Here is a 115,343-nt window from a genome sequence, read left to right as displayed (position 1 = left end):
ATATGACCCACGATCCGTTCTACCTGAGCCCCCAGGCCAGCGCTTTCGACGCAGCCATTGCCATGACCGAACGGCACATCGCCCACGTCTGCCTGGTCGAGGACAAGCGCCTGTGCGGCGTGGTCTCCGAGCGCGACCTGTTTTCCCTGCAACGCGTCGACCTGGTCCACCTGGCGCGGACCATTCGCCATGCCACCCGGATCGAAAATCTGGTGTCGCTGCGTGGCGAGATCAGCCAACTGGTCGAACGCATGCTGGCCCACGGCGCGTCTTCAACGCAGATTACGCAGATCATCACCCTGCTCAACGACCATACCGTCTGCCGGGTAATCGAACTGGCGATCGAGGACAAAGGCGATCCGGGCGTACCCTTCAGCTGGCTGTGCTTTGGCAGTGAAGGCCGGCGCGAACAGACCCTGCACACCGACCAGGACAACGGCATTCTGTTCGAGGCTCGCGATGCCGCCCACGCCGCCGAGATCCGTGGCCGCCTGTTGCCGCTGGCGCAACACATCAACCAGGGTCTGGCGCAATGCGGCTTTACCCTGTGCAAGGGCAACATCATGGCCGGTAACCCCGAGCTGTGCCTGTCCCGTGCCGAATGGGCGCGGCGCTTCGCCGCCTTTATTCGTGAAGCCACACCGGAAAACCTGCTGGCCTCAAGCATCTATTTCGACCTGCGGGTGGTCTGGGGCGACGACAATGCGTGCGAACAGCTGCGCCAAAGCATTCTTGAGCAAGTCGCCGATAACCGCCTGTTCCAACGCATGATGGCCGCCAATGCCTTGCGCCAGCGGCCACCGGTCGGGCGCTTGCGTGAATTCGTATTGACCCGTCAGGGCAATGACAAGGCCGCCACCCTGGACCTCAAGGTCCAGGGCCTGACACCATTCGTCGACGGCGCCCGTTTGCTGGCTCTGGCCAACGGCATCAGCGCCAACAACACCCTGGAACGCCTGCGCGAACTGGTGACCCGGGAAGTCATCGACCCGCTTGATGGCGCCGCCTATGAAGAGGCCTACCACTTCATCCAGCAAACCCGCATGCAGCAACACCAGTTACAAAGTCGGCAGCATCTGCCGTACTCCAACCGCGTCGATCCGGACAGCCTCAACCATCTCGACAGACGTATCCTGCGTGAATCCCTGCGCCAGGCCCAACGCCTGCAGAGCAGCCTGGCCCTGAGGTATCAGCTGTGAGCCTGTTCACCTGGCTACGGCCCCGACAGATCAACGAGCGCTTACGTCAGCGGGTAGCGCAGCTGGCACCTGCGGCCCCGCTCAGCGAAGACTCGCTGCGCAGTCAGCGCTGGGTGGTACTGGATCTGGAAACCAGTGGCCTGAATACCCAGCGCGACCAGGTCCTGTCGATTGGCGCGGTAGTCATCGAAGACGGCGCGATCGACTTCAGTCAGCAATTCGAGCGCACCTTGTACCAGCGCGATCACAAGCTGACCTCCAGCGTACTGATCCATGGCCTGGGGCCCAGCGCCATCGCCGCTGGCTGCGATCCGGCCGAGGCGCTGCTTGAGCTGATGAGTTTCATAGGTGACAGCCCGGTGTTGGCCTTCCACGCGCCTTTCGACCAGCGCATGCTCAGCCGCGCGCTGAAAGACAACCTGGGCTATCGCCTGCAGCACCCGTTCTTCGACGTGGCTGAACTGGCACCGCTGCTGAACCCGCAGATCACCCTGCGCGAGGCCGGGCTGGATGACTGGACCGCCTGTTTCGGCCTGGAAGCGATCGAGCGGCACAACGCCAGTGCCGATGCCATGGTCACCGCCGAACTGGCCCTGATCCTCTTCAGCCAGGCCCGGCGCCAGCACCTGGACAGCCCGGCGCAGCTGGACCAGCACCTGCAGCGGTGGCGGCGGCGAAAGCAACAAAGCCACGGCTTGTAGCGCCATCCGATAAGCGTCAATTGCGTTCCACAAGATGATTCTGTAACAATCGCGAATAATTCTCGTTAGTTAACAAATCTTTTTCGGGGAACGCCTTGTCGTCCGTACAAAGCCCACACAGTGAGCTGGTTGGTACGCTCTACCGCGACCATCGCAGCTGGCTACTCGGCTGGCTACGGCGTAATATCGCCTGCGCCGAGCGTGCCGAAGACCTCAGCCAGGACACTTTCGTGCGCCTGCTCGGTCGTGACCAGTTGCCGCCACCGCGTGAACCCCGAGCCTTTATCCTGGCCATCGCCAGGGGCTTATTGTTCGACCACTTTCGCCGCGCGGCACTGGAGCAGGCCTACCTGGCCGAGCTGATACTGATCCCCGAAGCCGAACAACCATCCCCGGAAGAACAACACCTGATTCTCGAAGACCTCAAGGCCATTGATCGCCTGCTGGGCAAGTTGTCGAGCAAAGCCCGCGCGGCGTTCCTCTACAACCGTCTGGACGGCCTCAACCATGCGCAGATTGCCGAACGCCTGGGGGTTTCCGTGTCACGCGTGCGCCAGTACCTGGCCCAAGGCATGCGCCAATGCTATATCGCCCTGTACGGCGAGCCGACATGAACAGCAAACCGGTCAGCACACGCGTTCTTGACGCTGCCATCGCCTGGCAACTGTGCCTGGATTCAGGCCGCGGCAGTGCCGACGAGCGCGCCGAATTCGCCCGCTGGCATGCCGCCAATGAAGAGCACGCCCGCGCCTGGATGCAACTGGGCATGCTCGACCAGCGTTTCAGCGCGGCAGCCGGGCCTGCGCGCCAGGCTTTGCTGCAGTCGCGCGCCAGCCTGCGTCAGCGTGTCCGCAAGATCGGCAGTGGCGTCGCCAGCCTGGCGCTGGTGGTCGGCTTGCTGAGCTGGGCCAGCGCCTATCAGTCAGTGGGCTACTGGCTGGCCGATCAACGCACGGCCACCGGCGAGCAACGCAGTCTGCGCCTGACCGACGGCACCCTGATCAGCCTCAATACCCATTCGGCGGTGGACATCCGTTTCGATGAGCAGGAACGCCTGATTGTCCTGCATGAGGGTGAAGTCTCCATCGAGACCGGACACAAGGATGATCGTCCCTTTATCGTCGCTACCGAAGACGGACGCATGCGTGCACTGGGCACACGCTTCCTGGTCAAAGTGGAAGAACAAGGTACCCGCCTGAGCGTGTTGCAGTCGGCCGTGGCGGCCAAACCGCAGGACAGTGGCGACGAACAGATTCTGCATGAAGGCCAGCAGGTGCTGATGAGTCATGATCGGCTCGGGCAGATTGCCGGCCTGAGCCTCGGGGCGGACGCCTGGACCCGCGGCATGCTGGTGGTCGACAACGTGCGCCTGAGCGAGCTGATCGACGAACTTGGCCGTTACCGCAGCGGCTACCTCGGGGTTGCACCTGAGGTGGCCAATTTGCGTATTACCGGCAGCTTCCCGCTGAACGACACCGACCTGGCCCTGACCTCATTGCTACCGACCTTGCCGGTGCAGATCGAGCAGCACACCCCGTGGTGGGTGACGGTGGTGGCACGACCTTAACAGCCCGATCGCGGGGCATGTGGGAGCAACTATCTTGACCTGATGCTTGGATAGCAGCCACGATACCCGTCGGGTACTTTATGGGGCTGTGGCGGCGGTTTTGTTTTTACGTTTGAACAGATCTTTAAACATCGTCAATGTAGCCCCGCCGCCTTGCAGGCCTCGACAAAGGTCGAGCCTTTCTTATCCATCGCCTCTTTGACGATCTGATTGGCTTTCACCAGGGCCGGGCTTGGCTTTGTCCACTGTTCCGGCGGCAACGGTTGTGACCATGCCTGTACGGATTCCGGCAACGTCGGGCGCCCCTTGCGGTGGCCCCATTCGGCAAGCAGGTAAGGCATTTTCCAGAACACCAGCACGCGACGGATGTACCAGAATCGCAAGGGCCATCGGGATAGTTTGGAATAGCCGTAGCGTTCTCGCTCCTCAGCCGTTAAATGCTCCCCGCCTTCATCCAGACCTCCCATGGCACGCGCGTCTTCGCGTTCGAGTTCAAAAGTGTGCAGCCCTTCGTAGGGCTTGAGCCGATCCCCGGTTGGAATCAACCCCAACACTGCCAGCATCGGGTTTGGCGTATCCACCAATTGACCGTCCTCCATGTAATTGCGGATTGCTGCCCACATCCCCAGCGAATGGGCGTCGCTGGGTTGTGGCAGCAGCAGAAACTGCACTCTGTCTTGTTCCTCATCCTCCAGCCCCATGCCCAAGGTGTATTGGCGGGTGGCGCCATAGCTGGTGACGCCCTGGGTATTGGCCACCCAGGCGACCACACTTTCCCATGGCACGATCAGGACGCGGTGGGTTTTGCCGTCGACGTAACAGACTTCGCGGCGTTGGCGGTTGAAGCGGACGGGGTAGGTTTTTGCCGCTTCGTAAACGCTGGAGATCATGCCGTAAACATAGGCACCAAATGGAAGAATAAACAGGACAGAAGTTTTGGTAGAGACCTTGAGACCGGTAAATAAATCATGGAGTGGGTTAGGGAAATTTTCTGGATAAAAGAGCACACCGAATAAAACGACAAGGCCTGGAAGGATAAAAGCCGTAAACAACACCATCCAAATTCCGGCAGCTAATATCTTCCCTTGCTCCACCATTCCCCGGTTACTGCCACCCAGCTCCAGATAGGTGTCGTTCATCTGCGAAAAGTTACGCCGCGACGATTGAACCTGTCCGGTGTATACAGGTAAGGGCGACAGGAACAGGGTTTCGTTCAATCCTTTGACCCGAACTTCACCGGCGCAGGGCCGCTGACTGCGAATGTCCGGGGCAGGCTCGGTAGCGGCGGCTGGGTCTTTGCGTTTGAATAGCTTGCTAAGCATTGGCAGTCGCCAGGTCATCTCTGATGAACAACTTGAAAGGTGCCTTGCCCGTTCCGGGGGGCATGTTCTCTACCGAGTCGAGTCGAAAGGTACCCTCGGTCTTGATGGTCGTACCATAAGCGCGGGTGATGTACAGGTTACGCAGCACAAAAGTGGTGTGATGGAGCACATCGCGTTCGGCTTCCAGTTGGTAGGCAATGCTAAAGGCCAGGGCGAAGTCCGAGGTTTGTTCGCTATTATTAATCGGTAAATGCAGTGTCAGTGCTTGTTGCTCTTCACTGACGACGATGAAACGCGTCGCCCAGATGGCGGTGCTTTCTTTCCAGCGCAATGGCGGCAGGGTGGGCCTGTAAGGTTGGTGTACGTAGTTATCACGGCCCTGTTGGTAGGCTTGTAACTGTAACTTGCGGTGGTCCATTTCCTGGGTGCTGATGCCGGGTAGCACCAGTTTCAGGTAAGTTTTTTTGTCATCGCGGATCAGATCGCAAGTCGGCTTTTGTACGACCTTGGCAAGCTCAGTCCATTCGTCTTGCAGGCTGCGATGCCTGGATTTATTACCCCAGGCACTGTTCTCCATCCATACTTGCAGGTCGTCCAGATTGAAATAGTTGTACAAGCCTTCCCCTGCCAGTTGCAGGGCGGTGGCGATCAGACCTATCAGGTTAGCACGTGCACCGATGGCCAACAGTCGTGGACTGGCCTCCGCCCAGGCTAAAGCGCGCAACTCGGTCGGTGCTAACAAGATGCTCTTGATAATCGAGCCCGTGTGCTTGGCTGCCCAGGTGTTGGTGCCCGCCAGTATCCCATCGCCGGTAATCTGCAACGTGCTAGCACCCAGCCCCTTGTAATTGCCATTAGCCAAGGCTCTACCCCATTGTGAAGAGTGCTTACCTAAATCGATTGCTGCCGCCAGAGCACCAAATGCAAACGCCCCAAATCCGGAAATGCCGGCCCAATGCCCCAAACGACTCATGGTGTTTAACTTACCGGCAGCACTTTCCATCTGCTCAATATGCGCTTGAAAAATCGTAACCAACAATCCTTGCACGGCTGCAAAGCCAGCTGCCGACATACCTATGAATGAATCAATGAAAATTCCCCAATCAGTTAAAGAGCGATTAGGTTTTACCAGAGCGCTCAGCGCCTCGATAAACTTCAACCCCTGAATCACAAACAACACCAACGCGATCCCATCGCCTTTCGACTTCACCGCCGCCAACAGCGGCTTGTTAAAGGTTCCGGTGGCCCGGAAGTCCCGTGCGGTCCGGGTCATCTCCGCACGCAACTGCGGATCCAGGCCATCGATCACCGTGCCGATTTGCGCCGGGCTATCGCCACCGACGGTCAAGGCGCCCGCAAGCCGATCCTCCAACGGTACTAGGGCGGCTTTCAGCAGGTTGATACGCTGGTTGTAGGCCGCTTCGCTGCCAGGCAATGCATAACCTGTGGATTGCTGCCTCAGCTCACTGTTACGCAGCCGGTAGACTTCCTTGAGCTGACTGCGCAGTTTCATCGACTGCTCGCGGGCATCATTGAATGCCCTTACTTCTGCTACCGAAGCTGTTCGTAATGTCAGGCCCTGGCGGGAAAACTCGCGCAGCAACTGCAGCCGTGCCGGTGCTCCGATGTGGCGAATGTAGCCATTGGGGTCGATGTTTTGCGCCTGTTTGAAGTTGTCGTAAGCCCTTTCCAGTTGATCAGCGCTTTTCAACTGATGCGCCGGGTTGTACGCCTCTTCCAGCATGCTCTGCAAACCCATGAACTGAGTATTCAGGTTGTTGTAGTTGGGCAGGCGCTCGGCCATCAGGAGATGGAACTGATTGGTCAGCACATTGAAGCCGGCCAGGCTGTCCGGGGCGGACAGAACGTTGATGGTGAACTTGCTCAACTCTGCCAGTTTCTTTGCCACATCGACTTGTTCGGCCAAGGTCAGGGTGTCGAGCCCGGGCACCACCGTCAACAGGTCGGACTCCAGGTAGGCGGCCAGTTTTTCCGTGGCTTTCTGATCTGCGCACATCGCCGCCACGCAAACGAATTCGGTTTCCAGGCGGTGCTTGATCTGTGCATCGAGGATGAAGTCGTAATACCAGGCCGCACGGTGGAACAGGCCCGCGGTGAACAGGTTGAGCCGATCGTCGCGGATGATTTGCAGGCGTGCATGCCAGTGACTCAGCAGGTTCTGCTCGGCCATGACGAAGGCTTCCATAGCTGCGCGATCAACCAGATCATCGATGCCCCTCTGGCCCAGCTCCTTGCCGTGCAGCGTTTGCCAGCTCTGCACGCTGAGCGTGTTGATGGTGCGCTGGTGCTTTTCATAAAGCGGCGTGCCCAGTGCATCCTTCATGTCGATGAAGGCCCGTGCATAGACATTGACTTCGGCCGCGCGGCGCCAGTGCTGATCGGGGCCGAAGATTCCCGGATCCTTGTGGTCGCGACGAACCTTGAGGAATTCGTAGATGCTCGCTTGTTGCGCCTCGCTGGTCTCGTCCCTCAGCGCCTGGATATCCGCATCCGTTGCGCTCAAGGCCTGCAGGCGCGAGTCGTTAACGTCGTACAAGGACTGGATGTAAGCGCCGCTCATGTACTGGGTCTGACGCCTGTCGTCAGCACTCCACTGCTCGATCCAGTCAGCCACTTTCAACTGGGCGGCGGCCAGATCGCGCATCACGCCAATGTCGTCGCGCAGCACCAGAAACAGGTAATCATCCTGGTAAGCACCGAGTACCTTGCTGGTCAGTGTTTCAATCGCCGTGTCCTGGAACAACGGCTGGTCTTCCCAGTGGTAGGGTCGTTTCTCCTCCGGATTGGCGCCGTCGGGAAAGGCCTTGGACGGCGGCAGTTGGGTGATGCCTGCGGCATCGGGCAGCTGGGCGTTTTCGGCGACCTCTGCCAGCCATTTATCCGCCTGTGGCTTGCTCAACAGGTTGGCACCGCCGCGCAGCGGGCAGGCACTCTGCAGTTCGACACGCTGCATAAAACGCTGGCGGTCGTCCTTGGACGTGAGCACTTGCGCGCATTTGAAGGCCGTCCACTGAATTTCCGAGTAGCAGGCGTACAAGGTGTGTTGACGAGGGAAAACCAGGTGCGGTTCACCCACCGACGTGGTGCGCTGGTCAGCGCTGACCTCGGTGCTATTCCAGAGCAGCTTGGTGATCTGACCGTTTTCGACGCTGTACTCGTGCAGGTAACCGCTGGTGCCATCGATGATGTACAGATAACCATCGCGCAGCAGGCGGATGCCCAGCGGCTGGCTCTTGATCTTGAGGGGCATGCTCAGCTCGGCTGCCGGATCGAGGTGTTCGACCAGCCCGTAACGTAGCGGCAGCAACTGCAGGTTCTTGTTCATCAACGGACACACCCCGAGCGGCGAGCGTACGTCCTTGACACTTTTGGCCATGGCGGCGGTATTGGCGCTGATTCTGGGTGGTTGTTGAGTGGTCACAGCAGGCTTCCTTTTCGGTCAATGGCCCGGCGTTCGGCCAGCTCGGCGGCACGCTTTACACGGCTCAAAGGGGCATCCGGTGTCGATTTCGCCAGCAACGCAGCGATGTCTGGGTGGTCAGTCAGCGGCTGTCTGGTCAGATAGCCGAAAACATTCGCGTAGAGGGCAAGTTCCTGATCTGAGCAGAAGCCTTGTTGATAGGCCTGCTCCGTCATTTCTTGCACATACTGACGCCGTGCAGACGGTGCAAACGTCGCCATGAAATCCGGGAAGTACCGGTGTAAGTGTTCGCATAAGCCGGAGACGGCATTGCGAAACTCGACGTCGCCCAATGCCGTGAGTTCCTGGTCGCTCAATCGATAGGTCTTGGGCTCAGCGCAGGCCTGAAGTGTTCGCGCGTGTTGCCGCCAGGAACCTTCCACGCCGTCCGGCAAGCAAACGTGCGTGACAGGCCCGAACCAGCGGGCGCTGCGGTCTTGCACCGCAACGCTGAACAGCTGATGCATGACCGCTGGATCGGCAATGCGCGGCATCACCTCCACGCCATCTGCCTGCTCCACACTGAGCAAGTGGCGCCAATGGCTCAGTAGCGCGTGAACATCGTCATCGCTAAACAGCAGATAGCCCCATTCGAGGGCGGCGTGTTCCTGAAAATACGCCAGAAGCGGATCATCGCGGCCGCTGAGTACGAGCAAACAAGGTGAAATGTCTGATAGCTCATGCCAGCGCGTATTCAGGTACAGGCAGTAGGTTGGATTGCCCCAGCAGTGCAGGCGCTGCACCAGATTCGGCACGCTGACACCGTCCAGTAGCAAGTAAGCAGGCGTCATCCAGGGCAAATCATCCGGCAGTGGCGGTAGCTCACGCATCGGCTTGCTCCCCTTGTTTTTTAGCTGCTTTGCAAACCACACAGATCGGCTTTTTGGCCAGCAAGGCCATGCGCTGCGTCTGGGGCAGCACAGGCGCGTGCAGCCCAGCCAGTTCCGTCGGCAGTGCTTGTTTGGACGCAGCGCCGGCCACCGGGGCCCCGCCGATTTGTATTTCGGTACTACTGAAAATGCCGCCGGGCCCTATAACGATGTGCTGGCCGCCACCTTTCAAGGTGATGCTGGCCCCGGCGTCGAGGATCACTTGCACCCCGGCCTTGAGGTGCACTTGCTGGCCGGCTTCAATCGCCAGCGTTTGTCCGACCCGGGTATGGCTGCTGCTGGCGACTTGCAGGTAGTCGTTGGCCTTGAGTTCGACCTTGCGATCCGCAGTCACCGTGCACTGGTCTTCAGCCTCCAGCACCGCGATGCTGTTGCCCTTGATGGTTTCCCGGCGTTCGTTACCGACTTCCAGGCGGCTGTCATTCTCGATCTTTTGTTCCAGGTCGCGTTGAGCGCGCAGGTAGATCAGCTCCTGACCTTTGCGGTCCTCAATCGACAGTTCGTTGTAGCCACTGCTGTCCGGCGAGCTGTGGCTGCGCAGTACCGTCTTGGTCTTGTTCGCTGGCAAGGGATAGGGCACCGGTGTGCGCGTGTTCGGCACGCAACCGGTAATCAACGGCTGATCGGGATCACCCTCCAGGAAGGTCACCACCACTTCCATGCCGACGCGCGGGATGGTCACCGCACCAAAGCCCTCTCCGGCCCAGCTGGACGACACCCGTAACCAGCAGCTGCTCTTGTCGCTGTTGAGCTCGGCGCGGTCCCAGTGGAACTCGACTTTGACCCGGCCATGCTCATCGCAGAAAATTTCTTCGCCCGCCGGCCCGGTGACACGGGCGGTCTGGCTGACCAGCACCGAATTGCGCGTGACCAGCGGTGGCCGGTAAAACACGTCCCAGGGGATGGCGCTGAAGGTATTGCGGTAGCCTTGGCTGAAACCGTCTTTGGGCTGGCTGTCGCTGCCGGCCGACTCCTCCAGCACCTGCGGCTGCTTGCCTTCGTGGCTCACACTGCGCAATAGCCACAGGTCGTTGCACGCTTTACGCGGGTGTTCGCTCAGGTCGAAGAAATGACCGCTGCGCAGGCCGGGCTGATCGCTCTTGCCTTCCGCCAACTGATAGTCGTAGCGGTGCCGTTCCAGGGCCTGGCGGGCCAACTGCTTGCCGCGCTCTTCGGTGTCGATCAGCGTCGGGTAGCGGTAATCCTCAAGCGCCGGCTTGAACTCGGCGGTGGAGCGGCTTTCCAGCAACCGGCTTGGCCGTTTCAGGTCATAGTCACGCCGGGTGACCGTGCTGGTACGGGTGCTGAAACGCTGGGAGAACTGGCTGACGACCGGGTGATCGGCCACCTGCCCAGCGCCTTGCTGATAAGGGGTTGCGCCCAGTTTGGGAAAAAAGGTTTGATGGTCGGTGAACACCAGGTGGTGGCCATCCGGGCTGTGCTGGTGGTGCCAGGCAATGCCCTCTTCACTGCACAGCCTCTGGATGAAAATGAGGGAATCTTCCCCGTATTGCGTGCAGTATTCGCGCGCGAGGCTGGGGCTGACATGGAAGGTGAAGGCATCGGCCTGAATGCCATGCTCGTGGAGTACCTGGGCGATGATCTGCGGCACCGTCAGTTGCTGGAAAATCCGCTGGTTGTGGCTGAACTGCAAGTAATACAGGGCCGGTACCAGGGTCAGGTGATAGCGGGTCAGGCGCTTGCCGGACTCCCCCACCCTAACGTCTTCGATACGGCCGTGCAGCCCTTCACCGTTCAGGCCAAAGCGCAAAAACGCCGGTTGGCCGAGCAGGCTTTGCAGGTCGAAGTCGGGGTACTCGCTGACCAGTTCAATGTGGATCGTGTACAGGGTGCTGATGGCTTCCGTGCCGTTAAACGCCAGGACCTTGAAATCATGGCGAACTGTGGGAATCAGCAAATCGAAATGCACGCTATTGGCTGGCGCGACCATGCGTTTGTCCTTAAACGGGGAAAGGAAACCACGCGTAGCCCAAGACGAAATGTGCGTGAGCTGGCGTAGACACCCGGAAAAGCTACCAAGTGCGGCAAAAAATTGATGTCAGACGCTTCCTAAAATGCATTTGTATTTCATGGTATTCAGTCGGCAGGGCACTCAAGACACAAGCGGGCTTGCCCCGCGATGGTTTGTGCCTGCAATCTCGGTCGCAATCAAAATCTAAATTATTTTCACTAAGCCCTATCACTTTTCCTCTCTCACTCGGCAAGGAAGCTAGTTAGCACTTATTCGTCGAGGAGTTGCTGCATGTCCCGCGCTGTTCAAACCTTCCTGCGCCCCAGCCTGCTGGCCATCGCCATTGCCCTGTCCGCCCCGCTGGTGAGCAGCCCGCTGGTTGCCGCCGAACAATCCAGCCTGCGCAGTTACAACCTGCCTGCCGCACCGCTGTCGAGCACCCTGAACCAGATCGCCAGCCAGGCCGGGATTGCCCTGACCCTGGACCCGAGCCTGGCCAGCGGTCGCACCTCGGCACCGGTCAGCGGCGAGTACAGCGGCGTGGGCGCCTTGCAGGCGGCATTGCGTGGCACCGGTCTGCAACTGCAGCAAAGCAGCGCCGGCACTTATAGCCTGATCGCGACGCCCGCAGGGGCCATGGCGCTGCCGGAAACCAGTATCAACGCCACCAGTGATTTTGAAAGCGCCTGGGGGCCGGCCACGGGCTTGACTGCTACCCGTACCGCTGCGGGTACCAAGACCGACACCCCGATCGTCGAAATCCCGCGCTCGATGACGGTCATCACCCGCGAGCAACTGGATGATCGTCAGGTTCTCAACCTCAACGACGCCCTGCGCTACACCGCTGGCGTACAGAGCAGCGGCTACGCCTCCGATCCCCGCTCCGACTGGCTGCGCGTCCGCGGCTTCGACCCGACCCAGTTCCTCGATGGCCTGCCGCTGCCAAAAGGCTCATTCGCCAACCCGAAAGTCGAGCCGTGGAACCTTGAGCGCATCGCCGTGCTGCGTGGCCCGGCCTCATCTGTCTACGGCCAGACTCCGCCAGGCGGCATGCTCGACATGGTCAGCCGTCGTCCACAGGCCGAAAGCGCACACCAGGTCGAAGCGCAGGTTGGCAGCAACAACCACCGTCAGATCAACTTCGACAGCACCGGCAAAATTGATGATCAGGGCCAGCTCCTCTACCGCGTCAGCGGTGTGGTACGCGACAGTGATTCACCGACCGACCATGTTCCGGACAAGCGCTACAACCTTGCGCCCAGCCTGACCTGGAACATGGATGAAGACACCAGCCTGACCTTCATCACCCAGTTCACCCGCGACGATACCGGGATCTCCGGGCAGTTCCTGCCGATACAAGGCACCAAACTCGACTCACCGGCCGGTGATATTTCCCACCACAAGAACCTCGGCGATCCCGACTGGGAATTCTACGACCGCACTTACTACGCGCTCGGTTACGCCTTCGAGCATCGCTTGAACGATGTCTGGCAGTTCCGCCAGAATCTGCGTTACACCAAGAGCGATCTGTCGTTCCAGGGCATCAATGTCGCGACCATGAACAACGGCTTCGTCGAAGCAGACGGCACGGTCCCGCGGGAAACCGGCATCGTCAACGAAGACATCAGCCAGTTCGCCGTGGATAACAACTTCCAGGCCGACTTCCAGACCGGCGTCCTGAACCACACCCTGCTGATCGGCCTCGACCACCAGCGCTCGAATACCAACTACAAGTGGGACTACGGCCTGAGCTACAGCGTGCCGCCAGGCAACGTGATCAAGCCTGCGTATGGCCAGGACTTCTCTAACGTCGACTACTTCACCATGTACGACTATGCGCAGAAGACCTACCAGACCGGCTTCTACGTCCAGGACCAGATCGCCCTGGACAACTGGCGCCTGACCCTCGGTGGTCGTGAAGACTGGGTGCACACCGGCACCACCTTCCACAACCAGAACGACGCTACCAGCACCGAGCGCGACAAGGCCTTCACCGGCAACGTCGGCCTGAGCTATGTGTTCGACAATGGCGTGACCCCGTACATCTCCTACACCGAGTCGTTCCAACCTACGACCGGTGCCGCTGTCGCGGCCACTCAGTCGTTCAAGCCGACCGAGGGACGTCAGTATGAAGTGGGCGTGAAATATCAGCCGGTGGGCAGCAAAAACCTGTACACCGCGGCGGTGTACGACCTGCGTCAGGACAATGTGAAGGTAGCCGAAGGCAGCCTGACCCGTCAGGTTGGTGAGCTTCAGGTCCGCGGCCTGGAACTGGAAGCGACTACCCAGGTGACTGACAACCTCAAACTGATCGGCTCCTACAGCTATACCGACACCGAAATCCTCAAGGGCGCGGCCAGCGAGCAAGGCAATCGCATGGCCCTGATCCCGCGTAACCAGGCGACCCTGTGGGCTGACTACACCTGGTACAACGGTGTGCTCGACGGCTTTGGCGTCGGCGGTGGCGTACGCTATGTCGGCGACAACTACGGCAACACCGCCAACACCGACCTGGCCCATGTCGGCTCCTACACCGTCTACGATGCTTCGGTCCATTACGACCTCGGCCGCAAGATCAGCACCCTCAAAGGCATGACCTTGGCGGTCGAAGCCAAGAACCTGTTCAACAAGGACTACTTGGCCAACTGCGACGGTTACTGGTGCTACTACGGTGACGAGCGCAACGTGGTTGCCAGCGTGAATTACAAGTTCTAAGGGCGTTCATGAAAAGCCAGACCATTCGCCGCTGGTCCTTTGTCCACACCTGGACCAGCCTGATCTGCACCCTGTTCCTGTTGATGCTGGCAGTGACCGGCATGCCGCTGATCTTTCATCATGAGATCGACCACTTGCTGGGCGATGCACCCGAGTTGAGAGAGATGCCGGCAGACACGCCGAAACTGGACTTGCAACAGCTGGTACTCAAAGCCCAGGCGCACCGCCCGGGCGAGGTCATGCAGTACTTCGGCTGGAATGAAGACGACAGTAATGGCGTAATAGCGATCATGGCTGCCACCGCCGGCACCGAACCGAACTCGTCGCATACCTTCATGCTCGATGCTCGCACCGGTGAGGCAGTGGAAATGCCATCGGCCAACGGCGGTTTCATGATGACCATGCTGCGCCTGCACGTGGACATGTTTGCCGGCCTGCCCGGCAAGCTGCTGCTGGCGTTCATGGGCTTGCTGTTCGTCGTCGCGATCATCTCCGGTACGGTGCTCTATGCACCGTTCATGCGCCGCCTGAAGTTCGCCACGGTACGCCATGAAAAATCGCCGCGCTTGCGCTGGCTCGATCTGCACAACCTGATCGGTATCGTCACTCTGACCTGGGCGTTGGTGGTTGGCGTGACCGGGGTGATCAGCGCCCTTTCGGACCTGGTTATCGCGGCGTGGCGCAACGACAGTTTGAGCGCGATGGTGGCGCCTTACCGCAACGCCCCGCCCTTGACACAACTGGCACCCGTCAGCCGGGTACTGGACATCGCAGCCGAAGCCGCGCCGGGCATGGTGCCGGACTTTATCGCGTTTCCGGGTACGCGCTTTTCCAGCGAACATCATTACGCGGTGTTCATGAAAGGCGGCACACACCTGACGGCGCACCTGCTGACGCCGGTATTGATCGATGCGACGACACTGGCAGTGACCGCTGTCGGTGATCGGCCCTGGTACATGGGCGCGATGGGACTGTCGCAGCCGCTGCACTTTGGTGACTACGGTGGCCGGCCGATGCAGATCCTCTGGGCCGTACTGGACGCTCTGACGATTATCGTCCTTGGCAGTGGCGTGTACCTGTGGGTTGTGCGCCGTCGGGCTACAGCCGTAGTGCCGGCCGCCCGGGCGCAGGTGACAGGATGAAGCGCAAGACATCGAGCCTATGGGCTGTGTTCGGCATGCCCGCATTGATCGCTCTGCTCGGAGCAGCGGGCCTGTTTGCCGCATTGCTGGGGGATGGCGGGTGGGATGCGCTGGCCTGGGCAGGGCTGGGCTTGCCAGCGTGGTACAGCCTGCGGGGCTTTTGCTCAGCCCCGCGATAGGCTCAGTCAGTCAATTTCGGCAAGCATTCATCCAGCCGCTTGTGCAACGCGCTGCCACTCGGCCAGTTACGTAGCAAGCGCGCCCGGTCACGGGCGAAGGCCGGGGTGAAGCTGAGTTGGGTGGCGTGCTGGCACATGGCGTCCAGATCGATCAGCGACCACTGACCGTGCTGCCAGAACAGGTTGTGGCCCTTCATGTCGCCATGGCTGATGCGCTCATGGATCAGCTGCTGCAACAGCGCCTGTAAAGCCTGAAGCTGCGCCTCGGGCACCTCGCCGCTATCGACGTAAGGCGCGAAGCATTCGATCAGGTCCGGCCCGTCGGCATACTCGGTCACCAGGTAGGCGCGACTGCGCAGGCCCATGACCCGCTGTTCCAGCACCGCCAGCGGCCGTGGCGTGGCGATGCCGAGAAACTCCAGGCGATGCCCTTCGATCCACGAGTGCCAGGCCCGGCTCGGGCGCCAGAAACGCTTGAACCAGTGCGCCGTGTTCTTGATGTTGTAACGCTTGAGGACCAATGGCCGGCCGTTCACTTCAATGCGCGCGACACTGGCGGCACCACCGGTCTTGTACAGGTGACCCTGGTCGATCAGCGCATCGGCCTGCTCCAGCACCGGCAGCATAGCCGTCAGTTCGTTGCGGCGGATCGAACGCAAGCCGGAAAGACCGCGCTCGACGCTGAACAACGTGCACTCGCGCCCGGCCTTCTCCAGGTAATCCTTCAGGCGCCAGTTGCGCACCTTGTCGATCTGTTTCTGCAAGGCTTCCAGTGGCAGGGCGTGTTCGGTGTTGGCCAGTAGGTAATGCACCAGCAGCTCTTCAAGGAACGGCTCCAGACGCTTGGGCAGTTGCGCAAAGAGAACGCCAAGATTCTGTAGCACTTGCGCACGAGACAGTGGCTTGCCCGGGGTTTCAGCCTTGATCCCGGCACCGTCGATCAGGTACAGCTGACCGCCATGGCGCAACAGGTTGTCCAGGTGCAGGTCTTCCTGCCACAGGCCCTTGGCGTGCATCTGTCCGACGGTCGCCAGCGCTTCACCGAGCACCATCTGCTGTTCATCGGCCAGCGGCGGCAAGGTTTCGACTTCTGCCCAGGCATCGGCCAGGCTCTGCGCGTCTTCGAGAAACTCGAACAGCAACCAGCCGCCCTCACCTTCGCGCAAGCCGTCGGCAAGCAACAGCGGCGTAGTCAGACCTTGCGCCGCCAGCAAGCGCGCACCTTCGAGTTCACGCTGGAAATGCCGGGAAGCACTGCCACCTACCAGCAACTTTGCCAGCACCGGCTTGCCACGCCAGATACCGGCGCCCACGTAGCGCCGCCCGGGCAATACTCGCAGCAGACTGAGCAGTTGCAACTCGGCATTGCCAGCGGCGTCAGCCAGGCTGATGTTCAGGGGCAGGTCCGGGTGTCGCCCGGCATCCTTGAGTTCGGACAAACGCATCAGCGAGCCTCTTTCTCACGGCGGCGGCGCGTCAGGCGCTGCAGCCAGGTATCGACCAGCATGCTGTCGGCAGGCTGTTCCAGATAGGATGACAGCATCACCCGCACTTCAGCTTCGCTCCAGACCGGTGCGCGGCGCAACAGGGGTTCAAGGTCTTTGAGCCGGTCACGCATGCCCAGCAGCAGCGGCCGGGTTTTCTCCAGGTCGATCAGTTGCGCCAGCCAGCTATCGCTGCGTTCACGCAGGAAAATGTGCTTGGGGTAGAAGCAGCCATGCACCTGGCCGGCGGCATGAAGGGTACGCGCCAACAGGCCACAGGCGCGCAGGATGCCCTGACGCTGGCCGATCTCCAGCGTCGGCCATTGCCCGAGCAGGCTGTCCAGATCGCTCCAGTCGTCGAGGGCACGGGTCAGTAGAATCGCCCGGCGCTCGCCGTCGACTTTGCGCTCTCCGTAATAGACCGCCTGCAGGGCGGGAATCCCCAGTTTCTGGTAGCGGCTGATATTGCGAAACTCACGGGCAAAGGTCGGCTCGCCGAAGGGCCGGTGCAAGCTGCGGGTCAGGTAATCGCTCTGGCGCTTGAGGTAGTACCCCTTACCTTCCAGCTCCAGACGATAGACGCTGCTCCAACCACCGCGGCCGGTATTGGGCTCATCCACCGCATCGAGTTGCAGCGCCCAGAGCTGGTCGAAACCGTTCAGGCCATGGCGCTCAAGCAGTGCCGTCTCGGCACTGGCGAGAAAATCAGTCATTCGCGTCCCTCGAAAAACGTCACGACATGCCGCAGCCGGCGCTTATCCGCCGCATTCAGGCGCTCACGCCCGCGATACTGCAGGTAAAAGCGCAAACGCTGGGTGGCCGACAGGTGATACTTGGCCACTTTGTCCAGGCATGCCAGGTCTTTGGTGATCCGGTAGCGCAGCATGAAGCCCCACCAGAAGTCGCCCGTCGGACAGTCGATGAAGAATAGCCGGGCCTGGTCATCGACCAGCAGGTTGCGCCACTTCAGGTCGTTATGGGTGAAGTGGTGGTCATGCATGACTCGGGTATGCCGGGCCAACTGACGGCTGATGTGATCGACCCAGCCACGATCGGCAAGACGTGCATCCTTGCGTTCGGCCAGCAGCGAAAGATCTTCGGTGCGAGGCAGCTCACGGGTGATCATCGCACCGCGGCCAAAGGCCAAGCCGTTGCGTTCCAGCCCCCAGGCCACGACTTTGGCGGTGGGGATGTCCCACTTGGCGAACCGCTTGAGGTTCTGCCACTCAGCCTTGATTCGTGGGCGCCCCAGGTAACGGCGTAGGCCTTTACCTGCGCCGGTGTATCGTTTGACGTAGTAGTTGACGCCGTCACGCTGAACGCGGATCACTTCACTCAACAGGTCGTACGTCAGGCGCTCGCCCTGCAAAGCGAAGACCGCCTCGATACTGCCAAAATCCGCCGCCAGCGCCTGATAATCAGACTCCAGTGTCCAACCTGCCATCAGAGCGCATCCCCGTATCGTTGTTTACGCTCGTAGAGCTTTTGGGCCTTACCTTCCAGCCAGCGCAGCAGCGCCGCTTCTTCAGCAAGGATCTGACGCAGTGGTTGCTGGAAGTAACCCCGCAGGAAGCGCAGCTTGTCGCGCGGTGTCAGGCCGATGTCCAGCGCCGAGAAATACAGCGCGGCCAGGTCCTTGTTACGCCAGCGGCGGGAGATAGCCGCCCGGGTCTGTGCACGGTGCAGGTCGATCACCGACAACCTGAAATCATCCGCCGTCACTTCGCGATCGGTGTGCAGCAGGAAATGGCAGATGTAGCAGTCACGGTGATTGACGCCGGCGCGGTGCATCATCCCGGTCATGCGCGCCACTTCGGCAATCAGCGCATGCTTCAGACGCGGTGCCGGCGGCTGCTTGACCCAGTCGATACTGAAGTCTTCCAGGCTGATGGTCGGCGCCAGCTCTTCGGTAACGATGAACGAATGCTGCTCGGCCGGATTGCTGCCACGCTCGCCGTAAGCAACGGCGGTCATGGTCGGCACCCCGACTTCATGCAGACGCTGAATCGCTCGCCACTCCTGGCCGGCGCCGAGCACCGGCAGTTTGGCAGTGAACAGATTCTTGAAGATCTCGCCCCAGCCAATGCCGCGGTGGATCTTGACGAAGTAGCCACGCCCTTCGACTTCGGTGCGCAGGGTGCGACGGCCTTCCAGCTCGCGGTACACCTGGCCCTGCAGGGCCTCCACGGCATTGAAGGCATCGCGCCCGGCCCACAGGCGCTGGAATGGCTCGGCCAGTATCAGTTTCATTTACGCTCCGGGGCCAGAATCACATCGGCGGCATGCTCGGGCATGCTGTAGAGGTCAGCGCTATCAGCGAAGGCCAGCCCGTTGCGCGCCCAGCTGGCGCGGGCCGCATCGTCTTCGAGCATACGTTGCAGGTACTGGTTGAGCTGTTGCTGTTCGAACGGCTCATCGAGCACCAGGCCACTGTCGGCCTCGGCAATGTAATGGGCATAACCACAAATCGCCGAAACCAGCACCGGCAAACCGGCAACCAGCGCTTCGAGCAACACCGTGCCGGTGTTTTCGTTGTAGGCCGGGTGAATCAACAGGTCGGCACCGAGCAGAAAACGCGGGATATCGCTGCGGCCCTTGAGGAACTGTACCTGATCGGTCAAACCGAGGGTCGCGCTTTGCAGCTGGAACACCTTGGGATCATCCTGGCCGATTACCATCAGCCGCGTGCGTTTGCGCAGCGCCGATGGCAAGGCCGCCAGGGCCTTGAGGCTGCGGTCGACGCCTTTGGTCTTGAACCCTGAGCCGATCTGCACCATCAGCAACTGGTCGTCCTTGAGGTCAAACTCGCGACGAAACTCGGCGCGGATCTCGGCGGCATTGGCCGGCGCCCGACGGTCCTGGGAAATGCCCGGTGGCAGCAGGTGGAAACGCTCCAGCGGTGTGTCGTAATGCTTGATGAACAGCGGCTGCTGGACTTGCGAGATCATCAGCACCTCGGTCTTGGCGTCCTTGGCAAACACCGCCCGCTCGTACTCGGCAAAGTGTCGGTAGCGGCCCCAGCGCCGGTACAGCGAGTTGCGCAGGTTCTGCGCCTTGTCTTCGAAACAGCCGTCGGCGGCGTAATAGACGTCGAGCCCCGGCATCTTGTTGAAGCCGATCAGACGGTCTACCGGACGCTTGGCCAGATCGGCTTCCATCCAGGCACTGAGTTTTTCATTGCGCCGATGGTTGAACAGCGCCTTGACCGGGGCCACCAGCACTTCGAAGCCTTCCGGCACATCGCCTTCCCAGATCAGCGTGTAGACGCGGATCTGATGGCCACGGCGCTGACATTCCAGGGCAATACGCATGAAGTCGCGCTGCAGGCCACCGAAGGGGAAATATTTGTACAGCACAAAAGCCAGTTGCATTAACGAACATCCTCAGCCAGCAGCAACGCGCGCAATTGGCTCGCCACACGCTCGGGATTCAGGCGAGTGAAGCACAGCGGCCACTCGCGTTTGAGATCGAACCGGCGCTGGTCTTCAGCGCTCGGTTTATAGGTACATTTCTTCTGCAGGCAGGGTGCGCAAGCAAAATCGCTGGCCAGGTGTACCTGAGACTTGCCGTAGGCACCGGTCAGCCCCGGATTGGTCGGGCCGAACAACGACAGGGTCGGCACATCCAGGGCCGCTGCCAAATGACCGAGACCGGTATCCACCGCCACACAGGCTTTGGCAGCCGCCAACACGCGAGCAACACCGGCCAGGTTCAATTTGGGCAGTACCTGGCAGTTATTCAAGCCCTTGGCGATGCGCTCGGCGCGCGCCTGCTCGGCCGGGTTGCCCCACGGCAAACGCACCTCAAGCCCTTGCTGGCCGAGGCGTTCGGCCAGTTGACGCCAGTAGGCCTCGGGCCAGTGCTTGGTCGCCCAGGTAGTGCCGTGCAGAAACACCACAAACGGCGCGGCCGGTGGCAACTGCAGGCGATTGAGGTCCAGGCCGTAATCACCCAGGCCGGCCGGCAGGTCGTAACCCAGGGCCAGGGCGAACAGCTGCCGCACCCGTTCCACTGCATGTTGCCCACGCTGCACCGAAAAACGCCGGTCATAGAAGCGGCTGGCCAAGCCTTCGCGTGCCGAATAGCGATCCAGCCCGGCCACCGGGGCCTTGACGTAGCGAGTCAACCACGCGGATTTGACCAGGCCCTGGGCGTCGATCACCAGGTCGTATCGGGTTTCCCGCAAGCGCTGCTTGAATTGGCGCCATTGGCCATTCTTGACGGTCTGCCAGAGGTTCTTGCGCCAGCGGCGGATCGCCACCGGGATCACCTTGTCCACTGCCGGGTGCCAGCTGGGGATCTCGGCAAAGCCTTCCTCGACCACCCAATCGAAACGAATACCGGGAATCGCCCGGGCCGCATCGGTCAGTGCTGGCAGTGCGTGAATCACGTCGCCCAGGGAAGAGGTCTTGATCAGCAATACCCGCACTTAGTCGACCTCGGCCAGAACATCGATCAGGCTCGGACCGTTGAGGCGCTGCAGCGCAGCCACCACCGCCTCGGGTTCAAGCTGACGCAAGCAATTGTAATGGCCGAAACGGCAGGTGCGGTCGAAGCAGGGACTGCATTCCAGGCCCAGGCGCACCACTTCGACCCGATCGGCCAGCGGCGGGGTGAAGCCTGGCGAGGTCGAGCCATAGACCGCCACCAGCGGCCGGTTGAGAGCAGCGGCAACATGCATCAGCCCGGAATCGTTGGACACCACGGCATCGCTGCACGACAGCAGGTCGATGGCTTCGGCCAGCGAGGTTTCGCCACTGAGGTTGCTGGCTTCTTCACGCAGGCCAGGAATCAGCCGCTCGCGAATCGACTCGCCCACCGCATGGTCGTTCTTCGAGCCGAACAGCCAGACCTGCCAGCCCTCACGGATCTTGGTCTCGGCCACCTTGGCGTAATGCTCCGACGGCCAGCGCTTGGCTTCGCCGAACTCAGCGCCCGGACACAAGGCCAGTACCGGGCGGTCCAGGCTCAGGCCGAACTTGGCCAGGGCGGCATCGCGGCTGGCGGCCTCGATCTGCAGGCTCGGCCGCGGGTACGGCTTGGGCAACTCGGTACCCGCCGGGTAGGCCAAGGCCATGAAGCGCTCGATCATCAGCGGATAACGCGCCTTGTCCAGCTTGCGCACATCGTTAAGCAGGCCGAAACGCAGCTCGCCGCGCCAGCCGGTACGCTTGGGGATACCGGCAAAGAACGGCACCAACGCCGACTTCAGCGAGTTGGGCAGCAAGATCGCCTGGTCATACTGACCGGCCAGGGACTTGCCGATGCGCCGCCGGGTCGCCAGTTCCAGTGCGCCGTGGCCGAGCGGAAAGCTCAAGGCCTGGCGAACTTCAGGCATGCGTTCGAGGATCGGCCGGCTCCACTCGGGGGCCAGCACGTCGATCACACACGCCGGATGTTGCTGCTTCAGGCAATGGAACAGGGTTTGCGCCATTACCATGTCGCCCACCCAGCTGGGGCCAATGATCAAAATTCTCATGCTTTATCCAGAAACGATCAGGGAGGCTGCAGCCTGTCCGCGAACAGCCTGGCCTCCCCTCTTTATATTCAGGCTATATATGGACCAGTGTACGCCACTCGGGCTGTAGTGTGGTCTTGGCAGGCTTCCTGCCGCCTGATTCGCCTGGTTCAAACGCTCATGCCAGTCCCAGCTCAGCCCAGATGCGCCGCACTTCCCGGCGCTCCTGAACAAACTGCGAGGCATCGATCACCCCGGCCTGTTTCTGCAGGGCCTGGCGGTGCGCTGCCGAGCGGAACGCCTTGTACACCTCGCGCAGCAGCACGGCGTCGCTGGCGGGCATCAGCCCGGCCTGCTCGAGCTCTTCGAGAATGCGGATGTTGTCGGTCCAGCGCAGCAGTTCCGGGTGGTCGTGAGACCAGGCCAAAGCGGCGTATTGCACCATAAATTCGATGTCGACGATACCACCGGCATCCTGCTTGATATCGAAGGGCACGCCGGCCTCGAAAGCGTTGGCACCGGTACCGGCGACGCTGACCTTGGTGCCCAGGTTGTCGCGCATCTTGGCGCGCATGTCGCTGACTTCGGCCTGCAGCTTGGGCAAGTCGCGGGCCTGACCAAGAATCCGCGCACGCACCGCCTCGAATGCCGTGCCCACCTGCGGGCAACCCACCAGCACCCGTGCCCGCACCAGCGCCTGGTGCTCCCAGGTCCAGGCCTCGTTCTGCTGATAACGCTCGAAGGCGCCCAGCGAGCTGACCAGCAGGCCGGAAGCGCCGGATGGACGCAGGCGCATATCCACGTCATAGAGCTGCCCGGAGTTGGTCTGAGTGGCCAGCAGGTGGATGATCCGCTGGCCCAGACGGGTAAAGAACTGGGCACTGTCGATAGGTTTGGCGCCATCGGTTTCAGCCTGGGGATCGCCATCATGGATGAACACCAAGTCAAGGTCCGAGCCATGACCAAGCTCGATACCACCGACCTTGCCATAACCAACAATGATGAAACCGGGGTCACACAGGCTGCCGTCGCTGCGCTTGGGCTGTCCATGGCGCACCACGGTCTGGCGCCAGGCCAGGGCCAGCACCTGATTGAGGATGGCTTCAGCCAGCCAGGTCAGGTAATCGCTGACCTTCATCAACGGCAAATTGCCGGCGATTTCCGAAGCCGCTACCCGCAGGCTGTGGGCCAGTTTGAAGTGACGCAGCGCCTCCATCTGCTGTTCAAGATCGTCCTCGGGAATCCGCGTCAGCCGCTCACGCAATTCTGCCGCCAGCTCCGGCGCCTTGGGTGGGCTGAACAAACGGCCTTCGTTAAGCAGCTCATCGAGCAACAGAGGAAAACGGGTGATCTGTTCGGCGATCCACGGGCTGGCGGCGCACAAGGTCAGCAAGCGCCGCAGCGCCCCCGGGTTCTCAGTCAGCAACACCAGATAGGCCGAGCGCCGGGCCACCGCCTCTACCAGCGGCAGCACACGCTCCAGCACCAGGTCCGGGTCGGCGTGCTCCACCGCCTGGGCCAGCAATCGCGGGATGAAGGCGTCCAGACGCTCGCGCCCCAAGCGTTGCATGGCGCGCAGCTGCGGACTGGAGCGCAGCCCGGCAAGCTGCTTGAGTGCCCTGGCCGGATCGGCAAAGCCGGCGTCTTGCAACTGACGGCAAGCGGCTTCTTCATTCTGGGCCTCTTCCCACAGCGGCAGCCATTCACCACCGACAACCACTTCGCCCTCTTCGCTTTCGTCCTCATCCGGATCGGCGATGACCTGACGGAAGTGCCAGTCGATCCGCCCGCGCCAGTGCATCAACTGCGCGTGGAAGCTGGCCCAATCCGCGAACCCGAGCATGAAGGCGATGCGCGCGCGGTCGAGCTCACCGTCCGGGAGCATCTGGGTCTGACGGTCGGCAATCGCCTGGATCGCGTGTTCGGTGTAACGCAGGAACTCGTAGCCCTCACGCAGCTCGGCAACCACCGCAGGCGGCAGGTAACCTTGGCCCTCAAGCGTCGCAAGAACTTTGAGCAAAGGCCGCTGTTGCAGGCTCAGGTCGCGGCCGCCATGGATCAGCTGGAACGCCTGGGCGATGAACTCGACCTCACGAATGCCGCCGGCACCCAGCTTGATGTTGTCGGCCATGCCCTTGCGCCGCACTTCCTGCTGGATCAGCTGCTTCATGGTGCGCAGCGCTTCGATGGCGGAAAAGTCCAGGTAACGCCGGTAGACGAAGGGCCGCAGCATCTCCAGCAACTGCGCCCCGGCCACCTGGTCACCGGCCACCACCCGCGCCTTGATCATCGCGTAACGTTCCCAGTCACGCCCCTGATCCTGGTAGTACTGCTCCAGGGCATTGAAGCTGAGCACCAGCGCGCCGGACGAGCCGTAAGGGCGCAGGCGCATGTCGACGCGGAACACGAAGCCATCGACGGTGATCGGGTCCAGAGCCTTGATCAGGCGTTGGCCCAGGCGGGTGAAGAACTCCTGATTGTCCAGCGAACGCTTGACCCCTTCGGTCTCGCCGCCTTCGGGGAAAGCGAAGATCAGGTCGATGTCCGATGACAGGTTCAGCTCCACCGCGCCAAGCTTGCCCATGCCCAGTATCACCATCTGCTGCGGCTGGCCGCTGCGATGGCCGATCGGCGTGCCGAATTGCTGGCAGTGGCGCGGGTACAGCCAGTTGTAAGCCTGGTCGATGCAGGCATCGGCAAGATCGGAAAGGTCACGGCAGGTCTGCACCAGGTCGGCTTGACGGGTCAGGTCGCGCCAGATGATCCGAACCTGCTGGCGGCTGCGCTGACGACGCAGGTTACGCGCCAGCTCGTCTTCGCTCCCGGCGGCCTGGGTGGCGTCAGCAATCTGCGCGCACAACTCTCCTGGCGCAAAGCTGCGATCAAGTTCGCCGCTGGCGACCAGATCGAGCAGCATCGCCGGGTCGCGCAGCACCTGTTCAAGGACAAACTCGCTGGCCGCCGTGACCCGGGCGAACTGCGCCCAACGCTCAGCGCTCCAGTCGTCCACAGATAAAGAAGGCGTCTGGCTCAACGCGACACGCAAGGATTGCTCGTGGCGACTGACCAACGGCGTAAGGGTGGCTGGCAGATCGGCCAGCAATGGCAGGCTCATGGTCTATCCTTGATCGGCGAGAAAAGATTGCGGCGAACTGTGGGAGCGGGCTTGCCCCGCGATTGAGATTTTCCTGACAAAACGCAATCGCGGGGCAAGCCCGCTCCCACAGACCACAGTTGGACTGTCATACAAAAGTTAGAAATAGCTGAAAAATATGATTCTCTGGCAGAAACCATCGCAGCAAACCTTTTCTTAACTTGTTTTTAACTACCGGTATCGATTTTTCTCACAACCCGAACAGCGGCCACGAGCCATTTTTCTGTAGTTTTACTACTGCTTCTTCACTTCAAAAGCATGAAATGGTGATTCATTTGTAGTAAAACTACACAACGCCGGTACACTCTCCGGTAATCCAAGAATTTCATGTCGTCTGCCCAAAAGGCCAGTCGCAAACTCAGGCAACCGATTCTGGAAGCCTTTCCGCCCTGGAGCAAGCCATGCAAGACCTCGATCCCGTCGAAACCCAGGAATGGCTGGACGCCCTGGAGTCGGTTCTCGACAAAGAAGGCGAAGACCGCGCTCACTATCTGATGACCCGTATGGGCGAGCTGGCCACCCGTAGTGGCTCCCAGCTGCCATATGCCATCACCACGCCATACCGCAACACCATCCCTGTCACCCACGAAGCACGCATGCCTGGCGACCTGTTCATGGAACGCCGCATTCGCTCGTTGGTCCGTTGGAACGCGCTGGCCATGGTGATGCGCACCAACCTGAAAGACTCGGACCTGGGCGGCCACATTTCGAGCTTCGCCTCCAGTGCAACCTTGTATGACATCGGCTTCAACTACTTCTTCCAGGCTCCGACCGACGAGCACGGCGGCGACCTGATCTTCTTCCAGGGCCACGCCTCGCCTGGCGTCTACGCCCGCGCCTTCATGGAAGGCCGGATCAGCGAAGACCAGATGAACAACTTCCGTCAGGAAGTCGATGGCAAGGGCCTGTCGTCCTACCCGCACCCATGGCTGATGCCTGACTTCTGGCAGTTCCCGACCGTATCCATGGGTCTGGGTCCGATCCAGGCAATCTACCAGGCACGCTTTATGAAGTACCTGGAAAGCCGCGGCTACATCCCTGCTGGCAAGCAGAAAGTCTGGTGCTTCATGGGTGACGGCGAGTGTGACGAGCCGGAATCCCTGGGCGCGATCTCGCTGGCTGGCCGCGAGAAGCTGGACAACCTGATCTTCGTCATCAACTGCAACCTGCAGCGCCTCGACGGCCCGGTACGTGGCAACGGCAAGATCATCCAGGAACTCGAAGGCGTGTTCCGTGGTGGTGGCTGGAACGTCAACAAAGTGGTCTGGGGCCGTTTCTGGGACCCACTGCTGGCCAAAGACGTCGACGGTATCCTGCAGCGTCGCATGGACGAAGTCATCGACGGCGAATACCAGAACTACAAGGCCAAGGACGGCGCGTTCGTCCGTGAGCACTTCTTCAACACCCCAGAACTCAAGTCCATGGTCGAAGACCTGTCCGACGACGAGATCTGGAAGCTCAACCGTGGTGGTCACGACCCGTACAAGGTCTATGCAGCCTACCACCAGGCGGTCAACCACAAAGACCAGCCGACCGTCATCCTGGCCAAAACCATCAAGGGTTACGGTACCGGTGCCGGCGAAGCCAAGAACACCGCGCACAACACCAAGAAGGTCGACGTCGACAGCCTGCGTCAGTTCCGCGACCGCTTCGACATCCCGGTCAAGGATGAAGAGCTGGAAACCCTGCCATTCTTCAGACCAGAAGAAGGCAGCGCCGAAGCCCGTTACCTGGCCGAACGCCGTACGGCTCTGGGCGGTTTCGTGCCTCAGCGTCGCGCCAAGAGCTTCAGCATCCCGACCCCGCCACTGGAAACCCTCAAGGCCATCCTCGACGGTTCGGGCGACCGCGAAATCTCCACCACCATGGCCTTCGTGCGGATCCTCGCGCAGCTGGTCAAGGACAAGGAAATCGGCCAGCGCATCGTGCCGATCATCCCGGACGAAGCCCGTACTTTCGGTATGGAAGGCATGTTCCGCCAACTGGGCATCTACTCGTCCGTCGGCCAGCTCTACGAGCCAGTCGATAAAGACCAGGTGATGTTCTACCGCGAAGACAAGAAAGGTCAGATCCTCGAAGAAGGCATCAACGAAGCAGGCGCCATGTCCTCCTTCATCGCTGCCGGTACTTCGTACTCGAACCACAACCAGCCGATGCTGCCGTTCTACATCTTCTACTCGATGTTCGGCTTCCAGCGCATCGGTGACCTGGCCTGGGCCGCTGGCGACAGCCGCACCCGTGGCTTCCTGATCGGCGGTACCGCCGGCCGTACCACCCTCAACGGTGAAGGTCTGCAGCACGAAGACGGTCATAGCCACATCCTGGCTGCGACCATCCCGAACTGCCGCACCTATGATCCGACCTACGGCTACGAGCTGGCGGTGATCATTCAGGACGGCATGAAGAAGATGACCGAAGAGCAACAGGACGTCTTCTACTACATCACCGTGATGAACGAAGCCTACACCCAGCCTGCAATCCCGGCCGGCGCCGAGGAAGGCATCATCAAAGGTATGTACCTGCTCGAGGAAGACACCCGCGAAGCGGCACACCACGTTCAGCTGATGGGCTCCGGCACCATCCTGCGTGAAGTGCGTGAAGCGGCGAAGATCCTGCGTGAAGAGTTCAACGTCGGTGCCGACGTGTGGAGCGTCACCAGCTTCAACGAACTGCGTCGCGACGGCCTGGCCGTAGAGCGCAGCAACCGTCTCAAGCCGGGGCAGAAGCCACAGATCACCTATGTCGAAGAGTGCCTGGCTGGCCGTAAGGGCCCGGTTATCGCCTCCACCGACTACATGAAGATGTTCGCTGAACAGATTCGCCAGTGGGTGCCGAGCAAAGAGTACAAAGTCCTGGGTACCGATGGTTTCGGTCGCAGCGACAGCCGTAAGAAGCTGCGTCACTTCTTCGAAGTCGACCGTCACTTCGTCGTGCTGGCTGCCCTGGAAGCCTTGGCTGACCGTGGCGATATCGAACCTAAGGTCGTGGCTGAAGCCATCACCAAGTTCGGTATCGACCCGGACAAACGCAACCCACTGGACTGCTGAGGAGTATTTTTAAGTGAGCGAACTCATTCGCGTACCTGACATCGGCAGCGGTGAAGGTGAAATCATTGAGCTGTTCGTCAAAGTCGGCGACCGCATCGAGGCTGACCAGAGCCTGCTGACCCTGGAGTCCGACAAGGCCTCCATGGAGATTCCGGCCCCCAAGGCCGGTGTGATCAAGTCGCTGAAGGTCAAGCTCGGCGACCGCCTGAAAGAAGGCGACGAGCTGATGGAACTGGAAGTCGAGGGCGCAGCTGCTGCGCCTGAGGCTCCGGCTGCTGCACCGGCAGCCGCGGCCCCTGCCGCCGCTCCGGTAGCCGAGGCGGCGCCTGCTCCAGCGGCGGCCCCGGCGGCTGCCGCTGTTCGGGACATCCACGTTCCGGACATCGGTTCCTCGGGCAAAGCCAAGATCATCGAAGTACTGGTCAAGGTCGGCGATACCGTCGAAGCCGACCAGTCGCTGATCACCCTGGAATCGGACAAAGCCTCGATGGAGATCCCGTCTCCAGCCGCTGGCGTGGTCGAAGCCGTAATTGCCAAGCTGGACGACGAAGTCGGCACCGGCGACCTGATCCTCAAGCTGAAAGTTGCCGGCGCTGCTCCGGCTGCCGCTCCAGCACCTGCCGCTGCCGCTGCCGTTCCGGCGCCAGCTGCTCCTGCTGCGGCTCCTGCACCTGCGCCGGCGGCCCCAGCCGCCGCAGCGGTTGCCGCCCCTGCTGCTGCCAACGGTGCCAAGGTTCACGCCGGCCCCGCTGTACGCCAGCTGGCCCGTGAGTTCGGCGTCGAGCTGAGCGCGGTAGCGGCCACCGGCCCGCACGGTCGCATCCTCAAGGAAGACGTGCAGGTTTACGTCAAGGCCATGATGCACAAGGCCAAGGAAGCCCCAGCCGCCGGTGCCACCGGTGGTGCAGGCATCCCGCCGATTCCGGAAGTCGACTTCAGCCGTTTCGGCGAAATCGAAGAAGTGCCGATGACCCGCCTGATGCAGATGGGGGCTACCAACCTGCATCGCAGCTGGCTGAACGTGCCTCACGTGACCCAGTTCGACTCGGCCGACATCACTGAGCTGGAAGCTTTCCGCGTTGCCCAGAAAGCCGTTGCCGAGAAGGCTGGCGTCAAGCTGACCGTCCTGCCGCTGCTGCTCAAGGCCTGCGCTCACCTGCTCAAGGAACTGCCGGACTTCAACAGCTCGCTGGCGCCTAGCGGCAAAGCGATCATCCGCAAGAAGTACGTCAACGTCGGTTTCGCCGTAGACACCCCGGATGGTCTGCTGGTCCCGGTGATCAAGAACGTCGACCAGAAGAGCCTGCTGCAACTGGCTGGCGAAGCGGCGGCCCTGGCGGAGAAAGCCCGGACCAAGAAGCTGTCGGCTGACGACATGCAAGGCGCCTGCTTCACCATCTCCAGCCTCGGCCACATTGGCGGCACCGGCTTCACGCCGATCGTCAACGCGCCGGAAGTGGCGATCCTCGGTGTTTCCAAGGCCACCATCCAACCGGTCTGGGACGGCAAAGCCTTCCAGCCGAAGCTGATGCTGCCGCTGTCGCTGTCCTACGATCACCGTGTGATCAACGGTGCAGCTGCCGCACGCTTCACCAAGCGCCTGGGCGACCTGCTGACCGACATCCGCACCATGCTGCTGTAATGCTGTTCCCTGTCTCCCTCTGCCGAGGGAGACAGGCTCCCTTTTCGAGCTGCCACGCTCGTACCTCAACCCCGTCACTTTGGCGGGGCTTTTTTTGCCCAGTGAAATGCTGTGGACAAGCCCGCTTGTGTGCTTAAGATTCCAACCGCGATGCCGACAAACTCTATACGGCTTGTCAGCCCCTGCCGCATGATGCAACCTTGCCCAAATACGTAGTAGCAGATTGCGCTACCTTCGCGATCAGCCTTCTTGAAGCGAGCTCTCAATGAAAAGCCAACCCGATGCCGCCAGCCGTATGGTGGCCGAGGTCGTGACGCAGTTACCCGTGCCTTCGCGGCTCGGCATGCTGCGTTTCGAACGGCTGAATGAAGCCAGCTGGGCCCTGCTGTACCTCGACCCCGCCTGCGAACGCCAGTTCGGCCTGGCCGCAGTCGAGCTCTGCGCCCTGGTCGGCTCGCCCTACGCCAGCCTGATGGAGCCCGAGGCTCGCTACAAACTGCACGACGCCATCCAGCTGCAGCTGGGCCAGCGCCCGCACTACCTGGTGCGCTACACCCTGCACACCGCTCAAGGGCCGCAGCACCTGCTAGAACTCGGCGAAGCCTACAAACAGCACAACCGTCAGTTATTGCGCGGTTACCTGATGGTGATCGATACCCAGCCCGGTGACGGCCCGGACCTCAGCGCCGCCGACCTGGAAACCCGCAACAACCGCCTGCAGATCGCCCTGCAGCTCAACCAGCAGGCGCAGCAGGAACAACTTGAACATCTGGAACGGGTGCGCGCCCAGCAGGAGCTGATCCTGCACCTGGCCCGTCATCGCTACAGCGCCAGCAACTCGCTGCTCGAAGCCGCCGAGCTGATCACCCGTAGCGCGTGTGAGATCTACAAGACCGCATGTGCGAGCATCTGGTACCTGGAAGGACAGCGCCTGGAGCCCATCTCCGCGTACTACCGCGAGAGCCAGGAATACCACCTGCCTGCCCCCATCGACGCCAGCCGCTTTCCCGATTACCTCGATGCCCTGCACACCAGCCGCGCCATCGACGCCCACAACGCCAGCCATGATCCGCGCACCCGTGGCATGGCTGAAAGCCTGCGCCCGCGCGACATCAATGCCATGCTCGATGCCAGCATCCGTATCGATGGCCAGGTGGTCGGCGTGCTCTGCCTGGAACACACCGGCTCGACACGGGCCTGGCAGTCGGATGAAATCGCCTTTGCCGGCGAGCTGGCCGATCAGTTCGCCCAGGTCATCAACAACCACAACCGGCGTACCGCCACCAGCGCCCTGCACCTGTTCCAGCGTGCAGTAGAACAGAGCGCCAACGCCTTTTTGCTGGTCAACCGCGATGGCGTGGTCGAGTACGTCAACCCCAGTTTCACCGCTATCACCCAGTACAGCACTGACGAGGTCCATGGCCATCGGCTCTCGGAGCTGCCAGCCCTGGAGAACCTCAACGAGCTGTTGTTCGACGCCCCTTCAAGCCTGGCCATGAGCAACAGCTGGCAGGGCGAATTCAAGAGCCGGCGCAAGAACCTCGAGCCCTACTGGGGGCAGCTGTCGATCTCCAAGGTCTACGGTGACAACCGCGAGCTGACCCACTACATCGGCATCTACGAAGACATTACCCAGAGCAAGCTGGCCCAGCAGCGCATCGAACGCCTGGCCTACACCGACAACCTGACGAGCCTCGGCAACCGGCCGGCGTTCATCCGCAACCTCGACGAACGTTTCGCCCGCGACAACGACAGCCCCATCTGCCTGCTGCTGGTGGACATCGACAACTTCAAGCGGATCAACGACAGCCTTGGCCACCAGACCGGCGACAAACTGCTGATCAGCCTGGCCCGGCGCCTGCGTAATAGCCTCAGCGCCGGCGGCAGCCTGGCGCGCTTTGCCAGTAACGAATTCGCCGTCCTGCTGGAAGACACCGACCTCAAAAGCGGCCAGCAGATTGCCCAGCAACTGCTCAGGACCCTCGACAAACCGCTGTTCGTCGACAACCAGCTGATCAACGTCACCGGCTCCGTGGGCCTGGCCTGTGCGCCGCTGCATGGCCGTGACCCGCAGACCCTGATGAAAAACGCAGGGCTGGCCCTGCACAAGGCCAAAGCCAACGGCAAGCACCAGGCCCAGGTGTTCACCGAGGCCCTGAATGCCGAAGCCAGCTACAAACTGTTCGTCGAAAACAACCTGCGCCGCGCCTTGACCCAGAACGAGCTGGACGTGTTCTACCAGCCCAAGCTGTGCTTGCGCAGCGGCCGCCTGCTGGGCCTGGAAGCGCTGCTGCGCTGGAACCATCCGGACAAAGGCATGATCCGCCCGGACCAGTTCATCAGCGTTGCCGAGGAAACCGGACTGATCATCCCGATCGGCAAGTGGATCGCCCGCCAGGCCTGCCGCATGAGCCAGCAGTTGCGCACTGAAGGGCTGGGTGATCTACAGGTGGCGATCAACCTGTCGCCCAAGCAGTTTTCCGACCCGGAGCTGGTCGCCTCGATTGCCAACATCCTCAAGGAAGAAGCCCTGCCGCCACACTTGCTGGAGCTGGAGCTGACCGAAGGCCTGTTGCTTGAAGCCACCGAGGACACCCACCGCCAGCTCGACCAGCTCAAGCAACTGGGCCTGACCCTGGCCATGGACGATTTCGGTACCGGTTATTCCTCGCTCAGCTACCTGAAAAAATTTCCGATCGACATCATCAAGATCGACCGCAGCTTCATTCATGAAATCCCCGACAACCAGGACGACATGGAGATCACTTCGGCGGTGATCGCCATGGCCCACAACCTCAAGCTCAAGGTCGTCGCCGAAGGCATCGAGACCGCTGAGCAACTGGCGTTCCTGCGCCGCCACCGTTGCGACGTAGGCCAGGGATACCTGTTCGACCGACCGATTCCGGGCACTGAGCTGGTCAACAAACTCAAGCGCTATCCGCGTGGTCCCGACGCCTGACAGCGGCGTAACACTCGGGCACACTACGACTCTATCCCTTATCGTCCTATCTTGAAGAGGAATGGGTTCATGGTCCTGCGCTCGGAAATCCTGGTGAACAAAAACGTCCTGCCTACCGCGGAACAGGCCTTGCCTGGTCGCGAAACCCCAATGGTCCTGCCCGAAAAGCATTTTGTTTTCAAAGACACACCGCTGCTGGGGCCGTTCTTCGAGAACGTCGACTTCGCTATCTTTGGCCTCGGTTGCTTCTGGGGTGCCGAACGGCGCTTCTGGCAGCGCGAAGGCGTGGTCAGCACCGTGGTCGGCTATGCCGGTGGCTTTACCCCCAACCCGACCTACGAAGAAGTCTGCTCGGGCCTGACCGGCCACACCGAGGTAGTGCTGGTGGTATTCGACAAGGACAAGGTCAGCTACCCAGAACTACTAGCGATGTTCTGGGAACTGCACAACCCGACCCAGGGTATGCGCCAGGGCAACGACATCGGCACCCAGTACCGCTCGGTAATCTACTGCACCAGCCCCGAGCAACTGGAACAGGCTCAGGCCAGCAAACAGGCCTACCAGGCTGAACTGAGCAAAGCAGGCTTCGGCGAGATCACCACCGAGATCGACCAGGCGCCGACCGTCTACTTCGCCGAGGCCTATCACCAGCAGTACCTGGCGAAAAACCCTGACGGCTACTGCGGCATCGGTGGCACTGGTGTCTGCCTGCCGCCCAGTCTGCAAGGCAACTGAGGGTTCGACATGTCCGCACCGAGCATGATCCTGTTCTACTCCCCGGCTTCGCCCTTCGTGCGCAAGGTCATGGTGGTGCTGCACGAGACCGGGCAAACCGAGCGCGTAGCGCTGCAGAGCGTCAACCTGACGCCGGTCAATCCGGTTGCCGAGCTCAACCAGGGCAACCCGGCCGGGAAAATCCCGGCCCTGCGCCTGGCTGACGGTAGCGTGCTGCACGACAGCCGGGTGATCTGCGAGTACCTCGACCAGCAGCATGTTGGTAATCCGCTGATTCCCCGGGAAGGCTGGTCGCGCTGGCATCGCCTGACCCTCGCCTCCCTGGCCGATGCGATCATGGACGCCGCGGTGCTGACCCGTTACGAAACCTTCCTGCGTCCGCAAGAAAAACGCTGGGACAGCTGGATCGAAGCCCAGCAGGGCAAGATCCGCCGTGGCCTGGCCAACCTTGAGCAAGAGCATATTGCCGAGTTGAGCGCGGCGTTCGACATTGCCGCCATCGGTGTGGCCTGTGCCCTGGGTTACCTTGATCTGCGCATGCCGGACTTCGGCTGGCGTGAACAGCAGCCCAAGCTGGCGGCCTGGTATGCCGAGGTGAGTCAGCGAGCGTCGATGCAGGCTACTGATCCTTCAGTCTGAAAGGGCCTCTCGCGGGGCAAGCCCGCTCCCACAATGAATCCACCTCCTGTGGGAGCGGGCTTGCCCCGCGACTGAGCCAGCGCTCAATCCGTCTGGCCAACACCGCCCCCACCCGCCGCTCCTCGCGCAACCCCCTCATTGCAGTTTCCCCTGACCAACGCTGTACCAGTCCAGACGGCGGGTCAGGACCATGAACACGCCCAACAGCCCGAACAGCAACAGCGAGCCCATCAGCAAGGCATAGTCCTCGGCGCTAAGCAGCCCGTAGAGCATGCCGTAGAGCACCGCCAGCCCCAGGGCAAAGCCCATGGCCCGCAACAGGCTGTGCAGCACATGAGACAGATAGAAGCCGATCAGCAGTACACAGGCGCCGGCAGACAGCAGATAGGCCAGGCCAAACCCCAGATGCTCGGACAACGACAGCAACAACAGGTAGAACAGCGCCAGTGCCGCACCCACCAGGGCGTACTGAATCGGGTGCACGCTGAGGTTCTTGAGAATCTCGAAAAGGAAGAAGCCAGCAAAGGTCAGGGCGATGAACAACAACGCATATTTGATCGCCCGCTCGCTCTTGAGGTACTGATCCACCGGGTCGACGAAACTGACGCCAAAGGCCCGGTCGCGAAAATCCTCGCAACTGGCGTTGACCGCGCATTGGGCCAAGGCGTCTTCCAGGTTGGTGGAAAAGAACGACGTCTGCCAGCGCGCCGAGAAGCCACCCGCATCGACCTTGCGGCTGCTGGGCAGGTAGTTGCCGACAAAGCTTGGGTGCGGCCAGTTAGCCGCCATGCTGACACTGGTGCTGCGGCCAACCGGCAGCACATACAGCTGACCAGTACCCTGCAAGCTGAGATCGAAGGCGTAATCGAACAGGGTCTCAGCCTTGCCGTCGAGGCGGCTCAGGGTCACGTGCACACCGCCACCCAGCCAGCTCAGACCGGTGCCGGCCTGGAAGTCCAGGCGCTGGTCATTGAACTGTAATTGAAGGCCCTTTTCGATACCGCGGATATCACTGATGCCGACCGCAAGAAAGGCTGGCTCGAAGCGATAATCTTCAAGGTCTTCGCTAATGCCCCAATTCGCCGGCACCTTGAATTGACCACTGATGTGGTTGTCGGCATGAAACAGCCGCGCTTGGTAAATCCCTCGCGAACGCAGTTCGGTGTCGATGCCCGACTTCAGCTCGAAGGTTTCTGGCAGGAAGTACAGGTGACCACTGACTTGTTTGGTTTCCTGGAAAGTATTGCCGTCCTCGGTCTTCCAGCGACGCTCGGTTTTGCGGTACGGCACCACCAGTACCGGGCCGCTGATCTGTTGGCTGAAACTCGCACTCTGGGCGATGTCTTGTACGACGTTGTCACGTAATTGCTGACGCTCGCCAATCAGGCCGCCGATCATCAGCAGCGGGATCAGCAACAGCACAATCAGCAAGGCGATGGTGCCAAGTTTTACACTCAAGGTTCGGCTCATGGGGCAACACTCCGGTTTCGATGAGCAGAGTCTGCGCATTCAAAATGGAGCCCTTGGGGAGATGTGTGGAGCTTGCGTGCAGAGTGTGTGAAGTTTCAGTCCAGGCGTTTGGCCGGCAGCCACAACCGCACCCGTACACCGTCCTCAACGTTGGCAACTTCCAGCGAACCACCATGCAGCTGCATCACTTCCTCGACAAAGTTCAGCCCCAGCCCGGTACTCTTGCGCCCGCTGAACGGCCGCGGCAGCGAATAGAAGCGCTCGCTTACCCGCCCCAAGGCATAGTCGGGAATCGCCTCACCCTGGTTGAACAGGCTCAGGGCCACACGTGTGCCCTGCTTCTCCAACTCGAACACCAGCTTGCCGCCGGACGGGGTGAAGTCCAGGGCGTTGTCCAGCAGGTTGGCGATGGCCTGGCGCATGAGGAACGGCTCACACAACAGGCGGGTACTCGCCGGTACACGTTGGCGCACCTGCAGACCGTTGCTTTCGATCCGCGCACTCTGGGCCACCAACAGCTCATCGACCAGAGCAGCCAGCGACACATGCTGCTGTTCTTCCAGGGTTTGTAGCTGCTCGACCTGCGCCAGGTTGAGCAGGCGCTCGATCAACTGCTGCATGCGTGCACTTTCGCTCTCGATGTTGTCGGCAAAGCGCTGACGCTGTGCCTCCAGCATCGGGCCCTGGAGCAGCTCCGAGGCTCCGCGAATGGCAGCCAGCGGGCTCTTGAGCTCATGGGTCAGGGTGTGAACATAGCGCTCGACATAGTCCTTGCCTTCCAGTTGGGTGCGCATACGCTCCACCGCCGCCGCCAGCTGCCCCAACTCTCCACCGCGATAGTGCGGCAGTGCGGTGCGCTCACCTTCGCTGACGGCCTGGGCGTAATGGGTCAGGCGTCGTAGCGAACGGGCCAGCCACCAGGACAGCACGGCACCGACCAGCAAGCCCAGGCCGATCAGGCCCAACCCCAGGTACAGCAAACGCTGCTCGGAGCGATCGATATACGGCTGCAATGACTTGTTCGGCTTGGCCACAGTGACCACACCGATGATCTTGCCTTCATCGAGAATCGGCGCGGCGACGTGCATGACCGACGACTCGGGATCATCCGGATCGCTGCGGGTCGAACGCGCACCATACTCACCGCGCAGAGTCAGGTAGACGTCGTTCCAGCGAGAGTAGTCCTGGCCCACCGCCGCACCACTGGAGTCGAGCAGGACAATGCCCTTGGCATCGGTAACATAGATGCGATGGTTGACCTGATTCTTCGACAGCCCCCAGATATCGGCATTCGGCTGGCGCTGGCCGTAGGCACGCAACACCTGCGGCAAGCGGCTCTGGCCGAGGGTACCGGCCTTGACGTCGTCGTGAAGGATTTCGGCGAGCAGGTTGGCGGTGTCCACCAGGGTTTCTTCCGTGGACTGGCGTACTCCGGGGCGGATCTGTTCACGCACGGTGCTGAGAATGAAATAGCCGGTCAACCCGACAAACAGGAAGTAGACCAGGAAGATGCGGATCCCTAAGCGCATCAGCTGTGGCTCGGGCTGTAGCTGTAACCCAGGCCACGGTGGGTCTGGATCGGCTCGGCGTCGGTGGCCACCTGGCGCAGTTTGGCGCGCAGACTCTTGATATGGCTGTCGATGCTACGTTCATAACCCGCGTCGGCGGGCACCCCGACGGCATCGAGCAGTAGCTCGCGGCTGAACACCCGCTCGGGCTGTTCCAGCAGGCTTTGTAACAGGCGGAATTCGTGGCGCGTCAGGCTCAGGGGTTGGCCGCGATAGCTGATCTGCATGCGCAGGGTATCGACCTGGAACAACACAGGCGCCATCACAGGCTCGGCGCGCGGTGCCATACGCTTGAGGATTGCCCGCACCCGTGCCGCGACTTCCCGCGGGCTGAAGGGTTTGACGACATAGTCGTCGGCGCCGATTTCCAGGCCCACCACACGGTCGATTTCACCGTCGCGGGCACTGAGGAACATCACCGGCACTTCGCTGAAGCGCCGCAACTGCCGACAGGTTTCAAAACCGCTGATATCCGGCAGACCGATGTCGAGAATGATCAAGTCGGCGGGTCGTTGACGTTGTTGCTCGAGCGCGGCACCGCCCAGAGTGACCCACTCGGTGCTGTGACCATCGCCTTGCAGGGCAAAAATCAGCGTATCGGCGATGGCCGCTTCGTCTTCGACAATGAGTATGTGGGGCATGGCATCCGGGCCTGGCACAGGGGTGTTGAACTTGTAGGAGATTCTTGGGTGCCTGGCAAGGCCCATAGGATGTTTCTCTCCCACCGTCTATCAGCACTCAGGCTTGCCCGCCGTGAAGCGCCGCGCCGGGTTCACCGCCGCCTTGAACTCACGCAAGGCCTTGGCACCGATCAGCAGTGGATAGTTGAAGCTGCTGCGGTCGGTCAGATTAACCTCCACAGTACGTTTGACATCGCCCAGGCACAGCTCAAGGTCAACCACCGGACGCTTGCTTATCTCTGCCCCTTCACCGTCTTCATCTTCATCGGCGCGGTTCTTGATTTTGCTGATGCGCGCCAGCTTGTGTTCGTAGACCTTGCCGCTGGAGTCCTTGGTCGCCAGCCGGAAACGCACCCACTCTTCGCCATCGCGGGTGAAAAGCTCGATGTCTTTGGCCGACAACGACGCGGTCAGGGCCCCGGTGTCCATTTTCGCCTTGAGGGTTTCACCGCCAAACTCCGGCAGCGTGATGTATTCGTAACGGCCATACAGGGTCGGCTCGGCAGCCATCACCGGAAGGGCCAGCAGTGCCAGTAGTGCAAGTACAGATTTCACAGGGATCCGCTTCCTTGAGATAAGACAGTGTTTAGACTGCGAAGGCAGGATAGGTTCGCGTTAATAGCTTATTCAATACAATGTGAAACATTTGTCCCAGCCGAGCAGACCTGAGCATTTGGCGTATGCCGAGAGGCTGCTTATCATCGCCGCCCGCTTACTTGAAAATAAGAGCTTGCTTATGCGCCGCTTGCTGACGGGCATTCTTGTGACCTTGCTGTTGCTGCTCAACACCCTGGTCCTGATCGGCCCATTGATAGTCTTTGCCCTGCTCAAACTGGTCCTGCCCGGCCGTTACCGTGACTATGCCTCATGGACGGTGATGTGGATCGCCGAAACCTGGTCTGAAATCGACAAACTGATTTTCCACCTGTGCATTCCCACGGTGTGGGATGTGCGCGGCGCTGATGACCTGCGCCTGGACACATCCTACCTGGCCATCAGCAACCACCAGAGTTGGGTCGATATCCCGGCACTGATCCAGGCGCTCAACCGGCGCATTCCGTTCTTCAAGTTCTTCCTGAAAAAAGAGCTGATCTGGGTGCCGCTGCTAGGCCTGGCCTGGTTGGCACTGGATTACCCGTTCATGAAGCGCTACAGCAAAGCGTTTCTGGCCCAGCATCCGCACCTCAAAGGCCAGGACCTGGAAATCACCAAGGCGGCCTGCGAGTTGTTCAAGCGCCAGCCGGTAACCGTGGTCAATTACCTCGAAGGCACGCGCTTCACCGAAGCCAAACGTGCGGCCCAGCAGTCACCCTACAAGCACCTGCTCAAACCCAAAGCCGGTGGTATCGCATTTGTGCTGGCGGCGCTGGGCGAACAGCTCGATGCCTTGCTTGACATCACGATCGTCTACCCCGGAGACAAAGCGCCGGGCTTCTGGGACCTGCTCAGTGGCGCAGTGCCGAAAGTGATCATCGACATCCAGGTGCACGAACTGGACCCGGCGCTGTGGGATGGCGACTACGAAAACGATCCGCTGTTGCGCCAGACCGTGCAGGACTGGGTCAACCAGCTGTGGAGCGACAAGGACCAGCGGATTGAAGCATTGCGGGCGGATTTCGCCGCCCGGTGAGCAGGGTAGATTTCTTCGAAGCAGCCTGAGCGCCGTTACACCGACGGCACTGTAGGCGGCGCGCCCCACAGACCGCCGAGGCTCTGCAACAGCGAACCGGTAACGCCCTGCTGACCGAGGTACTGCAAAATCAGCGGGGCGAACTGGCCGATCATGCCGGTGTCCATGCCCAAGGCACTGAAGGCGTTGTTCAGGTCATTGGTGTCTTTGACGTTGCCGCCCAGGGCATTGCTCAAGGCCGACGAATTGCCGCTCTTACCGAGCAGCTCGCCCAGCCCGCTCAGCCCGCCCAAGGCGTTTTCGCCAGACAGCAGATCAAGGCCCGGCACGGCGTTGCTCAATTGTTCATAGTCGGTACTGCTGAGTTGATTACGGGCCATGCCGAGCAAGGCACCGGTGCCACCAATGGCTTGTTCCGGGGTGATTTTCAGCTCGCTGCCGAGGGTGTTGAGCAGATTCGCCGAGGCGGCTGGCGCCTGCACAGCAGCACCGTCCGTGTTGCCTTGCATGGCGGACACCGCGTTGGCCGCATCGCTGAGGTTGAAGGCAAACACCGGGCTGGCAGCCAGGGTCATCAGGGTGACCAGTGCGAAACGTTTCATGAATAGACCTCGTCAGCCGTAAAGGCGGGGGGAAACGAGGGTTGGACTGCGTGGGCGGGGGAATGTTCCCCGGGTAGTGATGGCCTCTTCGCGGGGCAAGCCCGCTCCCACCGGGGGTTGCTTCCAATTGCCATTGGCAACATTGAGATCCAGTTCGGTCCGGTGCCTCCACCGCTCGACAGCTACCTTGAGAATTCACCTTTCAAGGATCCACGACATGGACAGTCCCGCGTCCCACCGCCTGCGCCGGGGCCGGTTCTCCGAGCCCGGCCGCTATTACCTGCTGACCAGCATTACCCGCAATCGAGAACCGATATTCGAGAGTTTCCAGGCCGCTCGCTGCATTCCGGCACAGTTCCACCAAGCGCAAATTGAAGGCGCCGCACGTACTCTGGCCTGGGTGGTAATGCCGGATCATGTGCACTGGCTGATCGAGCTGCAGCATGGCTCACTGGCCTGCCTGATGCGCCGCTTCAAATCCCGCAGCCGGTGTGCGCTGTACAAGCAAGGCACGTTGCAGGGCAAGCTGTGGCAGCCTGGGTATCATGATCATGCGTTGCGGCGGGATGAAAAGGTGCGGGTGGTGGCGCGCTATGTGGTGGCCAACCCGCTGAGGGCTGGGCTGGTAACAAAGCTTGGGGATTATCCGCATTGGGATGCGGTCTGGCTTTGACAGCATCGCGGGGCAAGCCCGCTCCCACCGGGATCTCAAAATCTGGTGGGAGCAGGCTTGCCCCGCGATGGTCTTACGCCGCGCTGAACAGCTTGTGCGGATCAATAACGAATTTCTTCGGCACCCCTGCATCAAACTCGCCATACCCTTCAGGCGCCTGATCCAGGCTGATCACCTGCACGCCCACCACTTCGGCAATGTTGATGCGGTCCCACATGATCGCCTGCATCAGCTGGCGGTTGTACTTCATCACCGGGGTTTGCCCGGTGTGGAAGCTGTGCGACTTGGCCCAACCCAGGCCGAAGCGAATGCTCAGGCTACCGATCTTCGCCGCGGCATCCACCGCACCCGGATCTTCAGTGACATACAGGCCGGGAATGCCGATCTTGCCAGCAACGCGGACCACGCCCATCAACGAGTTGAGCACAGTAGCCGGCGCTTCATGTTTGGCACCGGCATGGCCATGACCACGAGCTTCGAAGCCGACGGCATCAACCGCGCAATCCACTTCTGGCTCGCCCAGCAGGTTGGCGATCTGCTCGTGTAGCGGGGTGTCCTGGGACAGGTCGGCGATTTCGAAACCTTGTGCCTTGGCGTGAGCCAGACGCACCGGGTTCACATCGCCGACGATCACCACCGCGGCGCCCAGCAGGCGCGCCGAAGCCGCCGCCGCCAGGCCCACAGGACCGGCACCGGCGATGTAGACCGAACTACCCGGGCCAACACCGGCAGTTACCGCGCCGTGATAGCCGGTCGGCAGAATGTCGGAGAGGCAGGTCAGGTCGCGGATTTTCTCCATGGCCTTGTCGCGATTGGGCAGTTTCAGCAGGTTGAAATCGGCGTAAGGCACCAGTACGTATTCGGCCTGGCCACCGGTCCAGTCGCCCATGTCGACATAGCCGTAGGCACCACCGGCGCGAGCCGGGTTAACCGTCAGGCAGACGCCGGTGTGTTGTTCCTTGCAGGAGCGGCAGCGGCCACAGGCGACGTTGAACGGGACGGAGACCAGATCGCCGATCTGCAGGTTCTCCACGTCGCGGCCCTTCTCGATCACTTCGCCGGTGATTTCATGGCCCAGCACCAGGCCGACCTGGGCAGTGGTACGGCCACGAACCATGTGCTGGTCGGAGCCACAGATATTGGTGGATACCACCCTGAGAATCACCCCGTGCTCGATCTTCTTGCCACGCGGATCCTGCATTTTCGGGTAGTCAATTTTCTGCACCTCGACCTTGCCGGCGCCGAGATACACCACACCACGATTACCAGACATGCTTTTACCTCGCTAAAGTTTGTTGTTATGTAGCGGTGCAAAGTGCGCTGCCCGGGGGCGGCGCTGGGTTACTGGAATCTGTCTTGGCCTTGAGGGCCTCATCGCCGGCAAGGCCGGCTACTACAAGGGTTTCGGCGCCCGTCAGAGCACTACCGTCCTGTTGGCGTTCAAAAAAACCCGCCGCTCAATGTGATAGCCAACCGCCCGCGCCAACGTCAGGCATTCGATATCGCGACCCTTGGCGATCAAGTCTTCCGGATAATGACTGTGATCGACCGACTCCACGCCCTGGGCGATGATCGGCCCTTCGTCGAGGTCGTTGTTGATGTAGTGGGCCGTAGCCCCCACCAGCTTGACGCCCTTGTTATAGGCCTGGTGATAGGGCTTGGCGCCCTTGAAGCCCGGGAGCAGCGAGTGATGGATGTTGATCGCCCAACCGTCGAGCTTGCGGCACAGCTCCGGCGAAAGAACCTGCATGTAGCGGGCAAGGATCACCAGCTCGGCGCCGGATTCCTCGATCACCTGCAGCACCTTGCGCTCCTGCGCCGGTTTGTCGTGCGGATCAAGGGCGAAGTGGTAATAGGGGATACGGTGCCAGTGCGCCAGTGGCTCAAGGTCCGGGTGATTGGAGATCACCGCCACAACGTCCATGCTCAATTGCCCGATGCGCTGGCGATAGAGCAGGTCGTTGAGGCAGTGATCGGCTTTGGAAACCATGATCACAACCTTCGGCCGGTGCTTGGGCGCGGTCAGCTCGAACAGCATGCCAAAGGCCTCGCCCCGCTCAGCAAGGCCTGCGCGGAAACTGGCTTCATCGAAATCATCCGGCTGACGGAATTCCACGCGAATGAAGAAGCGCCCGGACAAGCGGTCATCAAACGAATGGTGCTCGGTGACGTAGCAGCGTTGCTCATACAGATAACGCGTCACCACATCCACCGTGCCGAGCAGGCTCGGACAGTCAGCGGTGAGAATCCAGGTGTCCGGTGCTCGGCTCATGACGACTCTCCCTAGGCCTCGATGCTCAAACCGTATTCGGCTGCCGCGTCCTGCAGCCACAGCCACCAGTAGTCGGAGAAGCTGCGGCGGATCAGCAGTTCCCAGGTTTCCTCGCCGGTACGGCGGATAACCAGTTGCGACTTGGCAAACACGGTGCCCACCGCCTTACCGACGGGGAAGTTGTTTGGATGTACATCGTAGCTGGTGGATTTCATCAGCACATCGCGCACATTCGGGCCGCTCAGTTCCAGCAGGGTCTGCCCGCCGCTGACATTGACCACCTGGATATGCTGACCGTCGAGGGCATCGCGCAGTTTCTGCTCGACGGCGAACTCCTGGCCGCCCGGAACAATCAGCAGCCATTCATCAGGGCCCAGCCATTGCAGCGACATCTCGCCGTTGGCGACCACGGTCAGCGCCACCGGCAGCTCCAGGCCCAGGGCTTTGAATACACCGCCAGCGAACGCTGGGTCGCGGCCATCGCCGCGCAGGGTCAGATGACCGAGGAACTTGTGCTCACGCAAGGTCACCCCGGCGTTCTTGCGGCCCTTGCCGACCAGGCTGGGCAGGTCGGCGTGATGCAGTGGCGACTCGGCCTTGACGTCGTTGCCGGGGCGTTGCTGATAGACGTTGATCGTGCTCATTACTCACCTGCCTTGAATTCTATGGACCCTACACCGGTCAAATGTTCTGCCGCTCACCCTTCGGATCGAAGAACACCGAAGAACAGATCTCCGCTTCGATCACGCTGCCATCGGCCTGCGGCGAGTAGACCCGCTCACCGATGCGCTTGAGCCCGCCTTTGACCACACCCATGGCAAAGGAATAGCCCAGGGAGTTGCTGGCATAGCTGGAGGTGACGTGACCGACCATGTCCATCGGGATCGCTTGTTTCGGGTCGAACACCAGTTGCGCGCCTTCCGGCAGCCACTGGGTCGGGTCGACTGGCTTGAGCCCGACCAGTTGCTTGCGGTTCTCGCGCACGCAGTCTTCGCGGTTCATCCCGCGCCAGCCGATCCATGAGAACGGCTTGGTACGGCCCACACACCAGCCCATGTTCAGGTCGTCCGGGGTCATCGAGCCGTCGGTGTCCTGGCCAACGATGATGAAGCCCTTCTCGGCCCGCAGGACGTGCATGGTTTCAGTGCCGTAAGGGGTGAGGTTGTACTGCTTGCCCGCCTCGGCGATTTTCTCCAGCACGCCCATCGCATAGTTCGCCTGGATGTTGATTTCGTACGACAGCTCACCGGTGAACGAGATCCGGAACACCCGCGCTGGCACGCCAGCGACCAGGCCTTCCTTCCAGCTCATGAACGGGAAGGCGTCCTTGTCCAGGTCGATATCGGTCACTTCGCTGAGCAGCTTGCGGCTGTTCGGGCCCGACAGGGTCAGGGTCGCCCAGTGGTCGGTAACCGAGGTGAAGTAAACCTTCAGGTCTGACCACTCGGTCTGTTGGTAAATCTCCAGCCACTGCAGTACACGCGCCGCGCCGCCAGTGGTGGTAGTCATGATGAAGTGATTTTCGCCGACGCAGGCAGTCACGCCGTCGTCGAAGACCATGCCGTCTTCCTTGCACATCAGGCCATATCGGGCCTTGCCCACATCGAGCTTGGTCCAGGCGTTGGTGTAGATGCGGTTGAGGAACTCGCGGGCGTCCGGGCCCTGGATGTCGATCTTGCCCAGGGTCGAGGCATCGAGCAGGCCGACGCTGTCACGCACGGCCTTGCACTCACGGGCCACGGCGGCATGAATGTCTTCGCCGTTGCGCGGGAAGTACCACGGCCGTTTCCACTGGCCGACGTCTTCAAACTCGGCGCCGTTTTTCAGGTGCCAGGCATGCAGCGCGGTGAAACGCACCGGCTCGAACAGGTGACCACAGTGCCGGCCAGCCACGGCGCCGAAGGTGATCGGCGTGTAGTTGGGACGGAACATGGTGGTGCCCATTTCCGGGATGGTGATGCCCATCGAGCGCGCGGCGATGGCCAGGCCGTTGATGTTGCCCAGCTTGCCCTGGTCGGTACCGAAACCCAGCGCGGTGTAGCGTTTGACGTGCTCGACCGATTCGAAACCTTCACGCGTCGCCAGTTCAATGGCGGCGGCGGTGACGTCATTCTGCTGGTCGACGAACTGCTTCGGCGCCCGTGCGGTGTTCTTGTCGTGAGGCACCTGGAACAGCGCCACAGTGGCTTCTTCCTGACGCGCCAGGACTTTGGGAAGGGTGCCCTGCACGGCCTTGAAACCGGCTTCGGTTGCCGCACGCACACCGCCTTCGAAACCGTCGGCCAGGGTATCGCCCAAGGCGAACACACCATTGATGCCACCAACGCACACACGCTTCTGTGGCGCATCGCCCGGCACGAAGCCGAGGATGTCTTCACGCCAGACCGGCTTGCCGCCCAGGTGCGAGGCCAGGTGCACCACCGGGCTGTAGCCACCGGAAGTGGCAACCAGATCGCAGTCCAGCCACTCGCCCGGGCTGGTGACTTTGTGCGCTTTGACGTCGATGGCGGCCACACGGGCAGCGGTGACATGCTTGCTGCCACGCGACTCGATCACTGCACTGGAAGTGAGAATGCGCAGGCCCTTGGCTCGCGCTTCCTCCACCAGCGAACCGCGTGGGTTGTGGCGGGCATCAGCGATGGCGACCACTTTCAGGCCGGCGTCATGCCAGTCCAGCGCTACGCGGTAGGCATGGTCGTTGTTGGTCGACAGCACCAGGTTACGGCCCGGCGCGACGCCATAACGACGCACGTAGGTAGAAACCGCACCGGCCAGCATGTTGCCCGGCACATCGTTGTTACCGTACACCAGCGGACGCTCGTGGGCGCCAGTGGCCAGTACTACACGCTTGGCGCGCACCCGGTGCATGCGCTGACGCACGGTGCCGATCGGCGCGCGATCGCCCAGGTGGTCGGTCAGGCGTTCATGAATGGTGAGGAAGTTGTGGTCGTGGTAACCGTTGACCGTGGCCCGTGGCAACAGGGTCACTTCACGCATGCCCTTGAGCTCGGCAACCACAGCGGCGGCCCATTCGGCAGCCGGTTTGCCATCGAGGGTTTCACGACTGTCGAGCAGGCTGCCGCCAAACTCTTCCTGCTCATCGGCAATGATTACCCGCGCACCGCTGCGCCCGGCAGCCAATGCCGCAGCAAGGCCGGCAGGCCCTGCGCCGACCACCAGCACGTCACAGTGCTGGTTCATGTAGTCGTAGCTGTCCGGATCGTTTTCCAGCGGCGCACGCCCCAGGCCAGCCGCCTTGCGGATGTACTTCTCGTAGGTCATCCAGAACGACTGCGGGTACATGAAAGTTTTGTAGTAAAAGCCCGGCGGCATCAGCTTGCCGCCGACCTTGCCGAGAATCCCCATGACGTCGGTGTTGACGCTCGGCCAACCGTTGGTGCTGGTGGCTACCAGGCCGGCATACAGGGCCTGCTGGGTGGCGCGCACGTTTGGCACCTGGGTGGCTTCGGTGGCGCCAATCTGCAGGATGGCGTTCGGCTCTTCGGAACCTGCGGCAATGATCCCGCGTGGGCGCGAGTACTTGAAGCTGCGCCCGACGATGTCCACACCGTTGGCCAGCAAGGCCGCAGCCAGGGTGTCACCGGCATAGCCCTGATAGGTCTGGCCGTTGAAGGTGAAGTTCAAGACTTTGCTGCGATCGATACGACCGCCGTTGGACAGGCGATAGACCTGGCTCATACCTTTTCTCCCTGACCACTGACTGCCAACTGCGGGCTGGTGTTTTTGCCGGTCACTTGCGGCTTGGCGCCGATCGGATAGGTTTCCAGAATTTCGTAGCTCACCGTGTCACGGGTGGCGTTGAAGTACTGGCGGCAACCGGCGGCATGAATCCACAGCTCGTGGTGCAGGCCACGCGGGTTGTCACGGAAGAACATGTAGGTGCCCCATTCCTCGTCGGAGCAGGCGTTGGGGTCCAGCGGCCGCGGAATATGCGCCTGGCCTGCGGCGTGGAACTCCTCCTCGGAGCGCAGCTCGCCGCAGTGGGGACAGAAGATATGCAACATAGGGATTTCTCCTGTTAGTGGGCGACAGCGGCGGCGCCGTGTTCGTCGATCAGTGCACCGTTGTAGAAACGGTCGATGGAAAAAGGTTTGGCCAGCGGGTGCATTTCGCCCTTGGCCAGACTGGCGGCAAAAACGTTGCCCGAGCCCGGCGTGGCCTTGAAGCCGCCGGTACCCCAGCCACAGTTGAAGAACATGTTCTTCACCGGGGTCTTGGAGATGATTGGGCAAGCGTCCGGGGTGGTGTCGACGATACCGCCCCACTGGCGATTCATCCGCACCCGCGAAAGAATCGGGAACATCTCGACGATCGCCTGCAGGGTGTGCTCGATCACCGGGTACGAACCGCGCTGGCCGTAGCCAACCCAGCCGTCGATACCGGCACCGATGACCAGGTCGCCCTTGTCCGACTGGCTGATGTAGCCGTGCACAGCGTTGGACATGATCACGCTGTCGATGATCGGCTTGAGCGGCTCGGACACCAGCGCTTGCAGCGGATGCGATTCGATCGGCAAGCGGAAGCCGGCGAGCTTGGCCATGTGCCCGGAGTTACCGGCGGTGACCACACCGACGCGCTTGGCACCGATAAAGCCCTTGTTGGTCTCGACACCGATGACCACGCCGTTTTCCTTGCGAAAGCCAATCACTTCAGTCTGCTGGATCAGGTCCACACCCAGGGCGTCGGCGGCGCGGGCGAAACCCCAGGCCACGGCGTCGTGACGGGCTACGCCGCCGCGCCGTTGCACGGTGGCGCCGATGATCGGGTAGCGGGTGTTTTTCGAGCAGTCCAGGTAAGGAATTTCTTCGGCGACCTGCTGGGCATTGAGCAGTTCGCCGTCAACGCCATTGAGGCGATTGGCGTTGACCCGACGCTCGGAGTCGCGCATGTCTTGCAGGGTGTGACAGAGGTTGTAGACGCCGCGCTGCGAGAACATCACGTTGTAGTTGATGTCTTGCGACAGGCCTTCCCAGAGCTTCATCGCGTGCTCATAGAGGTGCGCCGACTCGTCCCACAGGTAGTTGGAGCGCACGATGGTGGTGTTGCGCGCGGTGTTGCCACCGCCCAACCAGCCCTTCTCGACCACTGCCACGTTGGTGATACCGTGCTCCTTGGCCAGGTAGTAGGCAGTGGCCAGGCCGTGCCCGCCACCGCCGACGATGACCACGTCGTAGACCTTTTTCGGGGTCGGCGTGCGCCACATGCGCTGCCAGTTTTCGTGATGGCTGAGCGAGTGCTTGAAAAGGCCGAAGCCCGAGTAACGTTGCATAGTCTTCACTCCTGAACCACTCAGCGATAAACCGGGAAATCTGCACACAGTGCCGACACGTTCTTCGCAACATCGGCCTCGACATCGGCATCGCCGAGGTTATCGAGGATGTCGCAGATCCAGCCGGCCAGCGCCACACACTGGGCAACCTTGAAGCCGCGGCTGGTGACCGCCGGGGTGCCGATGCGCAGGCCCGAAGTGACGAACGGCGACTGCGGATCGTTAGGCACGGCATTCTTGTTGACGGTGATGTGGGCGCGGCCCAAGGCTGCGTCAGCGTCTTTGCCGGTCAGACCCTGGCGAATCAGGCTGACCAGGAACAGATGGTTGTCAGTGCCGCCGGAGACCACATCGAAGCCGCGTTCGACAAACACCTTGGCCATGGCCTGAGCGTTGTCAATGACCTGCTGTTGATAGGTCTTGAAGCCTGGCTCCAGCGCTTCCTTGAAGCACACTGCCTTGGCGGCGATCACATGCATCAGCGGGCCGCCCTGGGCTCCGGGGAATACCGCGGCGTTGAGCTTCTTCTCGATCTCTTCGTTGCTGCGCGCCAGGATCAGGCCGCCACGTGGACCGCGCAGGGTTTTGTGGGTGGTGGTGGTGACCACATCGGCGTAAGGCAGCGGATTCGGGTACAGGCCAGCGGCAACCAGGCCAGCAACGTGGGCCATGTCAACGAACAGGTAGGCGCCGACTTTGTCGGCGATCTGACGAAAACGTGGGAAATCGAGGGTTTTCGAGTAGGCCGAGAACCCGGCGACGATCATCTTAGGCTTGTGTTCCACGGCCAGGCGCTCGACTTCGTCGTAGTCGATCAACCCGGTGTTGGTGTCGATGCCGTACTGCACCGCGTTGTACAGCTTGCCCGACGACGACACCTTGGCACCGTGGGTCAGGTGGCCGCCGTGGGCCAGGCTCATGCCCAGGATGGTATCGCCGGCCTGCAGCAGGGCCAGGTACACGGCGCTGTTGGCCGAGGAGCCCGAGTGCGGCTGGACGTTGGCGTAGTCGGCGCCGAACAGTTGCTTGGCACGATCAATGGCCAGTTGCTCAACTTTATCCACATGTTCACAACCGCCGTAGTAGCGCTTGCCCGGATAGCCTTCGGCGTATTTGTTGGTCAGCCCGCTGCCTTGGGCCTGCATGACGCGCTTGCTGGTGTAGTTTTCCGAGGCGATCAGTTCGATGTGATCTTCCTGGCGTTGCTCTTCGGCATTCATCGCCGCCAGCAGTGCGTCGTCGTAACCCTGGATCTGGTCTTGCTTGCTGAACATCGCGTCTCTCCCGGCAGCGGCATCGGTTCTTGTCGGGCAATTGCCCTTTTGCAGCGATGGTATGACCGACGCAGACAGCCCAGATGCCTACGGACGCCACACAAAGGTGCGTTTACGACATGGGCTTGCTCCGTGATGCTTTGCTGTTCACGACAGTTGTATAGGCGACTTCATAAATCTTGTTTACAGTGCTCTCCTGCGTCGTTCACAGGACCGTGTCATGACAGATCAAAAAAGCCAGCAATTCGCCAGCGACAACTACTCAGGTATCTGCCCGGAAGCCTGGGCCGCCATGGAAAAAGCCAACCAGGGTCACGACCGCTCCTACGGCGATGACCAGTGGACCGCCCGTGCCGCCGAGTACTTTCGCAAACTGTTCGAAACCGATTGCGAAGTGTTCTTCGCTTTCAACGGCACCGCGGCCAACTCCCTGGCGCTGTCATCCCTGTGCCAGAGCTATCACAGCGTGATCTGTTCAGAGACCGCTCACGTCGAGACCGACGAGTGCGGCGCGCCGGAGTTTTTCTCCAACGGCTCGAAACTACTTACCGCCCGTAGCGTAGCAGGCAAGTTGACCCCCGAATCAATCCGCGAAGTTGCCCTCAAGCGCCAGGACATCCACTACCCCAAACCACGGGTGGTGACCATCACCCAAGCCACCGAAGTCGGTACTGTCTATCGTCCCGATGAGCTCAAGGCAATCAGTGCGACCTGCAAGGAGCTGGGCCTGAACCTGCACATGGACGGTGCCCGCTTCAGCAACGCCTGCGCCTCTCTAGGTTGCACGCCTGCCGAACTGACCTGGAAGGCCGGTGTCGATGTCTTGTGCTTTGGCGGTACCAAAAACGGCATGGCGGTAGGTGAGGCGATCCTGTTCTTCAACCGCAAGCTGGCCGAAGATTTCGACTACCGCTGCAAACAGGCCGGTCAACTGGCTTCGAAGATGCGCTTTCTGTCTGCCCCTTGGGTCGGTTTGCTGGAGACCGGAGCCTGGCTCAAGTACGGCGCCCACGCCAACCGTTGCGCACAGTTGCTCAGTGAACTGGTAAGCGATGTGCCGGGCGTAGAGCTGATGTTCCCAGTGGAAGCCAACGGGGTATTCCTGCAGATGTCGGAACCGGCGCTGGAATCCTTGCGCAACAAGGGCTGGCGCTTCTACACCTTTATTGGTAGCGGTGGCGCGCGGTTCATGTGCTCATGGGACACCGATGAGGCGCGGGTGCGTGAGCTGGCGGCGGATATTCGCGAGGCGATGAGTACCTGACAACCGCATCGCGGGGCAAGCCCGCTCCCACTGGGATATCACACCTGTGGGAGCGGGCTTGCCCTGCGAATCAATCTAGAGCCTGAACCCACCCATCTGCCGCGCCAGATCATCGGCCAAGCCGCGCAACGCCTGACACTCCACTCGACAGCCTTGGACATCAGCCGCTGTCTCCCGGGCCAAATCGGAAATCCCCTGAACGGTACGATTGATCTCTTCGGTCACTGCCGACTGTTCTTCCGTCGCTGTGGCCACCTGATGGTTCATATCACTGATGTGTTCGACCTGATCGGTGATGGTGCTCAGCGAAGCGCCGGTCTGCTGGCTGGACTGCACACCGGTGCCGGTTGCCGCCTGCCCGGCCTGCATCGAAGCTACCGCGCCGCCTGCACCGTGCTTGAGGCGCAGGATCATCTGTTGCACCTCGTCGGTAGACACCTGGGTGCGCCGGGCCAGGGTGCGTACTTCGTCGGCGACCACGGCGAAGCCGCGGCCCATCTCCCCGGCACGCGCAGCTTCAATGGCCGCATTGAGCGCCAGCAGGTTGGTCTGTTCGGAGATGCTGCGGATCACCGCCAGCACTTCGTCGATTGACGCCACCTCACTGGCCAACTCGCCCACCGCATTGGCCGCCTGGCCTATTTCCCCGGACATGCCTTCAATGTGCGCAATCGAACGACGCACCACTTCGCGGGCGGCAAGTGCTTCAGTACGCGCGGATTCCGAAGCCTGTGCGGCATTACCGGCGTTCTGCGCGATGTCCTGCACGGTCAGGCCCATCTCATGCACCGCAGTAGCGACCATTTCGGTCATTTCCTGTTGACGCCCGGAACGCTCGGCGGTGCTCTCCACTACCTGGGTCACTTGCGTGACCGAATTGTGCAAGCGCTCAGTAGTGCGCAGCACTTCGCCGATCAACTCACGCTGACTGTTGAGAAAGCGGTTGAAACCCCGCGCCAGGTCGCCCAGTTCATCGGCACGTGTTTCATCCAGGCGCTGTGTCAGATCACCACCACCAGCTCCAATCGCCATTAACGCCCCAGTGACCCGCCGAATCGGCCGGACAATACCGCGGGCCAACACCACTACCAACAGCAACGATACCAGCGCCACGGCTGCGCCAATCAGACTGGTCAACCAGAGCGTCTCACGTACCGGGGCATAGATCTGCGCTTCTGGCACTTCAGCGACCAGGGTCCAGTTCAGGTCACGCAGCGGCAGGCTCAAGGCCAGGTAGCCCTCCCCGTCACGCTCGAAGCGGCTGCTGTGCAGCCCTTGATCACGACTCAATACGGCCTGGGCCGCCGTCTCACCGATCTGCTCGGCGAGCTTCCTTTTACCGCTCAATTGCTGCTCCGGGTGAACCTGTATCAGGCCATCACCGCGTACCAGAAACACCCGCCCACGTTCACCGAAGCTGAAGTTGTGGATCAGCTCCGACAGTTCAGTCATGCGCAGGCCAAGCCCGGCAATGCCGACCAGTTTGCCGGCCTTCTCCACCCGATAATCGATGAACAGTGCCAGTTCACCGGTACTGCCATCGGTGTCGATGTTGAGCAAACGCGGCTTGCCACTGTCGATGAAGCCAAAGAACCATTTGTCTGCCGGGTTGTTGCGGCTCAGCGTACGATCCAGGCCTTTCTCGTTGTAGTAATGGTTGCTTTCGGTTGCCGCGAACAACGCAGTGAAGGCCTGGTTTTTCTGCCGCAGCGCTTCGAGGTACTCGATAAATTGCGGCGCCTTGGCACTGTCTTCGCCCGCCGCCAACCAGTCGCGCAGCAGGGTGTTGTTGGCAATATCGGCGGCAGCGGTGAGCGGACGGCTCAACATCCGCTCGATGTCGTTACGAATCGCCTCAATGCTCGCCGGCAACGCGGTGTCGACCAGGTAACGTTCGGTCAGTCGATTGACCGCCAGCGAGTAGATCCCGACCACGATAAGAATGCTCACCAACAGGGCTGCGCCCATGCTTGCGATCAATTGCCACTGGATACTGCGCCGCCAGAACTGCATGAACCTTCCCCTGAGTAAATAAGCCTTGTACTGCAATAGCCAGGCCAATTGTATACAGAAGAAAATACAATAATTCCATTTAGCCACGACAATGCCGCCCACTGCCGAGAAGGCAGTGAGCAAGCAAAAGAGGCAGAACGGTGGCGCGGGAGCCTATCAGCTGTTGCCGATGGTCCGGGCAATGACATCGACCGTGGCGCTGACTTGCTCTTGGTAACGGTCGAGGGCCTGCTGGTGCTGCTGTTGCAGTTCGATCTGCTGCGAGCACAGGTTGAGGGCTGCCAGAACCAGCAGCTTGTCACCAATCAGGGTCGGGTATTTACGCTTGGTCTCGGCCAGCGACGCGTTGAGCATCTGCACGGCCTGCGCCAGGGCCTGTTCCTGGCCTTCGGGGGCCTTGATCGAATAGTCGCTGCCAAGGATCGACACGACATTGATCGGCTGTGCTGAAGTTCTCATGCGCTAACGGCACCAACGCTGGCGCGCTCGACCAGGGCCTGGATGCGCGCGGCGGTGGCGCCCTGTTTTTCTTCCTGTTCCATCAGCGCCAGCTGCAGGCTTTCGTTTTCATCTTTGGCCTGGGCCAGTTCAGCAACGATCTGCTCGTTGCGCTCGGTCATCTCCTGATTCTTCTGTACCAGGTCGCTGACGAGTTGTTCCAATTGACTGAGGGAAGTTTCCAACATGATTGCCTTCTCGGGTTTTTCAGGGGGCGCACACGATAAAGAAAAGTCCGCGTGGTCGCCAGGGATATCGGGTTAGACGCTTCGGCCTGGTGCAGATTGACCCACTGATTGCAGTCCGGTTCCCGCTGCAGATGCCCGCCTGTCAGGTAAACCGATCGCTATTTCACAGTTTCATCTTCCGCCCCTCAAGTCTGCTGCGGACTGACCGATAGCGAAGGCAATCTTGAATCTGTCGCATGGATTGCACGCCTTTTTCCCTTCCGGAACACCACCATGTCCCTACGTAATATGAATATCGCCCCGCGCGCGCTGCTGGGGTTTGCCTTGATCGGCGCGCTGATGCTGGGCCTGGGTCTGTTCGCCCTGAACCAGATGAGCAAAATTCGCCAGGCCGGCGAATTTATCGAACGTAACTCGGTACCGAGCATCACCAATCTTGATCAGCTCAACCAACTGACCCTGCGCCTGCGAACCTTGTCCTATCGCCTGTTGCTCAATCGCGAGGCGGACAGCCTGCAAAACACGCTTACACTGATCGGCCAGCGCAACCAGCAGATCGATGAAGCGCGCAGGGCCTATGAACCGCTGATCAGCAATCCTCAGGAGCGGGCGGTGTACAACCAGTATGTGCAGTTGCTTAACCAGTACCGACAGCTGGAAAGCCGCATGCACCAAGCCTCGCAGAGCAACGACCTGGAGACCCTGCGCACCCTGATCAACCGCGACATGCTCAACAGTTCCGAACAAATAAACAGCGCCATGGATCAATTGGTCAGCCTCAACACCGAGCAGACCCGCACCACGAACCAGACCGCTGCCGAGCAGTATTCCGGCGCTGTCACCCTGGTCATTGGCCTGCTGCTAAGCGCCACGGTACTGACTCTGATCTGCGCCCTGCTGCTGACCCGCAGTATCGTCAAACCGATCGACGAAGCCCTGCAGGCGGCCGAGCGCATCGCTGAAGGCGACCTCACCCGCACCATCGAAACCCAGGGCCACGATGAAGCCGCGCGCCTGTTGCGGGCCATGGCCAAGATGCAGAACAAACTGCGCGACACCCTGCAGCTGATTGCCGGTTCGGCCACGCAGCTGGCTTCGGCTGCCGAAGAGCTGAACAGCGTCACCGACGAAAGCGCCCGTGGCCTGCAACAGCAGAACAACGAAATCGAGCAAGCCGCCACCGCCGTCACCGAGATGACCAGCGCCGTTGAAGAAGTGGCGCGCAACGCCGTGAGCACCTCCGAAGCGTCGAAGGAAGCCACCCGTTCGGCAGGCGACGGCCGTGATCTGGTGCTGGAAACCGTCAGCGCCATCGAACGCATGAGTGTCGACGTGCAGGGCACCGCCGAACTGATCGGCAACCTGGCGGAAGAATCGCGGGATATCGGCAAGGTCCTGGATGTGATTCGCGGCCTGGCCGATCAGACCAACCTGCTGGCCCTCAACGCCGCCATCGAGGCCGCGCGTGCCGGTGAAGCTGGCCGTGGTTTTGCCGTGGTCGCCGATGAGGTCCGCGCCCTGGCCCATCGTACCCAGCAGTCAACCAGCGAAATCGAGCGGATGATCGGCAGTATCCAGGGCGGTACTGAACAGGCAGTCAACTCCATGCGCAACAGCACCGAACGCGCCGAATCGACGCTGAACATCGCCCGCGGTGCAGGCCTGGCGCTGGACACCATTACCGGTGCGGTCGCCGAGATCAACGAGCGCAACCTGGTGATCGCCAGCGCCGCCGAAGAGCAGGCTCAGGTAGCCCGCGAAGTGGACCGCAACCTGGTCAACATCAACGACCTGTCGGTGCAATCGGCCACCGGTGCCCACCAGACTACTGCGGCAAGCGCCGAGCTGTCGCGCCTGGCGGTTGACCTGAACGGGCTGGTGGCGCGCTTCAGCGTCTGATCAGTAGTCGATCCGCACGTCGCCCTTGGGCACGCTGCAGCACGACAGGATATAGCCTTCGGCGACGTCATCATCGGTGATGCCGCCGTTATGCTCCATCTCCACTTCACCGCCCAGCTTGAGCACCTTGCAGGTGCCGCAGATGCCCATGCCGCAAGCCTTGGGAATCATCAGGCCAAGCTTGGCCGCCGCGGCATGCACAGTCTCACCCGGCGCCACACGAATGCTCTTGCCGGCAGCGGTGAACTCCACCTGATGCAAGTCGGCATTGTCCACTTCCGGTGCGTCGGCCGCTTGCTCGGCGAGTTCGACGGCGTCGGCCTTGACCTCGGCCGGGGTCGCGCCGAACGACTCCTCATGGTAACGACTCATGTCATAGCCGCTGCCTTCAAGCAGGCGCTTGACCGCATGCATATACGGTGTGGGGCCGCAGCAGAAGATCTCCCGCTCCATGTAGTCCGGGGCAATCAACTCCATCAGTTTCTGGTTCAGGTAGCCGCGATAGCCGGCCCAGGGCTCGCCCAGGCCATGCTTCTCACAAATGATGTGCAGACTGAAGTTGTCGATCCGCGACGCCATGTGCTCCAGCTCGCGGTGATAGATGATGTCTTTCGGCGAGCGCGCGCTGTGCACGAAGACCATGTCGACATTGCCGTTGGTGTCGTAGAACCAGCGGGCCATGGACATCACCGGGGTGATACCGACACCGCCACTGAGGTACAGCACCTTGGGGCTGGGGAAGTCGATGGCGTTGAACAACCCGACCGGCCCATGCACCGCCAGCTCCTGGCCTTCGTGCAGGGTGTCGTGCAGCCAGTTGGAGACCTTGCCACCCGGTACCCGCTTGATCGTCACCGAGAAGCTGTAGGGCACCGAAGGCGAGCTGGAGATGGTGTATGAACGCATGATCGGCTCGCCGTCGATCTCCAGTTCCAGGGTCACGAACTGCCCGGGCTTGAAGAAGAACATGATCGGCTGATCGGCCATGAAACAGAAGGTGCGCACATCCCAGGTTTCCTGGATCACCTTGACGCAACGGACGATATGGCGGCCGTTGGCCCAAGTCTGGGTGCTGACCGGATTGAGGAAATTGGACATGCTCGTCTCCACGGCCGACTGCGGCCTGATGTTTGCGATTCTGCTCAAGCTGCACAGCGAACACTTTCCTATCCGCGACATCGGCGTGCTTATCGCGACCAGCCCCCAGCCACAAGGGCTGGCGCGTCGGAAACGGATCTGATCATGTCGTCCATGGATATGGATCGCGGCGGCTTCGAACGCACACTCCATCGCAAATGATCCTGCTGTAATTCAGCCTTGCGTCGCCATAACAACGATTAGCCACTTTCACCGGCCACAAGCACTGGCCATGAGGACCTACACGATGGACGTCACCGCAACTTTGAGTCTGGGCGATCCACTGGAACCTGCACGCAAGGCGACTGCCGAGATGCTGCAGAGCCGCGAGCGCACCTTCTCGCTGCCACAGCCGTTCTATTGCGACGAGCGCCTGTTCCAGATCGATATGGAAGAAATCTTCCAGAAGGAATGGCTGATCGCCGGGATGACCTGTGAAATCCCGGCCAAGGGCAACTTTCTCACCCTGCAGATCGGCAAGAACCCGATCCTCGTGGTGCGCGGTGCTGAAGGCCAGGTGCATGCCTTCCACAACGTCTGTCGTCACCGCGGTTCGCGGCTGTGCACCAGCGACAAGGGCAAAGTGGCCAAGCTGGTCTGCCATTACCACCAGTGGACCTACGAACTCGATGGCCGCCTGCTGTTCGCCGGGACAGAGATGGGTGCCGACTTTGACATGAAGCAGTACGGGCTCAAGCCGGTCAACGTCAAGACCGCTGGTGGCTACATCTTTATCAGCCTGGCCGACAACCCGCCGGCCATCGACGACTTCCTTGCCACCCTGGCTCACTACATGGAGCCCTATGACATGGAAAACACCAAGGTGGCGGTGCAAACCACCTTGATGGAAAAGGCCAACTGGAAACTGGTGCTGGAAAACAACCGTGAGTGCTACCACTGCAGCGGTTCGCACCCGGAACTGCTGAAAACCCTGCTGGAATGGGACGACGTCACCGATCCACGTGCCGACCAGGCCTTCAAGGATCACGTTGCGGCCTCGGCTGCGGCCTGGGACGCCGAGAAGATTCCGTATGCCCACGCCAGTTTCGGCTTGCGCAACCGCATCGTGCGCATGCCGTTGCTCAAAGGCACGGTGTCGATGACCCTCGATGGCAAGCAGGGCTGCCAGAAGCTGATGGGCCGGATCAAGAACCCGGACCTGGGTTCGATGCGCATCCTGCACCTGCCGCACTCGTGGAACCACTGCATGGGCGATCACATGATCGTCTTCACCGTGTGGCCGATCAGCGCCCAGGAAACCATGGTGACCACCAAGTGGCTGGTGCACAAGGACGCGGTCGAAGGCGTGGATTACGACCCCGAGCGCATGCGCCAGGTGTGGGACGCCACCAACGACCAGGACCGCCGCCTGGCCGAAGAGAACCAGCGTGGGATCAACTCCACCGCGTACCAGCCTGGACCGTACTCCAAGACCTACGAGTTTGGTGTGGTGAACTTCGTTGACTGGTACAGCGAGCGCATGCTGAACAACCTGGGGGCGGCGCCTGCGCCTTATCTCAAGGGTGTGGCTGCGCAGTAAAGTCTGATCGCGGGGTAAGCCCTCCCACCGGGAGTTACATCTACTCGGTGGGAGCGGGCTTGCCCCGCGATGCTGTTCAAATATTAACCACCCGCCGCAACGCCCCGGTCCCACAGGGCCCCTGCACACAGCAAACACTTTATCCACAGGACAACCCACAGCTAATGTGGGCAAGTCATTGTTTTTCCCTACAAAAAATATTGATCAATATTCGATCAAATCTCTACAAGCCTTTAAATACAAGGCTCACAGCAGAAGGCAAACACCTTATCCACAGAGACGCCAACAGACTTTGTGTGCAAAAGTCCCAAGTGTGGAAAGCCGTTGTGGATAACGCCTAAAATGGCCCAGATACACGGCATTGGCTAAGGTAAACAGGAGCGTTGGGTGTTTTTTGATCAACCTCGTGAAACCCTTGCCACACGGGCCTTTCAGCCATAGGCAAACATATTATCCACAGACCCGCCAACAGCGATTGTGGGCAATATCAACCAAGGCTGTGCGAGAAAAGCCCGAAAAATCCGACACTTAGCCTGATCATTTTTTGACCATAACGCCGAAAGGCACGCCATGCGTGCCCTGCAGCCATACACAAACACTTTATCCACAGATCGGCCAACAGACTTTGTGAGCAACTGCTCAGCGCAGCACGCCCTCTTCCACCAGCAGTTTGAGGATGGCCTCGGCACCGGCTTGCGGGCTGACATCCTTGAGCACTTGTCCACCGCCACCACTGGCCTTGGCCGTGGCTGCTTTCATACGGTCGGCACCGCTCTTGGCCTTGATCACTTTCAAGCGCTTGGGCCGAGGTTTGGCCGGCTGCAGTTCGGCGCTTGTGAATAACTCGTCTTCGACAATCTGTACCTGGCGGGCGGCCAACACACCGCGCCGCGCCGGGCCAAAAGCGCTTTGGCGCGGCTTGGGCGCGGCGTTATCCACAGTTGCCAGCAGCGGCAAGCGCACCTTGAGCCGGCGCCGCTGGCCGCGTGGCAACGCCTGCAACACCTGGGCTACGCCGTTGTGGATAGATTCCACTTCGGCCAGCCCCACCACCAGCGGCCAGCCCAGGCGTTCGGCCAGCAGGAATGGCAGCATGCCCGAGCCTTCACCGGTTTCCGCCTGACTACCGGTGAGCACCAGCTGGGCACCTGCATCGCGCAGGTAATCACCAAGCACCCCCAGGGCGTCGGCACCCAGTGGTTGTTCAAGTACATCCAGCTGCTCCAGGCCCATACCCAGGTAAGCGCGCAAGGCCGGCTCCTGAGGATCACCGGCATGCAGCACCTGCAAGTTATCCCCTGCCAGCTGCAGGCCCAGCTCCACCGCCCGCGCGTCCTGCTCGGCACGCCGGGTGCGGCCGGAGCTGGGATGCGCTCCGATCGAAACCAGACTGATGACCTTGGTGTTCATAGTTGTCCCCTGCCCTTATGCCGCGTCGCGCTTGGCGTCGTTGCGATAGTTTTCCACAGCCTCGATCAGCGCCTGCAGGATCGCTGCGCTGTCGCCGATGACCGACAGATCGGCACGTTTGATCATGTCGCAGCCAGGGTCCATGTTGATCGCCACCACCTTGTCACAGGCGCCAATGCCCTGCAGGTGCTGGATCGCCCCGGAGATACCCACAGCGACATAGACCCGTGCGGTCACCCAGGTGCCGGTGGCCCCTACTTGGCGGTTGCGCGGCATAAAACCGTCATCCACCGCCACCCGCGACGCCCCCTCGGTTGCACCGAGGGCCACGGTGGCGCGGTGGAACAGCGGCCAATCCTTGACCCCGTTGCCCCCGGAAACAATGAACTCGGCTTCGGCCATGGCAATTGCGGCCGGATCGACAGCCACCGGGCCGAGGTCTTCGATACGTGTCAGGCTGCGCGCCACGCCTGTAGATAACTGCTCAGGCAAGACTTCGTGGCGTGTTTCGCTGACCGGCTCGGCGCATTCGGCCGCGGCCAGGATCATCCGCGGCAGACCACGGATCAGGTCCTGCTGGCCGGCACCGGCGCGGCCACTGCATTGCCCATCCTTGACCTGCCAGACCCGCGTGGCCGGGCGCTCATTGATCGCCGCGGCAAAACGCCGACCCAATTCGCCACCACCGGTACGGCTGTCGGGCAGCAACCAATGGCGCGGATTGAACTGGTTATCCACAGCCCGCAGGCCCTGCACCAGTTGCTCCGGTGCATAACCGTCGAATTCATCCCCCTCGATGACCAGCAAGCGATCAACCCCGGCTGTGGAAAAGTTGTTTTCCTTGTGCTCGCCAAACACCACGGCCAACACCGCGCCGTCACTCCCGGCCAGGCCATGGGCCAGGCCAAGCAGATCGCGGTCGTGACTGCCCAGGCGGCCGCCGACCATGTCCGGGACCACGGCGATGTAGAACGCCGGCTGCAGCACTTGATGCAGCGGCAGCTCCACCACCGCCGCCGCGCTACGCTTGTTGCTGGTGCCCTGCTGGGCGCCGCTGCGGTCGATGCGTTTGATGCCGTTGGGGCCAATAAAGCCCACGCCATGAGGGTTCTTGCGGATGACACCATTGGGGCCCATCCAGCTGTGCTGCTGCCCCTGTTGCATGGCCGCGTGCAGCGGATGCAGGCGGTTACGGGCAATCCACTCGGCGCGCGGGTCACGGCGGATAATGTCGCTCATCAGTGCACCTCCGCAGGTTCGCGTTTGGCCGGGGCAGGCTTGTTCGCCGGGGCCTGTTCTTCGAGCAAGGCATCGGCAACCAGCTCAGCCAGGTCCTTGATCAATGGCCGCGGTTCGACCACCCCTTCGAGCATCGCCGTGCACTGTGGACAACCCACGGCAACCAGCTCGGCGGCGGTCTCGCGGATATCGTCCATGCGCATGTCGGGGATCCGCTGCTTGCCAGGAATGTCGGTGATCGGCGCACCGCCGCCACCACCGCAGCAACGGGAACGGAAGCCCGAACGCTGCATTTCCTTCACTTCGATGCCCAAGGCTCGCAGCACTTCACGCGGCGCTTCGTATTCACCGTTGTAACGACCCAGGTAGCACGGGTCGTGATAGGTGACGCTGCCGCCCTTGTGTTGCCCCAGGTTCAGCGCACCTGCGCCGATCAGTTCGGCGATGTAGGTGCTGTGGTGTTGCACCAGATAGTCGCCGCCGAAGGCGCCATATTCGTTCTTGAGCACATGGAAGCTGTGCGGATCGCAGGTGACGATGCGCTTGAAGCTGTACTTGGCCATGGTCTGGATATTGCGCCTGGCCAGTTGCTGGAAGGTCGCTTCGTCCCCCAGGCGACGGGCCACATCACCACTGTCACGTTCTTCAAGACCGAGCACGGCAAAGTCCACCTGAGCCGCTTTCAAGACTTTGACGAAAGCGCGCAGGGTGCGCTGGTTACGCATGTCGAACGCGCCGTCGCCGACCCAGAACAACACGTCTGTGGTCTTGGTGTCGCCAAGCAGGTTCAGGTTGAGGTCCGCGGCCCAGTTCATCCGCCCACCCGGAGCGAAACCGCCCGGGTTGTCGGTAGCAATCAGGTTGTCCAGCACCTCCGCGCCTTTGTTCGGCGTGGCCCCTTTTTCCAGGGTCAGGTGCCGGCGCATGTCGACGATGGCATCGACGTGCTCGATCATCATCGGGCACTCTTCCACGCACGCACGACAAGTGGTGCACGACCAGAGGGTTTCGGCATCGACCAGGCCGTTGACGATCGGCTGATGCGGGTTGCCGCCATGCTCACCGATTGGCTTGCCAGGGTAAGGGCTACCGGCAAACTTGGCATCGGTACCGCCGGCCAGGCCGACGACCATATCCTGGATGAGTTTTTTCGGGTTCAGCGGCTGTCCGGCAGCAAAGGCCGGGCACGCGGCTTCGCACTTGCCGCACTGTACGCAGGCGTCGAAGCCGAGCAATTGGTTCCAGGTGAAATCCTTAGGCTTCTCAACCCCCAACAGCGCCTGGGGATCTTCCAGGTCCAGCGGTTTGAGGCCGGTGGAGCGACCACCGCCGAAGCGCTCGGCGCGACGGTGCCAGGCCAGGTGCAGTGCGCCGGCAAAGGCGTGCTTCATCGGCCCGCCCCAGGTCATGCCAAAGAACAGTTCGGACACACCCCAGAGCACACCAAGACCGAGCAAGGCCACCAACACCCAACCGCCAAAGCCTTCGGGAAGAATGCCGGCCACCGGCAACGTCGCGATAAAGAAGCTGGCGGCGAACACCAGCAGACTTTTCGGCAGACGCATCCACGGCCCTTTCGACAGACGCGAAGGCGGGTTGAGCCGGCGTTTGTAGACGAACAGCGCACCGGCAAACATCAGCACCGTGGCCAGCAGCAAGGCATAGCCGAGAATCTTGTTATGCAGGCCGAAGCCATGCACCAGGATCGCCAGCACTGCAGCCAGCACAAAGCCACCGGCTGTGGCGACGTGGGTATTGGCCATGTATTTGTCGCGGGCGACCACGTGGTGCAGGTCGACCATATAGCGCCGCGGCATGGCCAGCAGGCCGCCGAGCAGGTCGACCTTCGATGGTCGGCCTTGGCGCCACATCCGCACACGTCGTAGCGCGCCGAGGACGGCAAGGCCCAGGGCGGCGAACAGGAGGATGGGGATCAGGGTGTTCAACATGGGAAACTCCCACAGCAATCGCGCTTTGGAAATGACACTGTTGGAGGGGGCTTGCCCCGCGATAGCGGTGTGTCAGCTACATGGCTATCGCGGGGCAAGCCCGCTCCCACAGGGGTCGATCAGAAGTCCTTGCACAGGCGCAAGGCGTCGTAGATCGCGGCATGGGTGTTGCGTTGGGCCACGCAGTCACCGATGCGATACAGCAAGTAGCCTTCGCCCGATTGACTGAGGATCGGCTGCGGCTGGATCGCGAAGAGTGCCTCGACATCAATCTGGCCCTTGTTGCGCGAACCTTCCTTGAGCCCGTAGTAGAGCGCTTCGTCCGGCCGTACACCGTTCTCGATCACCACTTGGTCGACCACCCGCTCCTCTTTGGCGCCGGTGTATTCGTTCTCCAGCACCGCCACCAGCTTGTCGCCCTCGCGGTAGACCTTTTCCAGCGCCAGGTCGCCGGTCATGATCACTTCCTTGGGGTACATGCTGCGGTAGTAGGTCGGGAATGACGTACCGCCAATGGCCACGCCCGGCTTGATGTCGTCGGTGACGATCTCGACCTGGCTGCCTTTGTCGGCGATGTAGTCGGCCACCGACATGCCGGTGAATTCGCAAATGGTGTCGTAGACCAGCACGTTCTTGCCCGGCGCCACCTTGCCGTCGAGCACGTCCCAGCTGCTGACCACCAGGCCTTCGGCCGCGCCCCAGTGCTCGTTCTGCTCCAGGAACGGATGACCGCCCACCGCCAGCACGATCACGTCAGGACGCAGGTCCTTGATGGTGTCGATATCGGCAGCGGTGCCCAGACGCAGGTCGACCTTCAGGCGCGCCAGCTCCAGTTGATACCAGCGGGTGATACCGGCGATCTGATCACGTTGTGGCGCCTTGGCGGCGATGCTGATCTGGCCGCCGATGGCGTCCTTCTTCTCGAACAGGGTCACGTCGTGGCCACGCTCGGCCGATACCCGCGCCGCTTCCATCCCTGCCGGACCTGCGCCAACCACCACCACCTTGCGCTTGGGCCCGGTGGATTTCTCGATGATGTGCGGCACCCCCATGTATTCACGGGAAGTCGCGGCGTTCTGAATGCACAGCACATCCAGGCCCTGGTACTGGCGGTCGATGCAGTAGTTGGCACCGACGCACTGCTTGATCTGGTCGACTTGACCCATCTTGATCTTGGCGATCAGGTGCGGGTCGGCGATATGTGCGCGGGTCATGCCGACCATGTCGACATAGCCGCCTTCAAGAATACGTGTGGCCTGGTTCGGGTCCTTGATGTTCTGCGCGTGCAGCACCGGGACTTTGACCACTTCCTTGATCCCAGCCGCCAGGTGCAGGAACGGCTCCGGTGGATAACTCATATTGGGGATAACGTTGGCCAGGGTGTTGTGGGTATCGCAGCCCGAACCGATGACCCCGAAGAAGTCGAGCATGCCGGTGGCATCGTAGTACTTGGCGATTTCCTTCATGTCCTCGTGGCTGAGGCCATCGGGATGAAATTCGTCACCACAGATACGCATGCCGACGCAGAAATCCGGGCCGACTTCGGCACGCACGGCCTTGAGCACTTCCAGGCCAAACTTCATCCGGCCCTCAAAGCTGCCGCCCCATTCGTCGGTACGTTTGTTGACTCGCGGGCTCCAGAACTGGTCGATCATGTGCTGGTGCACCGCCGACAGCTCGACGCCGTCCAGACCGCCCTCTTTGGCCCGGCGCGCGGCTTGTGCGTAGTTGCCGATCACCCGCCAGATCTCCTCCGGCTCGATGGTCTTGCACGTCGCGCGGTGCACCGGTTCACGGATCCCCGAAGGTGACATCAGGGTCGGCCAGTTGAAGCCGTCCCAGCGCGAGCGACGGCCCATATGGGTAATCTGGATCATGATCTTGGCGCCGTGCTTGTGCATGGCGTCGGCCAGGTTCTGGAAGTGCGGGATGATCCGGTCGGTCGACAGGTTCACCGAGGCCCACCATTCCTGCGGACTATCGATAGCCACCACCGAGGAGCCGCCACAAATGGCCAGGCCCAGGCCGCCCTTGGCCTTCTCTTCGTAGTATTTGATGTAGCGCGCAGTGGTCATGCCGCCGTCGGTGGCGTAGACCTCGGCGTGGGCAGTGCTCAATACGCGGTTGCGGATGGTCAGTTTGCCGATCTGGATCGGCTGGAACATTGCTTCGAAAGCCATGGCGAGATCCTCGACTTACAGCGGCTTGACGATGAACAGGCCGTCGTCGTGGCCTTCTTCCGAACCGCCGTAGACCTGCTCGGCGACCGTGCGAATCTTGCTGCCGCGCGCTGCCAGGATCTGGTCCATGGCGCCGGCGAACCAGCCGGTGAACATGTAGTCGACCTTGCGCCCGACCTTGCCGTACACATAGACGAACGCCGAGTGCTCAAGCTTGACGCTGGCAGTGCCTTTTTCCAGGTCGATATCCTGGATCTTGAACAGGCCCCAGCCGCGTTGCGACAGGCGCTTCATGTAGTGCTCGAACACCGCCACGCCTTCCAGACCGTGGCATTCAGCTTCTTTCTCGCACCAGTGCCAGGCGGACTTGTAGCCGGCCTTGTAGAGGATCTCGGCATAGGCTTCAGCGCCCAGCACTTCCTCGATGCCCATGTGGTTGTTGACGAAGAAATGCCGTGGCACATACAGCATCGGCAGGGCATCGCTGGTCCAGACACCGGTTTCGCTGTCGACTTCGATAGGCAATTGCGGGGCGATCTTGGCCATGGAAACTCAACTCCAGAAATTTTGGTTGGCTGCCCCTGCGCCTGTGGCAGGGGTCGGAAGACGGTTACTGGCGGCTTATTCGCCCCAGACATCCTTGAGCACGTTGACCCAGTTCTCGCCCATGATCTTGCGCACCACGCGCTCGCTATGGCCGCGCTTGAGCAGGGTCTCGGTGAGGTTGGGGAACTCGCCCACGGTGCGGATGCCCAGCGGGTTGATGATCTTGCCGAAGTTGGTCAGGCGCCTGGCGTAGCCCTTGTCGTGGGTCAGGTACTCGAAGAAGTCCTGGCCGTGGCCCTGGGTGAAGTCGGTGCCGATACCGATGGCGTCTTCGCCAACGATGTTCATGGTGTACTCAATGGCTTCGGCATAGTCGTCGATGGTCGAGTCGATGCCTTTGGCCAGGAACGGCGCGAACATGGTCACGCCAACGAAGCCGCCATGATCGGCAATGAACTTGAGCTCTTCATCAGACTTGTTGCGCGGGTGCTCCTTGAGCCCGGAAGGCAGGCAGTGGGAATAGCACACCGGCTTTTTCGATTCGAGGATGACTTCTTCGGAGGTCTTGGAACCGACATGGGACAGGTCGCACATAACCCCGACGCGGTTCATTTCCGCGACAATTTCACGACCGAAGCCCGACAGGCCGCCGTCGCGCTCGTAGCAACCGGTACCGACCAGGTTCTGGGTGTTGTAGCACATCTGCACGATACCGACGCCGAGCTGCTTGAACACCTCGACATAACCGATCTGGTCTTCATAAGCGTGAGCGTTCTGGAAGCCGAAGAGGATGCCGGTCTTGCCTAGTTCCTTGGCCTTGCGGATGTCGGCGGTGGTACGCACCGGCATAACCAGGTCGCCGTTTTCGCGAATCAGTTTCTGGCTGGCGGCAATGTTGTTGACCGTGGCCTGGAAGCCTTCCCAGACCGACACGGTGCAGTTGGCCGCCGTCAGGCCACCCTTGCGCATGTCTTCGAACAGCTCGCGGTTCCATTTGGCAATGATCAGCCCGTCGATAACGATGCTGTCGGCGTGTAATTCGGCTGGGCTCATCAGGCTGTCCCCTTTATTGGCATTACCTGCGCCGAATCGTCTGCCGGCGCTTTGGGGCCAGCATATGCCTAGGGGCCAGGTCGCTAAGATGCAAAAACGACAGGGGAATTGCCGAAAGCGTCAAAGCGCGACAAAGGGCTCTCGCAAGTTTCATTCGGAGGGTAACAGGGCTAGCGGCTACCCTGTTCTTTGCTGCGGCGCTGAGCGAGAATCGGCGCCCATGTTCCCTGGGGAGGATGATTGAATGAAATCGATGGTATGGCTGGTTCTGGCGGCTCTGGCCTTGGGGGCCCACGCCAGTGAAGAAGACAGTACGCCGTGCGACAACGTCGAGACCGATCAGCAGAACTACGACTGCGCGCTGTTCAGCCGCACCAGCGCCGAACGTGAGCTCAACGCTGCGTTTACCGACCTGCTGGATCGCATCAAGGAACAATATGCCGGGCAGGACGCGAAGATCAGTGAAGTCAGCAAACGCCTGAACGACGCCGAAACGTTGTGGAAACAGCTGCGCGATGCCGACTGCAAGGTCGAAACCTTCGACGAAAAACCCGGCAAAGCCTTCGACGCGACCCTGAATACCTGCCTGGCCCAACGTAGCGACGACCGCTCCGAATACCTGCAGTCCCTGGGTCTGCAAAACTCCGATTGAGAACAGCATGAAAATCTGCGGAATTGAAATCAAAGGCAGCGAAGCGCTGCTCGCCGTCGCCACGCTGGACGGCGCAAGCCCGGTGCATGTTGCCTTGGCGACGAAAAAAATCGGTCTGGAAGACGATGAACAGGCGGACAACGTCAAAGCCTTCGCCAGCCAGGCCCGGCAGTTCATCACTGAACACGGTATCAGCCACCTGGCGATCAAAAAGCGCAGCAAGAAAGGCGATTTCGCTGGCGGCCCGACCACCTTCAAGATCGAAGGCGTGCTGCAGTTGCTGGACAATTGTGAAGTGGAGCTGGTTTCACCACAGACCGTCAGCGCTCAGGCCAAGAAACACAACATCGAACTGCCCGCTTCGTTGAACAAGTACCAGCACGAAGCCTTCAAGAGCGCCTGCGCGCTGTTGCTCAAGCGCCGCTGAGGTTCGCGGCCCGGGCCTTGCGGTCCTCCCGCGGGCAACACTCGAAACGCGCCCGGTAGCAGCGGGTGAAGTACGACGCTGACTCGAAACCGCAGGCAATACTCACCTCCAGCACACTCATATCAGTCTGGCGCAGCAGTTGCCGCGCCTTGTCCAGGCGCAAGCGCAGGTAGAAACCGCTGGGGGTGTCGTGCAGGTACAGGCGGAACAAGCGCTCCAGCTGACGCCGGGTTACCTGTACCGACTCGGCCAGCACCAGGGTATTGAGCGGTTGCTCGGTGTTGCGCTCCATTTCGCCGATCACCTGCACCAGTTTCTTGTTGCTGATGCCGTAACGTGAGGCGATCTGCATGCGCTGGTGATCCTGGCGCGGGCGAATGCGCCCCAGCACGAACTGCTCGGACACCTGGATCGCCAGCTCTGGCCCGTGAGCCTGGGCGATCAGATCCAGCATCAGGTCAATCGACGCTGTGCCCCCGGCCGAAGTAATGCGCCGTCGATCGACCTCGAACAGTTCCTGGGTTGCCTGCAGCTGTGGATAGGACTCCTTGAACGCCTCCAGCGCCTCCCAGTGCAGGGTCACCCGGTAACCATCGAGCAGACCGGCTTCAGCCAACACCACAGTACCGGTGTCGATACCGCCAAGCACGACACCTTCGTGATCGAGCTTGCGCAGCCAGTGCTGCAGCGCCGGGCTGAAACTGTCCAGCGGTTCGAATCCGGCCACCACCAGCAGGGTTGTGCCTTTGGCCAACGGCTGCAGCGCGCCATCGGCGTTGACCGACATGCCATTGCTGGCCTGCACCGCCCCGCCCTCTATGCTCAACACCTGCCAGCGGTACAACCCGCCACGAAAGCGGTTGGCCACCCGCAGCGGTTCGATCGCCGAGATAAAGCCGAGCGCGGAAAATCCGGGGAGCAACAGAAAGTAGAAATCCTGGGGCATAGCGAACGACTCGACGGCCACGGGTCTGCGGTTAATACCCTGCAGGTCGCCACTGTGCAAGTGCTGGTCGCCAGGGTGCGTATTTTCCCGTTACGGTGCGCGTAGTTTGATCAGCACGGCACGCAGAGGCCGCCCCCTATAACAATTAGAACTGCCGTTGGAGGAGCCACCATGAACAGATTGATCAGCCGTAGCCTGCTGACGCTCGTCGGTACCGCAATCCTCAGCACCAACGTAATGGCCGCCGAACCGGCCGTATGCAAGAACGTGCGCCTTGGCGTGGTCAACTGGACCGACGTGATGGCCACCAGCGCCATGACCCAGGTGCTGCTCGACGGCCTCGGTTACAAGACCAAGCAGACCAGCGCTTCGCAACAGATCATCTTCGCCGGTATCCGCGACCAGCGCCTGGACATGTTCCTCGGCTACTGGAACCCGATCATGACCCAGACCATCACGCCCTTCATCGACGCCAGGCAGGTCAAGGTCCTCGACCAACCCAGCCTGAACGACGCCCGCGCGACCCTCGCTGTGCCCAAATACCTGGCCGACAAGGGCCTGAAAACCTTCGCCGACATCGCAAAATTTGAAAAGGAGCTGGGCGGCAAGATCTATGGCATCGAACCCGGCTCCGGCGCCAACACCCAGATCAAGGCGATGATCAGCAAGAACCAGTTTGGCCTGGGCAAGTTCCAGCTGGTCGAATCCAGCGAAGCCGGGATGCTCGCCGCCGTCGACCGCGCCGTACGGCGCAAGGAAGCCGTGGTGTTCTTCGGCTGGGCGCCGCATCCGATGAACGTCAACATCGACATGGCCTACCTTAGCGGCAGCGAAGACGCCCTGGGCCCGGATGAAGGCCGTGCCACAGTGTGGACTGTCACTGCCCCGGATTACGCCGAACGCTGCCCGAATGCCAACCGTCTGCTGAGCAACCTGAAATTCACTGCCGAAGATGAGAGCCGCATGATGCAACCGCTGCTCGATCACAAGGACGCCCTGGCATCTGCCCGTCAGTGGCTTCAGGACCACCCCGAGGACAAGGCCCGGTGGCTCGAAGGGGTGACCACCTTCGACGGCAAGCCTGCGGCCGACAACCTCAAGCTCACCTCCAACTGACAGACCGTATCGCGGGGCAAGCCCGCGATGGCCCCAACACGCCCGAAGGAAACCGCACATGAACCACGACGTCATTATCACCTGCGCCCTGACCGGCGCCGGTGACACCGCCAGCAAGAGCCACCTGGTCCCCGTCACCCCCAAACAAATCGCCGCCGCCGCCGTGGAAGCGGCCAAAGCCGGTGCCACCGTGGTCCATTGCCACGTCCGTGACCCGCAAACCGGTCGCTTCAGTCGCGATGTCGCGCTGTACCGCGAAGTGATGGAGCGCATCCGCGAAGCCGACGTGGACATCATCGTCAACCTCACTGCCGGCATGGGTGGCGACCTGGAGATCGGCCCAGGCGAAACACCCCTGGAGTTCGGCGCCGGCACCGACCTGATCGGCCCGCTAGAGCGCCTGGCCCATGTCGAGGCACTGCTGCCGGAGATCTGCACCCTGGACTGCGGCACCCTCAATTTCGGCGATGGCAACAGCATTTATGTCTCAACCCCGGCCCAACTGCGCGCTGGTGCCAAGCGCATCACCGAGCTGGGCGTCAAAGCCGAACTGGAAATTTTCGATACCGGCCACCTGTGGTTCGCCAAACAGATGATCAAGGAAGGCCTGCTCGACGATCCATTGTTCCAGCTGTGCCTGGGCATTCCCTGGGGCGCACCGGCCGACACCACGACCATGAAAGCCATGGTCGACAACTTGCCCGCAGGCGTTACCTGGGCCGGTTTCGGCATCGGCCGCATGCAAATGCCGATGGCCGCGCAAGCCGTGCTGCTTGGCGGCAACGTACGCGTGGGCCTGGAAGACAACCTGTACCTGGACAAGGGCGTGCTGGCCAGCAACGGTCAATTGGTTGAACGCGCCACAGAAATCCTCAGTCGGCTCGGCGCACGGGTACTTACCCCGGCTGAAGGCCGCACAAAAATGAACCTGAGCCGTCGCTGATTGAAGGAGTTGAAGATGAGCTTTATCACCGAGATCAAGACGTTTGCAGCCCTGGGTAGCGGCGTGATCGGCAGCGGCTGGGTCGCCCGCGCCCTGGCTCACGGTCTGGACGTGGTGGCCTGGGACCCGGCGCCCGGCGCTGAAGCGGCACTGCGCAAACGTGTCGCCAATGCCTGGCCAGCCCTGGAAAAACAGGGCCTGGCGCCCGGCGCTGGACAAAATCGTCTGCGCTTCGTCGCCACCATCGAGGAGTGTGTACGCGATGCCGACTTTATCCAGGAAAGCGCCCCGGAGCGCCTCGACCTCAAACTCGACCTGCACAGCAAGATCAGCGCTGCGGCCAAGCCCAACGCACTGATCGGCTCCAGCACCTCTGGCCTGCTGCCCAGTGAGTTCTACGAATCGGCGAGCCATCCTGAACGCTGCGTGGTCGGCCACCCGTTCAACCCGGTGTACCTGTTGCCACTGGTGGAAATCGTCGGCAGTAACAAGACCGCACCTGAAGCCATCGAGGCAGCTAAAACGGTCTACAGCGCTTTGGGCATGCGTCCACTGCATGTACGCAAGGAAGTCCCCGGTTTTATCGCCGACCGTCTGCTCGAAGCGCTGTGGCGCGAAGCCCTGCATCTGGTCAACGACGGCGTGGCTACCACCGGCGAGATCGACGATGCCATTCGCTTTGGCGCCGGCTTGCGCTGGTCATTCATGGGCACCTTCCTCACCTACACCCTGGCCGGTGGCGATGCCGGTATGCGCCACTTCATGGCGCAGTTCGGCCCGGCGCTGCAACTGCCGTGGACCTACCTGCCGGCGCCGGAGCTGACTGACGGCTTGATCGACGCTGTGGTCGAAGGCACCAGTGAACAACTCGGTGAACGCAGCATCAGTTCGCTGGAACGCTATCGTGATGATTGCCTGCTGGCCGTGCTGGAGGCGGTAAAAACCACCAAGGCCAAGCACGGCATGGCCTTCAACGACTGACCGGAGCCCTCGGATGCCCGCACTGATCACCTATCAAACCCCAGTCCAGGCGGACTGGGTCGATTACAACGGGCATCTGCGCGATGCCTTCTATCTGCTGATCTTCAGTTACGCCACCGATGCCTTCATGGACCGCATCGGCCTTGATAGCGACAACCGCAGCGCCAGCGGCAACTCGCTGTTTACCCTGGAATGCCATCTGAACTACCTGCATGAGGTGAAGCTGGGTACCCGGGTGTGGGTGCAGACACAGGTCATCGGCTTTGATCGCAAGCGCCTGCACCTGTACCACAGCCTGCACCGTGAAGGCTTTGAAGAGGCGCTGGCGGCCAGTGAGCAGATGCTGTTGCATGTAGACCTGGCTGGGCCGCGTTCGGCGCCATTTGCGCCTGAGGTGGCGGAGCGCTTGCAGGGAATCGTTGATGAGCAGATTGACCTGCCAGCGGCCGAGTTTGTTGGCCGGGTGATTGCCTTGCCCCGCGATCAGCAGCAAAAAATAACCCCGGAGCCGTGAAGCAACCGGGGCTGAAGCGGACGGTGACCAAACCTTCCTTTTCTGTGCATGGCCTCAGTGTGCAGCCTCCCTTGCCCGTCGATTTGCCCGAAAACGACCTGTTCTTAGGTAAAGCAGCCATTACGACATTCTGTTCTTGCCGCCCTGCACCACTGCCCACAGAATCGACTGACGATCACACCTGCAAACAAGGACAACAACCATGATGCATGCGGATTTGATTGATCAAGACGACCTGCTGGGCCAGTTGCGCGCCCTGGGTTTCGAGATGCCGGCCGACGCCAGCGCCGAACAGGCCTGCGAGTACGCGGTGCGGGGCTTGAGTGAACCACGGGCCAAGGCCCTGAAGGGCATGGTTGAGCAGATGTACAGCGGCAATGCGACCATCCTGCCCGCTGTGCGTCAGGCGATCGAACAGCAGCTGTTGCCGGCGTTGGCGCAGTTCAAGAATCGCTGAAAGCATCGCCTGTGGGAGCGGGCTTGCCCCGCGATGCGATGTAACTGACAGATCGCAATCGCGGGGCAAGCCCGCTCCCACAGCAAGCCTCGCCTAGAGCCTTACACTGGCAAACGTCGACTCATTACGCGCCTGGCTCAACGCCGACATCGGCCCGGCCAGCGGCGACAGCACCAATGCCTGTGGAATCGGCATCATCGCCACCTGTTGCGCCGTATTGGAACCCACACGCTCATCTCGCGGCGGAATACCGAAGTACTCGCGGTAGCACTTGGAGAAATGCGGCGTAGAGACAAAGCCGCACACCGATGCCACTTCGATGATCGACATCGGCGTCTGCTTGAGCAGTTGCCGGGCGCGAATCAGGCGCAGCTTCAGGTAATAACGCGACGGCGAGCAGTGCAGGTACTTCTGGAACAGGCGCTCAAGCTGGCGACGCGACACCGACACATACACCGCCAGCTCATCCAGGTCGATCGGCTCTTCCAGGTTGGCTTCCATCAGCGCAACGATTTCCTGCAGCTTCGGCTGGTTGGTGCCAAGCATGTGCTTGAGTGGCACGCGCTGGTGGTCCTGCTCGTTGCGAATGCGCTCGTAGACGAACATCTCGGAGATCGCTGCCGACAGCTCGCGGCCATGATCGCGGCTGATCAGGTGCAGCATCATGTCCAGCGGCGCAGTCCCACCGGAGCTGGTAAAGCGATTACGGTCGAGGGTGAACAACCGGGTACTCATGCTCACCCGCGGGAAAGCTTCCTGCATCGCCGCCAGGCATTCCCAGTGCACGCTGCAATCAAACCCGTCGAGCAAGCCGGCGCACGCCAGCGCCCAGCTGCCTGTGCATACCGCTCCCAGACGCCGCGACTGGCGGGCCTGGCTTTGCAGCCAGGTCACGTGCTCGCGGGTCACGGTGCGCTGAATGCCAATACCGCCGCAGACAATCACTGTGTCCAGGGGAGGCGCCTTGTGCATGGCCGCATCCGGGGTGATCTGCAAGCCGTCGCTGGCCCAGACCTGACCACCATCAACACTCAAAGTGCTCCAGCGATACAGCTCGCGGCCGGACAGCTGGTTGGCCATGCGCAGCGGTTCGACTGCAGAGGCCAGGGAGATGAGGGTGAAGTTATCCAGCAGCAGAAAGCCGATGGATTGGGGTGTGCGGTTCTGGGTTGGGGTCCCGGAGTTGTACGACGTCATCGCGGTATCTCCTCACACAATGCAGGGTGCGCCTCAGGCAGGCACGGGCTTTTTTTTTGTCATGGCCCCGATTCGAATGCAGGGGCTTTGCCAATCACAACGCAAATGCCATGCCTGAAATTGAATGGGCATTCAATAAAACCCAAAAACGACGTCGCGCAGCGTCTACGTGGCCTTTGTTCCGAGAACGGGTTTTAAACGCGAAGGACCGTGCTAGCGCCGCTGCGTAGGAAACATGAGCAATTCGGTAGCACTTGTGGGAAGGATGCCCAGAAACGACATCAACGATGTGTCACCCCAGGCGCCATTGGCTGGGGTGACAGCTGTTTATCGAGGGAATATCGAACAGCGCGCTAAAAGGTGGCACGCATGGGCAGAAACGGCGCAGACAGGATCAACACTCGATGGCGTTTACCGCCAAACCTCCGCGTGAGGTTTCCTTGTATTTATCATGCATGTCGGCACCAGTGTCGCGCATGGTGCGAATCACCCGGTCGAGCGAGATGAAGTGTTCACCGTCACCACGCAGCGCCATCTGTGCGGCATTGATCGCCTTTACTGCGGCAATGGCATTGCGTTCGATGCATGGCACCTGAACCAGCCCGCCGACCGGATCGCAGGTGAGCCCGAGGTTGTGTTCAAGACCGATTTCAGCAGCATTCTCAAGCTGTGCCGGGGTCGCCCCGAGCACTTCGGCAAGCCCCGCCGCCGCCATCGCACAGGCCGAACCGACCTCGCCCTGACAGCCCACCTCGGCGCCGGAGATCGACGCGTTTTTCTTGCACAAGATGCCCACCGCCGCCGCGGCCAGGAAGAAGTCGACCACACAGGCTTCGCTGACCTCGTCGCTGAAGCGCATGTAGTAATGCAGCACCGCCGGGATGATCCCGGCCGCGCCATTGGTCGGCGCCGTGACCATGCGCCCACCGGCCGCGTTTTCCTCATTGACCGCCAGGGCGTAGAGGTTGACCCACTCCATGGCGCTTAAAGTCGAGCCAATCACATTGGGCTTGTTCAACTCCTGCAGGCTGCGATAGAGCTTGGCCGCCCGGCGTTTCACGTTCAGCCCGCCAGGCAGAATCCCTTCATATTTCAGACCGTTTTCGACACAGGCCTGCATGGCATGCCAGAGCGTGAGCAAGCCGGCGCGAATCTCCGCCTCGCTACGCCAGACCTTCTCGTTTTCCAGCATCAGTTGCGACACGCGCAGGTCGTTTTTCTTGCACAGTTCCAGCAGCTGCGCAGCGCTGTTGAAATCGTAGGGAAGCACGGTGTTGTCGGCGTCCAGCACACCACTGGCGGCCTGCGCCGCATCCACCACAAAGCCGCCGCCAACCGAGTAATAGGTATCGCGATGCAGCTCGCCCACCGCGCCTTCAGCGATCAGGGTCATGGCGTTGGGGTGATAAGGCAGGTTCTCGTCGAGCAACCGCATGTCGCGCGCCCAGACAAAGCCGACGTGCAGTCGACCATCGAGCAGCAAGGTGTCTGTTTCGCGCAGTGCAGCGATGCGTGGGGCGATTTGCGACGGGTCGATCGCATCCGGCCATTCGCCCATCAGGCCCATGATCACTGCATTGTCGCTGCCGTGACCGATACCCGTGGCCGACAACGAACCGTACAGGCGCACCTCGATGCGGCGCACCTGTTCGAGTTCATCGCGTTCACGCAAACCCTGGACGAACAACGCCGCGGCACGCATGGGCCCGACGGTATGAGAGCTGGATGGGCCGACGCCAATCTTGAACAGGTCGAACACACTGATGGCCATGCCACCTACCTCCTGATTGAGCAGCCCCCCCAAGCCAGGCCAAGGGCGTTGCAACTGCTACGCTAAATAGGCGGCAATCCGCCGAATTCGCGCATCATCAGGCTTTTCAGCGGACTTCTGACGTCTACAACCGACGCGTTCTTGCCCAGCAACGCCGCCAGCTGTCACGACCGTTTCTGCGCCGTTTTTTGCGCTGCAGAAGCAGCAAAACCACGTTTACGGCCTGAGAAAAATCTGTAAACGACTTCATCGACACTGGATGCGACCCTGTCTGTACTGGATACGACGCACCCTGTAGGCGTTTGATTTTCGCTGTTAGATGATCGGTATCGACTCGATTGCACGGCACCTGTCCCGCTATCGCCCGATAGTCAGGTCCGACCGAATGCAAACCATAAAGCACGGCGGTCCTGCGGGACATCCGAGAGAAAACATCAGGAGTCCATTGCATGAAAGGTTCACCCTCGCTATTGCTGACCGCGCTACTGAGTGTGCCGCTGCTGGCCCAGGCCGCCGAGCCTGAGCAGTGTCATACCGTCAACTTCTCCGATGTCGGCTGGACCGATATCACTGTGACCACCGCGGTTACCAGCGTGGTGCTGCAGTCGCTGGGCTACAAAACCAAGACCACCATGATTTCGGTGCCGGTGACCTACAAATCGCTGGCCGACGGCAAGAATATGGATGTTTTCCTCGGCAACTGGATGCCGACCATGGAAAACGACATCAAGCAGTACCGTGATGCCGGTACGGTGGAAACCGTACGGGCCAACCTTGAAAACGCCAAGTACACCCTGGCCGTGCCGCAGGCGCTGTATGACAAGGGCCTGAAAAGCTTCGCCGACATTGCCAAGTTCAAGAAGGAACTCGACGGCAAGATCTACGGCATCGAGCCGGGCAACGATGGTAACCGCACCATCCAGAGCATGATCGACAAGAACGCCTTCGGCCTCAAGGACGCCGGTTTCAAGGTGGTCGAGTCCAGTGAGGCTGGCATGCTTTCACAGGTTGAACGTGCCCAGCGCCGCGACACTGCGGTGGTGTTCCTGGGCTGGGAACCGCATCCGATGAACACCCGATTCAAGATGAAGTACCTGGACGGTGGCGATGATTTCTTCGGCCCCGAATATGGTAAGGCCACGGTACTGACCAATACCCGCAAGGGCTATGCGCAGGAATGCAGCAACGTCGGTCAGTTGCTGAAAAACCTGTCCTTCACCCTGGACATGGAAAGCACCCTGATGGGCAACGTCCTGGACGACAAAATGAAACCCGACGCAGCAGCCAGGGCCTGGCTGAAGAACAACCCTCAGGTACTCGATACCTGGCTGGCAGGGGTTACCACCGTTGACGGCAAACCGGGCCTGGAGGCGGCCAAGGCCAAACTGACGCAGTAAGCACTGCCTGCGGCGGGCTGGCCCCGCCGCAGGCTGTCTTCAATTTTTTGCAGGTGGACGCTCGCTATCATGCTGATCGATGAAAAACTCCCTCTGGGCCAGTACATCGCAGGCTTCGTTGAATGGTTGACGCAACACGGCGCCAACTACTTCGATGCTTTCGCTGCGGCACTGGAATACATGATTCACGGTGTAACCGGGGCACTGACCTGGTTCAATCCCTTCGTCCTGATCGGCCTGATTGCAGTGATCGCGCACCTGATCCAGCGCAAATGGGCGCTGACCGCTTTCTGCGTGCTGTCATTCCTGCTGATCCTCAACCTCGGTTACTGGCAGGAGACCATGGAAACCCTGGCCCAGGTGCTGTTCGCCACCCTGGTCTGCGTGGCCATCGGCGTACCGCTGGGCATCCTCGCCGCGCACAAACCGATGTTCTATACCGCCATGCGCCCGGTCCTCGACCTGATGCAGACGGTACCCACCTTTGTGTACCTGATCCCGACCCTGACCCTGTTCGGTCTGGGCGTGGTCCCCGGGCTGATCTCGACGGTGGTGTTCGCCATCGCCGCGCCGATCCGCCTGACCTACCTGGGCATCTGTGATGTGCCCCAGGAACTGCTCGATGCCGGCAAGGCATTCGGCTGCTCACGCCGCCAACTGCTGTCACGCATCGAACTGCCGCATGCCATGCCGAGCATCGCCGCCGGCGTCACCCAATGCATCATGTTGTCACTGTCGATGGTGGTGATTGCCGCCCTGGTGGGCGCTGATGGCTTGGGCAAACCTGTAGTCAACGCACTAAACACTGCCGATATTGCCTTGGGCTTCGAAGCGGGTCTGGCGATCGTACTGCTGGCGATCATGCTCGACCGTATCTGCAAACAACCCGACGTACCGGTAAGGAGTGAAGCATGAGCATTATTCGCTTCGAAGATGTAGACGTTATCTTCTCCAACCGACCGCGTGAGGCCCTCAGCCTGCTAGACCAAGGCCTTTCGCGGGAGCAGATCCTGAAGAAAACCGGGTTGGTAGTCGGCGTGGAAAAGGCCAACCTGGATATCAATAAAGGCGAGATCTGCGTGCTGATGGGCCTGTCCGGTTCGGGCAAGTCGAGCTTGCTGCGCTGCATCAACGGCCTCAATACCGTCAGCCGCGGTAAATTGTTCGTCGAGCACGAAGGCTCGCATATCGACATCGCCCATTGCACCCCGGCGGAGCTGAAGATGATGCGCACCAAGCGCATCGCCATGGTGTTCCAGAAGTTCGCCCTGATGCCCTGGCTGACGGTACGCGAGAACATCAGCTTCGGCCTGGAAATGCAGGGACGCCCAGAGAAAGAGCGGCGCAAGCTGGTCGAGGAGAAGCTCGAACTGGTCGGCCTGACGCAGTGGCGCAACAAGAAACCCGATGAGCTCTCGGGCGGCATGCAGCAACGCGTAGGCCTCGCCCGTGCCCTGGCCATGGACGCCGACATCCTGCTGATGGACGAGCCCTTCTCCGCCCTCGACCCGCTGATCCGTCAAGGCCTGCAGGACGAACTACTGGAGCTGCAACGCAAGCTGAGCAAGACCATCGTCTTCGTCAGTCATGACCTGGACGAAGCACTGAAGCTGGGCAGTCGGATCGCCATCATGAAAGACGGCAAGATCATCCAGTACAGCAAGCCCGAAGAGATCGTCCTCAACCCGGCCGACGAATATGTACGGACCTTCGTCGCCCACACCAACCCGCTCAACGTCCTGTGTGGCCGCAGCCTGATGCGCACCCTGGACAAGTGCAAGCGCATCAATGGTTCGGTGTGCATCGATCCGGGTGGCGACTCGTGGCTGGATCTGGCCGAAGGCAACACCATCAAAGGTGCACGTCAGGGCGCTACGGGTATGGACCTGCAGAACTGGGCACCGGGGGAAGCGGTGGAGGGGTTGGGGCGCAAGCCGACTCTGGTCAGCGCCAGCATCGGTATGCGTGAGGCCCTGCAGATCCGTTATCAGACTGGTAACAAACTGGTGCTGCAGGAAGGTAATACGGTGGTGGGGATTCTCGGTGACAGCGAGTTGTATCACGCGCTGTTGGGCAAGAATCTCGGTTGAGGTAGAACGATCGCCGGCAATGCCGGCTCCTACACACAGGTCACCTGTAGGAGCCGGCATTGCCGGCGATCGAGGGCAAAGCCCTCGCAGATTCAGCGTACGACAATTCCCTGCTTGGCCATGAAAGCCTTGGCCTCCGGCACCGTGTACTCACCGAAGTGGAAGATACTCGCCGCCAGCACCGCGCTGGCATGGCCTTCAACAATCCCGTCAGCCAGGTGCTGCAGGTTGCCCACACCACCGGAAGCAATCACCGGAATGCCGAGGGCATCGCTGATGGCCCGGGTCACGCCCAGGTCAAAGCCATTCTTCATGCCGTCCTGATCCATGCTGGTCAGCAGGATCTCACCGGCACCCAGACCCTCCATCTTCTTTGCCCACTCCACCGCGTCCAGGCCGGTCGGCTTGCGACCACCGTGGGTGAAGATCTCCCAGCGCGGGGTTTCGCCCGGGCCGGAAACCTTCTTGGCATCGATGGCTACCACGATGCACTGCGAGCCAAAGTGCGCGGCAGCTTCGCCAACGAACTCCGGGTTGAACACTGCAGCGGTGTTGATCGAGACTTTGTCGGCACCGGCATTGAGCAGGTTGCGGATGTCTTGCACGGTACGCACGCCACCGCCTACGGTCAGCGGGATGAACACCTGGCTGGCCATGCGCTCGACGGTATGCAGGGTGGTATCACGACCATCGACGCTGGCGGTGATGTCGAGGAAGGTGATTTCGTCAGCACCCTGCTCATCGTAGCGCCGGGCGATTTCCACCGGGTCACCGGCATCGCGGATGTTCTCGAACTTGACGCCCTTGACCACACGGCCGTTGTCCACGTCCAGGCAAGGGATGATGCGCTTGGCCAGTGCCATGTCGGAGTCCTCAGCCTTGGTAGCTGTCGCAGAAGGCTTGCGCCTCGGCGACATCCAGGGTGCCTTCGTAGATCGCACGACCGGTGATCGCGCCGATGATGCCCGGCGCCTTGGCGTCGAGCAGGGCCTTGATGTCACCCAGGTTGTGGATACCGCCGGAGGCGATGACCGGGATCTTGGTGGCAGCGGCCAGGGCAGCGGTAAAAGGCACGTTGCAGCCTTGCATCATGCCGTCTTTGGCGATGTCGGTGTAGACGATGGCCGAGACGCCGTCGGCTTCAAAACGCTTGGCCAGGTCAATGACCTGCACCGAGCTGACTTCAGCCCAGCCGTCGGTGGCGACAAAGCCGTCTTTGGCGTCCAGACCGACAATGACTTTGCCCGGGAACGCGCGGCAGGCTTCGGCGACGAACTCAGGCTCTTTCACCGCTTTGGTACCGATGATCACGTAGCTGACACCGGCTTTGACGTAGTGCTCGATGGTTTCCAGCGAACGGATACCACCGCCGATCTGGATCGGCAGGTTCGGGTAGCGCTTGGCAATCGCGGTCACCACTTCACCGTTGACCGGCTGGCCTTCGAAGGCACCGTTGAGGTCAACCAGATGCAGACGACGGCAGCCGCCCTCGACCCACTTGGCGGCCATGCTCACCGGGTCGTCGGAGAAAACCGTGGAATCTTCCATGCGGCCTTGGCGCAGGCGTACGCAAGCACCGTCCTTGAGATCGATAGCGGGGATAATCAGCATCTGCAAAACCTGTCTATTCGGTAAACAGTGATGCTCGGGAAGTCAGTTCTTCTCGAGCGCCCACAGGTCGCTTTCAATGCTTTCGAACCGTTCCTTGAGGTGGTTCTGCACATCGAAAATCGCCCTGTTGTAGTAGTGCGGGGCAATCTCTTTGGTGAACAGCTCCAGCACCTCGGCCACCTCAAACGACCCCAACTGCAACTCGAAACGGTCTTCGAGAAAGCGCTTGAGGACATCCAGCGCCTCGCGTTCCTGCTCCGCTGCGAGGGTGAGGATCGGTGCCTTGGTCCTGGACTTGCTCATTACCAGCGTCCGTCCCAGGCGGCGAAGTTCTGCAGCAGCTGCAGGCCATGGGTATGGCTCTTCTCCGGGTGGAACTGCACGGCAAAGCGTGAACCTTCGGCCAGCGCAGCAGCGAAGTCGACGCCATAGTGGCCACGACCCACCACCTGAATGGCCTTGGCCGCAGCGATGTAGTAGCTGTGGACGAAATAGAAACGCGCCAGATCAGGGATGTTGTGCCACAGCGGATGGTCGATGGACTGGGAGACTTCGTTCCAGCCCATGTGCGGTACCTTCAGGTGCTCGCCATCTTCGTGCAGGTCTTTACCGAAAAAGCGCACATTGCCCGGGAACAGGCCAATGCAGTCGACTCCGTCGTTCTCTTCACTGTGATCGAGCAACGCCTGCATACCAACGCAAATGCCGAGGAACGGACGGTCCTGGCTGACCTCACGCACCAGGCTGTCGAAGCCCAGGCGGCGAATTTCGGCCATGCAGTCGCGAATCGCGCCGACACCCGGGAACACCACACGGTCAGCCTCGCGGATTACCGCAGCATCGCTGGTGATCAGCACCTTGCCGGCGCCGACATGCTCCAGGGCCTTGGCCACCGAGTGCAGGTTGCCCATGCCATAGTCGATAACGGCAACTGTCTGCATTACAGGCAACCCTTGGTCGATGGCATCTGCCCGGCCATGCGCTCATCCAGCTCGATAGCCATGCGCAGCGCACGACCGAACGCCTTGAACACCGTTTCGATCTGGTGGTGGGTGTTGTGCCCACGCAGGTTGTCGATGTGCAGGGTGACGTTGGCGTGGTTGACGAAGCCCTGGAAGAACTCCTGGAACAGGTCGACATCGAAGCCGCCCACCGAGGCGCGGGTGTAGGGCACGTGCATCTGCAGGCCAGGACGACCGGAGAAGTCGATGACCACACGCGACAAGGCTTCATCCAGCGGCACATAGGCATGGCCATAGCGACGGATGCCCTTCTTGTCGCCGATGGCCTGGTTAAAGGCCTGGCCGAGGGTGATACCGACGTCTTCGACGGTATGGTGATCGTCGATATGCAGGTCGCCCTTGCACTCGATGTCGAGATCAATCAGCCCATGTCGGGCGATTTGGTCGAGCATGTGTTCAAGGAAAGGCACACCGATATCAAATCGGGCCTTGCCGCTGCCATCCAGGTTGATCGAGGCCTTGATCTGGGTTTCCAGAGTATTGCGCTCGACGGAAGCCTTACGTTCGACCATCACCAGCTCCGCAAAATCATTGGGCGAAAAAGGTGATCATTATAGGCCTAGAAGCGCGTGGCTTGAAACGAAGATGACGCATGGCAGGGGATTTATTGGGGCCGCTATGCGGCCCATCGCCGGCAAGGCCGGCTCCTACAGGCGATGGAATGCGAAGCAGTCCTAGTTGAACAGCACGGCTGTCTTCTGCAACGTCACCCAGATCCCCCAGGCCAGCGGAATACCCACCAGCAACCAGGCGGCGACCACCAACGGCTGGCTGCCCGGCGCCGCATGCCACTCCAACACCCGGGCATTGCCATTGCCCTGGTCATGGCTCAGCGCCTGTTCGGCCGCCAGCTGCGCGTCGGTCATGAAGTACTTGTCGGCCACCGGGCGCACCAGCGCGTTGCAGACAAACCCGAGCACCAGCAGGCCGGCCAGGATGTACAGGGTGATGTCGTAAACCGCCGCACGCTCCACGCCCAGCGCCAGCTGGTACTCACGCAGGTAGGTGATCAGTACCGGCCCGAGCACGCCAGCAGCGGCCCAGGCGGTCAACAGACGACCATGAATGGCACCGACCATCTGCGTGCCGAACAGGTCGGCCAGATAGGCCGGCACGGTAGCGAAGCCGCCGCCGTACATCGACAGGATGATGCAGAACGCCGCCACAAACAGGGCGATATTGCCCAGGTGGCCCATGTTCGGCACCAGCGCATAGAGCGCCACACCCAAGGCGAAGAAGGCGAAATAGGTGTTCTTGCGCCCGATGTAGTCGGAGAACGAGGCCCAGAAAAACCGCCCACCGATGTTGAACAGGCTCAACAGTCCGGTAAACCCTGCAGCGATCGCAGCGATCTGTGCCAATTGGGCAGTGTTGAGTTCGCTGAAGCTCAGGTCGTTCCCTAGCAATTTGCCAGCGAAAACCTCCTGCAACAGTGGCGAGGCCATACCCAGAATGCCAATGCCTGCCGACACGTTCAGGCACAGTACCAGCCAGATCAATGCAAACTGCGGAGTTTTCCATGCAACGCTGACATGTACGTGGCGATGGGTGATCATCGCATTGCTGGCTTTCTTCAACGGCGCAGTCCAGCCCTCGGGCTTCCAGCCGGTCGGTGGCACTCGATAAGCCAAGGCACCGCCGATCATGAACACGAAGTAAATCACCGCCATCACCACGAAGCTCTGCCAGACGCCTACGCCTTCAGGGCTGGCAAAGTGGTTCATCAGCGCTGCCGCCAGCGGCGCGCCGACCATGGCGCCGCCGCCAAAGCCCATGATCGCCATACCGGTGGCCATGCCACGCTTGTCCGGGAACCACTTGATCAGGGTCGAAACCGGAGAGATATAGCCCAGGCCCAGGCCAATACCACCGATGACCCCTGAGCCCAGCCACATCAGCCAGAGCTGGTGGCTATAGATACCGAACGCCGAGATCAGCAGGCCACCACACCAGCACAACGCCGAAACCACCCCGGCTTTGCGTGGCCCGGCGTGCTCCAGCCAGCCACCCCAAACGGCTGCAGAACAGCCGAGAAACACGAAGAATAGGGTATAGATCCAGCTGAGCATCGAGATCTGCCAGTCGCATTCAGTGCTGAACAGGCGGGCGAAGAAGCTCATATCCGGCGCACAAGCGAGCGGCGCGGTGATACCGATCGCTTGCGACAATGGCAACCAGAACACCGAAAAGCCATAGGCCATGCCAATGCACAGATGGATAGCCAATGCCGCCGGTGGCACCAGCCAGCGATTGAAACCGGGCATGGCGATAATCCGCTCTTTGGACAGGAAACCAGGGCTGCTGGTTAGCGTGCCTGCCGTGATACTGCTGTTCATTATTGTGTTCCCTTCGTCGAGATGGTCAGCTCACGGCTCACGACCTTGGCCCTGAGGCAACTGATCGTTTTTTGGCGCAATTGCCCTGAAAAACGCGACAAATCGCCGCAACAGGGCCGGTGAGCGGCGCAAGAGTAGCATCAGCCTCTGCCGTTGAAAGCAAACTGATATCGTCTTTTGTTCAGCAACTGATTGCTGCATGCAAGGAACTGCCATGCCCATGATTGTCGAAATCCTGAGCAAACCTGGCCAGCACGCTGCGCAGGATCCACAAATGCTGTAGGAGAAATCCGTAGTAATCCTTGAGCATCTCCAGCGATACCAAGCGCAGCGCTATACTCTGCGGCTAAATTTTAGAATCGAACTACAAGGACTCGCCCATGAAAGCGTTCGGCAAAATCCTGGGGCTGGTGCTTCTCGGGCTGTTGCTGATCATTGTGGCTCTGGGCTTTGCCCTGACCCACCTCTTCGATCCCAACGACTACAAAGACGAGATTCGCCAGCTTGCACGCGACAAAGCCCACGTCGAGCTGACGCTCAATGGCGACATCGGCTGGAGCCTGTTCCCCTGGCTGGGGCTGGAGCTGCATGAAGCCAGCATCGCCACCCTGAACAACCCGAAAGTGCCGTTTGCCGACCTGCAGATGCTCGGTCTGTCAGTGCGCGTCCTGCCGTTGTTGCGCCGCGAAGTGCAGATGAGCGACGTACGCGTCGAAGGTTTGAACCTCAGCCTGAGCCGCGACGAGCACGGCCACGGTAACTGGGAAGACATCGGCAAACCGCTGCCAGCCGCCGCAACGGCTCCTGCCGAGGGCGCAGCCCCTGCACCTGGCGCTGACGCCACGGCCAAAGCCGAGAGCAACAGCGACGTCAACCAGCGTCCAGTCAAGCTGGATATCGACAGCCTGACCGTGAACAACGCCCGGGTTCAGTACAGCGATGCACGCAGCGGTCAGAGCTTTAGTGCCGAAAGCATCCAGCTGAGCACCGGGGCGGTACACGAAGGGGTGAACATCCCGCTGAAAATGACCGCGTTTGTCAGCGTTGGCCAACCGGTACTCAAAGCACGTACGGAACTCAACGGTGAGCTGCGTTTCGACCGCAGCCTCAAGCGCTACCAGTTCGAAGACATGAAGCTCAGCGGCGAAGCCTCAGGCGAACCCCTGCAAGGCAAGACCCTGACCTTCGCTGCCCAGGGCCAGTTGCTGGTCGACCTGGCAGCCAACGTCGCCGAATGGAACGGCCTGAAACTCTCCGCCAACCAGTTGCGCGCCCTTGGCGAGCTGAACGTGCGTGACCTGGACAAAACCCCGCAACTGACCGGTGGCCTGTCGATCGCCCAGCTCAACCTGCGCACCTTCCTCGACAGCATTGGCATTGCGCTGCCGGCCACCACTGACGCCAGCGCACTGAACAGCTTCGAGATGGTCAGCCGCCTGCAAGGCAGCCCCAACAGCCTGGCCCTGGAAGACCTGGCGGTAAAACTCGATGGCAGCACCTTCAGCGGTCGTCTGGCGGTCGAAGACTTCGCCAAACAGGCCCTGCGCATCCAGTTGAAGGCCGACAAGTTCGACGCCGACCGCTATATGCCAGCCAAGAGCGAAGCGGCAGCCAGCGCCACTGCGGCGCGCCAGGCCGAGGTCAAGAGCAAGGAACAAAGTGCCCTGGCCAGTGCCGGCAACACACCGCTGCCCGACGCCCCGACCCAGGTGGCCTGGAGCAACGACAAGCTGTTGCCGGTCGATCGCCTGCGCCTGCTCGACCTGCAGGCTGACCTGAGCTTCGGCCTGCTGACCCTGGAAAAGCTGCCGATCGAGAACGCCCACCTCAAGACTCAGGGCCAAGGCGGCCTGATCACCCTGCAAAGCCTGCGCGGCGGCCTCTACAACGGCGATTTCGAAAGCAAAGGCACCCTGGATGTACGCCCGGCGGTACCGCAAATGGGCCTCACCACCAAGGTCAACCGGGTGCCGGTCGAGCACTTCATCAAGAGCCAGACCGAAACCCCGCCGGTCAAGGGCCTGCTGACCCTGAGCAGCGACCTGACCGCCACCGGTAACAGCCAGAAGGCACTGATCGATACCCTCAATGGCAACGCCAGCTTTGTCATCAACGACGGCATCCTGGTCAACGCCAACCTTGAACAACAGCTCTGCCAGGCCATCGCTACCCTCAACCGCAAGACCCTGAGCAGCGAACCACGCGGCAAGGACACCCCTTTCCAGGAACTCAAAGGCAGCCTGGTGCTGCGTAACGGCGTGGCCAGCAACCCTGACCTCAAGGCGCGTATTCCCGGCCTGACCGTCAACGGCCATGGCGACCTCGACCTGCGTGTGCTGGGCATGGACTACCGGCTGGGCGTGATCGTCGAAGGCGATAAACGCGACATGCCTGATCCGGCCTGCCAGGTCGGCGAGCGCTATGTCGGCCTCGAACTGCCATTGCGCTGCCGTGGCCCGCTTGAGCTGGGCGCCAAAGCCTGCCGCCTGGACAAAGATGCGCTGGGCAAAGTCGCCGCCAAGCTGGCAGGCGACAAAGCCAGCGAAAAGCTCAGCGACAAGATCGACGAGAAGCTCGGTGACAAGGTAAGCCCGGAACTCAAGGATGCACTCAAGGGGTTGTTCAAGCGATGAGCCCTGAGCAGTTTTCCAGCGCCGTACTGGAGTGGTACGACCGTAACGGCCGGCATGACCTGCCCTGGCAACAGGGCATCACGCCTTATCGGGTGTGGGTGTCGGAGATCATGCTGCAGCAGACCCAGGTCAGCACTGTGCTGAACTACTTCAGCCGTTTCATGGAGGCCTTGCCGACGGTGCAGGCCCTGGCTCAAGCCCCTGAGGATGAAGTGCTGCACCTGTGGACGGGCCTGGGTTACTACACCCGGGCGCGCAACCTGCAAAAGACCGCGAAGATCGTCGTTGAGCAGTACGGCGGCGAATTCCCTCACGATGTCGAAAAGCTTACCGAGCTGCCTGGCATCGGCCTGTCCACCGCTGGCGCCATCGCCAGTATCAGCATGGGTCTGCGCGCGCCGATTCTCGATGGCAACGTCAAACGCGTTCTGGCTCGCTACACCGCACAGGAAGGCTATCCGGGCGAACCGAAGGTGGCCAAGGCACTGTGGGCCAATGCCGAGCGCTACACCCCGTACAGCCGGGTCAATCATTACACCCAGGCGATGATGGACCTTGGCGCCACCTTGTGCACCCGCAGCAAACCCAGTTGCCTGCTGTGCCCGCTCAAGCTCGGCTGCGAAGCACACATGCTCGGCCAGGAAATCCGCTACCCGATCCCCAAGCCACGCAAAGAGCTGCCACAGCGGCGCACCCTGATGCCGCTGCTGGCCAACCGCGACGGCGCCATCCTGCTTTACCGACGCCCTTCCACGGGGCTCTGGGGCGGTTTGTGGAGCCTGCCGGAGCTGGACAACCTGGAGCAGCTCGACGATCTGGCTGACCAGCACGGCCTGAGCCTTGCCTCTAACCAGGCGCTGGACGGCCTGACCCACACTTTCAGCCATTTCCAGCTGGCCATCGAACCCTGGCTGGTCCGGGTCGATGACACCCAGGCCCACGTGGCCGAGGCCGACTGGCTCTGGTATAACCTCGCCACCCCGCCGCGCCTGGGCCTTGCCGCCCCGGTGAAAAAACTGCTGAAACGCGCGGCCGACGTTTTGATTGCAGGAGAGTCGAGATGACCCGCACCGTAATGTGCCGTAAATACAAAGAACAGCTGCCAGGTCTGGAGCGTCCACCCTACCCGGGCGCCAAGGGCCAGGATATCTACGAGCACATCTCGCAGAAGGCCTGGGCCGATTGGCAGAAGGAACAGACCATGCTGATCAACGAGAAGCGCCTGAACATGATGAACGCCGAGGACCGCAAATTCCTCCAGGGCGAGATGGACAAGTTTTTCTCCGGCCAGGAATTCGAAAAGGCCGAAGGCTACGTTCCACCCGCCGAATAACCCCCGAAAAACGTAAGCGACGGAATTAATTTAAAAAAATTTCAAAAAGTCGTTGACGCAAACCTGAAAAAGCCTTTTAATGCGCCCCGTTGCCCAGATAGCTCAGTCGGTAGAGCAGGGGATTGAAAATCCCCGTGTCGGCGGTTCGATTCCGTCTCTGGGCACCACTAATACCGAGAAACCCCAAGGAACAATGTGTCCTTGGGGTTTTTTATTGCCTGCGATTTAATGGTCGCTGGACCATTTCTGAACGCCTTCGCCCTGCCCGCGCTCTTAGCGAAGCGAAGAACCCGACGCTTCCAGCTGCCGATATGTGCGGGCGCGGATCAGCGCGAAGATGCCGCCAAATCCTCTTCGACGAAGCGCAGCATCGCCTCCGCCAGCGCCTCGCGCGGATAGGCATTCTGTGTCACCAATAGTGAAGCGATGGTCGAATGGGTTCGGGCGATCGGCACTGCCAATGCCCAATGATCAGCGTTGATATAGCCCATCAGGGTGCTGCCAGGCACAACCTGATCGTAGAAGAGCACTTGGCTGTCGTTGCGGGCATCAATGCGCGCCAGCTTGTTGTAACTCGATTTCAGCGCGAACGAGATGTGATCAAGCTGCGGGAAGGTAACGAGCGAATAGTAGTTCAGTTCGGACGGCAACCGATTCTGCGCCAGCCAGCGCTTGCGCGTTGCGGGTCGCAGGCTGTTGATCGCGCCACCGTCGCCCGAATCGCAGGTCGCACCGGGAAAGTGCCGCAACAGATCCGCCTGGTACTGCTCGGCATCGTTGGCCAGTGCCGAGCCGCCGACCGCGCCGGCGGCACTGATCACTGCCGCCACGCGGCCGCGGATTTCCGGGTAAGCGACCATCGCTTCGAGAATGTCGGGCGCGCCTTTCGAATAACCGATCAGGACGAGGCGCGGCGGTCCGGCTTCGGTTGGCATCGCCATAATTGCGTCGCGTATTTGCCTAGCATTGTTTGCGGAGCTCGATAAGGCGTCGACCTTGATCTTCACCAGGTCATATCCGAACTGGCGCAGATGAATCGCTACGCTGCCGGGCGCTTGCAGCCATTGCTCGAAGCATTCGTAACCGACGCCGGCTACCATAGCGCCGACCAGACGGCGTTTCGATTGCCCGAGATCGACGGGTTTGCCGGTGCCGCCAGGTTCGCTACCGACGCGCGTCAGTGCCTCCTCGCAAGGCCGGCTATCGGGCAGGTCGCTTCCTCGCGTGTCGAGAATCGAACAGAAAATCTCGCGAAAGCGCGCCCGCTGGTCCTGCACGCCGGCCTGCGACGCAGGGACCAACACAAGCGGCGGTGTATCCGTCGAGTAAGCGACCAGCGGCGCAGGTGTGCAGGCGGTGAGTGCATGGCAGCCAGCGATCATCAGCCATACCATGCCACCGCGGCACAATAATGTGTAGGCGCCGAACAGGTCACCTGCGGGCATCGTCGACCTCCTCCCGTGCAGGCAATTCGCGCCGGTCCAGATACGCTTCCCAATCGAGCATCTCCACCTCCGACAGACTGAGTGGCCGCGGCGCAAAGAACATGACCGCACGCAGACCGTCGCTGAAGTAATGGGCGCCGCTGAACGTCGTTCGCGGTTGAGCCTGGGACGCGGGACCGACGCCGGTGACGAACCCGAGCTTGTCCAGACCGGCCGAATACATCATGTCCTGAATCAGGAAATTTCTCGCCTCATCGACATCCTCATGCAACACGAGGTTTTCCGAGTCGCGCGGTGCAAAGCGTCCGCCGATCGGCCTCCCGACCTGGGCGAGATAGACGGAGCGACCTTCGAAGCGCATTGGCGTGAGCCACACACGCACCCAGGTCGCCGGCGCTCCGGCTTGCGATTGCTTGCGAACCACGGCATCAGGCATGCGCCCGAACACACGTTCGGCCGCATCCGCGGGGTGCACGGCGCGCCGATAGTTGCGACGTACAAATGCGGCGGCGATATCGGCGAACTCGCCGACGAGAATCGCATTGACCGGATCGCCGTGCGCCCTGCCGTTCGCGTCAGTGGCGCAGCAGGGAAGGCGCTCCAACGCGGAACGCAGCGCGGCCAGATCGTCATAGTCCTTGAACTCGGAACCGTGATGCTGGAACAAGCCTTCGGCAAACCATTTCTCCCCGGCATCGTCCGGCACCCGCAAGAAGAGGGAGAACGGGATCAGCGTCTTTCTTTGCAGCAGATCGATATTCAGCAGCCGCGTAACGCGCTCCGGGTTGATGAACAGCACGCCCGCTTTCGTTTCGCCTGGCAGGACGGGATTCTTGAACCCCAGTTGGTCGAAGTGTGCATCGATGCGCGCGTTCGCTGCCGGGGATAATGTCCTGTGCACGGACCAGGCGACTTCGAGTGGCGAGAAATAGTCGGGATCGGTTCCCGGCTGCAGCAATAAGAGTGGATCGGCAGTCTGGTTCTGGACTTCGACCCACACGGGCTGCACACGCGTCTTGTCCAACTCCACACCCAGCATGCGCTGCCTGTCTTCGGCACTGAGCACGGCGGCGCTGATGCGCACCTCGTGCTTGGTGGCCGTCTGCGCACGTTCACGCAACCCGGAAGTACTGAAATCGGCAGGCGCCTGCCAGGTCGCACAAGCAACGGCGAGCGCAAGAATCGCTGCACACCCCATAGCGCACAAGCAGCGCATTGCACACCGCAGCGTCACCCTGGCGCGCGACGCCAACGGCGAGCGACTCATGGCTTGACCCGCCCCGGTGATTGTCCGCCATTCTCGTAGATTCCTTTCGACAGGAAGAACTCGATTCCCGCCAGGGAGGTGTGCATGGGATCGAATACCAGGACACAGCGCAGCCCATCCGTATAGTAAGGATCGGTGGTCAGGTTTTCGCGCGGCGCACTCTTGGGCGAGACCCCCACGCCCTTCACGAATCCGAACTTGGCCAGCGTCACCGAATACGCCATATCCTGTGTCAGCGCACTCCGCGCTTCGTCGACGTCAGGGTCGATCTTGTGCGTCGTCAGCGTCGCAGAATGCACGGTTAACCGGCTGCCGATATCACGGCTGATTTGGCCGACCCACACCTTCTTGCCGTGATATTGCATCGGACTCAACCACAGCCTCAGGTGATTGCGCTGGTGGACGTTGTCACGCGCCTTTTGCAAGGCAAGGTCCTGGGCTCGTCCGAACAGATAGAGATCGCTCACCGGCGCATAGGGATAGCGCTCGCCGGCAAGCGCCGAATTGACCATTTTCATGATCGACCCCGACCACTTTTCCTCGGTTCCACGCCAGCCGCGACGCGCGAATGCGGGGAAGGCATCATCGAGGCCGCCGACGATTACCAGGTTCAGCGGATCGCCGTTCCTGGACCCCTTCTCGTTGGTGACGCAGCACGGCAGCGCCTCCAGCGCCGCCTGGAAACTGGCGTCATCCGTGTAGTTCACAATTTCTTCAGGCGGATAGATGCCCTGCCTGAACACTTCGCTGATGTGGTAATCGGTGCGCAGGCCCGGCACGATGGTCAGGACAGAGAAATTCCTCGCCCGCCCGTCTGCGACCAGATCGAGGTGAACGAACTTGAAACCCTCGTCGAGATTGGTCAACACGAAGCCCGAGGTTGTCGCGCCCGGTGGGACAGGGTTGCGGAAGGCCAGCCGCCGAAAGTGCCGGTCGAGCGCCGTCCGCTCGTCCTGCGGGACGTCCGAGAAAAATGCTTCAGCCGCCTCGGATGCAGGGAAGAAATTTGGATCGAGGCCCGGCGAAAGCAGATAGTAGGCGCGGTCTTCCTGATTTTTTACTTCGACCCAGACTGGCTGTATCGATGTATTCGCCAGAGGCACGCCGTAGACCGCCTCGCTTTCTGCGGCCGACAGTACGGCGGTCGACACGCGCAAGCCACCCTCGCTGCGCGTCACCGCGCGGCTCTTGTAGTCAAGGCTCGTCGTTGGCGGAGGCTGGGAGGCGCAGCCAGCGAGCGCGGCTGCGATGGCCGTTGCTGCGAGAACGTGTCTCACCATGCGTTGCATCGCGTAACCTCATCAACTGAGCTTTACCAATCTTCGCGGCCCTGCCTACATACTCCGTGGCTACTACGAACATTAGTTTCTACGTCGCAGCTTTTCATTATGAACCGCCCCGGGGATTCCGGAGGCTTTTTGGTATCACGCCGCCATGGCAGACTAGTCGAACTATTGATAGCAGGCCGCTTCGGCCTCTGCAGGTGATACGTCGCCGTCGGCGCCACGGCTAACCAGAACAAGCCGAAGACTGTTGATCACAGTCAGTATGCCCCGCACCCCGCCGCCATATGCTGCCTTGAGGACATTCGAAAAAACCGAAAGGCCCCCAATGAGCGAAGAATCCACTGCCCTGCCACTGCCCTTGCCAGCCCCAGAAACGCCCGCGAGCTCCAGCCAGCCCCCACTACCCAAGCCCGGCACCACCCGCACTCGGCGCCCACGCGCCACCCGCAAGCCGGCTTCGGTTACCGCCGACGGTGAAATCAGCGCCATCAGCCAGCAGCCAGCGGCACTGAAAGTCGCCTCGGCGCCACGCGGCTCGAACGAAGACAGCACCACTGCAAAGCTGCCCGCCAGCTACCCTTACCGCACCCGCATGCGCCGTGCGGAGTACGAAAAGGCCAAGCACGAGCTGCAGATCGAGCTGCTCAAGGTGCAAAGCTGGGCCAAGGAAACCGGCCAGCGCATCGTCGTGCTGTTCGAAGGCCGTGACGCGGCAGGCAAGGGCGGCACCATCAAACGCTTCATGGAGCACCTGAACCCGCGCGGCGCGCGCATCGTCGCTCTGGAGAAGCCCTCCGAGCAGGAAAAGGGCCAGTGGTACTTTCAGCGCTACATCCAGCACCTGCCCACCGCTGGGGAAATGGTCTTCTTCGACCGCTCCTGGTACAACCGTGCCGGCGTCGAACGGGTCATGGATTTCTGCTCGCCACTGCAGTACCTGGAGTTCATGCGCCAGGCGCCTGACCTTGAGCGCATGCTCTGCAACAGCGGCATCCTGCTGTTCAAATACTGGTTCTCGGTCAACCGCGAAGAACAGCTGCGCCGCTTCATCTCACGCCGCGACGACCCGCTCAAGCACTGGAAACTGTCCCCCATCGACATCAAGTCGCTGGACAAGTGGGATGAGTACACCGCCGCCAAAGAGGCGATGTTCTTCCATACCGACACGGCCGATGCGCCCTGGACGGTGATCAAGTCCGACGACAAGAAGCGCGCACGGATCAACTGCATCCGCCACTTCCTGCATTCGCTCGACTACCCGGGCAAGGACCTGGGTGTGGCCCACCAGCCCGATCCGCTGCTGGTTGAGCGTGCGGCGCGGGTACTTGTCGAGGAAGACCGCGGCGAGCTGGCACAGTCCGCCTGAGCGAGGGCCGTCGGCGGCACTTGGGTTTCTTTGCCAACTAGGCTTCAATACGCAAAATTTTACGACTCAGGATTTACCGATGGCCTCCAACAGCAAACAGCAGAAACGCGCCAAGCGCGCCGCCACCAAGGCTCGCGAGAACCGTATGGTGCGCAGCGGCCAGGCGGTCAAAAGCTCCGGCGAAAGCTCCAGCGCCAGCGTCGAGCAGGTCTTCGACAAAGCCATGAATTCGGGCAGCTACACCGCCCTGTTCGAAAAAATGAAGCAAGCCCAAGAAGGCGGCCTGGTGGCCTTGATTTCGGTGTTCCTGGTCGATCCCCTGCTGGCCCTGGTACTCAAAGGCCACAAGGAAGAACACGCCACCGACTACATCGTCATGGTCTTCACCGCCTACCGCAAATGGCTGGACGGAGCTGACGAAGCCACCACCATGGCCTGGCTGGAAAGCGACGAGTTCCAGGAAGCCTACATCTCGGCATCTGAGGCGGTGGCCAAGCAGCAACAGAAGATGTTCGGCTGAGTCATCGCGGGGCAAGCCCGCTCCTACCGGCGGGAGCGGGCTTGCCCCGCGATGAAGCCAACAGCAATAAAAAAGGCCGCGATCTTTGCTGATCGCGGCCTTTTCATTTCAACAGCACTGAATCAGTTGTTCAGCACCGCACGCCCAGCCGCCTCGGCCTTGCGCTTGCGCGCCACCAGCAGCCCGGCCGCAACCACGGCAATCGACAGCAAGCCGGTCGCGATGATCTCGATACGGTGATCTGGACGGATCAGCATCACGGTGAGAATGGCGACGATGAAGAAGATGGTCGCCCAGGTCAGGCCCGGGAACAGCCACATCTTGAACGCGATCTTCTCGCCACGCGCCATACGCTGGCGGCGCATGCGCAGCTGCGAGATGGCAATTACCAGATACACCAGCAAGGCAATGGCGCCGGAGCTGGCCAGCAAGAACTCAAACACCGCGGCAGGTGCCACGTAGTTGGCAATCACAGTCAGGAACGCCGCCGCCGTCGACAGCACCACAGCAACATACGGGGTAGCGCTGGAGGTGGTGCGCTGGGCCACGGCCGGTGCATCACCACGCTTACTCAGGGAGAAGAGCATGCGCGAAGAGGTGTACAGCGCCGAGTTCAGGCAGCTGGTTACCGCGATCAGCACAACGATGTCGACGATCAGCTTGGCATTGGGAATGCCCATCAGTTCCAGCACAGTCTGGTAGGAACCGACTTCTGCCAGCTCACTGCTGTTCCACGGCACCAGCGCCACTACCAGGAAGATCGACACGAGGTAGAACAGGAAGATCCGCCAGATCACCGAGTTGGTGGCCTTGGAGATCTGCTTGCACGGATCCTTGGACTCGGCTGCCGCAATCGTGACGATCTCGGTACCCATGAACGAGAACATGGTAGTCAGCATCGCTGCCAGCACCGCGCCCAGACCGTTAGGCATGAAGCCCTGGGTGTCGAACAGGTGGCTGACGCCGCTGACCTGACTGTTGGGCAGGAAACCGAACACTGCCGCCAGGCCAAGAATGATGAAGCCGATGATTGCGATGACTTTTAGCAGGGCGAACCAGAACTCGAACTCGCCATAGTTCTTCACGCTGAACAGGTTGGTCGCGGTCAGCAGCAGGGTAATGACCAGGCTAAAGACCCAGATGCCGACATCAGGGAACCAGGCATGCAGGATGGCCGCTGCGGCGTTGGCTTCCAGCGGAATCACCAGTACCCAGAACCACCAGTACAGCCAGCCAATGGTAAAACCGGCCCAGTGGCCGATGGCCTTGTCGGCATAAGTAGAGAAGGAGCCGGTATCCGGCGAGGCGACCGCCATCTCCCCGAGCATGCGCATCACCAGTACCACCAGGGTACCGGCGGCAGCATAGGCCAGCAGAACGGCCGGGCCGGCAGCGGCAATGGCATGGCCGGAACCTACGAACAGGCCGGCACCGATCACACCAGCAATGGACAGCATGGTGACATGCCGTTGTTTGAGCCCCTGAGCGAGGCCATTGGAACTATGCGTACCGCTCATAAAACTACCTTTGCAAGAATTGCGTTTTAATCCTGCGACCTGAGGCGCGCCTTGAATAAAAGATTGCTACATCCTGTTGCCGATGCATAAGGCAATATCCGCGCCACCACCATGACCGCTCGTTCGAAATATCTCACACCCCTGTCAAACAAGGCTTACAGGCCTTTCTGCCAGAACCTGACCGAAAGCCCTTCAAAAACAGTCGGAAAAACACAATTACTGAAATACTCACTTACAAATGCCCAGTCGCACCAAAATTCTCCTGCGGTAACACCCCTCGCACAACTTCTGAGCAAAAAGGCGCAACCGGCAGGCGCAACCATTCGCAGGATTCAGGCGCTAAAGCTGTGCGCAAGGTCAGAAACGACTTCCCAGCACTGACCAAAAATGGCACCATCGCGCCTTTTTTCATCAAGGCTCCGGCCCTGGAAACGAAGGCAAGTGGTCATCGGCGCGACAGTCCGCTGCAGCGATGCGACACTGGCCCTCTTGGCAACCGCTTGCCCCTCCCGACCTTGTTGGCTGTCATTCGGCCGCTATGCTAGCTTGGCGCTCGCCAAGAAGGCCGCCAACAGCAGGAGCGCACCAGAACACATGAGGACCGCACATGGCTGAGGCCACGCCCGCGCTGGAAATCCGCAACCTGCACAAACGCTACGGTGATCAGGAGATCCTCAAGGGCATCTCGTTGACCGCACGCGATGGCGACGTAATCTCGATCCTGGGATCCTCCGGCTCCGGCAAGTCCACTCTGCTGCGCTGCATCAACCTGCTGGAGAACCCGCACCAGGGCCAGATTCTGGTAGCCGGTGAAGAGCTCCGGCTCAAGGCCGCGAAGAACGGCGAACTGGTGGCGGCCGACAACAAGCAGATCAACCGCCTGCGCAGCGAGATCGGCTTCGTGTTCCAGAATTTCAACCTGTGGCCGCACATGAGCATCCTCGACAACATCATCGAGGCGCCACGCCGCGTGCTCGGCCAGAGCAAGGCCGAAGCCATCGAGCATGCCGAGGCACTGCTCAACAAGGTGGGTATTCACAACAAGCGCTACAGCTACCCGGCCGAATTGTCCGGTGGCCAGCAACAGCGCGCAGCCATTGCCCGGACCCTGGCAATGAAGCCCAAGGTCATTCTGTTCGATGAGCCGACCTCGGCCCTGGATCCGGAAATGGTCCAGGAAGTGCTCAACGTTATCCGCGCCCTCGCCGAAGAAGGCCGTACCATGCTACTGGTTACGCACGAAATGGGCTTCGCCCGCCAGGTGTCCAGTGAAGTTGTCTTCCTGCACCAAGGGCTGGTCGAAGAGCAGGGAACGCCGCAGCAGGTTTTTGAAAACCCGAACTCGGCGCGTTGTAAACAATTCATGTCCAGCAACCGCTAACGGAGCAACACGCATGCAGACCTATAAGAAATTCCTCCTGGCCGCTGCCGCCACGCTGGTGTTCTCGGCCAATGCAATGGCTGCCGAGAAACTGAAAATGGGCATCGAGGCGGCCTACCCGCCGTTCAACAGCAAGGACGCCAGTGGCCAGGTCGTCGGCTTCGACAAAGACATCGGTGACGCCCTGTGCGCCAAGATGAAGGTCGAGTGCGAAGTGGTCACCTCCGACTGGGACGGCATCATCCCGTCGCTGCTGGCCAAGAAGTACGACTTCATCGTCTCGTCGCTGTCGATCACCGACGAGCGCAAGCAGGCCGTCGACTTCACCGACCGCTACTACTCCAACAAGCTGCAGTTCATCGCCCCGAAGAACAGCGACTTCAAGATCGACAAGACTGACATGGACTCGCTCAAGGCCTCGCTCAAGGGCAAGACCATCGGCACCCAGCGCGCCACCCTGTCCGGCACCTGGCTGGAAGACAACTTCAGCGACGACGTCAAAGCCATCAAGCTCTACGACACCCAGGAAAACGCCTACCTGGACCTGACTTCCGGTCGCGTCGATGCCCTGCTGGCTGACAAGTTCGTCAACTACGACTGGCTCAAATCCGAAGCGGGCAAAAACTACGAGTTCAAAGGCGAGCCTGTGGTCGAGAGCGACGAAATCGGTATCGCTGTGCGCAAAGGCGACCCACTGCGCGAGAAGCTCAACGCTGCGCTGAAAGAAATCGTTGCTGACGGCACCTACAAGAAGATCAACGACAAGTACTTCCCGTTCAGCATCTATTGATTCGCCCCGACCGGCACCGCCTTCACCGGCGGTGCCCGTCCTTTGAACACACCTGCCCATGAATATTGATCTATACGGATTCGGTCCGGCGCTTGCGGCCGGGACACTGATGACCGTCAAACTGGCGTTGTCAGCCCTCTGCGTGGGGCTGGTGCTGGGGCTGCTCGGCGCCTTGGCCAAGACCTCGCCATTCAAACCCCTGCAATGGCTCGGTGGCACCTACTCGACGCTGGTTCGCGGCGTGCCGGAATTGCTCTGGGTACTGTTTATCTACTTCAGCTTCGCGACGATGATGGACAAACCCTTCGTTGCTGGCGTCATCGCCCTCGGCCTGTGCTTCGGCGCCTATGCCACAGAAGTATTCCGTGGCGCGATCCTGGCCATCCCCAAGGGCCACCGTGAAGCGGGCCTGGCCCTGGGCCTGTCCAAGGGACGGATTTTCACCCGGCTGATCCTGCCGCAGATGTGGCGCATGGCCCTGCCGGGACTGGGCAACCTGTTCATGATCCTGATGAAAGATACCGCCCTGGTGTCCGTCATCGGCCTGGAAGAGATCATGCGTCAGGCGCAGAACGGGGTAACCAACACCAAGTTGCCGTTCACCTTCTACATGGCCGCAGCCTTCATCTACCTGGGGCTGACCATCATCGCCATGATCGTTATGCACTTTCTGGAAAAACGCGCCGCTCGCGGCTTCGCGAGGGCCAACCAATGAACTGGGAAGTCATCATCAAGTGGCTGCCAAAGCTGGTCCAGGGTGCCACACTAACCCTGGAACTGCTGGCCATTGCCGTTATCGTCGGGCTGATCCTGGCAATCCCGCTGGGTATCGCCCGCTCGTCGCGGCACTGGTATGTACGCGCCCTGCCGTTTGGCTACATCTTCTTCTTCCGTGGCACGCCGCTGCTGGTGCAACTGTTCCTGGTGTACTACGGCCTGGCGCAGTTCGATGCAGTGAAAAACAGCGCCTTGTGGCCGTACCTGCGTGATCCGTTCTGGTGCACGGTACTGACCATGACCCTGCACACGGCGGCTTACATAGCTGAGATCCTGCGTGGCGCCCTGCAAGCCATTCCTCGTGGCGAGATCGAAGCAGCACGCGCCCTGGGCATGTCGCGGACCAAGGCAATGATCTTCATCATGCTGCCACGTGCGGCGCGCATCGGCCTGCCGGCGTACAGCAACGAAGTGATCCTGATGCTCAAGGCCAGTGCCCTGGCCAGCACCGTGACCCTGCTGGACATCATCGGTATGGCGCGGACCATCATCGCCCGTACCTACATGCCGATCGAGATTTTCTTTGCCGCCGGCATGCTGTACCTGGTGATCTCCTTCGTGCTGGTGCAAGCGTTCAAGCAACTCGAACGCTGGCTGCGCGTCGACGCCTGCCAGGGTCGCTGAACCTGTATAACGGGGCTGATCACAGCCCCGTTTTCGTATCTGCCCATGACCACTTCCCATCCACTCGAAGATCACCAACTGCTGAGCCGCTTCCAGGCCCTGGACGGCTTCCTGCGCGAGCACCAGTCGCTGTGGCGGCCACGCCCCTTCATCCAGCTGCACCTGCCCTGGGAAGCTGAGCACCCGGCTCTGGCCAGTTGGCTGCGGCAACGCTCGCTGAACGAGGCGGAGGCAGCACACAACCATCCCGAACAATTGCACGCACCCGCGCCTTTTCCACAGCTGGCAAGCCTGGCCGCTCAGCTGTCAGAGGTTGGCGAGTTATCCACAGTCACCCTGCCCTCGGCAGGCCACCGCTTGAATGTCGATGTGCCTGGGCGCAAATGGCAGCAAATCGAAGCGTTTGCCAGCCACCTGGGTTTTACCCGCCAACCGCAACACTGGCTCGACTGGTGCTCGGGCAAAGGCCACCTTGGGCGTCGGCTGCTGCAAGCCGACAGGCAACAACTGACCTGCCTGGAATACGACGCAGCACTGGTCGCAGCAGGCCAGACGCTCAGCCAGCATCATGGCCTGGCCAGCCAGCACCTGTTGCAGGACGTACTGGCCGAAGATGCCGACCGTCAACTGAGCAGCGAACACACGGCAGTGGCCCTGCATGCCTGCGGCGACCTGCATGTACGTCTGCTGCAACTGGCCAGTCGTCAGGGCTGCCGCCAACTGGCCATAGCGCCTTGCTGCTACAACCGTATCCGCGCGTCGCAGTATCAGCCACTGTCCGCCGCCGCCATGACTTCAGGCTTGCAGCTGTCAGTTGATGATCTGGGCCTGCCCCTGAGCGAAACCGTTACCGCTGGCGCGCGGGTACGACGTCAGCGCGACGAGTCGATGGCCAGGCGCCTGGGATTCGACCTGTTGCAGCGCCAGCTGCGCGGTCAGGATGAGTACTTGCCGACACCGTCATTGCCGGTCAGCTGGCTGCACAAACCCTTCGCCGACTACTGTCAGGATCTGGCTGCCCTCAAAGACCTGCAGATCGATCACGCCCCCGACTGGGAGGCATTGCAGGCCAAGGGCTGGCAACGCCTGGCCGAAGTGCGCAACCTGGAGCTGCTGCGCAATCTGTTCCGGCGCCCACTGGAGCTGTGGCTGGTGCTGGACCGCGGCTTGTACTTGCAGGAGCAAGGCTACCGGGTGCAGTTGGGAGTGTTTTGCGAGCAACCGCTGACACCACGCAATTTGATGCTTCTGGCCGAACGCCAGTAGCCGACGCCAGCTGTGCGCAGCCTGTGGATAAGTCTGTGGGCAACCTTTTGAAAAAACCCTGAAAATCCTTGGATCCAAGCGCTTTCAGCGATTGGCGGTTTTTTGTTCAGCGGCTTATCGCCAGCAAAAACAGCCATTTGCGCAAAGACAAACGGCCTGCGTCGCTCCGACGCACGTACTGCCTGGCTGGCACATGCATTGTGCATAAGCGCTTTAGCGATTTGCTCTAAGCGGGCAAATCAGGCCAGTTTCAGCAGGCTCATACCCGCCAGCAACAGCACCAGGCCCAACCAGCCACGCCCGGCCAGACGCTGACCAAACAATGCCCAGCCCATCGCCACAGTGGCGAGGATGCCGAAGCCGCCCCAAATGGCATAAGCCAGCGACAATTCAATATCGCGAACAGCCTGAGCCAGCGCGGTAAAGGCCGCCAGCACACAGAGAATCGAGGTAATCCCCAGGCCACGCTTGCGGAAACCGTCAGAGTACTTGAGCAGCAGGTTGGCGATAACTTCCAGCACGATGGCCAGGCCAAGCCAGGCAAAAGGTATCCAGTTCATGCTCAGCATGGCAGGGCCTCCATGTTGCGCTCGGCAGGTGCCGGGCGGGTACCGGCCTTGATCAGCAGGATACCGGCGATCATCACACCCAGGCCCGCAGCCTTGAGCAAGCCCAGGCTTTCACCCAGCCAGGTAACGCTGATCAGGGTAATCAGCACGATGCCGATGCCTTCCCACAGCGCATAGGCAACGCCCACCGGCACGCGTTTTACTGCCAGGGCCAGAAAGAAGTACGACAGACCGATCATCGCGTACATCAAGCCATGACCAAGAACAGGATGCTCAGTGGCGGCGAATTTCATCGACGCGGTGCCGATTACCTCGGCGGTGATAGCGATAAACAAATAGATCCAGGAACGCATGATGCCCTCCCACGGGCGACACAAACCGAACGCACAAATGGCGGCGGCTACAGACAAAAAGAGAGAAAAAGCTGCTTGTCGGGGGAGGCGCTAGAGACCGCCGGTCCAGTGATTTTCACGGGAGACCAGACGAGAGGTGGGGAGCAGAAACGCTTTACTGTTCAACATAATGAACAACAAATTAGCTCAAGGCATCGTTAAAGTCAAATCGATAGAAAATTACTAATTAAATTTCGCGTTGTTGAGCACGTATTCAGGTGAAAGCCCTTAAAGGCTGCAGAAAGGTTCGTAAATTATACTTTTCACCCTTAAAAGCGTCGCTGGCCAGGTCGGGGTACAAGGATCTGCCCGAAATTATCGGGATTACGCAAGCGCACCTGTCGTGCTGAAAAACGGTAACCTCAACAAAGACTGAAACCTGCGGAAAACGGAATTCACTGTGAACACTCTCAGCTCACTCACCTTGCTCAGCTTCATCCTGGCCCTGGCCGGTTGCAGCAGCTCAAGCTACACGCCGGACTCCGGCTGGGACATGCCAAAGATGCAGGTCCTCGGCGACAACGGCCTGCCGGCTCAGCCCTACAGGCACTGCAACAAGCGCGGCTGCCACGAGCACAAACCGATGCTATTCGACCCGAGCAAAGCCGAACCCGACGCCACGACATTGCATCGCGGCTGGTAAGAAAATCGCTGGTGATGCCTATTGAAAACGGACATCGCAAGGAATCTTGCAGAAGTAGTTTACAGACGCAAACTGATCGCTATAATGACGCCCCTGTGCCGGTATAGCTCAGATGGTAGAGCAACTGACTTGTAATCAGTAGGTCCCGGGTTCGATTCCTGGTGCCGGCACCATACAAGGTTCCAGAGAAGGCTTTCAAAATCTCTGGAACCCCCGAAAAACCCGCCTTCTGGCGGGTTTTTTCGTTTTAGCGTTCCGTCGGGTTACGTCAAAATCTGGTGGATTCCAGCCGTTTTAGGGGTAGATTTAAGGGTACACAGCCAGTTCGATAAAAGGGAGTACCCTTATGTCGCGCACCACTGCCCCACTCAGCGATTCGGCCTGCCGCTCGGCAAAACCCACTGATCGCGCCTATAAGCTTTTCGACGGCGACGGCCTCTACCTTCTAGTCCAACCCAATGGCCGTAAAGGCTGGCGTCTCCGATACGTCAAACCTGACGGCAAAGAAGGGCTCACCTCGTTCGGTAACTATCCTGTCATTAGCCTCGCCGACGCTCGCCGCAAGCGCCTGGAAGCCAAGCGCCTCTTGGCCGAAGGGATTGATCCAGTCGAGAAGAAGCAGAAAGCCAAGGCCGACGCCGCAATTAAGGGGCGAACATTCGAAAGTATCGCAATGGCGTGGCACAAACAAATGTCGACGAAGTGGGCGCCAGGTCATTCCAAAACGGTGATGAGCCGCCTCAAGACCCATGTCTTTCCACTTCTTGGCGCTCGGAATATCGCAGAATTGGATACGTTCGACCTTCTCCAACCCTTGGAAGCGATCAAGCTACGGGGAACAATTGACGTCGCGTTAAGGGTACAAAACTACCTGCAAAGCATCATGCGCGAAGCCAAACGCTCTCGACTGATTACCGCGAACCCTGCGTACGACCTCGAAGGCTCGATGAAAGCTCCGCGAGTAGTTCACCGGCCTGCCCTACCCTTATCGCGTTTGCCGGAATTACTCGTACTCATCGATACCTACCACGGGCGAGCACTGACCCGACTTACAGTGCTGCTATCCCTACACGTGTTCGTACGCTCCAGCGAACTGCGCTTCGCCCGCTGGAGCGAATTCGATCTCAAGCGCGGCACCTGGGAAATACCGGACACTCGACCCGCGTTGGACGGAGTACCCTTTTCCACAAGGGGTACAAAGATGGCCGGGGATATCCACCTTGTCCCCTTATCGCCGCAAGCCGCAGCCCTGCTCGAACAGATCCATGTCCTCACTGGCAAATTCGACTTGGTGTTTGCAGGCGATGCCAAGCCCTGGAAGCCAATGTCTGAAAACACGGTAAACAGCGCGCTTCGAAAGATGGGTTTCGACACCAAAAACGAAATCTGCGGCCATGGCTTTCGCTCAATGGCCTGTAGCGCGCTGATTGAATCTGGACTGTGGTCCGAGACCGCTATTGAAAGGCAGATGAGCCACAAGGAACGCAACAACGTCCGCGCCGCTTACATCCACAAGGCAGAGTTTATCGAGGAGCGTAGGCTGATCATGAACTGGTGGAGCCGGTACCTGGAGGCCAACCGGCAGGAGCATGTCACTCCACACGAATTCGCGAACCAGACCGGAGCAAACGTCACTCGCCTAAAAACGAAGCGTGGCGCAACTGAGTAAGCGCTCGGTCTTCATATCTCAGTGATCCGCTTGTCCACGCGGGTCCATCCAACCAGGGCTGCAAAGCCGCCCTGGTTCGATGGACCTCACTTAAAAAATCTAATGCCCACGCAACTGTCTGTGGAAAACCACTGATATCCACCGGTGGATAATTTCATCCACAGCCGCAGAACCCCCAAAAAATCGAGCCTTGACCGAAATTATCCACAGGCGTAGAAAAGATCGTGCAAGCGCTGTCGTTGACAGCAACCCAGGTAGCCAGAACCTTTAAAGCTACGCCACTCCGTGGTGGTTCTCCCCCAAGTGCGATTAGCGTCCGGCGGCTCGCACAGTCACAGCAATGTGATGGATGCCTACTTCTCAGCTTTGCCTACTACGGCAAAATCCACCCTACCCGGCTGCCCTGCAGCAACCTATCCGCTTGGCCATTTCACTGCGCCAACCTGCGTGTCCGTCTCTTTCTTCCGGAAAGAGACGGACGCTCCTACCGCTGCTGCAGCCCAACTCGTACAAGGCTTTGCGGCATTCCCCCTCGTGATAATCGGCGTGACAAACACCGAAATCACCAGCAACAGCGATGCAGATGATGGTGCCGCAGCCCACGGAATGGACTGCACCCGACTGACAGTCAGGCACGCCCCGGTCATCACATCCCTGCCTTCACCCGACTCAGGATCTCGCGGCGCCGGACTCGTCAGCCAGCACAGCCTCCACCCGCCCACTTCCTCGGAAGTGCTCAGGAGGCCAGATCATGAGATGCCCAAGCTCTTGGCCGTAAGGAGCCGCCAGTCCCGCGTTAGTGGACAACCCTCACAGGTCGCAGGGGCCTTGATCCCTGATAGCACTCAACATCCATGGCGGGATGACGTGGGGAAGTTTTTAAAAGTTTGGCTTCGAGAGAAGTGAGATCATGGCATTGGTCGGTAGACGGGACGGGCGAAATTTTGGATGGGGTCGGCAACTGAGTTATGCCGGGCCACAGGCATTGAAAGATCTGTTTGGCGGCGGGCACTACGGAACCGTCAAAGCACACAGTGATCGGTGGCGGGCGTTTGTGCACTGGTGTCGCTCAGAGGATGGGCCAGGGTTTAATGATGCGCGGCAGATAGATCGGCAAACCTTGTTGGACTATGCCGGACATCTGCGGCAGCAAGTTGAACAAGGGGCTATCTGCATCGCCACCGCGCAAAATCGGTTGTCCAGTGTCAACCGAACGATGGCTGCGCTTCGCGGTGATCAGTATGTGAAGGTGCCGAGCCCGAGCAAGGCGTTAGGAATGCGGCGCACCAGTGTTCGTCGCTCGGTGCCACAAGGCCAAGACCGCGAACACGTGAAGCGGATCGTCGACGCCCTCTGCGGACATCAGCAGCCACGTGCTGCCGCCATCGCGCAGTTGGCGCGAGCAACCGGGATGCGCTTGCGTGAGGCCATCTTGGCTGACCTTCCGCGCCTGCAAAGAGAAGCCGAACACTACGACAAGATCAACATCCAGGATGGCACCAAAGGTGGCCGCGGCGGCGCAACCGCGCCTCGTTGGATCATGGTGGATGACCATATTCGCGAAGCGCTCAGGTACGCCGAACAGGTCTCGCCCGACGGTAACCGCAACCTGCTTGCACCAAACGAGAGCTACCTCGATTTTCAACGGGAAATCGTCCGCCCCGCCCGGGACATCCTCCATCAGCACAACCTCAAAGGCTTCCACGAACTGCGCGCGGCATATGCGTGCGAACGCTATGAGCAGATCACCCATCACCTGGCGCCTATCAACGGTGGCAGGTGCAGGCACCTCGATCCGCGCCTTGATCGAGAGGCACGTTTACTAATCAGCTATGAGCTGGGACACGGTCGAATCGACGTGGTATCGGCGTACATCGGGGGCGCGCATGAGTAAGGCATTCGATATGGAGCTGTTCTTGGCTGGGGTACTGACTGGAGCACATGCCACACGCGAACGTCACATCCGCCAGGCCAAGACAATTCAAGCAACCATTTCTGAACGCTGGAACCGAGATAATCCATGGACATGGCAAAGAAAACATCTCGTTTGGTTTTTGAACCACCACATGAACTCAAACTCGAAATCGACGTGCTACTACTACCTGCTGACCACAAACCTGATCACTCTGCGCCTAGGAAAATCCTGGAATTTTCAACGCTAGCCGAATGCCAACAACTGCGAGCTCTGTATCCCTCACCGGCAGATTGATCCAGCCAACGATTTGATTGGGATTAGGGTAGACCTCTTGAGCCCCTGAACCAAACCTCTGTTGTTTGATAACCTCTATGTTTTACTGATGGACTGAGGGTTGTAGCTCGAGGCTACAGGCTTCACCTGAGACGTAGAGGCTGAAGGCGGTGATAGACACTAGTCTGGTGGCGAAGCTAAGGGCTGAGAATGCAAGATTGATTGCCTTGCTGGATGCTCATGGCATCGATTGGCGCCCGCCTGCTGAGCCAGTCAAGATAGCGATTGTCCAAGCAGAACACTCACAGCAACTCGATACTGAAGGGAAGCTTGCCCTATTCCAAAGCTTGTTTCGTGGTAGGACGGACGTTTATCCCATCCGCTGGGAAAGCAAGGCAGGCAAATCAGGATACGCTCCCGCTTGCGCAAACGAATGGAGGCCTGGCGTTTGTGAGAAGCCTCGAATCAAATGTGGCGACTGCGGTAACCGTCAGCTACTTCCACTTACCGATGAAGTGATCTATCGCCATCTAGCAGGTGAAGTGGTGGTTGGTATCTACCCCTTGCTTCCTGATGACACCTGTTATTTTCTGGCTGTCGACTTCGATGAAGCCGAATGGCGTGATGATGCACGAGCTTTTGCTCAGTCGTGCCATGAACTGGATGTCCCAGTGGCACTGGAAATATCGCGTTCAGGTAAAGGGGCTCACTGCTGGGTTTTTTTCGAGCTAAATGTTCCTGCTCATGATGCGCGCCGCCTCGGTGCTGCAATCATCAGTCATGCATGTGAACGTACACGCCAATTGGCGCTCAGTTCCTATGATCGGCTGTTTCCAAATCAGGACTATATGCCTAAGGGCGGCTTCGGAAATCTCATCGCGCTCCCTTTGCAAAAGCGGGCCAGAGCTCACAACAACAGCGTTTTTGTAGACGACACGCTTGAACCTCATCCCGATCAGTGGGCCTTCCTGGCATCGGTTCAGCGAATGGACCCAGAAGATATCCAGGCCGTTGTCACCCAGGCGATGGGCAATCGGGATCCTATAGGCGTCACCTATGTTGATGACGAAGGCGATGCAGAACCTTGGAAAGGTCGTGAGTCAAGATCACGTAAATTGACATGCCCGTTGCCGGCGTCCGTCAACATCACGCTGGCTAACATGATTTACTTTGAAAAAGCGGTATTGCCACAGCCGTTGGCAAACCAGCTTGTCCGGCTCGCTGCTTTTCAAAACCCCGAATTCTATAAAGCTCAAGCCATGCGTATGTCGGTGTGGAACAAGCCGAGGGTCATCGGCTGTGCCCAGAATTTTCCCAAACATTTTGCGCTGCCACGTGGCTGCTTGGATGCTGTGCTGGAGCTGTTAGGGGAAAACGGCATTACCCCAGTTTTTCAAGATGAACGCTTCGCAGGTAGTCCCATCGACGTGAGCTTCCTCGGTACCCTGCGTCCCGACCAGGAAGATGCGATCAGCACAATGCTAAGTCATGACACCGGTATCCTCTGCGCGCCGACAGCGTTCGGTAAAACGGTGAGTGCTGCTGCATTGATTGCTAAACGTGGCGTTAACACATTGGTGCTTGTGCATCGGACGGAATTGTTAAGGCAGTGGCAAGAGCGCTTGCAGGCGTTCTTGGGAGTCGGGAATGGTGTCGTTGGTACTCTTGGGGGCGGAAAAGCGAAGCTTACAGGCATCATCGACATTGCCGTCATGCAGTCGTTATCGCGAAAAGGCGAGATCAGCGATCAGGTAAAAAACTACGGCCAGATCATCGTTGATGAGTGTCATCACCTATCAGCAGTGTCATTCGAGGCACTACTGAGGAGCGCGACCGCGCGGTACGTATTGGGACTCACAGCAACCCCAGTGCGCCGAGATGGACAGCAGCCCATTATTTTTATGCAGTGCGGACCGATCCGACATTCTGCTGCTCGACCAGCGAGTGCGCCCCATGACCTATCTGTCATGCCTCGATTGCTGCCCAAACCAATAGTGGTCCCCGACGGCTTTGGGATTCAGGACGTTTTTCGGCGTCTAGCCGACGACTCTGAGCGGACAGCCAAAATCGTCTCGGAGATTGAGCTGGCGTACAACGAGGGTAGAAAAATTCTAGTGCTAACGGAGCGGACGGAACATGTGGATGCCCTTGAATTAGAATTGAAGCAGCGCGTGCATAACCTTTTCACGCTTCATGGGCGAGTGCCTAAGAAACAGCGAACTTCCCGTATGCATGATCTTGAGTCCCTTCCCCCTGATGCTCCACGAGTGCTGCTGGCAACAGGAAAACTAGTAGGTGAAGGCTTCGATCATCCGCCGTTGGACACGCTGGTGCTGGCAATGCCCATCTCATGGAAGGGTATCCTTCAGCAATATGCGGGGCGGTTGCATCGATCACATGCCGATAAGGCCGACGTGCGAGTGATCGATTTCGTTGACGTGGGTAATGTCGCGCTGCTGAGGATGTGGGATAAGCGCCAGGCGGGTTACAAAGCGATGGGCTACCGCATGGCTGATTCCATGGCCACCATGGACCTACTCTAACTTTAACGTGGTTGACAGTTGACACATATACGGCCCCACGTTCATAGACGAATGACCGGCCGCTGTGGGGTCGACTCCGGCCCTTCGCCGTTAGTCACGTCAAGCAAGATCCTCAGGCGTACGAGGACCTTGAGGTAGTGTTAGAGGTAGAATCGCACAGGACTTTAAATATTAATCAGCTAATTCAATAGTTTATAAAATAGTTCGACTCCTGGTGCCGCAGTAAAAAAGAGGCTCACCGAAAGGTGGGCCTTTTTTGTTTGCGCAGTAAAAACACCGCAATCCCCTGTAGGAGCCGGCATTGCCGGCGATGGGCTGCAAAGCAGCCCCATTGGATACCCAGCACCTGACTCAAGGTGAATAGCTGCGCAAACAAGCAGCCGCCGACAGCAATGTCAGCCCAGCACCAGCCACATCTAGAAATTTCGTACAGACACTGTCACCCTTTCCATCTTGCCCAACCAAGCATCGGTCAGTAGGGTTCATCCGTCGCTGCACATCAGCGATACAGGATTGGCGTCCTGGCTGGTTGGGTGACACGAAAGCCGCCGCCGCGGCTTTTTGTGTCCTGCGTGTGGCTGCCTGTTATGGGCGGGCCGTATGTGGGCATCTTCGGATGCGCCGGGGTCCAACTAGCCGGTACGCCAACCCATACGGTTCCGCCCACCCTGATTGGCGTCAGGAGGCGGTGTTATCACGACTAGTGGGCACTTCAAAATGAACGAGCATTTCGAATCAACCCGGTTCACTCGCAATAATCGCTTCATCCATGCACTGATGCTGGAATCTCAAGCATGGTTCAGTGTTGTTGATCTTGGTCGCTTGATGGGCTGCCACCTGGATGAGCGTCTCATGCGCAAGCTTGGCACCGACCAGTACCGGTTTTTGTGGCTCACGTATCACGGCGAAGCACAGAAGACCTTGATGGTCAGCGAGTCGGGCATGTACGCACTCATGATCTATCACCACATTCCTGAGAACCGGAATCTACGCCTGTGGCTTACTCACGAGGTCATTCCCGCATTGCGCAGTACTTCACCGCCAAGTGAGCAAGGGCCAACCCTAAGCTCGTTGCAATGGGCAGGGCGCTCGGTGAGTTTGTTGCATTGGCAGAACGATGCCTGGGTTAAGTGGCGGGATATGCCAGTGCTGATGCCGTCGGTAGAGCGGGCACCGGTTAACTCACTTAAGTGACCTGTTTAAGCCTTCGAAGCCGGACTGGTGACGACTTCACTCGGCTAAAAGGTAAACGTAGCGCTGTAAAACCAAGGCGCACCGACAGAATGGCTGGGACTTGATCATTCGCACAGGGCCATCCAGCCAGGGCTGCCAATTCGGCGCTGTCTGGATGGACCTCATTAGTACCAAGAGGTCGTAGCGTTTTGGGGTCAGAACCCACTCAAGTCCCCTGCAGTACCTTCAACGCCGCCTCAGCCAAAAAGCCTGATCGGCTCTTCTGTTCTGGATGATTTTTCACATAAGCATCGATTCGGCTAAGCAAATAAGCCGGTAACGTGATGTTCAGCTTTTCAGCCTTGCCCAGATATTTGGTGATATCGATATCGATCACCGCCCAAGTGCAGCCTGCAAACGCTGGATTGGTCGCGTGGGTTGTCACCGTGCTGGCTTTGGGAATCATCTGCCCGTCCTGGGCAAGCATCTCAAGGTGACCTTCGATGGCTTCGCGCGCCATCGCCATGGCATCGTCAAGATCGTCCCCTGCAGAGAAGCAACCCGGGATGTCTGGAACCTCAACTCCCCAAGCGTGCTGCTCATCACCGGGAAGAATCGCAATAGGAAAAAGCATCTTGAGATCCTCTTCAGCGCTACCCATCAGAGCCGGGCTTGTTTCAGTATGCTGCTCGCCGTCCTGGCCAGGAGATCCTTCTTCGGGTGAGGGATCGTCACCAGGCCAGGTTTTACCGGATGCCTGAAATAGTGATGGCTGCCTCTGATTCTCACCAGATACCAGCCGTCAGCTTCAATTTGAGCAATGAGTTGTCGGCTATTCATAGTCGTCCCTGACCAGCCGATTAGTGGTTATTATAACCACCGATCGACATTCATCAACACTGTACCCACCGACACCCAGGCGAGCTAACTCGCTAGAGCCAGTGACAGCGCAGTATGACAAAGGCCGTGACGCCCTCTCGCTGCGAAGTGCTGCAGCATTTTGCGATGTGCAAGCCCTACATTGGCGGCGGGCTTGCGAGCCCCTGCAACCAATCACAGTAACGAGCCACACCCTGCTCAACCGTCAGCGTCGGCGCCTGATAGCCCACAGCGCGCAGGCGCTCAAGATCGGCGCAGGTGTAGCACTGGTACTTGCCACGCAGGTGCTCGGGAAATTCGCTGTACTCGAGGATGCCTTCAAGCAAGGCCATCTCCAGTGACAAGGGCGGCACATCCTGCTGCTCCCGCAGGCGGTTGATCACCGCCAGGGCCACGTCGTTGAACGGCTGGGCACGGCCACTGCCAACATTGAAAATGCCGCTCAGCTGCGGGCGGTCGAGGAAGAACAGGTTGACCTTGACCACGTCCTCCACCGAGACGAAATCGCGCAGGTGCCCACCACTGGGGTAATCACCGTAACTGCCAAACAGGCTGACTCTGCCATGGGCCTGATACTGGTTGAAGCAGTGCAACGCCACCGAAGCCATCGCGCCTTTGTGCTGTTCATGCGGGCCGTAGACGTTGAAGTAACGCAGGCCAACGATCTGGCTGCGCGCGGCAGGCAGTTGCCTGCGCACGCGCTGGTCGAAGAGGAATTTGGAATAGCCATAGACGTTCAAGGGCCGCTCACCTTCGCGCTGTTCGCGAAAGTCCCGCCCGGCGCCATACACCGCCGCCGATGAGGCATACAGCAAAGGCACCTGCAGGCCTTGGGCAGCGTCGAGCAGGTCGCGGCTGAAGCGGTAGTTGTTGTCCATCATGAAACGGCCGTCGTCTTCGACGGTGCTGGAGCAGGCGCCCTGGTGCAGCACGGCGCGGACCTTGCCGAACTGGCCGCGGGCAAAGCGCTCAAGGAAGTCGTCCTTGTCGAGGTAGTCCGCAATCTCGCTGTCGGCCAGGTTGCGAAACTTGTCGCCGTCGGTCAAGTCATCAACAGCAATGATCTCGGTTTCGCCACGCTGGTTGAGGGCCTGCACCAGATTGCTACCAATAAACCCGGCGGCGCCGGTCACGATAATCGTCATGCCATGTCCCCTTTAAGGGTGCTGAGCCGTCAGTCTAGGCAGGATGACTGGGCAAGAATTAACCAGGATCAATAGTTTTGCCGATAACCGTGACGCTCGTCGGGTTGTGACTTTGCCGTGACTGCCGCCCCTGACTTATCATCCCTCACCCGCTCTTGTGCACATGGATGTCTGATGAAAGCCTTTACGCGCCTGCTGCCTGCCAGCCTGATCATTGCCTGTCTGACCAGCCCCGCTGCCTTTTCCGCCAGCTTCGATTGCAGCAAGGCCGGCACCCTGGTGGAAAGCGCCGTCTGCACCACGCCTTCCTTGTCAGCCAAAGATGACCTGCTCAATGAGCGTTACCAGCCGCTCAAAGACCGCAAGGTTTTCCGTGAACTGGAAAGGCAATGGCTGCGCGAGGTACGTAACCGCTGCGCGTCGGCCGCATGCCTTGAGGATGCTTATGATCAGCAGATCGCCAGGCTGACCCCGGCCAGCCCTCAAGCCGAGACCGCGCCATTGGCCCCCTTGCCTGAGCAACAGATCTACAGGCGCATCGAAGAGGCGCCGTGGCAACGCTTTGCCCTGGCCACGATCCCTGAAGTCAACGCCCGCTCCTTTGTTCAGGTAGTTGATGTGGCGACCCTGGACGGCGTGCTGAATGTGGTGATTTTCGTTGGTCAGTCCCCGGACCAGAGCACCCGCAATCCCGGCGCTATAGCCGGACGCCGCTATTTCGGTTCGCTCTACGAGTACTCCGATGCGCGCCCAGGCCTGCACCCGATTGTCCGCGACATTCGCTTCAGCGGCTGGAACAAGACCGGCGCCAACGACCAGGGCGCACGTTATGCCGGCATCATTGACGGGGTGTTCTACTATCGCCAGCGCATGGAGGGTGAAGCCGAGCAAAGCATGGCCTACACCTTGGGCTCCAAGCTTGCGCCGCAACCTTCAACCCGGCTGTACGCCGCCGAGCCCAGTAGCATGCGCTTTTCCAAGGCGCGGATTGCCCAGGACCTGAATGCCGACAACACCGGCCTGCTGCTGCACTACCCTTACACCCACGACGGCAACAGCTACGACCGGGTGATGGACCCGAACGATGGTGGCTGGAGCCTGGTCAACCCGGTGTGGAACGAGACCCGGCCGGTGCTGTATTTCGACAACAGCGGCGACTTTGCCTGTGTCTGGCGAGTCGACCTGCAACACAAGACCCTGGAGAAAATCGTCCCCGAACACGAAGCGATTTCCGCTTACCCCGTAGACGTTCTGGGCCGCGAGGCCGTCGTTTACCTCGAAACCGACCGGTTGATGGTCGCCATCGCCCCCGACCAATAAAGCTCAGCCAGGCACCGACAGCGCAACAGCGCGTCGGCGCCCGGGCATAAGGTCAGCAGCGAGATCGCCGCTGACCCTGCGCGACAAGGTGCGCATTGGTGGTGCCGGCCTAGGCCGGGGTCGCTGGAGACGCAAACAGCAATCAGAGGATGCTGATCGGGTACTCGATGAACACGCGGACTTCGTTGCCGTCGTCGTTGAGTTCGGCCTGACGCAGGCTGGTGGAGGTACGCAGGAACGAGCTACGCAGTTTGATCGACAGGTCCTTGGCAGCGCCTTCCTGAACCACGTACTTGAACTGGTTGAAGATCTCGCGCTCTTCACCTTCGCCGAAGCCACGGGTGTTGATGTGGTCACCACGCACGTAAGCCACTTTGTAGGTCAGGCCCGGTACGCCGAAGGCGCCGAAGTCCAGACCATAGGCCAGCTGCCAGGAACGCTCGTCTTCGTTGTTGAAGTCAGACCAGTAGGAGTTGGCCAGGTAGATGGTCGAACCACCATCACCCACGCCACCGGCGTTTTGATAGCCACCGTAGTTGTAGCCGGTATCACCGGTGCTGCGCTGGTGCGCGAGGGTCACCGAGTGCGGGCCGAAACCGTAAGTTGCCGCCAGGCTCCAGATGGTGTTGTCACGACGGTCGGCGGTGGCGAACTCGCGGTCCAGCTTGGTCTTGTAGCCGTTGAAGTCCAGGGTCAGGGACTGGTCAGCCGCGAGCGGGTGAACGTAGTTGACGCCCAGGTACTGCTTCTTCAGCACGTCTTCGACGTCGGAACCGTACAGCGAGGCCGACAGGTTCTCGGTGAACTTGTAGCTACCGCCGAATACGTTGATCGACTTCAGACCACCGCTGTCACGACCTTCAGCACTTTTACGCGCTTCCTGGGTGAAACGACCGGCGTTCAGTTCCAGGCCCTGGATCTCTTTGGAGGTGATCAAGGTACCGGTGTAGCTTTCTGGCAGCAGGCGGCCATCGTCGTGCTGCAGCACTGGCAGTTCCGGCATTTGGTCGCCGTACTTCAGTACAGTGTTGGAGACGCGGAATTTGACTGCGGCGCCACCACGGGCCAGGTTGTGCGGGGAATTTTGCTGGTTGGTCGGCGAGTCGCCATCAGCCGGTTTGAAGAAGTCGATACCGGCACCGCCGTTGTGACCTTTACCGCCGTCCAGACGCACAGCATACAGACCGAAAGCATCCACACCGACACCAACGGCGCCCTGGGTGAAGCCGGAGGAGAACTTGCCGATGAAGGCCTGGCCCCATTCGCGCTGGTCCTGGGTGTCGTGCTTCTTGTCGCGGTTGATGAACGCGTTGCGCAGCAAAAGGCTGGCGCTGCTGTCTTCGATAAAGCCGTTTGAAGAGGCCTGGTCATTGGCCGAAGCCTGAGTCGCTGCCATAAGCCCCAGCGCGATCAGGCTGATCCTGGTTTTCAACATCTTGTTTTCCTTATTACATAGTCAAATACGCTCTGCGACCTACGCCCAAAACCACGCCCCCTGCGTGGGTTGACGCTCGCGGGCCAGACAATAAAAAGCCCGCCTGCGAGTGATCGCAGCGGGCCTTTTATTCTGGACTCTTGGCCTATGGGCCTACAGGCGTTGACCGAATCCTATCCGTGCGCGGATCGACATGTCAAAATTTCGTGAAATCGCCCGAATGGCTAAGGAAGCTCCGATCAACTTGCGCTTTCAGCGCTCATTGGGGTTGTCTATGTAAGGTGCGTTGGTCTGGACAATATGGAGACGCAGGTGGAGAGGCTTACCGCCATCCGCAGTAATGTAGGTACAACGCTTTTGCTGCCAGCGTTTTCCAGCCCGATATTGAAAGAGTTTGTCTCGCAGGCATAGCGATTTACCTGTGTCCCGTGAGATCAGTCGAGTGATGACTTCACCACCTTCGCCAATCTCTTCTGCGTATCGACCTTCTTCAGCAATGACAGGCTCAAGGCTGAACATCGAGCGGCCTTCCGCTTCCGTGCCGAACGCACCGAAATATCCGTCGCGGTAACCGATGAACCTGCCGAAAAACCGTTGGCTTCTAACGAAAATCGCATAGCCGCTGTCGGTGGAACGAAAATACCAGTGCAATGGTGGTATGAGCTTGTGTTCACCAACATGTCCGAGCATATGGGCAGCGGAATGATGCCTGATGCCGAACCAGGAAAATCCAATGAATGGATCTAAGAGATTCTCCGTGTGCAACTGACTGAAATGCCCAAGCGTACCGAACTCCGACGAGACAGTAGCGATGAATGATTTTTCCCGATGGCTGGCCATAGAACTACTTCCTTGTGTCGATGAAGGCAAAGTCGCCTGCAGCTTCATTTTGGAAAAAGCCATCTGACCGAAGGTTGTACTTATCTAACACCCGTGTATGGACCGGAGACATCGCTGACACATGTACGGGGACATGGTTGACACATTATCGCTTGCCATCCGGGTTGTTGAAATCGATGGTTCTCAGCTTGCGGTGACAGAAGTAGACGTCGAAGTGATCA

100 protein-coding genes, 2 tRNA genes and 2 pseudogenes (1 of these 104 running past the window's edge) are annotated in these 115,343 nt (G+C 60.4%); 48 read left to right on the top strand and 56 right to left on the bottom strand.

The genetic code is table 11. The annotated features are described in order from the left end of the window. The 4 genes from C6382_RS15905 to C6382_RS15890 all read left to right on the top strand — a co-directional run. Window positions 1-1,199, top strand: partial view of a DUF294 nucleotidyltransferase-like domain-containing protein gene (locus tag C6382_RS15905; protein ID WP_107025396.1) — the 3' portion only. The gene continues 739 nt to the left of window position 1, outside the view; the window shows 1,199 of its 1,938 coding nt (coding positions 740-1,938); the start codon falls outside the window, past its left edge; its stop codon occupies window positions 1,197-1,199. Further along, entirely contained in the window at window positions 1,196-1,900 is a 705-nt protein-coding gene (locus tag C6382_RS15900; RefSeq protein ID WP_107025357.1) for a PolC-type DNA polymerase III, read from the top strand. Before C6382_RS15905 ends, C6382_RS15900 begins: the two co-directional genes overlap by 4 nt. A 95-nt stretch (window positions 1,901-1,995) precedes the next feature. Continuing rightward, complete coding sequence (locus C6382_RS15895; RefSeq protein ID WP_107025356.1) at window positions 1,996-2,514, top strand: RNA polymerase sigma factor; 519 nt, start codon at window positions 1,996-1,998, stop codon at window positions 2,512-2,514. Then, a complete protein-coding gene (locus C6382_RS15890; protein ID WP_107025355.1) occupies window positions 2,511-3,467 on the top strand; it encodes a FecR domain-containing protein in 957 nt (318 codons plus the stop codon). The genes C6382_RS15895 and C6382_RS15890 overlap by 4 nt, the downstream gene beginning before the upstream one ends. A gap of 134 nt (window positions 3,468-3,601) precedes the next feature. On the opposite strand, the gene C6382_RS15885 is transcribed toward C6382_RS15890, so the two are convergent. Genes C6382_RS15885 through C6382_RS15870 form a run of 4 tightly spaced genes read right to left on the bottom strand, consistent with a single transcriptional unit; the run spans window position 3,602 to window position 11,111 of the window. Next, window positions 3,602-4,789: a DUF6708 domain-containing protein gene (locus tag C6382_RS15885; RefSeq protein ID WP_256589119.1), complete on the bottom strand. Its 1,188-nt coding sequence runs from the start codon at window positions 4,787-4,789 to the stop codon at window positions 3,602-3,604. Then, complete coding sequence (locus C6382_RS15880; protein ID WP_107025354.1) at window positions 4,782-8,231, bottom strand: toxin VasX; 3,450 nt, start codon at window positions 8,229-8,231, stop codon at window positions 4,782-4,784. The genes C6382_RS15885 and C6382_RS15880 overlap by 8 nt, the downstream gene beginning before the upstream one ends. Continuing rightward, on the bottom strand, window positions 8,228-9,100 hold the full coding sequence (locus tag C6382_RS15875) for a DUF4123 domain-containing protein (protein ID WP_107025353.1): 873 nt from the start codon (window positions 9,098-9,100) through the stop codon (window positions 8,228-8,230). The genes C6382_RS15880 and C6382_RS15875 overlap by 4 nt, the downstream gene beginning before the upstream one ends. Beyond that, the gene (locus tag C6382_RS15870; protein WP_107025352.1) at window positions 9,093-11,111 is read right to left on the bottom strand and encodes a type VI secretion system tip protein VgrG; all 2,019 of its coding nucleotides are present in this window, start codon (window positions 11,109-11,111) and stop codon (window positions 9,093-9,095) included. Before C6382_RS15870 ends, C6382_RS15875 begins: the two co-directional genes overlap by 8 nt. A 312-nt stretch (window positions 11,112-11,423) precedes the next feature. Between C6382_RS15870 and C6382_RS15865 the strand changes: the two genes are divergently transcribed. Genes C6382_RS15865 through C6382_RS24375 form a run of 3 tightly spaced genes read left to right on the top strand, consistent with a single transcriptional unit; the run spans window position 11,424 to window position 15,168 of the window. Next, a complete protein-coding gene (locus C6382_RS15865) occupies window positions 11,424-13,847 on the top strand; it encodes a TonB-dependent siderophore receptor (RefSeq protein ID WP_107025351.1) in 2,424 nt (807 codons plus the stop codon). 8 nt (window positions 13,848-13,855) lie between these two features. After that, the gene (locus tag C6382_RS15860; protein ID WP_107025350.1) at window positions 13,856-14,989 is read left to right on the top strand and encodes a PepSY domain-containing protein; all 1,134 of its coding nucleotides are present in this window, start codon (window positions 13,856-13,858) and stop codon (window positions 14,987-14,989) included. After that, a complete protein-coding gene (locus C6382_RS24375; RefSeq protein WP_107025349.1) occupies window positions 14,986-15,168 on the top strand; it encodes a hypothetical protein in 183 nt (60 codons plus the stop codon). The genes C6382_RS15860 and C6382_RS24375 overlap by 4 nt, the downstream gene beginning before the upstream one ends. A 2-nt stretch (window positions 15,169-15,170) precedes the next feature. Here the strand turns inward: C6382_RS24375 and C6382_RS15850 are convergent, their stop codons facing one another. The 8 genes from C6382_RS15850 to glnE form a co-directional block, all read right to left on the bottom strand. Then, window positions 15,171-16,613, bottom strand: coding sequence for a lipopolysaccharide kinase InaA family protein (locus C6382_RS15850; RefSeq protein WP_107025348.1), 1,443 nt, complete (start codon window positions 16,611-16,613; stop codon window positions 15,171-15,173). After that, window positions 16,613-17,365, bottom strand: coding sequence for a lipopolysaccharide kinase InaA family protein (locus tag C6382_RS15845; RefSeq protein WP_107025347.1), 753 nt, complete (start codon window positions 17,363-17,365; stop codon window positions 16,613-16,615). The genes C6382_RS15850 and C6382_RS15845 overlap by 1 nt, the downstream gene beginning before the upstream one ends. Beyond that, window positions 17,362-18,096 carry a lipopolysaccharide kinase InaA family protein gene (locus C6382_RS15840; RefSeq protein WP_107025346.1) on the bottom strand — a complete coding sequence of 245 codons (735 nt, stop codon included), beginning with the start codon at window positions 18,094-18,096 and terminating at the stop codon, window positions 17,362-17,364. Before C6382_RS15840 ends, C6382_RS15845 begins: the two co-directional genes overlap by 4 nt. Beyond that, the gene (gene rfaP / locus C6382_RS15835; RefSeq protein WP_107025345.1) at window positions 18,096-18,902 is read right to left on the bottom strand and encodes a lipopolysaccharide core heptose(I) kinase RfaP; all 807 of its coding nucleotides are present in this window, start codon (window positions 18,900-18,902) and stop codon (window positions 18,096-18,098) included. The genes C6382_RS15840 and rfaP overlap by 1 nt, the downstream gene beginning before the upstream one ends. Then, window positions 18,899-20,023, bottom strand: a complete 1,125-nt coding sequence (locus C6382_RS15830; protein ID WP_107025344.1) for a glycosyltransferase family 4 protein — start codon at window positions 20,021-20,023, stop codon at window positions 18,899-18,901. Before C6382_RS15830 ends, rfaP begins: the two co-directional genes overlap by 4 nt. Further along, on the bottom strand, window positions 20,023-21,081 hold the full coding sequence (waaC, locus tag C6382_RS15825; protein ID WP_107025343.1) for a lipopolysaccharide heptosyltransferase I: 1,059 nt from the start codon (window positions 21,079-21,081) through the stop codon (window positions 20,023-20,025). Before waaC ends, C6382_RS15830 begins: the two co-directional genes overlap by 1 nt. After that, window positions 21,082-22,131, bottom strand: a complete 1,050-nt coding sequence (gene waaF / locus C6382_RS15820) for a lipopolysaccharide heptosyltransferase II (RefSeq protein ID WP_107025342.1) — start codon at window positions 22,129-22,131, stop codon at window positions 21,082-21,084. It abuts the gene before it with no gap. 157 nt (window positions 22,132-22,288) lie between these two features. Beyond that, window positions 22,289-25,225 carry a bifunctional [glutamate--ammonia ligase]-adenylyl-L-tyrosine phosphorylase/[glutamate--ammonia-ligase] adenylyltransferase gene (gene glnE / locus C6382_RS15815; protein WP_107025341.1) on the bottom strand — a complete coding sequence of 979 codons (2,937 nt, stop codon included), beginning with the start codon at window positions 25,223-25,225 and terminating at the stop codon, window positions 22,289-22,291. Between the two features lie 440 nt (window positions 25,226-25,665). Between glnE and aceE the strand changes: the two genes are divergently transcribed. From aceE to C6382_RS15790, 5 genes are all read left to right on the top strand, one after another. Continuing rightward, a complete protein-coding gene (aceE, locus tag C6382_RS15810) occupies window positions 25,666-28,311 on the top strand; it encodes a pyruvate dehydrogenase (acetyl-transferring), homodimeric type (protein ID WP_107025340.1) in 2,646 nt (881 codons plus the stop codon). A gap of 13 nt (window positions 28,312-28,324) precedes the next feature. Continuing rightward, on the top strand, window positions 28,325-29,953 hold the full coding sequence (gene aceF, locus C6382_RS15805; protein ID WP_107025339.1) for a dihydrolipoyllysine-residue acetyltransferase: 1,629 nt from the start codon (window positions 28,325-28,327) through the stop codon (window positions 29,951-29,953). A gap of 265 nt (window positions 29,954-30,218) precedes the next feature. Further along, a complete protein-coding gene (locus C6382_RS15800; protein ID WP_107025338.1) occupies window positions 30,219-32,912 on the top strand; it encodes a bifunctional diguanylate cyclase/phosphodiesterase in 2,694 nt (897 codons plus the stop codon). A gap of 69 nt (window positions 32,913-32,981) precedes the next feature. Further along, a complete protein-coding gene (gene msrA, locus C6382_RS15795) occupies window positions 32,982-33,647 on the top strand; it encodes a peptide-methionine (S)-S-oxide reductase MsrA (RefSeq protein WP_107025337.1) in 666 nt (221 codons plus the stop codon). 9 nt (window positions 33,648-33,656) lie between these two features. Beyond that, the gene (locus C6382_RS15790) at window positions 33,657-34,286 is read left to right on the top strand and encodes a glutathione S-transferase (protein WP_107025336.1); all 630 of its coding nucleotides are present in this window, start codon (window positions 33,657-33,659) and stop codon (window positions 34,284-34,286) included. Between the two features lie 135 nt (window positions 34,287-34,421). On the opposite strand, the gene creD is transcribed toward C6382_RS15790, so the two are convergent. From creD to C6382_RS15770, 4 genes are all read right to left on the bottom strand, one after another. Continuing rightward, entirely contained in the window at window positions 34,422-35,756 is a 1,335-nt protein-coding gene (creD, locus tag C6382_RS15785) for a cell envelope integrity protein CreD (protein ID WP_107025335.1), read from the bottom strand. A gap of 95 nt (window positions 35,757-35,851) precedes the next feature. Further along, the gene (gene creC / locus C6382_RS15780) at window positions 35,852-37,285 is read right to left on the bottom strand and encodes a two-component system sensor histidine kinase CreC (RefSeq protein WP_107025334.1); all 1,434 of its coding nucleotides are present in this window, start codon (window positions 37,283-37,285) and stop codon (window positions 35,852-35,854) included. Further along, window positions 37,285-37,965, bottom strand: coding sequence for a two-component system response regulator CreB (creB, locus tag C6382_RS15775; RefSeq protein WP_107025333.1), 681 nt, complete (start codon window positions 37,963-37,965; stop codon window positions 37,285-37,287). The genes creC and creB overlap by 1 nt, the downstream gene beginning before the upstream one ends. Window positions 37,966-38,055: 90 nt before the next feature. Next, complete coding sequence (locus C6382_RS15770) at window positions 38,056-38,559, bottom strand: ATP-dependent zinc protease (protein WP_107025332.1); 504 nt, start codon at window positions 38,557-38,559, stop codon at window positions 38,056-38,058. A gap of 181 nt (window positions 38,560-38,740) precedes the next feature. On the opposite strand from C6382_RS15770, the gene C6382_RS15765 reads away from it, so the two are divergent. Next, window positions 38,741-39,634: an acyltransferase gene (locus C6382_RS15765; protein WP_107025331.1), complete on the top strand. Its 894-nt coding sequence runs from the start codon at window positions 38,741-38,743 to the stop codon at window positions 39,632-39,634. Between the two features lie 35 nt (window positions 39,635-39,669). Here C6382_RS15765 and C6382_RS15760 read toward each other — a convergent pair whose 3' ends face one another. Continuing rightward, on the bottom strand, window positions 39,670-40,236 hold the full coding sequence (locus C6382_RS15760; protein ID WP_107025330.1) for a DUF2780 domain-containing protein: 567 nt from the start codon (window positions 40,234-40,236) through the stop codon (window positions 39,670-39,672). Window positions 40,237-40,453: 217 nt separating this feature from the next. Between C6382_RS15760 and C6382_RS15755 the strand changes: the two genes are divergently transcribed. Further along, the gene (locus C6382_RS15755; protein WP_107025329.1) at window positions 40,454-40,909 is read left to right on the top strand and encodes a transposase; all 456 of its coding nucleotides are present in this window, start codon (window positions 40,454-40,456) and stop codon (window positions 40,907-40,909) included. Window positions 40,910-40,982: 73 nt separating this feature from the next. Here C6382_RS15755 and fdhA read toward each other — a convergent pair whose 3' ends face one another. The 7 genes from fdhA to glyA all read right to left on the bottom strand — a co-directional run bounded on the left by fdhA (window position 40,983) and on the right by glyA (window position 49,745). Then, window positions 40,983-42,182, bottom strand: a complete 1,200-nt coding sequence (gene fdhA, locus C6382_RS15750; protein WP_028942224.1) for a formaldehyde dehydrogenase, glutathione-independent — start codon at window positions 42,180-42,182, stop codon at window positions 40,983-40,985. 141 nt (window positions 42,183-42,323) lie between these two features. Next, window positions 42,324-43,181: a formyltetrahydrofolate deformylase gene (gene purU, locus C6382_RS15745; RefSeq protein WP_107025328.1), complete on the bottom strand. Its 858-nt coding sequence runs from the start codon at window positions 43,179-43,181 to the stop codon at window positions 42,324-42,326. An 11-nt stretch (window positions 43,182-43,192) separates the two neighbouring features. Then, window positions 43,193-43,825, bottom strand: coding sequence for a sarcosine oxidase subunit gamma (locus C6382_RS15740; RefSeq protein ID WP_107025327.1), 633 nt, complete (start codon window positions 43,823-43,825; stop codon window positions 43,193-43,195). 37 nt (window positions 43,826-43,862) lie between these two features. Next, window positions 43,863-46,880 carry a sarcosine oxidase subunit alpha gene (locus tag C6382_RS15735; RefSeq protein ID WP_107025326.1) on the bottom strand — a complete coding sequence of 1,006 codons (3,018 nt, stop codon included), beginning with the start codon at window positions 46,878-46,880 and terminating at the stop codon, window positions 43,863-43,865. Then, window positions 46,877-47,206, bottom strand: a complete 330-nt coding sequence (locus tag C6382_RS15730; RefSeq protein WP_107025325.1) for a sarcosine oxidase subunit delta — start codon at window positions 47,204-47,206, stop codon at window positions 46,877-46,879. Before C6382_RS15730 ends, C6382_RS15735 begins: the two co-directional genes overlap by 4 nt. A 14-nt stretch (window positions 47,207-47,220) precedes the next feature. Next, a complete protein-coding gene (locus C6382_RS15725) occupies window positions 47,221-48,471 on the bottom strand; it encodes a sarcosine oxidase subunit beta family protein (RefSeq protein WP_107025324.1) in 1,251 nt (416 codons plus the stop codon). A 20-nt stretch (window positions 48,472-48,491) separates the two neighbouring features. Further along, window positions 48,492-49,745: a serine hydroxymethyltransferase gene (gene glyA / locus C6382_RS15720; protein WP_107025323.1), complete on the bottom strand. Its 1,254-nt coding sequence runs from the start codon at window positions 49,743-49,745 to the stop codon at window positions 48,492-48,494. 220 nt (window positions 49,746-49,965) lie between these two features. Between glyA and C6382_RS15715 the strand changes: the two genes are divergently transcribed. Continuing rightward, entirely contained in the window at window positions 49,966-51,009 is a 1,044-nt protein-coding gene (locus C6382_RS15715) for a low specificity L-threonine aldolase (RefSeq protein WP_107025322.1), read from the top strand. A gap of 75 nt (window positions 51,010-51,084) precedes the next feature. Here C6382_RS15715 and C6382_RS24735 read toward each other — a convergent pair whose 3' ends face one another. From C6382_RS24735 to C6382_RS15700, 4 genes and pseudogenes are all read right to left on the bottom strand, one after another. Continuing rightward, window positions 51,085-51,813, bottom strand: coding sequence for a methyl-accepting chemotaxis protein (locus C6382_RS24735; protein WP_371919627.1), 729 nt, complete (start codon window positions 51,811-51,813; stop codon window positions 51,085-51,087). A gap of 135 nt (window positions 51,814-51,948) precedes the next feature. After that, window positions 51,949-52,977 (bottom strand): annotated as a pseudogene (locus C6382_RS24730) (cache domain-containing protein); the annotation flags it as partial. Between the two features lie 201 nt (window positions 52,978-53,178). After that, a complete protein-coding gene (locus C6382_RS15705; RefSeq protein WP_028942233.1) occupies window positions 53,179-53,481 on the bottom strand; it encodes a cell division protein ZapA in 303 nt (100 codons plus the stop codon). Next, a complete protein-coding gene (locus C6382_RS15700) occupies window positions 53,478-53,708 on the bottom strand; it encodes a hypothetical protein (protein WP_107025320.1) in 231 nt (76 codons plus the stop codon). The genes C6382_RS15705 and C6382_RS15700 overlap by 4 nt, the downstream gene beginning before the upstream one ends. 273 nt (window positions 53,709-53,981) lie before the next feature. Here C6382_RS15700 and C6382_RS24725 point away from each other — a divergent pair. Next, window positions 53,982-54,752, top strand: a pseudogene (locus tag C6382_RS24725) (MCP four helix bundle domain-containing protein); the annotation flags it as partial. Further along, entirely contained in the window at window positions 54,735-55,607 is an 873-nt protein-coding gene (locus tag C6382_RS24720; RefSeq protein ID WP_371261986.1) for a methyl-accepting chemotaxis protein, read from the top strand. The pseudogene C6382_RS24725 and the gene C6382_RS24720, both read left to right, overlap by 18 nt. Here the strand turns inward: C6382_RS24720 and gbcB are convergent, their stop codons facing one another. After that, window positions 55,608-56,705: a glycine-betaine demethylase subunit GbcB gene (gene gbcB / locus C6382_RS15690; RefSeq protein WP_107025318.1), complete on the bottom strand. Its 1,098-nt coding sequence runs from the start codon at window positions 56,703-56,705 to the stop codon at window positions 55,608-55,610. It abuts the gene before it with no gap. Here gbcB and C6382_RS15685 point away from each other — a divergent pair. Continuing rightward, complete coding sequence (locus C6382_RS15685) at window positions 56,704-56,847, top strand: hypothetical protein (protein ID WP_178082789.1); 144 nt, start codon at window positions 56,704-56,706, stop codon at window positions 56,845-56,847. The two genes, gbcB and C6382_RS15685, sit on opposite strands and share 2 nt — an antisense overlap. Window positions 56,848-56,991: 144 nt before the next feature. Continuing rightward, window positions 56,992-58,284: a glycine-betaine demethylase subunit GbcA gene (gene gbcA, locus C6382_RS15680; protein WP_107025317.1), complete on the top strand. Its 1,293-nt coding sequence runs from the start codon at window positions 56,992-56,994 to the stop codon at window positions 58,282-58,284. 639 nt (window positions 58,285-58,923) lie between these two features. Here gbcA and C6382_RS15675 read toward each other — a convergent pair. From C6382_RS15675 to C6382_RS15650, 6 genes are all read right to left on the bottom strand, one after another. Next, window positions 58,924-59,694 carry an electron transfer flavoprotein subunit beta gene (locus C6382_RS15675; RefSeq protein ID WP_107025316.1) on the bottom strand — a complete coding sequence of 257 codons (771 nt, stop codon included), beginning with the start codon at window positions 59,692-59,694 and terminating at the stop codon, window positions 58,924-58,926. A 15-nt stretch (window positions 59,695-59,709) separates the two neighbouring features. Beyond that, window positions 59,710-60,933, bottom strand: coding sequence for an electron transfer flavoprotein subunit alpha/FixB family protein (locus C6382_RS15670; protein WP_107025315.1), 1,224 nt, complete (start codon window positions 60,931-60,933; stop codon window positions 59,710-59,712). Continuing rightward, entirely contained in the window at window positions 60,933-62,882 is a 1,950-nt protein-coding gene (gene dgcB, locus C6382_RS15665; protein ID WP_107025314.1) for a dimethylglycine demethylation protein DgcB, read from the bottom strand. Before dgcB ends, C6382_RS15670 begins: the two co-directional genes overlap by 1 nt. A 119-nt stretch (window positions 62,883-63,001) precedes the next feature. After that, window positions 63,002-65,062, bottom strand: a complete 2,061-nt coding sequence (dgcA, locus tag C6382_RS15660) for a dimethylglycine demethylation protein DgcA (protein WP_107025313.1) — start codon at window positions 65,060-65,062, stop codon at window positions 63,002-63,004. Between the two features lie 15 nt (window positions 65,063-65,077). Further along, window positions 65,078-65,608 carry a 4-vinyl reductase gene (locus C6382_RS15655; RefSeq protein WP_107025312.1) on the bottom strand — a complete coding sequence of 177 codons (531 nt, stop codon included), beginning with the start codon at window positions 65,606-65,608 and terminating at the stop codon, window positions 65,078-65,080. Window positions 65,609-65,683: 75 nt separating this feature from the next. Beyond that, on the bottom strand, window positions 65,684-66,661 hold the full coding sequence (locus tag C6382_RS15650) for a dipeptidase (protein WP_107025311.1): 978 nt from the start codon (window positions 66,659-66,661) through the stop codon (window positions 65,684-65,686). 244 nt (window positions 66,662-66,905) lie between these two features. Between C6382_RS15650 and C6382_RS15645 the strand changes: the two genes are divergently transcribed. Together C6382_RS15645 and C6382_RS15640 are read left to right on the top strand one after the other, a co-directional pair. Then, window positions 66,906-67,313 (top strand): lysozyme inhibitor LprI family protein, encoded by a 408-nt coding sequence (locus tag C6382_RS15645; protein ID WP_107025310.1) that lies wholly within the window; start codon window positions 66,906-66,908, stop codon window positions 67,311-67,313. A 7-nt stretch (window positions 67,314-67,320) separates the two neighbouring features. After that, the gene (locus C6382_RS15640; RefSeq protein WP_107025309.1) at window positions 67,321-67,740 is read left to right on the top strand and encodes a DUF3010 family protein; all 420 of its coding nucleotides are present in this window, start codon (window positions 67,321-67,323) and stop codon (window positions 67,738-67,740) included. Here C6382_RS15640 and C6382_RS15635 read toward each other — a convergent pair. Beyond that, complete coding sequence (locus C6382_RS15635; RefSeq protein WP_107025394.1) at window positions 67,727-68,686, bottom strand: GlxA family transcriptional regulator; 960 nt, start codon at window positions 68,684-68,686, stop codon at window positions 67,727-67,729. The two genes, C6382_RS15640 and C6382_RS15635, sit on opposite strands and share 14 nt — an antisense overlap. 171 nt (window positions 68,687-68,857) lie before the next feature. Here C6382_RS15635 and choX point away from each other — a divergent pair, with 171 nt between their 5' ends. The 5 genes from choX (at window position 68,858) to C6382_RS15610 (ending at window position 72,697) form a co-directional block, all read left to right on the top strand. Continuing rightward, on the top strand, window positions 68,858-69,802 hold the full coding sequence (gene choX, locus C6382_RS15630) for a choline ABC transporter substrate-binding protein (protein WP_107025308.1): 945 nt from the start codon (window positions 68,858-68,860) through the stop codon (window positions 69,800-69,802). A 58-nt stretch (window positions 69,803-69,860) separates the two neighbouring features. Further along, on the top strand, window positions 69,861-70,745 hold the full coding sequence (locus C6382_RS15625; RefSeq protein ID WP_107025307.1) for a 3-keto-5-aminohexanoate cleavage protein: 885 nt from the start codon (window positions 69,861-69,863) through the stop codon (window positions 70,743-70,745). A 15-nt stretch (window positions 70,746-70,760) separates the two neighbouring features. Next, the gene (locus C6382_RS15620) at window positions 70,761-71,726 is read left to right on the top strand and encodes an L-carnitine dehydrogenase (RefSeq protein WP_107025306.1); all 966 of its coding nucleotides are present in this window, start codon (window positions 70,761-70,763) and stop codon (window positions 71,724-71,726) included. Window positions 71,727-71,739: 13 nt separating this feature from the next. Continuing rightward, entirely contained in the window at window positions 71,740-72,240 is a 501-nt protein-coding gene (locus tag C6382_RS15615) for a thioesterase family protein (protein ID WP_107025305.1), read from the top strand. A gap of 202 nt (window positions 72,241-72,442) precedes the next feature. Then, a complete protein-coding gene (locus C6382_RS15610; RefSeq protein ID WP_107025304.1) occupies window positions 72,443-72,697 on the top strand; it encodes a hypothetical protein in 255 nt (84 codons plus the stop codon). 93 nt (window positions 72,698-72,790) lie between these two features. Here the strand turns inward: C6382_RS15610 and C6382_RS15605 are convergent, their stop codons facing one another. Then, entirely contained in the window at window positions 72,791-73,894 is a 1,104-nt protein-coding gene (locus C6382_RS15605; RefSeq protein WP_107025303.1) for a GlxA family transcriptional regulator, read from the bottom strand. A 394-nt stretch (window positions 73,895-74,288) separates the two neighbouring features. Beyond that, a complete protein-coding gene (locus C6382_RS15600; protein ID WP_107025302.1) occupies window positions 74,289-75,665 on the bottom strand; it encodes an L-serine ammonia-lyase in 1,377 nt (458 codons plus the stop codon). 449 nt (window positions 75,666-76,114) lie between these two features. Here C6382_RS15600 and C6382_RS15595 point away from each other — a divergent pair, with 449 nt between their 5' ends. The 3 genes from C6382_RS15595 to choV all read left to right on the top strand — a co-directional run bounded on the left by C6382_RS15595 (window position 76,115) and on the right by choV (window position 79,152). Next, complete coding sequence (locus tag C6382_RS15595; protein WP_107025301.1) at window positions 76,115-77,062, top strand: choline ABC transporter substrate-binding protein; 948 nt, start codon at window positions 76,115-76,117, stop codon at window positions 77,060-77,062. Window positions 77,063-77,128: 66 nt separating this feature from the next. Then, window positions 77,129-77,977, top strand: coding sequence for a choline ABC transporter permease subunit (choW, locus tag C6382_RS15590; RefSeq protein WP_174242343.1), 849 nt, complete (start codon window positions 77,129-77,131; stop codon window positions 77,975-77,977). Further along, entirely contained in the window at window positions 77,974-79,152 is a 1,179-nt protein-coding gene (choV, locus tag C6382_RS15585; RefSeq protein ID WP_107025300.1) for a choline ABC transporter ATP-binding protein, read from the top strand. Before choW ends, choV begins: the two co-directional genes overlap by 4 nt. 92 nt (window positions 79,153-79,244) lie before the next feature. Here the strand turns inward: choV and hisF are convergent, their stop codons facing one another. The 6 genes from hisF to C6382_RS15555 all read right to left on the bottom strand — a co-directional run bounded on the left by hisF (window position 79,245) and on the right by C6382_RS15555 (window position 84,121). Continuing rightward, on the bottom strand, window positions 79,245-80,015 hold the full coding sequence (gene hisF / locus C6382_RS15580) for an imidazole glycerol phosphate synthase subunit HisF (protein ID WP_107025299.1): 771 nt from the start codon (window positions 80,013-80,015) through the stop codon (window positions 79,245-79,247). 10 nt (window positions 80,016-80,025) lie between these two features. Then, window positions 80,026-80,763, bottom strand: coding sequence for a 1-(5-phosphoribosyl)-5-[(5-phosphoribosylamino)methylideneamino]imidazole-4-carboxamide isomerase (hisA, locus tag C6382_RS15575; protein WP_007921811.1), 738 nt, complete (start codon window positions 80,761-80,763; stop codon window positions 80,026-80,028). Window positions 80,764-80,805: 42 nt separating this feature from the next. Next, window positions 80,806-81,066, bottom strand: coding sequence for a DUF2164 domain-containing protein (locus C6382_RS15570; RefSeq protein WP_107025298.1), 261 nt, complete (start codon window positions 81,064-81,066; stop codon window positions 80,806-80,808). Beyond that, entirely contained in the window at window positions 81,066-81,704 is a 639-nt protein-coding gene (gene hisH, locus C6382_RS15565; protein ID WP_107025297.1) for an imidazole glycerol phosphate synthase subunit HisH, read from the bottom strand. The genes C6382_RS15570 and hisH overlap by 1 nt, the downstream gene beginning before the upstream one ends. Then, window positions 81,704-82,297 carry an imidazoleglycerol-phosphate dehydratase HisB gene (hisB, locus tag C6382_RS15560; protein WP_028942262.1) on the bottom strand — a complete coding sequence of 198 codons (594 nt, stop codon included), beginning with the start codon at window positions 82,295-82,297 and terminating at the stop codon, window positions 81,704-81,706. Before hisB ends, hisH begins: the two co-directional genes overlap by 1 nt. Window positions 82,298-82,459: 162 nt before the next feature. After that, window positions 82,460-84,121 (bottom strand): OFA family MFS transporter, encoded by a 1,662-nt coding sequence (locus C6382_RS15555; protein WP_107025296.1) that lies wholly within the window; start codon window positions 84,119-84,121, stop codon window positions 82,460-82,462. Between the two features lie 380 nt (window positions 84,122-84,501). On the opposite strand from C6382_RS15555, the gene C6382_RS15550 reads away from it, so the two are divergent. The 4 genes from C6382_RS15550 to C6382_RS15535 all read left to right on the top strand — a co-directional run bounded on the left by C6382_RS15550 (window position 84,502) and on the right by C6382_RS15535 (window position 88,254). Next, window positions 84,502-86,754 (top strand): AsmA family protein, encoded by a 2,253-nt coding sequence (locus C6382_RS15550; RefSeq protein ID WP_107025295.1) that lies wholly within the window; start codon window positions 84,502-84,504, stop codon window positions 86,752-86,754. Then, window positions 86,751-87,818, top strand: coding sequence for an A/G-specific adenine glycosylase (gene mutY, locus C6382_RS15545; RefSeq protein ID WP_107025294.1), 1,068 nt, complete (start codon window positions 86,751-86,753; stop codon window positions 87,816-87,818). The genes C6382_RS15550 and mutY overlap by 4 nt, the downstream gene beginning before the upstream one ends. Beyond that, on the top strand, window positions 87,815-88,087 hold the full coding sequence (locus C6382_RS15540; protein WP_038605754.1) for an oxidative damage protection protein: 273 nt from the start codon (window positions 87,815-87,817) through the stop codon (window positions 88,085-88,087). The genes mutY and C6382_RS15540 overlap by 4 nt, the downstream gene beginning before the upstream one ends. Before the next feature lie 91 nt (window positions 88,088-88,178). Next, window positions 88,179-88,254: transfer RNA gene (locus tag C6382_RS15535), tRNA-Phe, on the top strand. Window positions 88,255-88,413: 159 nt separating this feature from the next. Here the strand turns inward: C6382_RS15535 and C6382_RS15530 are convergent. From C6382_RS15530 to C6382_RS15520, 3 genes are read right to left on the bottom strand one after another with little or no spacing between them, the layout of a single operon-like run. Beyond that, window positions 88,414-89,532: a hypothetical protein gene (locus C6382_RS15530; RefSeq protein ID WP_218276276.1), complete on the bottom strand. Its 1,119-nt coding sequence runs from the start codon at window positions 89,530-89,532 to the stop codon at window positions 88,414-88,416. Next, window positions 89,519-90,799 carry an LssY C-terminal domain-containing protein gene (locus C6382_RS15525; RefSeq protein WP_218276275.1) on the bottom strand — a complete coding sequence of 427 codons (1,281 nt, stop codon included), beginning with the start codon at window positions 90,797-90,799 and terminating at the stop codon, window positions 89,519-89,521. Before C6382_RS15525 ends, C6382_RS15530 begins: the two co-directional genes overlap by 14 nt. Then, entirely contained in the window at window positions 90,796-92,088 is a 1,293-nt protein-coding gene (locus tag C6382_RS15520) for an LssY C-terminal domain-containing protein (RefSeq protein WP_107025292.1), read from the bottom strand. The genes C6382_RS15525 and C6382_RS15520 overlap by 4 nt, the downstream gene beginning before the upstream one ends. A 322-nt stretch (window positions 92,089-92,410) precedes the next feature. Between C6382_RS15520 and ppk2 the strand changes: the two genes are divergently transcribed. Both ppk2 and C6382_RS15510 read left to right on the top strand, forming a co-directional pair. Then, window positions 92,411-93,451, top strand: a complete 1,041-nt coding sequence (gene ppk2 / locus C6382_RS15515; protein WP_107025291.1) for a polyphosphate kinase 2 — start codon at window positions 92,411-92,413, stop codon at window positions 93,449-93,451. Window positions 93,452-93,530: 79 nt separating this feature from the next. After that, complete coding sequence (locus tag C6382_RS15510) at window positions 93,531-93,971, top strand: hypothetical protein (protein WP_107025290.1); 441 nt, start codon at window positions 93,531-93,533, stop codon at window positions 93,969-93,971. A gap of 122 nt (window positions 93,972-94,093) precedes the next feature. Here the strand turns inward: C6382_RS15510 and gabP are convergent, their stop codons facing one another. Then, window positions 94,094-95,488: a GABA permease gene (gabP, locus tag C6382_RS15505; RefSeq protein WP_107025289.1), complete on the bottom strand. Its 1,395-nt coding sequence runs from the start codon at window positions 95,486-95,488 to the stop codon at window positions 94,094-94,096. A gap of 232 nt (window positions 95,489-95,720) precedes the next feature. Then, window positions 95,721-95,900: a hypothetical protein gene (locus tag C6382_RS23905; RefSeq protein WP_146146914.1), complete on the bottom strand. Its 180-nt coding sequence runs from the start codon at window positions 95,898-95,900 to the stop codon at window positions 95,721-95,723. A gap of 195 nt (window positions 95,901-96,095) precedes the next feature. Here C6382_RS23905 and C6382_RS15500 point away from each other — a divergent pair, with 195 nt between their 5' ends. Genes C6382_RS15500 through C6382_RS15480 form a run of 5 tightly spaced genes read left to right on the top strand, consistent with a single transcriptional unit; the run spans window position 96,096 to window position 100,326 of the window. Further along, entirely contained in the window at window positions 96,096-96,869 is a 774-nt protein-coding gene (locus tag C6382_RS15500; RefSeq protein WP_107025288.1) for an ABC transporter ATP-binding protein, read from the top strand. A gap of 13 nt (window positions 96,870-96,882) precedes the next feature. Continuing rightward, on the top strand, window positions 96,883-97,659 hold the full coding sequence (locus tag C6382_RS15495; protein ID WP_107025287.1) for an ABC transporter substrate-binding protein: 777 nt from the start codon (window positions 96,883-96,885) through the stop codon (window positions 97,657-97,659). 58 nt (window positions 97,660-97,717) lie between these two features. Continuing rightward, window positions 97,718-98,374, top strand: a complete 657-nt coding sequence (locus tag C6382_RS15490) for an ABC transporter permease (protein WP_107025286.1) — start codon at window positions 97,718-97,720, stop codon at window positions 98,372-98,374. Then, the gene (locus C6382_RS15485) at window positions 98,371-99,060 is read left to right on the top strand and encodes an ABC transporter permease (RefSeq protein WP_107025285.1); all 690 of its coding nucleotides are present in this window, start codon (window positions 98,371-98,373) and stop codon (window positions 99,058-99,060) included. Before C6382_RS15490 ends, C6382_RS15485 begins: the two co-directional genes overlap by 4 nt. A 45-nt stretch (window positions 99,061-99,105) precedes the next feature. Continuing rightward, window positions 99,106-100,326, top strand: coding sequence for a methyltransferase (locus C6382_RS15480; protein WP_107025284.1), 1,221 nt, complete (start codon window positions 99,106-99,108; stop codon window positions 100,324-100,326). Window positions 100,327-100,565: 239 nt separating this feature from the next. On the opposite strand, the gene mdtI is transcribed toward C6382_RS15480, so the two are convergent. Continuing rightward, window positions 100,566-100,895 carry a multidrug/spermidine efflux SMR transporter subunit MdtI gene (mdtI, locus tag C6382_RS15475; protein WP_107025283.1) on the bottom strand — a complete coding sequence of 110 codons (330 nt, stop codon included), beginning with the start codon at window positions 100,893-100,895 and terminating at the stop codon, window positions 100,566-100,568. Further along, window positions 100,889-101,248, bottom strand: coding sequence for a multidrug/spermidine efflux SMR transporter subunit MdtJ (locus C6382_RS15470; RefSeq protein WP_038605728.1), 360 nt, complete (start codon window positions 101,246-101,248; stop codon window positions 100,889-100,891). The genes mdtI and C6382_RS15470 overlap by 7 nt, the downstream gene beginning before the upstream one ends. Before the next feature lie 439 nt (window positions 101,249-101,687). On the opposite strand from C6382_RS15470, the gene C6382_RS15465 reads away from it, so the two are divergent. The 7 genes from C6382_RS15465 (at window position 101,688) to C6382_RS15430 (ending at window position 109,524) form a co-directional block, all read left to right on the top strand. Then, window positions 101,688-101,930: a hypothetical protein gene (locus C6382_RS15465; protein WP_107025282.1), complete on the top strand. Its 243-nt coding sequence runs from the start codon at window positions 101,688-101,690 to the stop codon at window positions 101,928-101,930. Between the two features lie 97 nt (window positions 101,931-102,027). After that, window positions 102,028-102,103, top strand: a tRNA-Thr gene (locus C6382_RS15460). A gap of 173 nt (window positions 102,104-102,276) precedes the next feature. After that, window positions 102,277-103,599, top strand: a complete 1,323-nt coding sequence (locus C6382_RS15455) for an integrase arm-type DNA-binding domain-containing protein (RefSeq protein ID WP_107025281.1) — start codon at window positions 102,277-102,279, stop codon at window positions 103,597-103,599. A gap of 910 nt (window positions 103,600-104,509) precedes the next feature. Beyond that, window positions 104,510-105,493 carry an integrase domain-containing protein gene (locus tag C6382_RS15445; RefSeq protein ID WP_107025280.1) on the top strand — a complete coding sequence of 328 codons (984 nt, stop codon included), beginning with the start codon at window positions 104,510-104,512 and terminating at the stop codon, window positions 105,491-105,493. Continuing rightward, a complete protein-coding gene (locus C6382_RS15440; protein WP_107025279.1) occupies window positions 105,486-105,761 on the top strand; it encodes a hypothetical protein in 276 nt (91 codons plus the stop codon). Before C6382_RS15445 ends, C6382_RS15440 begins: the two co-directional genes overlap by 8 nt. A 196-nt stretch (window positions 105,762-105,957) precedes the next feature. Further along, complete coding sequence (locus C6382_RS15435) at window positions 105,958-108,330, top strand: DEAD/DEAH box helicase family protein (protein ID WP_107025278.1); 2,373 nt, start codon at window positions 105,958-105,960, stop codon at window positions 108,328-108,330. 717 nt (window positions 108,331-109,047) lie between these two features. Continuing rightward, on the top strand, window positions 109,048-109,524 hold the full coding sequence (locus tag C6382_RS15430; protein ID WP_107025277.1) for a Bro-N domain-containing protein: 477 nt from the start codon (window positions 109,048-109,050) through the stop codon (window positions 109,522-109,524). A gap of 205 nt (window positions 109,525-109,729) precedes the next feature. On the opposite strand, the gene C6382_RS15425 is transcribed toward C6382_RS15430, so the two are convergent. The 3 genes from C6382_RS15425 to rfaD form a co-directional block, all read right to left on the bottom strand. Continuing rightward, entirely contained in the window at window positions 109,730-110,137 is a 408-nt protein-coding gene (locus C6382_RS15425; RefSeq protein ID WP_107025392.1) for a type II toxin-antitoxin system HicB family antitoxin, read from the bottom strand. Between the two features lie 26 nt (window positions 110,138-110,163). Beyond that, window positions 110,164-110,343, bottom strand: coding sequence for a type II toxin-antitoxin system HicA family toxin (locus tag C6382_RS15420; protein ID WP_107025276.1), 180 nt, complete (start codon window positions 110,341-110,343; stop codon window positions 110,164-110,166). Between the two features lie 176 nt (window positions 110,344-110,519). Further along, entirely contained in the window at window positions 110,520-111,527 is a 1,008-nt protein-coding gene (rfaD, locus tag C6382_RS15415; RefSeq protein ID WP_107025275.1) for an ADP-glyceromanno-heptose 6-epimerase, read from the bottom strand. 174 nt (window positions 111,528-111,701) lie between these two features. On the opposite strand from rfaD, the gene C6382_RS15410 reads away from it, so the two are divergent. Then, complete coding sequence (locus tag C6382_RS15410; RefSeq protein WP_107025274.1) at window positions 111,702-112,847, top strand: lysozyme inhibitor LprI family protein; 1,146 nt, start codon at window positions 111,702-111,704, stop codon at window positions 112,845-112,847. Window positions 112,848-112,989: 142 nt separating this feature from the next. On the opposite strand, the gene C6382_RS15405 is transcribed toward C6382_RS15410, so the two are convergent. Then, complete coding sequence (locus C6382_RS15405; RefSeq protein WP_107025273.1) at window positions 112,990-114,282, bottom strand: OprD family porin; 1,293 nt, start codon at window positions 114,280-114,282, stop codon at window positions 112,990-112,992. 252 nt (window positions 114,283-114,534) lie between these two features. Further along, window positions 114,535-115,122, bottom strand: a complete 588-nt coding sequence (locus C6382_RS15400; protein ID WP_107025272.1) for a hypothetical protein — start codon at window positions 115,120-115,122, stop codon at window positions 114,535-114,537. Window positions 115,123-115,343 lie beyond the last annotated feature (221 nt).

Source organism: Pseudomonas sp. BBP2017 (assembly GCF_003024385.1).
Lineage (GTDB): Bacteria > Pseudomonadota > Gammaproteobacteria > Pseudomonadales > Pseudomonadaceae > Aquipseudomonas.
The sequence above is the reverse complement of the archived record's forward strand: the minus strand, read 5'-3'. Positions and strand labels throughout refer to the sequence as shown.

Bases quoted from the DNA above. Each gene is read 5' to 3' on its own strand.
- C6382_RS15890 (WP_107025355.1), top strand. From the start codon at position 2,511: ATGAACAGCAAACCGGTCAGCACACGCGTTCTTGACGCTGCCATCGCC.
- C6382_RS15885 (WP_256589119.1), bottom strand. From the start codon at position 4,789: ATGCTTAGCAAGCTATTCAAACGCAAAGACCCAGCCGCCGCTACCGAG.
- C6382_RS15875 (WP_107025353.1), bottom strand. From the start codon at position 9,100: ATGCGTGAGCTACCGCCACTGCCGGATGATTTGCCCTGGATGACGCCT.
- C6382_RS15870 (WP_107025352.1), bottom strand. From the start codon at position 11,111: ATGGTCGCGCCAGCCAATAGCGTGCATTTCGATTTGCTGATTCCCACA.
- C6382_RS15865 (WP_107025351.1), top strand. From the start codon at position 11,424: ATGTCCCGCGCTGTTCAAACCTTCCTGCGCCCCAGCCTGCTGGCCATC.
- C6382_RS15860 (WP_107025350.1), top strand. From the start codon at position 13,856: ATGAAAAGCCAGACCATTCGCCGCTGGTCCTTTGTCCACACCTGGACC.
- C6382_RS24375 (WP_107025349.1), top strand. From the start codon at position 14,986: ATGAAGCGCAAGACATCGAGCCTATGGGCTGTGTTCGGCATGCCCGCA.
- C6382_RS15850 (WP_107025348.1), bottom strand. From the start codon at position 16,613: ATGCGTTTGTCCGAACTCAAGGATGCCGGGCGACACCCGGACCTGCCC.
- C6382_RS15845 (WP_107025347.1), bottom strand. From the start codon at position 17,365: ATGACTGATTTTCTCGCCAGTGCCGAGACGGCACTGCTTGAGCGCCAT.
- C6382_RS15840 (WP_107025346.1), bottom strand. From the start codon at position 18,096: ATGGCAGGTTGGACACTGGAGTCTGATTATCAGGCGCTGGCGGCGGAT.
- rfaP (WP_107025345.1), bottom strand. From the start codon at position 18,902: ATGAAACTGATACTGGCCGAGCCATTCCAGCGCCTGTGGGCCGGGCGC.
- C6382_RS15830 (WP_107025344.1), bottom strand. From the start codon at position 20,023: ATGCAACTGGCTTTTGTGCTGTACAAATATTTCCCCTTCGGTGGCCTG.
- waaF (WP_107025342.1), bottom strand. From the start codon at position 22,131: ATGAGAATTTTGATCATTGGCCCCAGCTGGGTGGGCGACATGGTAATG.
- glnE (WP_107025341.1), bottom strand. From the start codon at position 25,225: ATGAGCCTGCCATTGCTGGCCGATCTGCCAGCCACCCTTACGCCGTTG.
- aceE (WP_107025340.1), top strand. From the start codon at position 25,666: ATGCAAGACCTCGATCCCGTCGAAACCCAGGAATGGCTGGACGCCCTG.
- C6382_RS15800 (WP_107025338.1), top strand. From the start codon at position 30,219: ATGAAAAGCCAACCCGATGCCGCCAGCCGTATGGTGGCCGAGGTCGTG.
- msrA (WP_107025337.1), top strand. From the start codon at position 32,982: ATGGTCCTGCGCTCGGAAATCCTGGTGAACAAAAACGTCCTGCCTACC.
- C6382_RS15790 (WP_107025336.1), top strand. From the start codon at position 33,657: ATGTCCGCACCGAGCATGATCCTGTTCTACTCCCCGGCTTCGCCCTTC.
- creD (WP_107025335.1), bottom strand. From the start codon at position 35,756: ATGAGCCGAACCTTGAGTGTAAAACTTGGCACCATCGCCTTGCTGATT.
- creC (WP_107025334.1), bottom strand. From the start codon at position 37,285: ATGCGCTTAGGGATCCGCATCTTCCTGGTCTACTTCCTGTTTGTCGGG.
- creB (WP_107025333.1), bottom strand. From the start codon at position 37,965: ATGCCCCACATACTCATTGTCGAAGACGAAGCGGCCATCGCCGATACG.
- C6382_RS15765 (WP_107025331.1), top strand. From the start codon at position 38,741: ATGCGCCGCTTGCTGACGGGCATTCTTGTGACCTTGCTGTTGCTGCTC.
- C6382_RS15760 (WP_107025330.1), bottom strand. From the start codon at position 40,236: ATGAAACGTTTCGCACTGGTCACCCTGATGACCCTGGCTGCCAGCCCG.
- C6382_RS15755 (WP_107025329.1), top strand. From the start codon at position 40,454: ATGGACAGTCCCGCGTCCCACCGCCTGCGCCGGGGCCGGTTCTCCGAG.
- fdhA (WP_028942224.1), bottom strand. From the start codon at position 42,182: ATGTCTGGTAATCGTGGTGTGGTGTATCTCGGCGCCGGCAAGGTCGAG.
- purU (WP_107025328.1), bottom strand. From the start codon at position 43,181: ATGAGCCGAGCACCGGACACCTGGATTCTCACCGCTGACTGTCCGAGC.
- C6382_RS15740 (WP_107025327.1), bottom strand. From the start codon at position 43,825: ATGAGCACGATCAACGTCTATCAGCAACGCCCCGGCAACGACGTCAAG.
- C6382_RS15735 (WP_107025326.1), bottom strand. From the start codon at position 46,880: ATGAGCCAGGTCTATCGCCTGTCCAACGGCGGTCGTATCGATCGCAGC.
- C6382_RS15730 (WP_107025325.1), bottom strand. From the start codon at position 47,206: ATGTTGCATATCTTCTGTCCCCACTGCGGCGAGCTGCGCTCCGAGGAG.
- C6382_RS15725 (WP_107025324.1), bottom strand. From the start codon at position 48,471: ATGCAACGTTACTCGGGCTTCGGCCTTTTCAAGCACTCGCTCAGCCAT.
- glyA (WP_107025323.1), bottom strand. From the start codon at position 49,745: ATGTTCAGCAAGCAAGACCAGATCCAGGGTTACGACGACGCACTGCTG.
- C6382_RS15715 (WP_107025322.1), top strand. From the start codon at position 49,966: ATGACAGATCAAAAAAGCCAGCAATTCGCCAGCGACAACTACTCAGGT.
- C6382_RS24735 (WP_371919627.1), bottom strand. From the start codon at position 51,813: ATGGTCGCTACTGCGGTGCATGAGATGGGCCTGACCGTGCAGGACATC.
- C6382_RS15705 (WP_028942233.1), bottom strand. From the start codon at position 53,481: ATGAGAACTTCAGCACAGCCGATCAATGTCGTGTCGATCCTTGGCAGC.
- C6382_RS15700 (WP_107025320.1), bottom strand. From the start codon at position 53,708: ATGTTGGAAACTTCCCTCAGTCAATTGGAACAACTCGTCAGCGACCTG.
- C6382_RS24720 (WP_371261986.1), top strand. From the start codon at position 54,735: ATGGCCAAGATGCAGAACAAACTGCGCGACACCCTGCAGCTGATTGCC.
- C6382_RS15685 (WP_178082789.1), top strand. From the start codon at position 56,704: ATGCTCGTCTCCACGGCCGACTGCGGCCTGATGTTTGCGATTCTGCTC.
- gbcB (WP_107025318.1), bottom strand. From the start codon at position 56,705: ATGTCCAATTTCCTCAATCCGGTCAGCACCCAGACTTGGGCCAACGGC.
- gbcA (WP_107025317.1), top strand. From the start codon at position 56,992: ATGGACGTCACCGCAACTTTGAGTCTGGGCGATCCACTGGAACCTGCA.
- C6382_RS15675 (WP_107025316.1), bottom strand. From the start codon at position 59,694: ATGAACACCAAGGTCATCAGTCTGGTTTCGATCGGAGCGCATCCCAGC.
- C6382_RS15670 (WP_107025315.1), bottom strand. From the start codon at position 60,933: ATGAGCGACATTATCCGCCGTGACCCGCGCGCCGAGTGGATTGCCCGT.
- dgcB (WP_107025314.1), bottom strand. From the start codon at position 62,882: ATGTTGAACACCCTGATCCCCATCCTCCTGTTCGCCGCCCTGGGCCTT.
- dgcA (WP_107025313.1), bottom strand. From the start codon at position 65,062: ATGGCTTTCGAAGCAATGTTCCAGCCGATCCAGATCGGCAAACTGACC.
- C6382_RS15655 (WP_107025312.1), bottom strand. From the start codon at position 65,608: ATGGCCAAGATCGCCCCGCAATTGCCTATCGAAGTCGACAGCGAAACC.
- C6382_RS15650 (WP_107025311.1), bottom strand. From the start codon at position 66,661: ATGAGCCCAGCCGAATTACACGCCGACAGCATCGTTATCGACGGGCTG.
- C6382_RS15645 (WP_107025310.1), top strand. From the start codon at position 66,906: ATGAAATCGATGGTATGGCTGGTTCTGGCGGCTCTGGCCTTGGGGGCC.
- C6382_RS15640 (WP_107025309.1), top strand. From the start codon at position 67,321: ATGAAAATCTGCGGAATTGAAATCAAAGGCAGCGAAGCGCTGCTCGCC.
- C6382_RS15635 (WP_107025394.1), bottom strand. From the start codon at position 68,686: ATGCCCCAGGATTTCTACTTTCTGTTGCTCCCCGGATTTTCCGCGCTC.
- choX (WP_107025308.1), top strand. From the start codon at position 68,858: ATGAACAGATTGATCAGCCGTAGCCTGCTGACGCTCGTCGGTACCGCA.
- C6382_RS15625 (WP_107025307.1), top strand. From the start codon at position 69,861: ATGAACCACGACGTCATTATCACCTGCGCCCTGACCGGCGCCGGTGAC.
- C6382_RS15620 (WP_107025306.1), top strand. From the start codon at position 70,761: ATGAGCTTTATCACCGAGATCAAGACGTTTGCAGCCCTGGGTAGCGGC.
- C6382_RS15615 (WP_107025305.1), top strand. From the start codon at position 71,740: ATGCCCGCACTGATCACCTATCAAACCCCAGTCCAGGCGGACTGGGTC.
- C6382_RS15610 (WP_107025304.1), top strand. From the start codon at position 72,443: ATGATGCATGCGGATTTGATTGATCAAGACGACCTGCTGGGCCAGTTG.
- C6382_RS15605 (WP_107025303.1), bottom strand. From the start codon at position 73,894: ATGACGTCGTACAACTCCGGGACCCCAACCCAGAACCGCACACCCCAA.
- C6382_RS15600 (WP_107025302.1), bottom strand. From the start codon at position 75,665: ATGGCCATCAGTGTGTTCGACCTGTTCAAGATTGGCGTCGGCCCATCC.
- C6382_RS15595 (WP_107025301.1), top strand. From the start codon at position 76,115: ATGAAAGGTTCACCCTCGCTATTGCTGACCGCGCTACTGAGTGTGCCG.
- choV (WP_107025300.1), top strand. From the start codon at position 77,974: ATGAGCATTATTCGCTTCGAAGATGTAGACGTTATCTTCTCCAACCGA.
- hisF (WP_107025299.1), bottom strand. From the start codon at position 80,015: ATGGCACTGGCCAAGCGCATCATCCCTTGCCTGGACGTGGACAACGGC.
- hisA (WP_007921811.1), bottom strand. From the start codon at position 80,763: ATGCTGATTATCCCCGCTATCGATCTCAAGGACGGTGCTTGCGTACGC.
- C6382_RS15570 (WP_107025298.1), bottom strand. From the start codon at position 81,066: ATGAGCAAGTCCAGGACCAAGGCACCGATCCTCACCCTCGCAGCGGAG.
- hisH (WP_107025297.1), bottom strand. From the start codon at position 81,704: ATGCAGACAGTTGCCGTTATCGACTATGGCATGGGCAACCTGCACTCG.
- hisB (WP_028942262.1), bottom strand. From the start codon at position 82,297: ATGGTCGAACGTAAGGCTTCCGTCGAGCGCAATACTCTGGAAACCCAG.
- C6382_RS15555 (WP_107025296.1), bottom strand. From the start codon at position 84,121: ATGAACAGCAGTATCACGGCAGGCACGCTAACCAGCAGCCCTGGTTTC.
- C6382_RS15550 (WP_107025295.1), top strand. From the start codon at position 84,502: ATGAAAGCGTTCGGCAAAATCCTGGGGCTGGTGCTTCTCGGGCTGTTG.
- mutY (WP_107025294.1), top strand. From the start codon at position 86,751: ATGAGCCCTGAGCAGTTTTCCAGCGCCGTACTGGAGTGGTACGACCGT.
- C6382_RS15540 (WP_038605754.1), top strand. From the start codon at position 87,815: ATGACCCGCACCGTAATGTGCCGTAAATACAAAGAACAGCTGCCAGGT.
- C6382_RS15530 (WP_218276276.1), bottom strand. From the start codon at position 89,532: ATGCCCGCAGGTGACCTGTTCGGCGCCTACACATTATTGTGCCGCGGT.
- C6382_RS15525 (WP_218276275.1), bottom strand. From the start codon at position 90,799: ATGAGTCGCTCGCCGTTGGCGTCGCGCGCCAGGGTGACGCTGCGGTGT.
- C6382_RS15520 (WP_107025292.1), bottom strand. From the start codon at position 92,088: ATGCAACGCATGGTGAGACACGTTCTCGCAGCAACGGCCATCGCAGCC.
- ppk2 (WP_107025291.1), top strand. From the start codon at position 92,411: ATGAGCGAAGAATCCACTGCCCTGCCACTGCCCTTGCCAGCCCCAGAA.
- C6382_RS15510 (WP_107025290.1), top strand. From the start codon at position 93,531: ATGGCCTCCAACAGCAAACAGCAGAAACGCGCCAAGCGCGCCGCCACC.
- gabP (WP_107025289.1), bottom strand. From the start codon at position 95,488: ATGAGCGGTACGCATAGTTCCAATGGCCTCGCTCAGGGGCTCAAACAA.
- C6382_RS23905 (WP_146146914.1), bottom strand. From the start codon at position 95,900: ATGAAAAAAGGCGCGATGGTGCCATTTTTGGTCAGTGCTGGGAAGTCG.
- C6382_RS15500 (WP_107025288.1), top strand. From the start codon at position 96,096: ATGGCTGAGGCCACGCCCGCGCTGGAAATCCGCAACCTGCACAAACGC.
- C6382_RS15495 (WP_107025287.1), top strand. From the start codon at position 96,883: ATGCAGACCTATAAGAAATTCCTCCTGGCCGCTGCCGCCACGCTGGTG.
- C6382_RS15490 (WP_107025286.1), top strand. From the start codon at position 97,718: ATGAATATTGATCTATACGGATTCGGTCCGGCGCTTGCGGCCGGGACA.
- C6382_RS15485 (WP_107025285.1), top strand. From the start codon at position 98,371: ATGAACTGGGAAGTCATCATCAAGTGGCTGCCAAAGCTGGTCCAGGGT.
- C6382_RS15480 (WP_107025284.1), top strand. From the start codon at position 99,106: ATGACCACTTCCCATCCACTCGAAGATCACCAACTGCTGAGCCGCTTC.
- mdtI (WP_107025283.1), bottom strand. From the start codon at position 100,895: ATGCTGAGCATGAACTGGATACCTTTTGCCTGGCTTGGCCTGGCCATC.
- C6382_RS15470 (WP_038605728.1), bottom strand. From the start codon at position 101,248: ATGCGTTCCTGGATCTATTTGTTTATCGCTATCACCGCCGAGGTAATC.
- C6382_RS15455 (WP_107025281.1), top strand. From the start codon at position 102,277: ATGTCGCGCACCACTGCCCCACTCAGCGATTCGGCCTGCCGCTCGGCA.
- C6382_RS15445 (WP_107025280.1), top strand. From the start codon at position 104,510: ATGGCATTGGTCGGTAGACGGGACGGGCGAAATTTTGGATGGGGTCGG.
- C6382_RS15440 (WP_107025279.1), top strand. From the start codon at position 105,486: ATGAGTAAGGCATTCGATATGGAGCTGTTCTTGGCTGGGGTACTGACT.
- C6382_RS15430 (WP_107025277.1), top strand. From the start codon at position 109,048: ATGAACGAGCATTTCGAATCAACCCGGTTCACTCGCAATAATCGCTTC.
- C6382_RS15425 (WP_107025392.1), bottom strand. From the start codon at position 110,137: ATGCTTTTTCCTATTGCGATTCTTCCCGGTGATGAGCAGCACGCTTGG.
- C6382_RS15420 (WP_107025276.1), bottom strand. From the start codon at position 110,343: ATGAATAGCCGACAACTCATTGCTCAAATTGAAGCTGACGGCTGGTAT.
- rfaD (WP_107025275.1), bottom strand. From the start codon at position 111,527: ATGACGATTATCGTGACCGGCGCCGCCGGGTTTATTGGTAGCAATCTG.
- C6382_RS15410 (WP_107025274.1), top strand. From the start codon at position 111,702: ATGAAAGCCTTTACGCGCCTGCTGCCTGCCAGCCTGATCATTGCCTGT.
- C6382_RS15405 (WP_107025273.1), bottom strand. From the start codon at position 114,282: ATGTTGAAAACCAGGATCAGCCTGATCGCGCTGGGGCTTATGGCAGCG.
- C6382_RS15400 (WP_107025272.1), bottom strand. From the start codon at position 115,122: ATGGCCAGCCATCGGGAAAAATCATTCATCGCTACTGTCTCGTCGGAG.